General features: G+C 59.8%; 109 protein-coding genes, 1 tRNA gene and 3 pseudogenes (1 of these 113 only partly in view). 46 read left to right on the top strand and 67 right to left on the bottom strand.

Annotated features, from left to right (window positions below; all coding sequences use genetic code 11):
• Together CVS28_RS14585 and CVS28_RS14580 are read left to right on the top strand one after the other, a co-directional pair.
• On the top strand, positions 1-467 hold the 3' portion of the coding sequence (locus CVS28_RS14585) for an EamA family transporter (protein WP_103467557.1). Its footprint begins 433 nt before the window's first position; only the last 467 of its 900 coding nucleotides appear in the window; its start codon lies beyond the left edge, outside the window; the stop codon is at positions 465-467.
• Positions 468-627: 160 nt separating this feature from the next.
• Positions 628-1,116, top strand: coding sequence for a GNAT family N-acetyltransferase (locus tag CVS28_RS14580; protein ID WP_103481990.1), 489 nt, complete (start codon positions 628-630; stop codon positions 1,114-1,116).
• A gap of 813 nt (positions 1,117-1,929) precedes the next feature.
• Here CVS28_RS14580 and CVS28_RS14570 read toward each other — a convergent pair.
• The 3 genes from CVS28_RS14570 to CVS28_RS14560 are packed head-to-tail and all read right to left on the bottom strand — an operon-like array spanning position 1,930 to position 4,160.
• On the bottom strand, positions 1,930-2,442 hold the full coding sequence (locus tag CVS28_RS14570; protein WP_103467561.1) for a tetratricopeptide repeat protein: 513 nt from the start codon (positions 2,440-2,442) through the stop codon (positions 1,930-1,932).
• On the bottom strand, positions 2,429-2,887 hold the full coding sequence (locus CVS28_RS20465; protein ID WP_207767595.1) for a PhzF family phenazine biosynthesis protein: 459 nt from the start codon (positions 2,885-2,887) through the stop codon (positions 2,429-2,431). The genes CVS28_RS14570 and CVS28_RS20465 overlap by 14 nt, the downstream gene beginning before the upstream one ends.
• Before the next feature lie 16 nt (positions 2,888-2,903).
• Entirely contained in the window at positions 2,904-4,160 is a 1,257-nt protein-coding gene (locus CVS28_RS14560; RefSeq protein WP_103467597.1) for a phospholipase D-like domain-containing protein, read from the bottom strand.
• A gap of 460 nt (positions 4,161-4,620) precedes the next feature.
• Between CVS28_RS14560 and CVS28_RS14555 the strand changes: the two genes are divergently transcribed.
• Both CVS28_RS14555 and CVS28_RS14550 read left to right on the top strand, forming a co-directional pair.
• Positions 4,621-4,806: a CsbD family protein gene (locus CVS28_RS14555; RefSeq protein ID WP_103467563.1), complete on the top strand. Its 186-nt coding sequence runs from the start codon at positions 4,621-4,623 to the stop codon at positions 4,804-4,806.
• A gap of 82 nt (positions 4,807-4,888) precedes the next feature.
• Positions 4,889-5,149 carry a GlsB/YeaQ/YmgE family stress response membrane protein gene (locus CVS28_RS14550; RefSeq protein WP_103481989.1) on the top strand — a complete coding sequence of 87 codons (261 nt, stop codon included), beginning with the start codon at positions 4,889-4,891 and terminating at the stop codon, positions 5,147-5,149.
• Positions 5,150-5,327: 178 nt separating this feature from the next.
• Here the strand turns inward: CVS28_RS14550 and CVS28_RS14545 are convergent, their stop codons facing one another.
• The 3 genes from CVS28_RS14545 to CVS28_RS14535 form a co-directional block, all read right to left on the bottom strand.
• Positions 5,328-6,020, bottom strand: coding sequence for a sigma-70 family RNA polymerase sigma factor (locus tag CVS28_RS14545; RefSeq protein WP_165788173.1), 693 nt, complete (start codon positions 6,018-6,020; stop codon positions 5,328-5,330).
• A gap of 206 nt (positions 6,021-6,226) precedes the next feature.
• Positions 6,227-6,526 carry a hypothetical protein gene (locus CVS28_RS14540; RefSeq protein ID WP_103481987.1) on the bottom strand — a complete coding sequence of 100 codons (300 nt, stop codon included), beginning with the start codon at positions 6,524-6,526 and terminating at the stop codon, positions 6,227-6,229.
• Positions 6,523-6,804: a hypothetical protein gene (locus CVS28_RS14535; protein ID WP_133159156.1), complete on the bottom strand. Its 282-nt coding sequence runs from the start codon at positions 6,802-6,804 to the stop codon at positions 6,523-6,525. Before CVS28_RS14535 ends, CVS28_RS14540 begins: the two co-directional genes overlap by 4 nt.
• An 85-nt stretch (positions 6,805-6,889) precedes the next feature.
• Between CVS28_RS14535 and CVS28_RS14530 the strand changes: the two genes are divergently transcribed.
• On the top strand, positions 6,890-7,534 hold the full coding sequence (locus CVS28_RS14530; RefSeq protein WP_103467598.1) for a response regulator transcription factor: 645 nt from the start codon (positions 6,890-6,892) through the stop codon (positions 7,532-7,534).
• 174 nt (positions 7,535-7,708) lie between these two features.
• Here CVS28_RS14530 and CVS28_RS14525 read toward each other — a convergent pair whose 3' ends face one another.
• The 5 genes from CVS28_RS14525 to CVS28_RS14505 all read right to left on the bottom strand — a co-directional run bounded on the left by CVS28_RS14525 (position 7,709) and on the right by CVS28_RS14505 (position 12,037).
• A complete protein-coding gene (locus CVS28_RS14525) occupies positions 7,709-8,194 on the bottom strand; it encodes a GNAT family N-acetyltransferase (RefSeq protein WP_165788172.1) in 486 nt (161 codons plus the stop codon).
• A gap of 72 nt (positions 8,195-8,266) precedes the next feature.
• A complete protein-coding gene (locus tag CVS28_RS14520) occupies positions 8,267-8,671 on the bottom strand; it encodes a VOC family protein (RefSeq protein WP_243399908.1) in 405 nt (134 codons plus the stop codon).
• Positions 8,672-8,750: 79 nt separating this feature from the next.
• A complete protein-coding gene (locus CVS28_RS14515; protein WP_165788171.1) occupies positions 8,751-9,557 on the bottom strand; it encodes an aminoglycoside phosphotransferase family protein in 807 nt (268 codons plus the stop codon).
• Between the two features lie 139 nt (positions 9,558-9,696).
• The gene (locus CVS28_RS14510) at positions 9,697-10,197 is read right to left on the bottom strand and encodes a hypothetical protein (protein WP_103481986.1); all 501 of its coding nucleotides are present in this window, start codon (positions 10,195-10,197) and stop codon (positions 9,697-9,699) included.
• 1,081 nt (positions 10,198-11,278) lie between these two features.
• On the bottom strand, positions 11,279-12,037 hold the full coding sequence (locus CVS28_RS14505) for a phosphotransferase (protein WP_103467575.1): 759 nt from the start codon (positions 12,035-12,037) through the stop codon (positions 11,279-11,281).
• A 409-nt stretch (positions 12,038-12,446) separates the two neighbouring features.
• Here CVS28_RS14505 and CVS28_RS14500 point away from each other — a divergent pair, with 409 nt between their 5' ends.
• Entirely contained in the window at positions 12,447-12,725 is a 279-nt protein-coding gene (locus tag CVS28_RS14500) for a hypothetical protein (RefSeq protein WP_103467576.1), read from the top strand.
• 7 nt (positions 12,726-12,732) lie between these two features.
• Here the strand turns inward: CVS28_RS14500 and CVS28_RS14495 are convergent, their stop codons facing one another.
• Positions 12,733-12,975, bottom strand: coding sequence for a hypothetical protein (locus tag CVS28_RS14495; protein WP_165788170.1), 243 nt, complete (start codon positions 12,973-12,975; stop codon positions 12,733-12,735).
• 599 nt (positions 12,976-13,574) lie between these two features.
• Between CVS28_RS14495 and CVS28_RS14490 the strand changes: the two genes are divergently transcribed.
• From CVS28_RS14490 to CVS28_RS14480, 3 genes are all read left to right on the top strand, one after another.
• Positions 13,575-14,300, top strand: coding sequence for a hypothetical protein (locus tag CVS28_RS14490; protein ID WP_133159154.1), 726 nt, complete (start codon positions 13,575-13,577; stop codon positions 14,298-14,300).
• Positions 14,301-14,659: 359 nt separating this feature from the next.
• Positions 14,660-15,211 carry a hypothetical protein gene (locus CVS28_RS14485; protein ID WP_103481985.1) on the top strand — a complete coding sequence of 184 codons (552 nt, stop codon included), beginning with the start codon at positions 14,660-14,662 and terminating at the stop codon, positions 15,209-15,211.
• A 172-nt stretch (positions 15,212-15,383) separates the two neighbouring features.
• The gene (locus CVS28_RS14480) at positions 15,384-15,785 is read left to right on the top strand and encodes a DUF6228 family protein (protein ID WP_103467580.1); all 402 of its coding nucleotides are present in this window, start codon (positions 15,384-15,386) and stop codon (positions 15,783-15,785) included.
• Positions 15,786-16,029: 244 nt separating this feature from the next.
• Here the strand turns inward: CVS28_RS14480 and CVS28_RS14475 are convergent, their stop codons facing one another.
• Complete coding sequence (locus tag CVS28_RS14475; RefSeq protein ID WP_103467600.1) at positions 16,030-16,497, bottom strand: GNAT family N-acetyltransferase; 468 nt, start codon at positions 16,495-16,497, stop codon at positions 16,030-16,032.
• Positions 16,498-16,728: 231 nt separating this feature from the next.
• Here CVS28_RS14475 and CVS28_RS14470 point away from each other — a divergent pair, with 231 nt between their 5' ends.
• The gene (locus CVS28_RS14470) at positions 16,729-17,013 is read left to right on the top strand and encodes a putative quinol monooxygenase (RefSeq protein WP_103467581.1); all 285 of its coding nucleotides are present in this window, start codon (positions 16,729-16,731) and stop codon (positions 17,011-17,013) included.
• A gap of 942 nt (positions 17,014-17,955) precedes the next feature.
• Here the strand turns inward: CVS28_RS14470 and CVS28_RS14460 are convergent.
• Positions 17,956-18,564, bottom strand: a complete 609-nt coding sequence (locus tag CVS28_RS14460; protein ID WP_103467583.1) for a TetR/AcrR family transcriptional regulator — start codon at positions 18,562-18,564, stop codon at positions 17,956-17,958.
• 142 nt (positions 18,565-18,706) lie between these two features.
• On the opposite strand from CVS28_RS14460, the gene pdhA reads away from it, so the two are divergent.
• Genes pdhA through CVS28_RS14445 form a run of 3 tightly spaced genes read left to right on the top strand, consistent with a single transcriptional unit; the run spans position 18,707 to position 22,110 of the window.
• The gene (gene pdhA / locus CVS28_RS14455) at positions 18,707-19,807 is read left to right on the top strand and encodes a pyruvate dehydrogenase (acetyl-transferring) E1 component subunit alpha (protein WP_103481983.1); all 1,101 of its coding nucleotides are present in this window, start codon (positions 18,707-18,709) and stop codon (positions 19,805-19,807) included.
• Positions 19,804-20,799 carry an alpha-ketoacid dehydrogenase subunit beta gene (locus tag CVS28_RS14450; RefSeq protein ID WP_103481982.1) on the top strand — a complete coding sequence of 332 codons (996 nt, stop codon included), beginning with the start codon at positions 19,804-19,806 and terminating at the stop codon, positions 20,797-20,799. The genes pdhA and CVS28_RS14450 overlap by 4 nt, the downstream gene beginning before the upstream one ends.
• 15 nt (positions 20,800-20,814) lie before the next feature.
• A complete protein-coding gene (locus CVS28_RS14445) occupies positions 20,815-22,110 on the top strand; it encodes a dihydrolipoamide acetyltransferase family protein (protein ID WP_103481981.1) in 1,296 nt (431 codons plus the stop codon).
• An 858-nt stretch (positions 22,111-22,968) separates the two neighbouring features.
• Here the strand turns inward: CVS28_RS14445 and CVS28_RS14435 are convergent.
• Positions 22,969-23,382: a hypothetical protein gene (locus CVS28_RS14435; RefSeq protein WP_243399907.1), complete on the bottom strand. Its 414-nt coding sequence runs from the start codon at positions 23,380-23,382 to the stop codon at positions 22,969-22,971.
• 296 nt (positions 23,383-23,678) lie between these two features.
• Here CVS28_RS14435 and zapE point away from each other — a divergent pair, with 296 nt between their 5' ends.
• Both zapE and CVS28_RS14425 read left to right on the top strand, forming a co-directional pair.
• Positions 23,679-24,731 carry a cell division protein ZapE gene (gene zapE, locus CVS28_RS14430; protein WP_103481979.1) on the top strand — a complete coding sequence of 351 codons (1,053 nt, stop codon included), beginning with the start codon at positions 23,679-23,681 and terminating at the stop codon, positions 24,729-24,731.
• Between the two features lie 596 nt (positions 24,732-25,327).
• Positions 25,328-25,723, top strand: coding sequence for a hypothetical protein (locus CVS28_RS14425; RefSeq protein ID WP_103482002.1), 396 nt, complete (start codon positions 25,328-25,330; stop codon positions 25,721-25,723).
• A 168-nt stretch (positions 25,724-25,891) separates the two neighbouring features.
• Here CVS28_RS14425 and trpS read toward each other — a convergent pair whose 3' ends face one another.
• The 5 genes from trpS to CVS28_RS14405 form a co-directional block, all read right to left on the bottom strand.
• On the bottom strand, positions 25,892-26,932 hold the full coding sequence (gene trpS, locus CVS28_RS14420; RefSeq protein ID WP_103467591.1) for a tryptophan--tRNA ligase: 1,041 nt from the start codon (positions 26,930-26,932) through the stop codon (positions 25,892-25,894).
• 278 nt (positions 26,933-27,210) lie between these two features.
• Complete coding sequence (locus CVS28_RS14415) at positions 27,211-27,822, bottom strand: GrpB family protein (protein WP_103481978.1); 612 nt, start codon at positions 27,820-27,822, stop codon at positions 27,211-27,213.
• 80 nt (positions 27,823-27,902) lie between these two features.
• Positions 27,903-28,064 carry a hypothetical protein gene (locus CVS28_RS19790; RefSeq protein ID WP_165788169.1) on the bottom strand — a complete coding sequence of 54 codons (162 nt, stop codon included), beginning with the start codon at positions 28,062-28,064 and terminating at the stop codon, positions 27,903-27,905.
• A 312-nt stretch (positions 28,065-28,376) separates the two neighbouring features.
• On the bottom strand, positions 28,377-29,105 hold the full coding sequence (locus CVS28_RS14410; RefSeq protein WP_103481977.1) for a transglutaminase-like domain-containing protein: 729 nt from the start codon (positions 29,103-29,105) through the stop codon (positions 28,377-28,379).
• Positions 29,106-29,438 (bottom strand): metalloregulator ArsR/SmtB family transcription factor, encoded by a 333-nt coding sequence (locus CVS28_RS14405; RefSeq protein WP_103481976.1) that lies wholly within the window; start codon positions 29,436-29,438, stop codon positions 29,106-29,108.
• 607 nt (positions 29,439-30,045) lie between these two features.
• On the opposite strand from CVS28_RS14405, the gene CVS28_RS14400 reads away from it, so the two are divergent.
• Entirely contained in the window at positions 30,046-30,405 is a 360-nt protein-coding gene (locus tag CVS28_RS14400; RefSeq protein WP_103481975.1) for a hypothetical protein, read from the top strand.
• Positions 30,406-30,515: 110 nt separating this feature from the next.
• Here the strand turns inward: CVS28_RS14400 and CVS28_RS14395 are convergent, their stop codons facing one another.
• On the bottom strand, positions 30,516-30,737 hold the full coding sequence (locus CVS28_RS14395) for a hypothetical protein (protein ID WP_133159153.1): 222 nt from the start codon (positions 30,735-30,737) through the stop codon (positions 30,516-30,518).
• 142 nt (positions 30,738-30,879) lie between these two features.
• On the opposite strand from CVS28_RS14395, the gene CVS28_RS19470 reads away from it, so the two are divergent.
• A complete protein-coding gene (locus CVS28_RS19470) occupies positions 30,880-31,095 on the top strand; it encodes a hypothetical protein (RefSeq protein ID WP_133159152.1) in 216 nt (71 codons plus the stop codon).
• Between the two features lie 566 nt (positions 31,096-31,661).
• A complete protein-coding gene (locus CVS28_RS19465) occupies positions 31,662-31,952 on the top strand; it encodes a hypothetical protein (protein WP_133159151.1) in 291 nt (96 codons plus the stop codon).
• Positions 31,953-32,055: 103 nt separating this feature from the next.
• Here CVS28_RS19465 and CVS28_RS20190 read toward each other — a convergent pair.
• Positions 32,056-32,595: pseudogene (locus CVS28_RS20190) on the bottom strand (GrpB family protein).
• A gap of 83 nt (positions 32,596-32,678) precedes the next feature.
• Here CVS28_RS20190 and CVS28_RS14375 point away from each other — a divergent pair.
• Positions 32,679-33,032: an Imm8 family immunity protein gene (locus tag CVS28_RS14375; protein ID WP_103481970.1), complete on the top strand. Its 354-nt coding sequence runs from the start codon at positions 32,679-32,681 to the stop codon at positions 33,030-33,032.
• Between the two features lie 259 nt (positions 33,033-33,291).
• Here the strand turns inward: CVS28_RS14375 and CVS28_RS19970 are convergent, their stop codons facing one another.
• From CVS28_RS19970 to CVS28_RS14330, 9 genes are all read right to left on the bottom strand, one after another.
• Complete coding sequence (locus CVS28_RS19970) at positions 33,292-33,831, bottom strand: hypothetical protein (protein WP_207797223.1); 540 nt, start codon at positions 33,829-33,831, stop codon at positions 33,292-33,294.
• Between the two features lie 74 nt (positions 33,832-33,905).
• Positions 33,906-34,175: a hypothetical protein gene (locus tag CVS28_RS14360; protein ID WP_133159150.1), complete on the bottom strand. Its 270-nt coding sequence runs from the start codon at positions 34,173-34,175 to the stop codon at positions 33,906-33,908.
• Positions 34,172-35,197, bottom strand: a complete 1,026-nt coding sequence (locus CVS28_RS14355; protein WP_103481966.1) for a TniB family NTP-binding protein — start codon at positions 35,195-35,197, stop codon at positions 34,172-34,174. Before CVS28_RS14355 ends, CVS28_RS14360 begins: the two co-directional genes overlap by 4 nt.
• Complete coding sequence (locus CVS28_RS19965) at positions 35,188-36,246, bottom strand: Mu transposase C-terminal domain-containing protein (protein ID WP_207797222.1); 1,059 nt, start codon at positions 36,244-36,246, stop codon at positions 35,188-35,190. Before CVS28_RS19965 ends, CVS28_RS14355 begins: the two co-directional genes overlap by 10 nt.
• A complete protein-coding gene (locus CVS28_RS19960; RefSeq protein ID WP_207797221.1) occupies positions 36,230-36,970 on the bottom strand; it encodes a hypothetical protein in 741 nt (246 codons plus the stop codon). Before CVS28_RS19960 ends, CVS28_RS19965 begins: the two co-directional genes overlap by 17 nt.
• Positions 36,891-37,655 (bottom strand): TnsA-like heteromeric transposase endonuclease subunit, encoded by a 765-nt coding sequence (locus tag CVS28_RS20460; RefSeq protein ID WP_103481965.1) that lies wholly within the window; start codon positions 37,653-37,655, stop codon positions 36,891-36,893. The genes CVS28_RS19960 and CVS28_RS20460 overlap by 80 nt, the downstream gene beginning before the upstream one ends.
• A gap of 291 nt (positions 37,656-37,946) precedes the next feature.
• Entirely contained in the window at positions 37,947-38,669 is a 723-nt protein-coding gene (locus CVS28_RS14340) for an alpha/beta fold hydrolase (protein WP_243399906.1), read from the bottom strand.
• Positions 38,670-38,794: 125 nt separating this feature from the next.
• Positions 38,795-41,185, bottom strand: coding sequence for an ATP-binding cassette domain-containing protein (locus tag CVS28_RS14335; protein ID WP_103481964.1), 2,391 nt, complete (start codon positions 41,183-41,185; stop codon positions 38,795-38,797).
• 108 nt (positions 41,186-41,293) lie between these two features.
• Entirely contained in the window at positions 41,294-41,836 is a 543-nt protein-coding gene (locus tag CVS28_RS14330) for a GNAT family N-acetyltransferase (RefSeq protein ID WP_103481963.1), read from the bottom strand.
• A 262-nt stretch (positions 41,837-42,098) separates the two neighbouring features.
• Between CVS28_RS14330 and CVS28_RS14325 the strand changes: the two genes are divergently transcribed.
• Together CVS28_RS14325 and CVS28_RS14320 are read left to right on the top strand one after the other, a co-directional pair.
• Positions 42,099-42,752, top strand: a complete 654-nt coding sequence (locus CVS28_RS14325; RefSeq protein ID WP_103467343.1) for a peptide deformylase — start codon at positions 42,099-42,101, stop codon at positions 42,750-42,752.
• A 78-nt stretch (positions 42,753-42,830) separates the two neighbouring features.
• Positions 42,831-43,739 carry a putative RNA methyltransferase gene (locus CVS28_RS14320; RefSeq protein WP_103481962.1) on the top strand — a complete coding sequence of 303 codons (909 nt, stop codon included), beginning with the start codon at positions 42,831-42,833 and terminating at the stop codon, positions 43,737-43,739.
• Here CVS28_RS14320 and yczE read toward each other — a convergent pair.
• A complete protein-coding gene (gene yczE, locus CVS28_RS14315) occupies positions 43,736-44,410 on the bottom strand; it encodes a membrane protein YczE (protein WP_207797220.1) in 675 nt (224 codons plus the stop codon). The two genes, CVS28_RS14320 and yczE, sit on opposite strands and share 4 nt — an antisense overlap.
• A gap of 59 nt (positions 44,411-44,469) precedes the next feature.
• On the opposite strand from yczE, the gene yczR reads away from it, so the two are divergent.
• The 4 genes from yczR to CVS28_RS14295 all read left to right on the top strand — a co-directional run bounded on the left by yczR (position 44,470) and on the right by CVS28_RS14295 (position 47,963).
• Entirely contained in the window at positions 44,470-45,879 is a 1,410-nt protein-coding gene (gene yczR / locus CVS28_RS14310; RefSeq protein WP_103481961.1) for a MocR-like transcription factor YczR, read from the top strand.
• 63 nt (positions 45,880-45,942) lie between these two features.
• On the top strand, positions 45,943-46,428 hold the full coding sequence (locus tag CVS28_RS14305) for an NfeD family protein (protein ID WP_103467340.1): 486 nt from the start codon (positions 45,943-45,945) through the stop codon (positions 46,426-46,428).
• Positions 46,429-46,514: 86 nt separating this feature from the next.
• Positions 46,515-47,447 (top strand): SPFH domain-containing protein, encoded by a 933-nt coding sequence (locus CVS28_RS14300; RefSeq protein ID WP_103467339.1) that lies wholly within the window; start codon positions 46,515-46,517, stop codon positions 47,445-47,447.
• Positions 47,448-47,621: 174 nt separating this feature from the next.
• Entirely contained in the window at positions 47,622-47,963 is a 342-nt protein-coding gene (locus CVS28_RS14295) for an RNA polymerase-binding protein RbpA (RefSeq protein ID WP_103467338.1), read from the top strand.
• A gap of 266 nt (positions 47,964-48,229) precedes the next feature.
• Here the strand turns inward: CVS28_RS14295 and CVS28_RS14290 are convergent, their stop codons facing one another.
• From CVS28_RS14290 to CVS28_RS14275, 4 genes are read right to left on the bottom strand one after another with little or no spacing between them, the layout of a single operon-like run.
• A complete protein-coding gene (locus CVS28_RS14290; protein ID WP_243399905.1) occupies positions 48,230-49,375 on the bottom strand; it encodes a zinc-binding dehydrogenase in 1,146 nt (381 codons plus the stop codon).
• Positions 49,372-51,090 (bottom strand): phosphonate ABC transporter, permease protein PhnE, encoded by a 1,719-nt coding sequence (gene phnE / locus CVS28_RS14285; protein ID WP_103481960.1) that lies wholly within the window; start codon positions 51,088-51,090, stop codon positions 49,372-49,374. The genes CVS28_RS14290 and phnE overlap by 4 nt, the downstream gene beginning before the upstream one ends.
• Positions 51,087-52,007, bottom strand: a complete 921-nt coding sequence (gene phnC / locus CVS28_RS14280; protein WP_103481959.1) for a phosphonate ABC transporter ATP-binding protein — start codon at positions 52,005-52,007, stop codon at positions 51,087-51,089. The genes phnE and phnC overlap by 4 nt, the downstream gene beginning before the upstream one ends.
• 24 nt (positions 52,008-52,031) lie before the next feature.
• Positions 52,032-52,973 (bottom strand): phosphate/phosphite/phosphonate ABC transporter substrate-binding protein, encoded by a 942-nt coding sequence (locus tag CVS28_RS14275; protein WP_103467355.1) that lies wholly within the window; start codon positions 52,971-52,973, stop codon positions 52,032-52,034.
• Between the two features lie 606 nt (positions 52,974-53,579).
• On the opposite strand from CVS28_RS14275, the gene CVS28_RS19785 reads away from it, so the two are divergent.
• Together CVS28_RS19785 and CVS28_RS14270 are read left to right on the top strand one after the other, a co-directional pair.
• Positions 53,580-53,672 (top strand) — tRNA-OTHER (locus CVS28_RS19785).
• On the top strand, positions 53,673-54,584 hold the full coding sequence (locus CVS28_RS14270; protein ID WP_133159149.1) for a hypothetical protein: 912 nt from the start codon (positions 53,673-53,675) through the stop codon (positions 54,582-54,584). It abuts the tRNA gene before it with no gap.
• Between the two features lie 272 nt (positions 54,585-54,856).
• Here the strand turns inward: CVS28_RS14270 and CVS28_RS19460 are convergent, their stop codons facing one another.
• From CVS28_RS19460 to CVS28_RS14250, 5 genes and pseudogenes are all read right to left on the bottom strand, one after another.
• Positions 54,857-55,300 carry a hypothetical protein gene (locus CVS28_RS19460; RefSeq protein WP_133159148.1) on the bottom strand — a complete coding sequence of 148 codons (444 nt, stop codon included), beginning with the start codon at positions 55,298-55,300 and terminating at the stop codon, positions 54,857-54,859.
• Between the two features lie 430 nt (positions 55,301-55,730).
• Complete coding sequence (locus tag CVS28_RS19955; RefSeq protein WP_207797219.1) at positions 55,731-56,030, bottom strand: hypothetical protein; 300 nt, start codon at positions 56,028-56,030, stop codon at positions 55,731-55,733.
• Between the two features lie 335 nt (positions 56,031-56,365).
• A pseudogene (locus tag CVS28_RS14265) lies at positions 56,366-57,118 on the bottom strand (IS630 family transposase); the annotation flags it as partial.
• A 290-nt stretch (positions 57,119-57,408) separates the two neighbouring features.
• On the bottom strand, positions 57,409-60,054 hold the full coding sequence (locus CVS28_RS14260) for a cold shock domain-containing protein (RefSeq protein ID WP_103481957.1): 2,646 nt from the start codon (positions 60,052-60,054) through the stop codon (positions 57,409-57,411).
• Between the two features lie 904 nt (positions 60,055-60,958).
• Positions 60,959-63,571 carry an NACHT domain-containing protein gene (locus CVS28_RS14250; RefSeq protein ID WP_133159147.1) on the bottom strand — a complete coding sequence of 871 codons (2,613 nt, stop codon included), beginning with the start codon at positions 63,569-63,571 and terminating at the stop codon, positions 60,959-60,961.
• A 369-nt stretch (positions 63,572-63,940) separates the two neighbouring features.
• Here CVS28_RS14250 and CVS28_RS19950 point away from each other — a divergent pair, with 369 nt between their 5' ends.
• Complete coding sequence (locus CVS28_RS19950; protein WP_103481954.1) at positions 63,941-64,225, top strand: hypothetical protein; 285 nt, start codon at positions 63,941-63,943, stop codon at positions 64,223-64,225.
• Between the two features lie 231 nt (positions 64,226-64,456).
• On the opposite strand, the pseudogene CVS28_RS20185 reads toward CVS28_RS19950, so the two are convergent.
• Together CVS28_RS20185 and CVS28_RS20180 are read right to left on the bottom strand one after the other, a co-directional pair.
• A pseudogene (locus CVS28_RS20185) lies at positions 64,457-64,666 on the bottom strand (TetR family transcriptional regulator C-terminal domain-containing protein); the annotation flags it as partial.
• Positions 64,667-64,705: 39 nt separating this feature from the next.
• The gene (locus tag CVS28_RS20180) at positions 64,706-65,068 is read right to left on the bottom strand and encodes a TetR/AcrR family transcriptional regulator (RefSeq protein WP_243399903.1); all 363 of its coding nucleotides are present in this window, start codon (positions 65,066-65,068) and stop codon (positions 64,706-64,708) included.
• Positions 65,069-65,228: 160 nt separating this feature from the next.
• Between CVS28_RS20180 and CVS28_RS14235 the strand changes: the two genes are divergently transcribed.
• Positions 65,229-68,357, top strand: coding sequence for a glycoside hydrolase family 2 TIM barrel-domain containing protein (locus CVS28_RS14235; RefSeq protein ID WP_103481953.1), 3,129 nt, complete (start codon positions 65,229-65,231; stop codon positions 68,355-68,357).
• 106 nt (positions 68,358-68,463) lie between these two features.
• Here the strand turns inward: CVS28_RS14235 and fepB are convergent, their stop codons facing one another.
• From fepB to CVS28_RS14185, 10 genes are all read right to left on the bottom strand, one after another.
• Positions 68,464-69,474: a Fe2+-enterobactin ABC transporter substrate-binding protein gene (fepB, locus tag CVS28_RS14230; RefSeq protein WP_103481952.1), complete on the bottom strand. Its 1,011-nt coding sequence runs from the start codon at positions 69,472-69,474 to the stop codon at positions 68,464-68,466.
• Positions 69,475-69,585: 111 nt separating this feature from the next.
• A complete protein-coding gene (locus tag CVS28_RS14225; RefSeq protein ID WP_165788168.1) occupies positions 69,586-70,356 on the bottom strand; it encodes a 4'-phosphopantetheinyl transferase family protein in 771 nt (256 codons plus the stop codon).
• A 20-nt stretch (positions 70,357-70,376) separates the two neighbouring features.
• A complete protein-coding gene (gene entS / locus CVS28_RS14220) occupies positions 70,377-71,711 on the bottom strand; it encodes an enterobactin transporter EntS (protein WP_207797218.1) in 1,335 nt (444 codons plus the stop codon).
• On the bottom strand, positions 71,698-72,531 hold the full coding sequence (locus CVS28_RS14215) for a siderophore-interacting protein (protein ID WP_103481949.1): 834 nt from the start codon (positions 72,529-72,531) through the stop codon (positions 71,698-71,700). The genes entS and CVS28_RS14215 overlap by 14 nt, the downstream gene beginning before the upstream one ends.
• Positions 72,528-81,098 (bottom strand): amino acid adenylation domain-containing protein, encoded by an 8,571-nt coding sequence (locus CVS28_RS14210; protein ID WP_103481948.1) that lies wholly within the window; start codon positions 81,096-81,098, stop codon positions 72,528-72,530. The genes CVS28_RS14215 and CVS28_RS14210 overlap by 4 nt, the downstream gene beginning before the upstream one ends.
• A 26-nt stretch (positions 81,099-81,124) precedes the next feature.
• Complete coding sequence (locus tag CVS28_RS14205; RefSeq protein ID WP_103481947.1) at positions 81,125-81,352, bottom strand: MbtH family protein; 228 nt, start codon at positions 81,350-81,352, stop codon at positions 81,125-81,127.
• Positions 81,349-82,272 carry an isochorismatase family protein gene (locus tag CVS28_RS14200; protein WP_207797217.1) on the bottom strand — a complete coding sequence of 308 codons (924 nt, stop codon included), beginning with the start codon at positions 82,270-82,272 and terminating at the stop codon, positions 81,349-81,351. The genes CVS28_RS14205 and CVS28_RS14200 overlap by 4 nt, the downstream gene beginning before the upstream one ends.
• A gap of 25 nt (positions 82,273-82,297) precedes the next feature.
• Positions 82,298-83,929: a (2,3-dihydroxybenzoyl)adenylate synthase gene (locus tag CVS28_RS14195; protein WP_103481946.1), complete on the bottom strand. Its 1,632-nt coding sequence runs from the start codon at positions 83,927-83,929 to the stop codon at positions 82,298-82,300.
• Complete coding sequence (locus tag CVS28_RS14190; protein ID WP_103481945.1) at positions 83,926-85,101, bottom strand: isochorismate synthase; 1,176 nt, start codon at positions 85,099-85,101, stop codon at positions 83,926-83,928. Before CVS28_RS14190 ends, CVS28_RS14195 begins: the two co-directional genes overlap by 4 nt.
• A gap of 31 nt (positions 85,102-85,132) precedes the next feature.
• Positions 85,133-85,897 (bottom strand): SDR family oxidoreductase, encoded by a 765-nt coding sequence (locus tag CVS28_RS14185; protein WP_207767566.1) that lies wholly within the window; start codon positions 85,895-85,897, stop codon positions 85,133-85,135.
• A gap of 579 nt (positions 85,898-86,476) precedes the next feature.
• Here CVS28_RS14185 and CVS28_RS14180 point away from each other — a divergent pair.
• The 4 genes from CVS28_RS14180 to CVS28_RS14165 are packed head-to-tail and all read left to right on the top strand — an operon-like array spanning position 86,477 to position 90,709.
• The gene (locus tag CVS28_RS14180) at positions 86,477-87,460 is read left to right on the top strand and encodes a FecCD family ABC transporter permease (RefSeq protein WP_103481999.1); all 984 of its coding nucleotides are present in this window, start codon (positions 86,477-86,479) and stop codon (positions 87,458-87,460) included.
• The gene (locus CVS28_RS14175; RefSeq protein WP_243399902.1) at positions 87,457-88,488 is read left to right on the top strand and encodes a FecCD family ABC transporter permease; all 1,032 of its coding nucleotides are present in this window, start codon (positions 87,457-87,459) and stop codon (positions 88,486-88,488) included. Before CVS28_RS14180 ends, CVS28_RS14175 begins: the two co-directional genes overlap by 4 nt.
• Before the next feature lie 41 nt (positions 88,489-88,529).
• Positions 88,530-89,402 (top strand): ABC transporter ATP-binding protein, encoded by an 873-nt coding sequence (locus CVS28_RS14170; protein WP_243399901.1) that lies wholly within the window; start codon positions 88,530-88,532, stop codon positions 89,400-89,402.
• Positions 89,399-90,709, top strand: a complete 1,311-nt coding sequence (locus tag CVS28_RS14165; RefSeq protein WP_103481944.1) for an alpha/beta hydrolase-fold protein — start codon at positions 89,399-89,401, stop codon at positions 90,707-90,709. Before CVS28_RS14170 ends, CVS28_RS14165 begins: the two co-directional genes overlap by 4 nt.
• 32 nt (positions 90,710-90,741) lie before the next feature.
• Here the strand turns inward: CVS28_RS14165 and CVS28_RS14160 are convergent, their stop codons facing one another.
• From CVS28_RS14160 to CVS28_RS14145, 4 genes are all read right to left on the bottom strand, one after another.
• Positions 90,742-92,520: a M14 family metallopeptidase gene (locus CVS28_RS14160; RefSeq protein ID WP_103481943.1), complete on the bottom strand. Its 1,779-nt coding sequence runs from the start codon at positions 92,518-92,520 to the stop codon at positions 90,742-90,744.
• Between the two features lie 5 nt (positions 92,521-92,525).
• On the bottom strand, positions 92,526-92,843 hold the full coding sequence (locus CVS28_RS14155) for a hypothetical protein (RefSeq protein ID WP_103481942.1): 318 nt from the start codon (positions 92,841-92,843) through the stop codon (positions 92,526-92,528).
• A 58-nt stretch (positions 92,844-92,901) separates the two neighbouring features.
• The gene (locus CVS28_RS20320; protein WP_103481941.1) at positions 92,902-95,487 is read right to left on the bottom strand and encodes a S8 family peptidase; all 2,586 of its coding nucleotides are present in this window, start codon (positions 95,485-95,487) and stop codon (positions 92,902-92,904) included.
• Positions 95,488-95,635: 148 nt separating this feature from the next.
• Positions 95,636-96,214 carry an antibiotic biosynthesis monooxygenase gene (locus tag CVS28_RS14145; protein WP_103467322.1) on the bottom strand — a complete coding sequence of 193 codons (579 nt, stop codon included), beginning with the start codon at positions 96,212-96,214 and terminating at the stop codon, positions 95,636-95,638.
• 125 nt (positions 96,215-96,339) lie between these two features.
• On the opposite strand from CVS28_RS14145, the gene CVS28_RS19450 reads away from it, so the two are divergent.
• The 3 genes from CVS28_RS19450 to CVS28_RS14130 all read left to right on the top strand — a co-directional run bounded on the left by CVS28_RS19450 (position 96,340) and on the right by CVS28_RS14130 (position 97,657).
• Positions 96,340-96,831, top strand: coding sequence for a hypothetical protein (locus CVS28_RS19450; protein ID WP_133159145.1), 492 nt, complete (start codon positions 96,340-96,342; stop codon positions 96,829-96,831).
• Positions 96,832-96,953: 122 nt separating this feature from the next.
• Positions 96,954-97,190: a hypothetical protein gene (locus tag CVS28_RS19780; RefSeq protein WP_165788167.1), complete on the top strand. Its 237-nt coding sequence runs from the start codon at positions 96,954-96,956 to the stop codon at positions 97,188-97,190.
• Between the two features lie 2 nt (positions 97,191-97,192).
• Positions 97,193-97,657, top strand: a complete 465-nt coding sequence (locus CVS28_RS14130; RefSeq protein WP_165788166.1) for a lysozyme — start codon at positions 97,193-97,195, stop codon at positions 97,655-97,657.
• 548 nt (positions 97,658-98,205) lie between these two features.
• Here the strand turns inward: CVS28_RS14130 and CVS28_RS14125 are convergent.
• The gene (locus CVS28_RS14125; protein ID WP_103481939.1) at positions 98,206-99,249 is read right to left on the bottom strand and encodes an LLM class flavin-dependent oxidoreductase; all 1,044 of its coding nucleotides are present in this window, start codon (positions 99,247-99,249) and stop codon (positions 98,206-98,208) included.
• A gap of 152 nt (positions 99,250-99,401) precedes the next feature.
• Between CVS28_RS14125 and CVS28_RS14120 the strand changes: the two genes are divergently transcribed.
• Positions 99,402-99,683, top strand: coding sequence for a DUF4190 domain-containing protein (locus CVS28_RS14120; RefSeq protein WP_103481938.1), 282 nt, complete (start codon positions 99,402-99,404; stop codon positions 99,681-99,683).
• A 60-nt stretch (positions 99,684-99,743) separates the two neighbouring features.
• Here the strand turns inward: CVS28_RS14120 and CVS28_RS14115 are convergent, their stop codons facing one another.
• Complete coding sequence (locus tag CVS28_RS14115; RefSeq protein ID WP_103481937.1) at positions 99,744-100,343, bottom strand: helix-turn-helix transcriptional regulator; 600 nt, start codon at positions 100,341-100,343, stop codon at positions 99,744-99,746.
• Between the two features lie 48 nt (positions 100,344-100,391).
• Here CVS28_RS14115 and CVS28_RS14110 point away from each other — a divergent pair, with 48 nt between their 5' ends.
• The 3 genes from CVS28_RS14110 (at position 100,392) to CVS28_RS14100 (ending at position 102,271) form a co-directional block, all read left to right on the top strand.
• Positions 100,392-101,249 carry a class I SAM-dependent methyltransferase gene (locus CVS28_RS14110; protein WP_207797216.1) on the top strand — a complete coding sequence of 286 codons (858 nt, stop codon included), beginning with the start codon at positions 100,392-100,394 and terminating at the stop codon, positions 101,247-101,249.
• 81 nt (positions 101,250-101,330) lie between these two features.
• A complete protein-coding gene (locus tag CVS28_RS14105; protein ID WP_103467314.1) occupies positions 101,331-101,852 on the top strand; it encodes a MarR family winged helix-turn-helix transcriptional regulator in 522 nt (173 codons plus the stop codon).
• On the top strand, positions 101,849-102,271 hold the full coding sequence (locus tag CVS28_RS14100) for an organic hydroperoxide resistance protein (protein ID WP_103467313.1): 423 nt from the start codon (positions 101,849-101,851) through the stop codon (positions 102,269-102,271). The genes CVS28_RS14105 and CVS28_RS14100 overlap by 4 nt, the downstream gene beginning before the upstream one ends.
• A gap of 36 nt (positions 102,272-102,307) precedes the next feature.
• Here the strand turns inward: CVS28_RS14100 and CVS28_RS14095 are convergent, their stop codons facing one another.
• Complete coding sequence (locus tag CVS28_RS14095) at positions 102,308-102,880, bottom strand: TetR/AcrR family transcriptional regulator (RefSeq protein ID WP_103467312.1); 573 nt, start codon at positions 102,878-102,880, stop codon at positions 102,308-102,310.
• A 148-nt stretch (positions 102,881-103,028) separates the two neighbouring features.
• Here CVS28_RS14095 and CVS28_RS14090 point away from each other — a divergent pair, with 148 nt between their 5' ends.
• The gene (locus CVS28_RS14090; protein ID WP_133159144.1) at positions 103,029-103,946 is read left to right on the top strand and encodes a saccharopine dehydrogenase family protein; all 918 of its coding nucleotides are present in this window, start codon (positions 103,029-103,031) and stop codon (positions 103,944-103,946) included.
• Here the strand turns inward: CVS28_RS14090 and CVS28_RS14085 are convergent.
• From CVS28_RS14085 to arsB, 6 genes are all read right to left on the bottom strand, one after another.
• A complete protein-coding gene (locus CVS28_RS14085) occupies positions 103,943-104,365 on the bottom strand; it encodes an arsenate-mycothiol transferase ArsC (protein WP_103481934.1) in 423 nt (140 codons plus the stop codon). The two genes, CVS28_RS14090 and CVS28_RS14085, sit on opposite strands and share 4 nt — an antisense overlap.
• Complete coding sequence (locus CVS28_RS14080; protein WP_165788165.1) at positions 104,362-104,862, bottom strand: universal stress protein; 501 nt, start codon at positions 104,860-104,862, stop codon at positions 104,362-104,364. Before CVS28_RS14080 ends, CVS28_RS14085 begins: the two co-directional genes overlap by 4 nt.
• A 133-nt stretch (positions 104,863-104,995) precedes the next feature.
• Positions 104,996-106,399, bottom strand: a complete 1,404-nt coding sequence (locus CVS28_RS14075; protein ID WP_103481933.1) for an FAD-dependent oxidoreductase — start codon at positions 106,397-106,399, stop codon at positions 104,996-104,998.
• Positions 106,400-106,456: 57 nt separating this feature from the next.
• Positions 106,457-107,431, bottom strand: a complete 975-nt coding sequence (gene trxB, locus CVS28_RS14070) for a thioredoxin-disulfide reductase (RefSeq protein ID WP_103481932.1) — start codon at positions 107,429-107,431, stop codon at positions 106,457-106,459.
• A 14-nt stretch (positions 107,432-107,445) separates the two neighbouring features.
• Positions 107,446-107,868, bottom strand: coding sequence for an arsenate reductase ArsC (locus CVS28_RS14065; protein WP_103467306.1), 423 nt, complete (start codon positions 107,866-107,868; stop codon positions 107,446-107,448).
• 27 nt (positions 107,869-107,895) lie between these two features.
• Positions 107,896-108,975, bottom strand: a complete 1,080-nt coding sequence (gene arsB / locus CVS28_RS14060; protein WP_279325076.1) for an ACR3 family arsenite efflux transporter — start codon at positions 108,973-108,975, stop codon at positions 107,896-107,898.
• Positions 108,976-109,073: 98 nt separating this feature from the next.
• On the opposite strand from arsB, the gene CVS28_RS14055 reads away from it, so the two are divergent.
• The 4 genes from CVS28_RS14055 (at position 109,074) to arfB (ending at position 111,051) form a co-directional block, all read left to right on the top strand.
• On the top strand, positions 109,074-109,424 hold the full coding sequence (locus CVS28_RS14055; RefSeq protein ID WP_103467349.1) for an ArsR/SmtB family transcription factor: 351 nt from the start codon (positions 109,074-109,076) through the stop codon (positions 109,422-109,424).
• A 35-nt stretch (positions 109,425-109,459) separates the two neighbouring features.
• Complete coding sequence (locus CVS28_RS14050; RefSeq protein WP_103481997.1) at positions 109,460-109,936, top strand: GNAT family N-acetyltransferase; 477 nt, start codon at positions 109,460-109,462, stop codon at positions 109,934-109,936.
• A gap of 72 nt (positions 109,937-110,008) precedes the next feature.
• A complete protein-coding gene (locus CVS28_RS14045; RefSeq protein ID WP_103467304.1) occupies positions 110,009-110,581 on the top strand; it encodes a GNAT family N-acetyltransferase in 573 nt (190 codons plus the stop codon).
• 47 nt (positions 110,582-110,628) lie between these two features.
• Complete coding sequence (gene arfB, locus CVS28_RS14040) at positions 110,629-111,051, top strand: alternative ribosome rescue aminoacyl-tRNA hydrolase ArfB (RefSeq protein ID WP_103467303.1); 423 nt, start codon at positions 110,629-110,631, stop codon at positions 111,049-111,051.
• Between the two features lie 223 nt (positions 111,052-111,274).
• Here arfB and CVS28_RS14035 read toward each other — a convergent pair whose 3' ends face one another.
• Complete coding sequence (locus CVS28_RS14035; RefSeq protein WP_103481931.1) at positions 111,275-112,807, bottom strand: polysaccharide deacetylase family protein; 1,533 nt, start codon at positions 112,805-112,807, stop codon at positions 111,275-111,277.
• Positions 112,808-113,069: 262 nt separating this feature from the next.
• Here CVS28_RS14035 and CVS28_RS14030 point away from each other — a divergent pair.
• A partial coding sequence (locus CVS28_RS14030) for a DUF222 domain-containing protein (protein ID WP_133159143.1) occupies positions 113,070-114,138 on the top strand: 1,069 nt, incomplete at its 3' end.

Genomic DNA, 114,138 nt, shown 5'->3' with positions numbered 1-114,138 from the left:
TTGGTGTCCTGGCTGCCCTCGGCGGCACCGTGTCCATGGCCAGCGGGATCGTGCTTTCGAAGAAATGGGGGCAGCCCGCCCCACCGCTGGCCACCACCGCCTGGCAGCTCATCACCGGCGGACTGAGCCTCTTGGTGGCCATGATCATCTTCGAGGGTCTGCCCTCGACATTACTGACGCCGTCAAACATCGGCGGCTTTGCCTATCTTTCCCTTGTTGGCACCGCTTTTGCGTATGTCATGTGGTTCCGCGGTATCTCCAAGCTTCCTGCAAGCACCACGGCGTTCCTTGGGCTACTCAGCCCGGTGGTGGCCATGCTGCTTGGATGGGCGGTCGCCGGGGAGAACTTCACAGCACTGCAGATGCTGGGAATCTTCCTCGTGCTGGGGTCCATCACTTCCGCGATCATCGCCAGGAAGGTGAAGCCTCGCGTCGAATGCGAAGTGCTCGCCGAGAAGGGCTCCTAACAGCCACCGCTCAGCAGGCCGACATCGGGTGCCAGAAAAAGTTTGCCAGATGGGCGAGAGAATCGGGCTGCCCGCAAGCCGAACGCTCTACGGACGCGTTCGAAAGTAGGCGCCACATTCTGGTCCATCAGTACTCTCGCTGACATGTAAGGATGAATCCATGACTTTAGAAACCTTCACCTTGTCAGAAAAGAAGTTCTATCTACGCAGGGCTGTTGAAGAAGACCTCAACGCACTTGTCGAGCTTTTATCCAACGACCCTATTCGGCAAGCAGAGAATTCGGCGGCACCTGAGCATCGCGCTCCGTATCTGGATGCCCTTCGGGCGATCGACGCAGACCCCGCGCAGTTGCTGGTCGTTGTGCTCGACGAGACGGATGCCGTCGTGGCAACCATGCAGTTGACCGTCATTCCGGGCCTCGCGCGATCAGGCGCGACTCGACTGACCGTGGAGGCAGTCCGGGTAGACGAGCGGCTGCGTGGCAACGGACTCGGCTCAAAGATGATGAAATGGGCCGTCGAGGAGGGCCGTCGGCGTGATGTTGCCTTGGTCCAGTTGACCAGCGACAAAGCCAGAGAAGATGCGCATCGCTTCTATGAACGCCTCGGCTTTACCCCATCTCACGTGGGGTTCAAATTGGCACTCTAGACAGCACACCAAAGAGGAATTTCGGGGCAGTAGTCAATCGACCAATGCCCCGAATNCACCAAAGAGGAATTTCGGGGCAGTAGTCAATCGACCAATGCCCCGAATGGGTGTTCCCCATAGACGTTGCCGGAGCGTCCCAGAAGCCGGTCCTGCAACGGCCGGTAGGATCACTCAAAGCATTGACGGCAACGAGATCGACCGGGATGTCCGCAGCGGGAACCTTCACCGGGCGCTTTGCCTGTGGGTCATGCATGCCGAGAACGGTGCCCGAAGGATCTTCGTCCACAGTGACCGCTGGTGTGCAGCGCCAGTTGAGGAGCTGAACTGGTTTTCTGCGAGATCCAGGCTTTCTTCGATAAGCGCATCATGCATGGGTCGGAAGAATAGTGGCCAAGTTAGCTTCGCCACTCCGCTTGGCGACAGGGAAAGCTCGTGTCGAAGCAACGTTGAATTTTCCGAAAGGCTGCTGGCAGTGAAGGAGTGGTGGCCGGTGAAGCCTGAGGGGCCGGTGAATTGAAATTCGATCCTTCGTCCGGGTTCGTACGCGGTCACGAAATAACGCACCGGCCCATGCCCTCCTGCTGCCCCAATGTTGAGCGGCCGATCTAGGCGCATTGCTGGCCATTCGCTCCTGGGCCACAATCGATCATTCTTGCTCGCCAGCGAGTCAATGAGTATTCCGACTTCGTTGACGGGAGCCACAATTACGCGCCGGTGTGTGTTGTAGACCATAGGGCAAGAGTATCTATGATCTGGTCCTGCACGATCGGCTCCAGCCGCGAGAGGCTGTCCGTTTGCCAACGCCTTGCGGGACTAGGCGGAGACGTCTGATGCGTTTCTTTCTAGTGAACGGATATAGGCAGCGTTCCCACTGATCGCTGGTTTGTACCTATCGATGTCTGGTGTGCGAACGAAGTCCACTAGCAGGTCCAGCAGGGCTGCAACGGCCGCATCTAGTTGGCCTGCGGCGTGGAGAGTAATTGCTTCAAAAGCGCCCAGGGCAGGCGACTCTGGAAATGTGGTGCGAGCCATTGCGAAGACCTCGAGGGACTTCTCGTATTCGCCCACGTTCCGCAACGTTGAACCGTACTGAACATAGCAACGGCGCAGCAGATCGCCTTCTAATCCAGCAGCGAGAGCACGCTCATAGAATCCCCGGGCCACTTCTTCCTGGCCATCGGTGTCGTACGCCCCTCCTACCTCGTATAGCACTCGTGCATTCTCGGGATTGGACATATAGAGAGGAAGCAACGAATCTATGGTTGGCTGCATGTTGTTCCGGTCTCTGGCGGCGAAAATTCGGTCTAGCTCATCATCTAAAGTCATGACGCTCACTCTGCCATAGACAGTCCCGTAAGCCGGTCCTGCAACGGCCGGTTGGATCACTCAAAGCATTGACGGCAACGAGATCGACCGGGATGTCCGCAGCGGGAACCCTGGCTGGGACGGTCGATTCAAGATCCCTGCCATTAAATGTGGGCTCAGCACTCGGCATCGATGGCAGGGACGTTGACCGGCAATGAGGAAAACCGGCCCCGGGAATTGCCTCAGCCAGGAAGGAGCGCAGCGCCTTCCATGAAGCGAATACAACGCCCGTCAATATTGTGCGTTCACCCGCAAACTCGATGGGCACCGTTCCGCCGCGGGCCGATGCCTGACGCGCCATCATCTCCTGCTTACCGAGGCGTTCGGCCCAGAGCGGGGCGAGCTGGCAGTGGGCGGACCCGGTGACGGGATCCTCGGAAAGCCCGGCCCCAGCCCCCAGTCCCACATCGGTGTGTTGGGTGCTAGAGGAATGGGCGCAGTGGGATGATGACGGATTCACTGAATCGTGCTATCCAGGGACGGGTGCTCCATTCCTCCAGCGTGAGTTCGTGGCTGTTGCGACTGTCGAAGTCGAAGACGTCCTCCATGTTGGTGGCGAAGGCCTCGTCGTGGATTTCGAGATTGGTTTCGTAGTTGCCGGTCAAGCTCAGGCGGTCAATATTTGCTGTGCCGATGGTTGACCATTGGCCGTCGATGGTGGCGGTTTTCGCGTGAATCATGGCATTGCGGTAGAGCAGGATCCGGACACCGGAGTCTAACAAGGACCTGTAAAAGCCGCGGGATAGCCAGTCTGAGAGAACATGGTTGGAATCGCGGGGCAGGATCACTCGAACATCCACTCCGCGTTCGCTGGCTTCGAGTAGGGCCCTGAGGATCTGCTGGTCGGGAATGAAATAGGCCATCGTGATGTAAATATGTTTCTCGGCCCGGCCGATCGCGTCGAGGTAGATTCCCCGGATCGGGTAGACCAGACTTGCTGGGATGTTGTTGATCGCCCGTATCCTTGACTCCCAGGTCCCGGGTGTCGTGTGGGGAATTTTCGGGTTTCGGCCGGGAAATTGGCGGTTCCATACCGAGACGAAAGCGTTGCGGATATCCCATACGGATGTTCCGGTGACCCGGAGATGGGTATCGCGCCATTCAGTGGCATAGAGGGAGCCAATGTTGTAGCCGCCCACAAAACCTGTTTCGTCGTCGACAATGAGTAGCTTGCGGTGATCCAAACTTGTGGAGCGGATGGTGCCTAGCAGTAGCGAGGGTCGAAACATGGGGAATCGATAGACATGTATGGCCGGATGAAACGTAAAGAACGAGCCAGGTACCACGAGGTTGGCAAAGACGTCATAGACAATGTAGACCTCCACTCCGCGCTCTGCAGCTTCGTTCAGTGCGTCCTTGAACTGGAGACCGGCTTCATCGTTTTTCCAGATGAAGGTTTCGATAAAAATCTGTTTCTTGGCACCGCGGATCGACTCGAGCATGTCGGCATATAGGTCTGCACCGAACGTGTACAGCTTGATATTCGATTCACCGATACTGCTGTGGAAGCTGCCGGGATGGGGAAAACCAGGCCGTTTTGACCGCGACCGGCGTTTAATCGCGTCCCAAACCACGAGGCCGGTTATCACCGAGCCTTGAAGGGCTGTCACCGCGACGGCGGTCCTCAGGACGGTTTTCTTGGCTGCCTCAACGGCAGGAGTGGGCAGCGCTTGATCCATGACCACAGCTTAGCCCACCTACCCAGAAGCTTGCTGTCACCGTCTGGCACCAATCCATGCCTTGCCGTATCAGCTCTCGCCGGCGCCGCTAGCCCAATACTGCGCCTCCAAATCGAAAATGCCTGGCCTCCGGCTCAACTCATGGCCGTCCTGGCATTTTCCGTCCTGCACGATGGTCGTGGCGTGCCGGTGCCCCAACGTGGGCTACGAGAAAAAACTCCTCATTTCGTCTCGGCGATGGGCTGCTCTTTTCAAAGGGGATGACGCCCTTGGGTGCGAGGTCGGACTCTGTTGTCCCGTGGACGGTGAAAAGCAGGTTTTCAGTCGTAGATGTTTGAAGATCCTATTTCGGGGAATTGTAGTGTTTGAGGCTCGAGGCGCCCCTGCCGCGTAGCCCGTTAACAGAACCTAGTGAGGGCCCTTGGGCCCAATACACTTTCGTTCCATGAAGGAGACAACCATGGGTGTCGCAGATAAGTTTGAGAACAAGGCCGAAGAACTCAAGGGCAAGGCCAAGGAGCACATCGGTGCAGCCACGAACGATCGCGATCTTGAGGCCGACGGCCAGGCCGACCAAGCCAAGGCTGGCATCAAGCAGGCCGGTGAGCACGTCAAGGATGCTGCCAAGGACGTCACCGGACACTGAGCCCCGCGGGGACATCTGGGCGGGCCCGAATTCGGCCCGCCCCCACTCGCCCTGAGAAGGCGAACCAAAAAGGAGTTAGTTCATGAGTTTTATCGCGTTCCTGATACTAGGACTCATCGTCGGTGCAATCGCGAAAGCCATCCTGCCCGGCCGTCAACGTGGTGGCATCCTGATCACTATGCTTCTGGGAGTCGTGGGCGCCCTGCTTGGTGGATGGATCGGTGGGGCGATCTTCGGCGTCGGGCTTGAGAACTTCTGGAGCCTTCAAACATGGCTCGCTGCCATCGTGGGCTCACTCGTGGTCCTGGGTGTTTACGGCGCCGTCGTGCGCCGCCGCGCCTAGGAAAGCCGACAGGTCAGGACTGCAACCGGCACTGCAGCAAACGACGAGTTCGCAATGAACTCTCACGACCCGCATCTGCGCCCCGCACCATCGCAATCGTGAAACACGGGCCCCCGGCCAATGTCCTCTACGAAGGACACGGGCCGGGATCACGATAAGTTGTATCCAGCGTAGTCGCCTACATTACCGGAGGCTCGGTCAGCCGCCGCCCGAGCCTGCCAAGCAACTGCCTGAGGTGTCGGGAAATCTGCATTTGGCTGACACCGAGTTCTTGGGCGATCTGCCCCTGTGACAACTCAAGGACGAAGCGCAGATGCAGCAGCCGGCGGTCTTCCGTGCTCGCGTCCCTGAGAGCCGCTTCCACGGTCAGCTCTTGCTCTATGCGTTCGTAGGCGGGCTCATCCACCGCCAGAACGACCTCGTGCACTCGGCCCTCGTTGCTCGATGAAGGGTCATTTTGTTCGATGTGCTGAGCGACCATGGCCATCTCGGCGAGCAAGGCGAGGGTCGTTTCCTTCACTGATATGCCGGTGGACGTACTCAGGTCGACTATCGAAGGGTCACGGCCCAGGCGCTGCGTCAGTTCGGGGCGTATGTGCTTGATCTTCAGCCTGGCCTCCTGGGTTGTCCTCGGTGGCCGCACCGCCCAGGAATGATCCCTGAGATGTCGCTTCAGCTCACCGGTGATGGTTGGCACGGCAAAGGCCACGAACCCATGATTCCCTGCCTCGCGGTACCTGCTGGCAGCCTTAACGAGACCGAGTCTGGCTACCTGCTGGAGGTCTTCGGCCTCACACCCCGGGGCGCGATAGCGGCGCGAGAGGGCGTCGGCGAGACCCATGAACTGAAGCACTAACTGATCGGTACTCATTCCGGGTTCTAACTGTCCGGGACCTAGCGGGTGAGAAATGCTGATAGACGAAGGCCCGGGTGCTGACTCCTGCAACGCAGTGCCGGGATTCGAGTCACGGAACCGTGGAGAAGTTCGGGTCTTTTCTGTGCTTGAAGCCAGATTCATTTTACGCAGTCCCGGGCTTTGAATTCGGGTATACATGAGGGCGGGCCCGTTAGTCACGGTCAGCGGACTGCCTGACGGATCGCGGCGAGCTGATCATCAGAGATGAGGTATCCGTCCCAGCGGCAAGTGTTACCCGGACGGAAAACCGTCTCGTCAGGAAAGGCCCTGTGACGGTGCCTGCCGGAAGCTACAGCCCACACCACCCGAACGCGGTTCCCCTGGCGGGCCACCATATATCCGTGAATCTCAATACCGGCTTCGATGACCACCACCTTCGTGGCCCTTGACGGCAAGTCAGCCGATGATCGAGTAGGGGCAAGCTCAGCCTGACCCGGACGGGCCGGTTGCATCGCTGTCACCGACACTCCTTGACCTCCGCGTCATCAGCGGAGCAAACGGTGGTCGCCGTCTCCGACATATTTAAAATGCCAGGGCTTTTGAACCCGAGCCCATGCCCGTGCAGCGCCACCACGATGGTTTGTTCACGTCGGGCGAGCGCTGCGATTTGTGAGGGGCTCGTGGCCTTTCTATGCTCGTCTTCGACCAAAGTCAGCTGCACGATCAGTTCCCGAACGGTCGCGTGGGAGAGATCGCCGTCCTCCGGCGTGGTGATATTCATGGTTTGGGTTGATTCCATCCCCGAAGCCTATTTCTCAGAGGGGGTCAACTTCTTCACCCCTAGGGGTGGACTTGCCTCCCCAAATTTGCCTTACAGTGGGGGAATGGAAAGCCTTCGCATCGCCCTGGTAGATGACTATGAAATTGTGCTTCGAGGGCTGGAGATGATGCTTCGGTCCTATGGGGACACCCTTGAGGTCGTGGAACTCGACCTCAACCGAAATGTAGACACACCTGTCCACCTCACGCTCTACGATACTTTTGCCGCGACCCCCGGAGACGGTGCGGACGTCCACGAACTGGCGAGCAATCCGCTGGCTGGCAAAGTCATTGTCTATTCCTGGGATCTCGATGAAACACGGGTCCAGGCGGCACTGGCGAACGGGGCCAGCGGATATCTATCTAAAGGCTTGCCCGCAGCCCGACTGGTCAGTGCGCTCCACGATATCCACCGGGGAGAAGGCAAGGTTTTTCCCGGACCCAGTGGCCAAGCGAAATCCAGCCTGGGCGATTGGCCAGGCCGCGAAGAAGGCCTCACTCAACGGGAGGCCGAGGTGTTGGCACTGATTACTCAAGGTTTGAATAATGCCGAGATCGCCGACAGGGCTCGGTTGTCAATCAACACCGTCAAGACCTTCATCCGCAGTTGCTACCGCCGCATTGGGGTAACTGACCGCTCCAACGCCATCCTCTGGGGCCTTGAACACGGTTTCTTTCCTGACCACAAACGCGTTCAACCGCGCCGATGAGTACCTGTCATTTTCCGAAGCTAAGTGCACAAATGTTAGAAGTCTTCTTCGCTCGTCTGATTTTTCAGAAGGGCAGTCCACACAATTTCAGAAGCCGGCAGCACCGCCCTCCCATACCGCAGGGGAACCTTGACCGGAACATCGTGGCTGGGTTTAAGCCGGGCGGATCAACCATCAAATTTGCTTCAGCAGCCGTCGTTCGATTTGGCCGGAAGATTCGTCGCGTTTCACCTGTTCGGTGCCGACAAATCCTGACCTCGCGTAGACGCTGAGGGCGCGCTCGTTGTCATTGATGACCCATAGTTCCAGAGTGGCACGACCGATACTCCGGGCATAGTCTTCCGCGCCGACGAGCAAGGTGCTTGCCACGCCGCTTCCCCACGAGTCTGGAGCCACAGCAAGGTAAAAGATTTCCAGGCTTTCTTCTCGCGGGGCAAATAGTGTGAACCCCACGCATGTGTCATCTCGACTGGCAAGGAGTAGCTTGGATCCTTCCAGATTCAGACGCCGTTGGATCCCAGGCATTTTTTCCTCGCCGGTTGGTGGCTCTGTACGCTGGTCGCGCAGTGCCGTGGCGCGAGCCCATATCAATGCGGCTTCACTTACCGCATTTGGCTCAAGGGTCATGGCCAGCTGCAACTCATCATCCAAGCTATTCACTCCAACATCTTGCCATGGAGCCCCTGCCCCAGTTGTGGAACGTCTAACGGACATGGGTGGAACAGAATTGGATTATTTGGTGGCTATGAGTTCGACTTCGAAGCCGTCGGAATTCACCAGGTAGGCAGCGTAGTTTTCAGGACCACCAGCGTGGGGGTACTTCTCTGCGAATAGCGGGCGCCAACCGTGGAGTTGGCTGTCCACCATGAGGGCATCGACCTTTTCTTCACTTCCAGCATGGAATGCCAAGTGATTCAAGCCCGGCGCTGTTCGTTGATGCTCTCTGCTGGTCAGTGCGGGGGATTCCTCAGCGACTATATAGGCGGTGCCTCGCCGCCAACTAATTCCTTGATCCCAATTCTGATCCGGCGAGTATCCCAGACGAGTCAGAATCCAACCCCATTCATCCTTGGCGCGTTCAAGGCTTGGCACCCACAGCTCGACATGGTGCAGGGAACCATCTAGATCTTCGTCCACCTCCCAAGTCTCACACAGCCGTCCGCTAGCGGAACCTCCTGCGGACAGGGTTCGCCGGCTGAACCGCATGCCCATGGTGCTAGCCGAACGTGCTCAAGATGGCGTGGGCCGTCCATGGCTGGTCGCCGCTCTTGTCGCTCCACACGACCGAAAGGGCGCACCAAGCGATGGCCCATGATCTCACCGTATCGACGTCGAGCCCTGAGTGCTCGCTGACGATCGCAAGTCGTCTGTGGAAATTTGACAACGCCACGTCCGTGGACGGATTGCAGAAAATATTGGCGTAGTCGAACGCCCGATGGCCAAACAACCCTTTGGGGTCAATCGCACGCCAACGCCCGTTGAAATCGAGAACATTGCCGTGATGGACGTCCCCGTGGAGTACCACAGGGGCTTCTGCGGCGGAAGCCTCCAGTAGCTCTTGTGCCATGGTTGCCGCTCGCTCAAGGTTGCCTGCATGAGGCTTTGCAGTATGTGGCTCGATCAGGTCTTGAAACCAAAGCGGCAAGGGCACGAGATCAGTGGGAGCAGACGATTTGTCAGGGACGCCGTGCAGGGAGGTGATGGTTTCGCAGAGGATACTAGTAGTCTCATCATCGCGGCCTGCCTGGCACATCGCTGTCAAGGTCCGTCGGCCGGAGGCCAGGTCCATCAGGACGGCCTGGTCGGTGACTTCATGCACGTCCACTGCGGCACAACCGGCCCACCAAGCTAGGACGCGGCCGCCGCGTGCCTCTTCGGCGACGCGGGCGACCTTGAGCATGACGTTTCGATCATGCCAGCGACCCGGAACTAGCCAGCTGGAGGGTGTGGTGACCATGTGCCCGCGTTGCCCTATAGCCCACCGGTCCATGTACGCCGGCACTGTTCCCGCAACCCAATCCATAAACAAGATCGTATCGGGTTGACAGACGGACGGTCTTTCAATCGGCGGTTGCCGGCCTCGCTCATCTCGAACACCTGCGTCCGGTATGCCGAACGGCTTGCGGACGGCACTCAACAAGGAATTCCGCCGCGTCATCGCTTTACGAATGGCGCGAGGAGCGCATGTCGGTGACCAGCCGTGGTGTACGCCGTTCCCCGACGGCGGTGAACCACTGGCTCACCGGATAGGCCAGCCTCACTACGAAGTAGTTCGCATACTCCACTGCACCAAACACCCATACCGCCGTGAAGAGAACACCAACGCCAACATTGTTCGGCCACCAGGTGACCACTCCGACAAGGCCGACCGTCAGAAGTACGGGGAATGCAATTCTCAGCACGCTATAGGTGATCGCCACGCCCCGCGGCATCGCGACGCGCTCGACCCACGTACGCGCGAGCAACCAGTACAGTCCAGCGGCCATCAGCACAACAAGCAACGGGACCAGCGCAGACCAGAGTGCCGCGCGATCCTGAACCTGCGGCAGGCGAGGCGTCACGAAGAACAGGGCCGCTGCGGCGAAGACCGCGGCAGCGACGAGCTCGCCGGCACCAAGGCTCAAGTACTTGCGACGACGGGCGTCTCTCTTCCCGGTATCCATCCGACCATCCTAACCATCGACCACGTCGCAGCGACAAAGGAACGACACGGGGGATGCGTCCCGTAAGTCGGTCCTACACCGGACGCTGTGGCCTAGAACCTGGGGTGTTGTGATCTTTGGTTTGTGAATCGCAACGGTAAATGGCTTGGTTTTCACAATACTTAATGGCCGGTGAGAGTGTTGACTGTTCGCACGTGGTCGATCTGATTTAGTAACTGGTCTACGAGGCGGAAGCTGCCACCGATAATCCTAACGATGGGCGCGATGACTGCCGCGTGGTCGAAGCCCTCGTACGCTGTGTAGTTTTCGGGGGATAGGGCGTGGACACACAGGCCACACCTCCGGCGTCGTTCGTTGCAATTGCTCTATCGCGGCAAATTATCGCGGTGATTTTCGATGTTCCCGCTGTTCCGCCCGCTGAATGCCACGCAACGTTGTTGGTGCGGCTGGATATTCCATACGCCATACCCTGATCGCACAGCTGGTGACTGTCACTAGGGCTATCGTCGACAGCAACCACGACCCAAAGCCACCAATGTCAGCAGTTGCCCCCGCGGGGCTCCCGTATGACATCAAAAATCCACTTGCCACAACAACACATGCCGCCGAAAATATGGATGCTATGGACAGCCAATGAAAGGGCCTGCTCCTCTGCTTCAGCGCTTTAGGGGCCGCCAGCAGCAAAGCCACTGGAGTCGCCACGGCGAAAACCATTGCGGCGAAGAAGGCGGGCTCGTACATTGCATCCGTGAGCGGTAATCCGATCCCACAGAACCCACCATTACGGCGAGTACAATCGGAATCGCCTGCCTTCCGGACTTCTGTGACTTGTCGACCCAATCCGGTTCCATATATACCCCCAAAGTAACGATGAACTTATCCGTGTAAACCTCCAAGCTAGCAGTCTTCAGAACGTCATTCTCTCAAGGTTGCGGCTAAGTCATTAGCTCAAGGGACTGGAGGTACTTTTGCTATCCGCTGGTGAGGCCAGAATTCTGGACCGCACTACCTGGGTTGTCATTTTCAGAAGTCGTCTGCACGACCTTGGTGCGCCCGTAGGGCCAACCCCGACCGGACGCTCCTATTCAGACTGCGAGAGTGCTTGTTCCCAGGCTGTTTGGTTGAGTGCGACGTACTCAGCAGCGGCACGCCAATGCTCACCATGGCCGTTGACATACATATCTGCCCAGGGATGGAACCCGCTCTCGCTTGAGGAACGTAGAAGTTCGAACATCGCAAGGGTCCGTTTTGCCATGGCATCCGGTAACGCCGTGCGCAATGCAAGGTCAGCCCCGTAACCGTCAACAACGGCACGCAGCCTTGCGGCTGCATCTTCCACTGGCTGTCCCTCGAACAACAGGCCAAAAGATTGCGCAGCGTATGCCAGATCCCACAAGCGGGTGCTCGGTCCAGCGCCATCCCAATCGATGAAAACCCACCGATCTCCCATGATGAGGTTCCATGGTGCGAGATCGTTGTGGCACATCAAATTCGGATTCTCCGCTGGCAGCAACATCTTCCATTCGTCCGGATCAGGAATCGGGAAGAATTCGCTTGCATCGTGGATACTGCGGATAATTCTCCCCACCCGCAATAGGTCCTCGTGCCCCAGCGGCAATAGATCGATCGCAAGTGCGCCGCTGACGTACTCGACCATTTGTTGCCCATCCTGATCGCGACCAAGCGGCTTGGGGACATCCACTCCACGCGCGCGGACAGCGTCAAGATAGCTCTGCACGGCAGAGGTGTTATCAATCCAGGGCTTTCGGACCGTCTCACCTACACGCACCACGCGGCCTGACGCGTTGCCACCCGTCAGTTCCTGCTCTTCATCGCACATCCCAACAGACTAATACCTGCAAGCCTGACTTCCGATCGAATGCGTTGGGTTGAGGCAAGCGGCGGAAGATGCCGCCCCGTGAATGAGGAGTCCCGTAAGCCGGTCGGTGACCGACTACCGGATTCTCGGTGGCGGACGCATGATTTTTGACGCCTGGCCGGCCCGCAAGTAGAAGGCTGTACGGGACGCTGGCGTGGAATTGTTGCGATGTTGCTTGAGTGATAACGAAACCAGGGGTGGTTAATCGAGAGAGACTGCACCGGGGTTCGTTGACTCTCTCACGCGAAGTCGAGGCAGTCCCCTTCTTCCCCGCCAGCATAAGATTTTTTGTCTTCCTCTGTAGCGACCGCGCCTAGGCTATGAGCTAGACTCCGCAGGTAAGTTCATCGATGGATGGAGGCATTGAAGAATGCATGATCCCGGCTACCGGCGACAGATAGAAGATAGCATTGAACACCACAACGCTATACTCTTTGCCATTAACCATTTGGATGAGGTGACAAAATTCATTGCTTCCCACGATTGGGAATCGCTTGAAATTGGATTGGCGTCTCTGGCCGGAACTTCCGCTATTGGAGCAAGAGCAATCCTCGATTGTCAGTTCAGGCAGATTTCGCCTAAATACAAGAAACATCTAGCCGCCAACCTTGATCTGCTAAAAGCTGAGTTAGACAAACTAGGAGACTAGCTTCGGCTCAAGGAAGCCAGTATGCAAGGCCGCCTTCATAGTTGAGCTCGGCCCAGATCCCGACGTAGCGTCCATGACGGTCGGCCTCCGCCCGCGCTAGCGCATAGTCAATGCTTACAGCATTCTCCAGCCAGTTCTCGTAGCAGGCACGCGATTCGTCCCAGAAGTCCACCCTATAGACGGGATGGAGGACTTCCTCCCTGACATATCGCGGATCAACGCCAGTGACGTTCTTTTCCTTCGCGCCCATGGAGACACCCAACCTGCGCGGCCAAGCGTTCATCCAAGGCATACCAGTTTCAGTTGGGAACCTTGACTGGGACGATTCACCGATACTCATTGGCTAGCACCCCGGGTGCCCGGGCGACTCACGTCTTGCAACGAATATGAGGTGAACTGCCCGGCAATTGTGAAGCCGAGTAACTTCCAGAAGACAAGCTCCTGATGTTCCTATGACGCTGCAATTCGTCCTTGTTCTAGATGGCACAGTTTGAAGGGGTGTGGCGTTGCTGTGTGTACGCTGAAGACCAGCATCGAACACATCTGGGGGTTGGTTTGGGGAATAGTAGTTTTGATGATCGTTATCCGGCATTGTTCCAAAGAGGGGGTGAATCGCTCTCCCAGGACGTCGATGCTCCTGCCCTGAATCGGGGCCAAGCCACACGCCTAGTTGCGGTGGCGGACGAGAGACTTCCGTCCCTACCGGCTAGTCGCGGAATTGTTGGTGTCTCTTCCCTGCTAGTGCAAGAGCAGGAACCCGATGCGCCTCTGGGGTCTGTCGAATCTATGACTCTGTCGCCATGGGGTTTACGTAAGTGGCTAGCAGGACTTGGAGCTGCACTCCTGACCATGGTTGTCGGCGTACTTTGTTTGACTGTTGGTATTTGGGTTCCCTCAGCACGCCTTATCGATGCAACTCAGGAGAGTATGTACGGTGGCACGGCCTGGGGAATGAATGTGGCCGAGGCTGGCTTACCGTTGATCACAGCGTCGATAGCGATGCTGGCATTGCTTTTCATTCTAGGTTCCAGGCAGTACCGCTCTAAGGAACGCCTGCTTCGTATGTGTGCAGCTACGGTCGGGGTGGCCTCCCTTGTTTTGGCCGCGATAGCCATGTTTGGAGACCGAGCATTCCCCATCACTGTCTACATTGAAGCCGAAGCGAACGCCTATGCTCCAATGCAAATATGGTCCCTGGCTACGGGGACTGCCCGGCTCCCACTGACAGCCCTCGGGCTTACGATCCTGGTGGTCGTTTGGCTGCTTCCAACCATCAACTGTCATGAACAAGCCCGAAGTCGGGCCATGAAAGGTGGCTTGGTGTTGCTGGTCGTCGGCTTCACCATGATCTTTGCACCGCAGCTGTTTCCAGATGCCATGAGTGTGCCCATTTCTTCTAGCAATGGGATGGTCTTCTCATCACCGCCGTGGACGCATTCCGTCAAAGGCATGGCAAGTTCAGTAGTTTTCGTGGGAGCCGCAAGCTTGCTCCTGAGCGTGGTCTTCAATTATTTTCCACCACGGAAACCACGCCAATTGGAAGGACCTGAGGAACCGGATGCTTTCAGAATCTGATGACGATCCATGATCTAGATCAGAGGCGCCGCTGGAACTGGCCGGCGCAGCCAAGCCATGCCCGCCGCTGAGAAACGCGACTGCACCAAAGAAGATAACCGAACCCGCCGTCAGATACAGGGAAGTCAGCGAAACCGAAGGTGAGTCAAGGGCTCGGGCCGCCAAGTACGTAGGGGAGCCAATCTGTAGCGTCCATACGTATGCTGCCTCCACTCCCGCAGGCCCAACCTCCTGCGGGACACATGGGCCGCGGGCTGGGCTTGTCCGGAAGGTCTACATGGATTGGACCATTGCGGGACTCTTGACTCGGTTGTTCTGGCAGGGCAGTCTGTGAAGACATTCACGGCAAGGGGACCTCGATGAATTATCTGCGTACTAAGGCCGCCGTTGCGGCGCTGCTTGGATTTGCCCTAGTGGGTTGCCAGCCGGCGGTAGGCTCGCTCAATACGGGATCGTCGGCCACGGTGCCGAGTCCATCCTCGTCCGAACTCACAGCCATCGTCCAAGCTGCTGTCGAGGATCGCAACGGCACAGTCCTGGATATTCCCCCCTCTCTGCTCCTCGCCGACGAGCAGACTACAGAGACCTACCAAGACAAGCGAGACCGGGATCTGTCAGTTGTCGCCCGCTCTAAGGCTGGGTTCAAGGCGACCGGTTTCATATATACGGGCTTTTCCACCAGTGTGACGGTGGAATCGATCGAGGTGGTGGGTTCCAAGGCGAATGTCCGATTCAATGAAGTGACCGAACAGTACCAAACGTCCACAGCGGATGGCCGCAGCAGCGTTCCAACAAGCTACGCGTTACCCCTGGCCGCGACTTTCCTTGCGTCTGCGGACGGCTGGCAGATAGACAGCCTCGTGCCCTCCGAGCATGGCGGGGTCCTGCCAATGTCTGTAGTCGAGGACTGAAATCCGGCGATCAACGTCGTGAAACCCGCCATCGAAGGATCAAGTGGGAGATGTGTCTACGACATGCGATGCTTTGAGGAACGGTAGCTGGGACACTTCAGAGTGGGCGGTTGCGTTTTTGCATACGTCTACTAGGGCTCGGAAGGCGAGCCTCAGAGCCTAGAATTTGTGCATGGAATTAGTAGAAATCGGACATGCTGGATCTCTTACCTTCGACAGCATCGAACGGCAGGCCGATGGCTCTATCGATAGTGTGATCGTGACTGTGGATCTAAAGGGCCTCCACGCCACACAGCGAGTGCTGACGATCAATGATTTCCGCGATCTGGTGCTCTTCTTCAATGGTCTGTCAGCACAGTGGCGGGGGTGGACCGGATCCAAGAATTATGAATCACTCGAGGGGGACCTCCGGATCAGTGCGAGGCATGACGGCCACGTCAGTCTTGATTTCGAAATTTCTCAGACTTCAGTTCCTCGGGGGTGGAGCTTGGCTGGCGTGCTGCTCCTTGATCCAGGTGAGGAGCTCAGCAACGTGGCGCAGGAGATTGAATCCTTCTTTTCTGCCAGAACGTAGGCAACGATGCGGGTCTACCACTGCGTTAGCTATCGCAAGTGATCTCAGAGGCGGGGCAGCGTCTTTTGCGGAACGTTCTGTGGGACAGGAGACGCGACTGTGTGACTCGGCGGAGGCGCCGTTGATGGATTCTGAACTCAATCCACGCTGTTGTATCGGGCGCATGGGTCTGGCCTGCAAGTCTCAAAGAAGACATGCCTGGCCCGTTCGTCGTTTTGGGGCCTCAGTGGCTCAGATCCATGGATTAAAGTTGCTTCTTCATCTTCGTGGTCACTGTCTCGTATCCCATTGATTCGTATAGCTTTCGGGCGCCGTGGTTGAATCCGAAGACGCTGAGTCCAAGCGTGTGGGCACCGTGGGAACGCGCGTAGTCCTCCGCTAGTTTCATGGTCGCCCTACCCAGACCCTTGCCGCGATGCTCATTATCAATGACGATGTCCCAGACCCACCAAGAGTGGCTATCTTCAGAACTGTCAGTTCCAACCCAGAGGTAGCCGATGGTTGAGCCGGTACTGTCAAGAACATCGAAAACGGCATTATCTATCGTTGGAACGTTCTCAGGAAACGCGGCATCGAGGCTCCCTTTTGCGCGCCTATGTGCATCTTGCGGGGATTCGCCTGTCGTGATGAGATCGGATTCGTATTCATGGCGGCTTCGTTCGATCCAGGTAGGGAATTGTTGGGCGCTGAGCGGGATGATTTGGACAGTCATTTGATCAGTTTGCCAGTGGGCTGCAGGAGCAACGAAAACCGCTACAGAGATCCTCACTGAGGTGTCTCGCGAACAACGCTTGCCGACACATCATTTGCTTGGCGGGGCGAACCTATTTGTTAAGGAGCATCGCGTGCGGGAAATCGAGGCAACTTCATTCTTGGTAGCCTCAAGCAGAAGCTGAATGTACCAGCAGAGCATCATCGAACCGTCTTTGAGCCTAGGAGAAGAATGATCAGCGTCTTGGTGGGATGTTCGGTTGCGCCGGGGAATCTCGAAGAGGCTCTCCGCGTCTATCGAGAGCTGGCTGCCGCAACACTTAAAGAGCCCGGATGCGTAAGCTACGAGCTCCTTCAGCTTCGCGATGATCCTTGTGAATTAATGCTTGCGGAACGATGGCTCTCGCAAGAGCATCTGGACGCTCACACACGAACAGATCATTTCATTGAAGCCATGCAAAAGCTCGAAACTCTGGAGACGGCAGCGCCAGCCCTGATCTACACAAGCGCGGTCTAGCTCAGGAAACTACCGACGGTTGCTTCCATTGCGTACAAATGGTGGACACAGAATGGGGTCAGCCCGTAGCACCAACCCTGACCGGTCGTAACCGCGGCTCCGTGACAGAAATTGGTTGTCTTTGCTGAGAGTGGTGGCTGGCCAGCCCCATCTCGTCGTGAGTAGAGCCAGCTCCTATTCGATGAGAGCGTTTGACCAGATTGATGAAGGAACCCTGGCGTCGAATGTTGCGGGGTGATTGGCCATCACGGAGTACTTCCACCAACGCATTGGGTTCTTCGCTCGGGATCTAGTGTGCCCTTGCGGGTTCATGAGGTCGGTTCCGTGGCCGATCCGCCGTTCGTCGGATCAGTATGTCGCACTGGCATCGACACGTTTCAGGCAGTGCCGTCGCAAGGAGTCAGAGAGTTGTATCCCAAGACTTCATGCGGCGGACAGCGTCGGTGAAGTCTTCGGAAGCAGCGGGATCCGAGAGCATGTATTGGTAGAAGAGACTGAAATCTATACTCGGTGAATCTTCGAGGGATAAGTATTGTTCCACGAAGAAAACGGTGGTTCTGTACGCCTCTTCAAGGGTGAGGGTCGGGGGCAACACAACATCCCCAAGTCGGTCGGAATGACGACCGGTTCAAAAGGATGTCCAGGCAGATCATTCTCGGCAGGCATCGTGAACTCTGGCTCAGCGTCATCAGGCAATTCCATGCTCGAAGTCTGGCAGCTTGAACCGCAACAGACCAACACCATCCGCGAATAATGCAGCGCCATATGTCTGAGGGATTCTCGGCTGTTCTCGCATGCGACCTTCTTGAAACACTCCGAATGCCCTCCATGGGCGGCGTCATCCAAGGCCGGTTGCTAGGACTGCTAACTTCGGTTGACGACTATGGCGCCAGCCCTATTGGTGCTCATCGCTGTCCGCAGCGGAACCTTGACTGGGACGGCTTAGGCAGCTGACAATCCGAGTGCCCGGAGCGCTTCCGCAGCATGCTTGCTGGCTGTTTCTCTGTCAGGAGCGGTAGCTAGCCCGAGCAGGCGCTGACGATGCTTTTCGCCAAGAAGCAGGCTAAACACGGTCTCTGATAGGAAAGAAGCCTCGGTCGGACGCACCGATCGGGGCAGGCTTGCGGCTATGGATTCCATGTAGCCTCGGGGTCCACTCGCATAAAATGCTGCGGAGAGAGCCGGAAAGTGTGCAGCCTCGGCGATCATCAGCCTATGCAATCCCACGGCTTGGTCCGAGTGGAGCACGTAGACGATTTTGGCACAGACATCTTCTAGAGATTCCCCCGAAGAGAGGCTAGTAGCTACCGAGTCGCGACGGAAACGTTCAATGACGGCAGTGAAAACCAGTGCCTTGTCACCGAAATACGAATAAATGGTGCGTTTGGTGACCTGTGCTGCGGCTGCCAGCTGATCAACAGTGGTTTGTCCATAACCGTTGCGGATAAACAGTTGAGTCGCGGCGTCAAGGATGGCCGTTTTACGTTCCTCCCGTTCATCATCACTTGGCCGACCCTTCTTCCGGCTGCCGGTGGTGTGTTTTACGTGCATGGTGTCCTTTGCGACGGAGCTGGCTGCGAGGTGCTGCTACTCCCATTCTATAATGATACGATCTAGTTTCATTTAGTGATTGTCGCCATCCATAGATAATCAGGATTCATTGGCTCCAAGAGAGCGAAGGAAGGAGACCTCTATGAGTTCCCCCCGTGTGAAGAATCGACCCCGCACCGCAAAATCACCTCCAGCTCAGACCGATTCCTTGGAACCCGAGAGATTGCTGCATTTCTATCGTCAAATGGTGGAGATTCGACGCTTCGAGGAAAGAGCGGCCAGGGCCTACACGCAGGCCGAAATAGGCGGGTACTGCCATCTGAACCTTGGCGAGGAGGCGACGGTGGTGGGCTTGATGTCCGCACTGGAATCCAGTGACTATTTGTTTACGAATTATCGTGAGCACGGTTACGCGCTCGGCCGCGGCATAGCTCCAGGGCGCATCATGGCGGAGCTGTATGGGCGCTCCGACGGCGTGTCTAAAGGTTGGGGCGGTTCGATGCACCTTTTCGATATGGGCGCCCGGTTGTTGGGCGGTTACGGCATTGTGGGCGGTCAGATTCCGCTGGCTACCGGTGCTGCCTTGGCCATTGACTATGTCACTGGCCCCGAGGCGGTCATGTGCATCATGGGAGAAGGGACCACGAACATTGGTGCCTTTCATGAATCGCTGAATATAGCGGCATTGTGGGGTTTGCCCATTGTGTATGTCGTCATTAATAACGGTCTTGGCATGGGCACCACAGTGGAGAAGTCGTCGGCAGAGCCCGATATTTACAAGCGGGCTGCCTCGTACCGGATGGCTTCGGCACGGGTGGATGGAAACGATCCGCTCGCCGTGCGAGACGCCGCTCAGAGCGCCCTGGCTAGCGCCCGATCCGGAAAGCCTTTCCTACTGGAAGCGACGAGTAATCGTCTGCGCGGACACTCCGTCGTCGACCCGGCGAAATACAGGACTCCAGCAGAGGCGGCAGCTTTAAAGGACGCCGATCCTGTGGCAGGTTTTGCGGCCAGACTTGGTGCTGCCGGGCTGTTGGGAGAGGACGATATCGCCCGCATTGACGTTCAAGCACTCCTTATGGTTCAGGAGGCGGTGGACTTTGCTGAGGCGAGCCCCCACCCCACTGTGGACACTCTTTTCGACTACACCTACGCCTCCCCAGTACCCAACGACTCCCGGCGGCTTCCCGGTGACCCCTTGTTTGAGCCGTCCGCTTACCCTCAGACAGGACAGCAAGCATGACAATAATGACGTACCGGCAGGCGTTGCATGACACGTTGGCGGCAGAAATGCGCCGTGATAACGACGTATTTCTGATCGGAGAGGAAATTGGGGTGTTCGAAGGCGCATACAAGATCACTCAAGGGATGTTGGCCGAGTTTGGCGAGAAGAGAGTGCGGGATGCTCCCATCGCCGAAGAGGGATTCACCGGAGCAGCTATTGGGGCGGCCATGCTGGGGTTGCGTCCGGTGGTGGAGATCATGACCATCAATTTCTCCCTCATCGCACTGGACCAGATCGTCAATCATGCTGCCAAGATCTACGGCATGTTCGGCGGACAGGCCAAGGTGCCCTTGGTAATTCGGACACCCGGTGGCGGGGGTCAGCAATTGGGGGCGACGCATTCACAAAACATTGAGCTCTTCTACGCCTTCATTCCTGGCATGAAGGTGGTGGCTCCCAGTAGTCCGGCCGATGCCAAGGCCCTGTTGTTGGCCGCGATCCGCGACGATGATCCCGTGCTCTTCTTGGAAAACCTTGCGCTGTACAACACCAAGGGCGAGGTCCCAGACGATAATACGGCCGCGGAAATTGGACGGGCCGCCGTCACCAGACAAGGGGCTGACATCACCGTTGTCTCTTATTCCAGGATGGCCGCCGTCGCCCTTGACGTAGCAAATCAGCTCGCGGAAAGCGACGGAATCGACGTCGAAGTGGTGGACCTACGCAGCTTGCGTCCCCTTGACCGGGAAACAATCATTGCCTCGGTCAAAAAGACCCACTGTGCCGTCGTTCTGGAAGACGACTGGCTGACCTATGGCATTGGTGCCGAGATCGCAGCGACCATATCGGACGGCGCATTCGACTGGCTGGACGCCCCGGTTCGCAGGGTAGCGATGGCCGAGGTGCCCATGCCCTACGCAAAATCCCTCGAGACTGCCGCCATGCCATCGGCGCAGGACGCAAAAGAGGCTATCCGTCAAACACTTGCCGCTGTGGCCCGGCGCTCTTAAGAGAGAAGTTCTTCCATGATTGAAATTCAGATGCCACGACTCTCCGACACCATGGAGGAGGGAGTAATCAACGCCTGGCTCAAGAATCCAGGTGAACTCGTCAAAATTGGTGACATTCTGGTCGAGATTGAAACCGACAAGGCCGTCATGGAACATGAGGCCTATGAAGCCGGAATTTTCCATGCCGTACTTGTTCAGGAAGGGCAGTCCGCGCCAATTGGGACGGCAATCGCGCTCCTAGATGACGGCAAAGACAACGCACCGGCACCGGTGCCGACTGGCCCGTCTACACCAAAGGCAGTCTCGGTACTTGAGCTGGCCACTTCGGCCACACCAACACGACACGAAAAGCCAACACCCGGGCTGAAAGAGACCCCGGCTTTAGCCACTCGCACGTTTTCCTCCCCACTGGCGAGGAAGGAAGCAAAAGAACGAGGAATCTCGATGGGACTCCTCACGGGCACCGGCCCCGGCGGAAGAATCGTACGTTCCGACGTGATCTCGGCAACCGAGATGGATTCCCCAGCAAATCCGGGAGACGGAGATAAAGCAACGCACGGTGGCGTCAAGACCTCGGATGGGGACTCGAAAAATGGTTCGGACGTGCTGAGAGGATCCGTCATTGCCCCCTTCACTAGCGTCAGGAAAGTCATTAGCTCCCGGTTGAGCGAAAGCAGCCGCACTATCCCGCACTTTTCGCTGACATCAGTGGCCGACGTCGAGGAACTGGTGCAGCTCCGTGAGGAGATCAATGCCCAGCGTCAGGCCATGGGGCGGTCCAAAATCAGCATGAACGACTTTATCGTGCGAGCCAGCGCCCTTGCCTTGCTGGAACACCCGGGCATTAACGCCTCGTACTCACCAGAGAACGGTGGCCAGAAACTCCTCCACGGGCGCATCAACATTGGAGTCGCCATGGCCGTCGAAGCCGGTCTTGTGGTTCCCGTGCTGGTCGACGCTGCACACAAGCCCGCGTCACAGCTCGGAACTGAGACAAAAGCCTTGACTGCTGCAGCCCAGGAACGCAAATTGAGCCCGGCACAACTGAGCGGAGGCACCTTTACTGTGAGCAACCTAGGCATGTACGGAGTGGAGTCATTCAGCGCCATTATCAACGCACCCGAAGGTGCGATCCTTGCTGCTGGGCGATCAGGTCTCGAGGTGGTAATCCGGGACGGCGAGATCATGGCACGACATCAGCTGCGGCTAACGTTGTCCGCTGACCATCGCATTATCGACGGAGCAGACGGCGCTGCATTCCTACAAACGCTAGTTACACTCTTGGGCCAGCCATTAGTCATCGTGTCATGACCTCCATGATTCCCTCACGTGTCATTTCCAGTAGTCGAGGGAACTAAATGACAAGGGCTTTCGCCTGGTGCTTCCATTTCCATAAACACAACCCCAAACGGGCAGTTTCTTCTGAGGTTCAGGCCATCGTTGTTCCAAGTCAGTCACTAGAGTTGACCCATGGAAGCACACAACGTCGGGCCCGCAGCTAAGCGCTACACCCGAATCGTCTGGATTGGGGGCATGGCGTCCATTTTCATAGGTGGGCTAATAGCGATACCTCTACGCATCAGCCCATTCATCACAATGGGGGTTCCGGTACTCATTCTGTTGCTGGTGACCATACCCCTAGGTAGTGCGGCCGTGCGTGAACGCAAACGTCAGTCAGACGGAGACTAAAGCACTGTCAAGCAAGTGTTTGAGACGTTGGCCGTCTCACAACCGGAACCGCCGCCGTGGCACCACACGTGTCATGGTGATTCGCGTTCTGAATATGGCCACTCGTTAATCCTTGGGGAATTCCGAAGCGTCAGGCGGCGCTTCTGCTTGAGGGCTCGAGTCGGGCTGGGGCCGTTCAAGCTCTTCCGGCCTCCGTGCTGGTCCGACAAGGAAAGGCCAAAACCCATTGAATTTACCCGAACCAAATTTCATGCGTCAAAATCCTATGATAAGGGGCAGCCCTGCTGTCCTAAATGATGAGAGGGGCTCCCTTCCACAGAGATACTTCGGAGTGGATGCGTGTTTGGATTGAATTGTGTGAATTCTGCCAACCATCACTGCCCGCAGATCAGCTACTGCGGAATGGCGACGGGCTGTCATTTTCAGAAGTCGTCTGCACAGACCTGGTGGCGTCCGTAGGTGGAACCCTGAACGGGCACATTATGAACGGAACTTCTGTGATGACGGTGACGTGCCCGCTGAGTGCCTCTGGCCGTCATGTACAAAGCTGGAGAGCAGTAGCTGGATCGGGCGTTCCAGTTCGGCTTGGAGTGCTTTGAGCGTCGTCGTTTCGGATTGCCGCCGACGCCCGTACAGGCGGTCAAAAAGGAGTCCTTCGAGGACAGCAATCAGGTCTGCTGCGGCTTGCTGTGGTTCATGCAGGCCGAGGGATCGGAACAGGGCGACTGCTCTCTGGTAGGAGAACAAGTTCCCGGAAAGAAGGTCAGCGAGTTCGGGATCTTCGGCGGTCTCAACGATCAGTGCGTACCGAGCGCGCGAGTGTCCTCGTCGCTCGTGGAGGAGTAACACGAGTTGCGACGCAATTACTGCTGATGCGGCATCAGGAGTCGCCATTCGCTCAGGTTGCGCAGTTTCAAATGCCTCGCGCGAGCACTTCGTTAGATACCCGATCGTCGCGGACAAAAGTGCATGGCGGGTCCTGAAGTAGTAGGACGTTGATCCGGCAGGCAAAGCCAAGTGGCGATCAATAGCTTGATGACTAACGGCATGGCCACCGCCACGGGCAAGAAGATCCACCGCCGCCTCACAGATAAGTTCGCGTCTCAATGTAGTTCGTGAGATTTTTGGGCCCCTTTCAAGTTGCCTCTATAATTATAGAGGCAACTGGGTGGTGAACAAAGGAGTCCGAGATGAGCTGGTTTCGACGGAATTGGCTGACGAAGAGAAGGCATCATCCGTCGCCACTCGAAAGTATTACAGTCGAAGTTTTCGAGCGTGCTGCCATCTCCGAGGGATTCACAATCGATGAAGCGCAGCGTGAGGCGATTGGGGCCCTTATGGCATCTGCCGAGCATGGCTTCTACCTGTGGGGACCCGTGGGGTGTGGCAAGAGCTGGATCTTGAATGTCTACTACGATGCGATCTCATCGTCTCGCAAAAGGCGCGTACATTTCCACGAGTTCTTCCATCAACTCCATCAGGCTATTACTAAGAACGGGAACTCGATCGAGAGAGCCCTCGACGAGCTTCTCAACGAGGTCGATGTACTCTGCTTCGATGAGTTCCACGTCCATGATGTCGGTGACTCAATGTTTATTCGGCGGATGTTGCTAGCACTCTTTGTGCGACCGATCAGGCTGATAGTCACGTCGAACTATCCACCAGATGGATTGTTTCCCAACCCTCTCTTTCACGACATGTTTCTTCCCACCATCGAGGTGATCGCTGAGAAGCTTGAGGTCTTGGAGATTCGTGGCACGCGCGACTACAGGCTGGATTCAGAGCACACGCAAGGGTTCTCCTCCGGAGTATGGCTGAGTCCAGGCACGGCAGCGCAATATCGTGAGCTCGGGCTGTCAACTCACGGAGCCAGTAGCGCTGCGACGGTCACCGTGAGCGGACGGTTGCTGAATGTTGTACAAGCAGACCATGAGCTACTCTGGTTTAGATTCAGTGACCTGTGTGAGTCCGAGACAGGCAGCAGCGACTACCTCGACCTTGCTGCTCGCCACCCGACATGGCTGATAAGCGACATACCAAGCCTCACGGAGCTTGACAGGGAACCCGCGCAACGATTCGCGAACCTGATCGACGTGCTCTATGACAGGCAGATCCTTGTCACCTTCATCGCTACAGTCCCTATTCATGAACTGGCAGCCACATCGAGAGGGCCTCTCGACATTGACCGCACCATCAGCAGGCTCTCACAACTACGGCACCACAACGAATCAATACTAAAATAATGGCGATTCGTGTAAAGGTTAGAATGACCAAGCTGGCCGGTGTGGGATTCCACCCGCCGAAATCCGCAGCACATCCAAGCCTGTCCTTAAGATGTTCGCCTCACTGCCCAGCGACGCACGAGCTCGGAGCCATCAGCTATCTGCCCCGCCGCATCCCCCTTGGGGTGTGGATCGCAGCGATAAATGGCGGCTTTTTCGCAGCGCCGAATATCGCCCCCGGTGCCCATAAGTGGAACCCTAAACGGGCAGCTTCTTCTGAAGTCCAGCCCATCGCTCTTCCAATTCAGTCACTAGAGTTGACCCCTGGAGGTCCAACGCTCCTGAGCACGTCGCCAGGGGCAATCCCGCGTCCAGCTGGGACATACCCCAACAAGACGTAAACCCTGCGAAACACTCTCCCAATGGAAAAGATGTCAACTTGAGGTTGTGACTTGCAGTGATAGATGGCGGCGTTTTCACAGCGCTATTTGGCGCAGGGGGCAGCCCGCAAGGGGATCCGCATGCGGGTGCTGTCGTTTGTAGCGCCGGGGCCGCCTCGGGTGGAGGGCGGCTCTCGCCACATCCTTAAATCGAGGTCTGCCCGCTACAGTACTTCTATGCCTTTCGCGCTTACGCTCACAGTCGTCCTGGCACTACTGGCGGCCTTCCAATTGGCGCTCGTCTTCGGTGCTCCGCTCGGCCGCTTCGCGTGGGGTGGACAGCACCGCGTACTTCCGGAGCGTTTGCGCATCGGCAGTGCGGTATCGATCATCATCTACGTGCTGATCGCCGTGATCGCGTGGGACCGCGTAGGAGCGGTAGACGTGTTCCCCTCGCCGTTCGCCGAGATCGCAATGTGGGTGATCTTCGCTTACTTCGTGCTCGGCATCCTGATGAACGCCATCTCGCGCAGCAAGCCCGAGCGTTGCACGATGGTGCCTGTCACGCTTGTTCTTGCCGTGCTGTCGTTCCTTATCGCGATGGGATATGGCGTGCTCGCGATGGCGATCTGAAGCACATGCAGCCTGCCCGGTTGACTAACCTTGACTGGGACGGTCTGCCGCTACTCGCTGGCTAACACCCCGGTTGCCCGGGCGGCTCACGTCTGCGCAACGAATTTGAGTTGAACCGCCCGGCAGCTGCGGAGATAAACAGCCGCAGATGGTCATGCTTGTTGGGTGCTAGTAGTTTGTGCCCATGGCCATACGCACTTCATCGAGGGTTTGGTTTGCCTCATGATTGGCTCGTTCGTTGCCCCGTTTGAGGATCTGGCTGACGTATCCGGGGTCTCCGGCTAATTCTGACCGGCGCTCTCGATGACCGGCAAGGAAGTCGTTGACGGCCTCAGCGGTTAGCTGCTTCAGCGCACCACTTCCTGAATCCCCGATCCTTTCTGCAATCACCTCTGGGGCCTCGCCCATGCACAGGGCGGCAGTGGAAAGGAGCGCCGATACCCCAGGGCGCGATTGGGGGTCGAAGGTGATTCTACGTTCCGCGTCCGTGGTGGTGCGGCGAATAACCTGGGCGGTCTCATCCGGTGACATACCCAGCGAAATGGCGTTGCCGTAGCTCTTGGACATCTTGCGCCCATCAAGACCCGGCACCTCGGGGGTTGAGGTAATCAGCGCCTCTGGTTCTGGGAAAACCGTGGCATATCGTTCGTTGAAACGACGGGCAATAACGCGTGTCATCTCGATATGCGGCAGGTTGTCCTTTCCCACGGGAACCAGATTCCCCTTGCAGAAAAGAATGTCGGCTGCCTGATGCACCGGGTAGGTGAGCAGCAGCCCACTCAGGGCGCGTCCCGATGCCGCTAGTTCGGCTTTCACCGTGGGGTTGCGGTGCAATTCGGCCTCGGTGACCAGGCTGAGAAACGGCAGCATTAATTGGTTCAGGGCCGGCACCGACGAGTGGGTGAAAATCGTGGTCTGCTCAGGGTCCATGCCCGCGGCCAGGTAGTCCAAAACAGCCCCGTGCACGAACTCACGCACGTGGGGCATTAGATCGCGGTCCGTGATCACCTGGTAGTCGGCCAGGATCACGAAGGATTCGACCCCGGCTCGTTGGAGCCTCAAACGCTCCACGATGCTGCCGAAGAAGTGCCCCAAATGTAGTGGTCCGGTTGGGCGTTCGCCCGTGAGGACCCGGTAGTTTTGGGGTGCCTCGGAAATGGATTGAGCTAGTTCAGTTGAGCGCAGTTGTGTTGTTGCAAATGAATTCATGGCTATTCCTCTATCTGAGCGTGGGAGGCTGCACAGCGCTGCGGATAGCGGAGAGAAAGTCTTCGCGGGCTGCTGTACAGCCCGCGGACACGATTGAACCGGCTGTTAGGACAGCCACCACCAAGACATGCGGTTCAGGTTCATGTTCCCCATACTAAGCCCCTTGGTCTCAGACAATTCGGCAATGACATGTTGTCGTGTTCCTCCAAGGCGACGACGGAGCTTTCACGTCCGCAACGGGAACGCTTTGCGGGACGGGGCGCCCCTTCCGATAGTTCCTAGGCCTTGAGTAGACCTGTGGCGATGAACGCTTTACGGTAAATCTCTTTGATGACGTGTTCCTTGCGGGCGTTGTACTGCATGGAATGTTCGCCGGCGGCCCGCGACAAAGCCGCCGCCTCACGCTTGGTATCTGCGTAGAGAGCGCGATCATCAGGATTGGCGCGAAGCCAGTCGCGGAAGATTCGATGCTTGACTACTTCAGGACTGTCATAGCCAAAAACATGCAGATGGCAAGCCGGCTCCAAGCGGCGCAGGACGCGATGCCCAAACCACCACGGTTCCCGAACCCGTAGTTCGAATCCGGCACGTTCAAGTGCCGGAACGTATGACGCCTCATCATTTGGGTCGGCGACGATCAGGTCAATGTCGATAATCGGTTTGGCGGGGAGGCCTGGAACGGAAGTCGAACCAACATGTTCGATGACCAGCGCGCGCCAACCCAGAGCATCCTCGATCTGCTTGGCGAGCAACTGGAATTGGTCGGACCAGGTATCACTCCATTCGACTATGTCGAAATTCAGTGATGGTCCGGCATCAGGAACATAGGGCGATTGCCCTTCGGGAACAGGTTGTTCGTGAAACGTCACGATGTCGTTGGGGTGCGGCATGACCCTATTCTCGATGATCACTTCCGTTTCTGAGCTCCGCAACACTCTCCCAATGGCAAAGCGCTCCGCAAGCGGAACCGCTACCGGGACGAGTTGTCCGTATTTTGCCCAGCGGTCTGACTTTCCAGGATGGCGAGGGCCTTTTCGCTCGCGTTGCGAATCCGATGCAGAGCCCCAACAATGCTGATGCTTGCGAACAGCATGATGAGAATGAAGACGACGAGTAACCAAGTGATATCCATGGACTCACTCTGTCAGATCCGGCAGCTGCATCGAAAGTGGGCCGTTTGTCAATGGATTCAAATTGCATATGCGCGTACTCGTGAAGTAGCCAGCGAGCCTAAGCTACGTCCCAATGGGGAACGGTAACCGGGCCGGTTGGTGTTCATAGATACGAGAGATAGAACGCTTGTCTTGTACTCGGATTTCGTTGCTCTTTGCCTTAAAGCTGTGCGTGAATCGTTAATTTGCACGATAGCGGAACCCCTGTGACACGTGGGCGCAGCAACGGTGAAGGCATTGCTCTGCGTATTCGTGGAAGCGGGGGGATTTATTTAGGCTCCGATGCGGCGCAGGACAGGGTCTGCGATGAGGCGCGACGGGGTGCAGAGAGTTTGCCCAAGCTGATGGAAGGCCTGATCCCGGTTCGTGAAGTAGCCGTAGTCGGCGCGGACGAAGCGTGAGAGGTTGTAGGCATCGTTTCCTGCTCGGTCGTCCCAATCGACGGCGCAGCGCCCTACTGCCTCGAAAAGCGTTTCGGAATCTTTGTTTGTGAATGGTTCGCCGCCGCGGCATCCGATCGGGCCGAATAGCTCGGACACGGGTTGCCACTGATCGATGTTGAACTCGGGCCAGGCAAGCAGTATGCAGTCAGGAAGGACAAAGCCAATGTGTGGGAAGCGTGAGTACCAAAAGGATCGATCGATGAGCAGTATGCGCACCCGGGTGGGAACACCGAGGGCACGTGCGACACTTTCTAGAAGCGCCAGCCGTTGACTGCATGAACCGAAGCCTCGGCTCATGGTGCGCGAAGTGGGCGTGTTCTCCTCTAAGGCGTAAACAGCGCGTATTTCATTGCCGATGATCGAGTGCGCTGCCTTGAGCACCTCAATACTTCCTGGGGATTGGGCAAGCTCGCGTGAGCGGGCAATCAATTCTGCGACAGCTGGTGATTGATAGTCGAGGATCGATGTCGGGGCAACTGAGCCTGATTGTTCTTGGCCACCACCGGCTCGAGCGGGGGTGCGCTTGTACCAAGGGGTAACGAGCGATGACAGCGCCATTTATCCCTTCACCTGGCCCATGCGTCCAGCCTTGTGTCTGCGCACTTCACGCAGCACGATCTGCTCGGGGCAAACGGAAGAAAGAAAATCACCGACCGAGTGTGCCAGGCGTTCCCCCGCGAGGGAGTACAAGATCCGGTTGGCGTCACGACGTTCGGTAACGAGTCCCGCTTGGCGTAAGACACTCAGGTGCCGAGATATGGTCGGCCCGGTGGCTTGGAACCGTGACGCAATCGCACCAGCAGCAAGCTCACCATCCTTGAGGTCCTGCAAAATTTGCCGCCGCGTGGGATGAGCCAAAGCCGTAAAGATGTCGGACGCCGTGTCTACCATATTTAGCAATATAGCACTTATGCTAAATGCCGAGTCCTACTTCGGCTCTCGGTACCCAACTCCATCCCACAGAGGAACCCTCTACGGGACGCCTGGGTGTGGATCAGTCGCTTTTGCCGGCTCGGCGCCCCACCTTGACCCCCGGCTCAACCACTACAACAATGAACGCATCCACACCGGCATCGGAGCAACACCCATCCGCCGAGTGTCACCAGCGTGATGGCCAAGTACAGCTAGCGGCCCACAGCCGACTGGCAACTGCACCCCTATTGACCAACTATTCTGCAAGGATCGTGGGCAACGTTAGACTCTACCGCGGGGGAGCAAGTGGCCATCCAGATCACCTAGACGCGCTGTAGTGGCGCATGACAAGGCGGCGTGGTGGCAAGGTCTACGCTGAGGATGACAACAAAGGTGATGCTCGAAGTGAATTCATTTCATGGACGACGGATCGGAGAGTGGTGGACGGGATGTGTTGCCAAGACGGAGTCGTGTTACGGATTCCTGGGTCATCCGTTGCAGGCGGGCTAGTCCACTCCTCAGACATCAATGATGATTTTGAGGTGCAGGCGCACGGATCGGGGTTCGACGCGGAGGTGCTTCCGTAATGCGCGATCGAACGATCAAGAGAACTGAACTCGTGCGCCTGCTCCTAGCGGCGACGCCGACGGCAGATCAGGCTCGACATATTGACTTCGTTGAGACCACGCAGGCCGACGAGCTAGTCATTCGACCTGTCACAACGCGAGACCTGCGCGTAATCTACAGGCGGCGACGTGCCCGGTTACCGCAATCCCATCCCCTGTCTGCAAGCGTTGACCGGCTATTGGCGGCCCTGGCCACCTACAACGAGGACGAGGTCAACTTAGTGTCATTTGAAGGGAACCCGGAGATCCACTGTGCAGTCTGGCTCACGGGGAGTGCTGATGCTGTGCTTTCGATAATGATCAGCACTGGCGACCGCTGAGCAACCCCCAGAGGGACGGCCTATGCCTCAAAATTGTTAGCTTGGTGGATTAGACCGAGCGGCTGCGAGAATCACAGCCCGTGCGGTGAGGATCCCACATGAATTGGCCTCTAGGATCCACTGGGCGGAGTACCTGGGCCTTTGCCCTGGCGCACGTAGATGACTGCCGCCGCGGCAAACAAGAGCACGGTCGAAATCAGAAGAACCCATGACAGAAAATGAGCACCAGGCGTGCTGATGATCAGGGCTTGCCCGACGAAGGTGAAGACACAAGCGGCCATGACCAAGATAAGGGCGGTCTGGTTGCGTGGAGAAGGCTTCATACGCACCATGAGCGAACACTACGATGCGAGAGCAGGATATGCAACGATTTGAGCTAGGGGCTGCCGCGTCGTATGGGGAACGGTTTGGGATACCTTGGGTTCCTAGGCGACCTAGCTAATGTAGCCAGAGCATTCTAAATTAGGAGTGATAATGTCACCAGAAAAAAGACCAGTAGTAACTTACCGCGAAAGAGGAAGATTCTCCGCCCTGATCATGGGAATCATAGCAATTGCCATGCTGATAGCTGGCATCTATTTTGGTGTGACCGAGGGGAAATGGCTGGTACTTCTAATTGCAGCCGGCGTGACAATATTGGTGGTCTTCTTTTACTTCCATAATGAGAAAGTTCATCGCGGGGATCCCTAACCGTTAAGGCTCAGTCATAGCGATACCGGACGAAGCAGGCAACGTCTGCCACCCGGCTGCAAGGGGAACGCTCTCCGGGACGGTCCAGCATAGATCGAGGTCTCCCACATTCCGGAGGATCCGGCTACTCTCGGACGCTAGTTGAGTTTCCCAAAGTGGCCGGCAGCATCGGACGGAATTCGCTCGCGCCTCATGGACATAGATATAGCCTGAAACACTATTCCAACGACCAGAACAATAATTGAAACACCAAGTAGGCCTATGTCACCTGAGGTCGCTTCGCAGCCCATAGAATTGCCCACGTCAGGACACGTCCGCCACGGCCCAAGGTACACCAGAACAACGCCAACTACTGATGCAAGAACCAGCAGAATCCCCAGTGCCGCGTACACAGTCTTTCTGTAAGCTCTCATAGTTCATCCAAACACAGCAACGCTATTCTCTTCATCCACCCGTAGGTGGAACGCTCAGCGGGACGGCTAGATCCACCAGAGGGTAGTAGCCCAATCCAGGCTGCATGAGCGGTGGTGTTCCCAATTCGCTAATACGCTTGTAGCCTTCAACACATGAGCCAAGCTCGGCGTTCCAAGAGACTTCAACCCAAGATGACGCGCAGAGGTTTCCGCTTCCAATTTGGCTTGTGGACTGCCTGGACTGTATTGCAAATGATTTCTGTGGTGGTGCGCTTGGCCACCCCTAATGTTTGGGATTTGGGTGGCTACGTGTCCCTCGTGGTGTTACTTTTAGGCATCGTGAGCCTGATATTCCTCTTATATGTTCGTCATCACGACGGCCACTTCTGGGATGAGGAAGCTGCTGAGCAGGATGATTGGGAACGACACGGACGAGCACTATGACGCCGATGGCATGCCCTTCTCACTAAAAAGGCCAAAGATCCAGACGCTGAGGCTGTCCGAGCAAGGAACGCTTAGCGGGACAGAGCGTCCCTTCTGGTAATTCCTAGGTCTTGAGCAGACCCGTGGCGATGAACGCCTTACGGTAAATCTCTTTAATGACGAGTTCCTTGCGGGCGTTGTACTGCATGGAAGGTTCGCCGGCGGCCTGTGACAAAGCTGCTGCCTCACGCTTGGTATCTGCGTAGAGGACGCGATCGTCAGGATTGGCGCGAAGCCAGTCGCGGAAGATTCGATGCTTGATTACCTCGGGACTGTCGTAGCCAATGACGTGCAGATGGCAAGGCGGCTCCAAGTGGCGCAGGACGCGATATCCAAACCACCAAGGTTCCCGAACCCGTGGTTCGAAACCGGCGCGTTCCAGTGCCGGAACGTATCATGCCTCGTCGTTTGGGTCGGCGACGATGAGGTCAATGTCGATTATCGGTTTGGCGGGGAGGCCTGGGACGGAAGTGGAACCAAGGTGTTCAATGACCAGCGCGCGCCAGCCCAGAGCGTCCTCTAGTGACGGTAGGGTACCGATTAGCAGAAATGGACCTATCGGATTTCGGCCACCATCCTGGAAGCCAAATTGGGTAAGGTCCATGCGCGTTTCGAAAGCGGGTTTTAGGGACTAAATACGCCCGGGCTAATCGACAATGTGCACTTGAATATTACGGAGGACGACTGATGAAAGCTGCAATTCGTTGGCTTGGAAGCCTCGAGATCGATGACTTGGAATCTTGGAGACCCAAGGAGGAAAGTTGGTCAGTAGGCATTCGGCTTCTGGCTGGACCAGGGGGAGAGCCAGGAGAGGAGTCCTTCGATATTACAGTCTGCAGCACTGCCTGGATTGACGAGCTGGTTGCCCGTGACGGTATTTGGAATGGACGTCATCATCTCATTGTGGATGGCTTCAATTGGCAACGCATTCGTTCATATTTAGTCGGTCGTGTGGAGGCCTGCCAAGGACCGACGTGGAGCGAGGTATCAGAACAATTGAGTAGATTGGGCTACTGGGAATTTGAGGACTATCAACCGTAGGGTCCGATTCATACCTCGATCACGCAACGGGAGTCCGGCCTAAACAACCACATTCATCCCGCAAGGGGTTTCCCGTATAGGCGAAGCCAAACTGTCCCATAAGCCGGTCCTTCACCGGACAAAATAGCCGCTGACCTGGACTTTTTGATTTGAAAGATCCACGGGTGTCCGTTTGACCCGTCCGGTGGCTCGTCCGGTGAGCGGGCGACATACGGTACAGGCTTTGGCGGCGCGCAGGTATCTTGGTGCCGGATTTTGATCATCTGTTCTTGGGCGGGAGGATTGTGTCGGAACCACGAAATTCTACTGTCCAGTCGGTTTCCATCCAGTGCCGAAGCGGATCGAATGCGCCCTGCGGTGTCCAGCCCTCGATGATCTCGTTGCGGACTCTGTTGAGGAAGATTTCGGGACGGGGTGAGCGGGCGATGTATCGCCAGTGTGGGGAGGCGATCGCAGCGGTGAGCGTGACGATTGAGGGGTAGAGGGCCGCGGCAACCAGTGCCGGGCTGTTGGGTATTCGGGGGTGGTTTGCTGTCAGGGATTCGTATGTGTTCATGGCGGCGCTGAAATGCTGGAATTGCTCGTACCAGCTCCAGTTGATGACGCTGGAGATGTGGAATGCGCGGCATACTTGTGCGTGTCCGTGTCGGGTGATGAGGTTCTTGTGGTGGTGCCAAGCTTCAATGATTTCCCGGCAAGCGTCGATTCTGAATTGGTCTGCGATTGTGCCGATGCCGTCTCCGATCCAGAGTCCGTGATCCGGACAGATAACTCGTTCGTGGGTGGTGTAGACCTCCACGTAGGGACCGGCGCCTCGGGCCAGGGTGCAGTGGTGGCAGGCGGGGGCATGGGTGGTTCGGGTTGGCCGGCCAACTAGTTTTCCCGCAGCCGCGGATTCGGGTGGCTGTTGGCCAGTTGTGGCATCTCCAGCACGAAGATGTCCGGAAGGGTGCCGTTCCACGTGGCGAGGTCATACATCCACGGCCGTCGATCCCTGCACATTGTCTTGATGAGTTCGCCGTGGGTGAGCACGTTGGCGCTGTTGATGCGCCGGATAAAGGACCGGGTTGTCTCATCCTGGTAGGGGCGCACCGGTCTGGGTAGGGGGCGATCCGGTGCTAGTCGGTACTGGCGTGTAGTCATTGACTGGAGGGGTACAGGGCCGCTGGCCGGGGCGCGATGGATTCGGCGGCGTGGTCCAAGATGATGTCATCGAGCAGGGTTCGGTCTATTCGTTCTGTGCCGTTGAGGATGGCCAAGATGGCTGCTTCGCGGATGAGGCGGAAGAGGCTGCTGATACTGCCGGCCGTGCGGTGGTGCAGGTACTTGCTCTGGGCCGTAAGCGTATGCGGTACGTGTTCGTGGAGGCGCAGGCCGTCTTCGAGGGTCGCGACGAGTGAGTCCCATTCCTCGGTGAGCGGGAAGGGCCCGGTGGTCATCAGCACGGATCGGCTAGAGATTTGCCGGCCCCGCATGCCGGTGAACAAGCCGGAATTCTCCACGTTGATGCCCGCATAGACGAAGGCCGCCTGCATGTGTTCGGTGAAGTACTTCAGGTGGTCGGACATGTCTTCCCCGGCGCTGGTGGCCAGATTAAGGTTGTGGATTTCATCGACAATGACGAGGACGGTTTTCGCCGTGGTCAGGACTTGGCACACGGCGTCGGCTATGTCGGTCACGTTCTGTCTGGCTCGGTAGTGAAGCCCGAGGAAGTTCGCGAATTCGCTGGCGAGCTTCTTGGGGGAGCCTTTCGGGGGAGTGGTGATGTAGACGACCGGGATCCGGTCCCGCTGGTGGGGATATTTCCGTTTGACGAGTAGTTCGTGGGTTTTGCTCAGGAGCTTGATCGCCGTGGTCTTTCCTGACGCCCAGGGGCCTGAGACGATCAGGCCGCGGCGGGCGCTGATCTCGCGCTGGTTGAGCATCACCGGGATCTTGCCCTGGTTTGCAATCTTGCGGACTGTGGATGTTTCTGCCAGGACAAATTCTGAGTGGTGGCTGATACGTTGTTCGTCGTAGGTTTCGCGCCGGGCAACACTCATCGCAGCCAATACGGCGGTGTCGACCAGCTCGATGGTGGGTGCGGTGGAGGCCACGAAACTCCGCCAGCCCTGCAGCGTGGTGGTGGGCGCGCGACCGCTAGTTGGGAGTTCTGTTACCACCATTTGTCGGCCTCCTTTTGGGGGCCATAGACCTTCAAGGGAATGATCTTGGCGATCCGCGGAGAGTCCTTTTCCTGATCCGACACTGGTTCGATCGTCACCGGGAGCTTTGCATCTTCCGGAGGTTGGCCGACGTGGGGGCGCGGGCGTTGCGAGCTGATGGCAGCCTTGTTACGGGCCACTGCTCGTTGATTCTTTCGTTGCCTTGCCGCGGGTTTGGCTGGCGGTGAGGCCTTGTCAAGGATGGCATCAACTGCAGCCTTGATGCTCTCCTCTGACGGCGTGGTGACGCCGCGTTCTGCGACGATTTGGCGGCCGTAGTTCCATATATCGTCGCCGAATGGTTGTGGACTCGTTTGAAGTTGACGCCAGTAGGCGGTGATCCAGCCGCCATCTTGATGGTTGCGGATCCAGACGCAAGCTGCGTCGTAGGGATCATATTTGACCTCCCAGAGGCCGTTGATGGCCTTCATTCCGGATTTTTGACCAAGATAGGGGTTCAGATCTTCGGTGTCGTAGATGCGGTGCCTGATTTTGACCCCGTAGCTGTTGATGACGCGTATTTCCGCGGGCATTAGTTCGAGGAAGTCTTCGGCGCTGAAAGGGGCAGGGACGTATCCGCAGACGGCCAGCAATGCGGCGTATTTTTCATTCGGGGTCAGCACCCGGGATGACGTGAAGGGATCCCGCAATCCGTCGTGGGGGCGGTTCTGCCAACCGGTAATGATCCATTCGTCCAGGAGGTCTTGGATCTCAGGGAGGGAGAACACGGCCTGCTTCTCGGTATTTTTGCCGCGCCGTTCAACTGAGGATCCAAGGTATCCGGTGATGTATTGGGCGAAAAGCGTTCCGATGGATTGGAGTGTCCGCTCGATGACCGGTTTGTCGGTAGGGGTGTCGGGGTGGGCTGGTTGGAGGTTGATGCCCTGGCTGCGGCAGGCACTCTTGAAGGTGTTCGAGAGGTAAGCCTTCCCGTGGTCACAGACAATGGTTTCCGGAACGATGACGGGTTTCGCAGCGGCCCCAGCGAGGCGTTCATCGATGGATATCATCGACCGGTAAGGCAAGTCGGACGCTGCAATGGAGGCTGCGTGTGGCAATATCGACCATGGCCGTCAACTCGACCCGTCCAATAACCCCGTCGTCGAGTTCGACGGCGATATCCAGGGGAGTGGAGTCGATCTGCATCAGTTCTCCTGGCCTGACAGGGTAGACGGCCCCGAAAGGTCCTGGTGGTTGCTGGGCCAGCGTGCGTCTAGTTCGCGCGGAACCTGTCGCGTGGCGGCCTTCAGTCAGCCGGCCGACAAACCCTAGGATGCCTTGATTGAGATAGGCGCGTACGAGTCGTTGCAGTTTGTTAAAGCTGGGATCCTCGCCCGAGGCAAGGAGTTCAGCATGTTTGGTCAGTTCTCGCTGGCGTAGCGACCGAGTTCTGACGTCATAATCGTGGCGGGGAATTTGTCCTTGGACTGCGTTGCGTGGCATTCCGTCGAGAACCTCGGTGACGTGTCCTTCCCACCATCGAGCTTTCGCTTGTCCGTCGGCTGGCAAGGAGTCGAAAAGGGTTGATGGCCCGTTGATACGCCGGCGCAGGGGTGTGGAGTCGAGCATTTCAAAGCTGTGGTCAGCAAAGAGCGAGGCAACCTTTATGGCCACCGGTAGTTCGCCAGCTGCGGTCAGAAGAGCGACATCTCCGTCAATTCCGGAGAGGCTGTAGATCACGCCGCGGAAGGAAACACGATCGCCGATGAGCATTGCTGTGTTGCCGTTGTTCATCGTGTCTGGACCTTGTTGACAATGCTCTCAAGGTGCAGGGACAGCCCAACAAATCGGTGGTGATTTGATGTCGCCATATCAGGTGGAACACGGTTGGGAGGACGCAGATCGGATCACCAATGGCACAGGCAAGTTCACGGATGGATTCTGATCCTGCGGCGTTTAGCCGTTCAAGTATGGCGGATGTAAACTCTTCCCGATCGCATCGGGGATGACGGTAGCCGGCGATCCAGCGCAGGTTGGCGCCGGAGTTGGATTTCAACTCGCCGAGTCGCTCATAGCTCCAGCCCACTGATGCGCAAAGCTGGGCGGTGGCACCAAAGACGTCCTCGTCGGCGGGTTTGACCAGGGCGTCGGTACGGGCGTCTATAACAACGCCGGTTCCTTCAGCCTGCCGGACGAAGTAGTCAGGCATGTGGGTTGCCTGGGGGAGTGCTGCCAGAAGAGTAATCCTAAAGGGTTGCGAGGCCACGCCTACTACGTCTGGATCAAAGTCCAATCGCATCAGCTGGTCACGTTCGCCCCAAGACTCGAACCCGACATGGGGCTGGTTCGTGGCACACCACCACAGTCCCGCAAGATTATGTTGTCCCTTGTGGGCTGCGGGACGTCGGATCGGGAGAGAGTGGTCGAAGGGGATCGTCCATGAATCTGAGAGGTGACTGGTGACTGGTGATGGAGGCAGAGGAGAATTGCGCCCTGAAGTTCAAGGTGCCTGCAAGAACTGCGTGTCCGACGTTGGCTTCGGACTCCATCAAACGGTGTCCCGTGCTTCAACTGTAATGACAATCTCCGACGCAATGCGTCAGTTCTAGTGGGATACGCCGGGTGAATGCTTCAACTTAGATGACAAGAGACAGTCCTGATTGAGTTTCTTTGCCGATGCGTCCAGCGCACATAAAGTAACTTCTACTTGACATAATGTAGATTATCGGCGCAATGGAAAGGGTTGAGTTTAGGGGACTAGCGGCACCTTTCAGGCCGTATTGAGGAACCTCGTCAGGATGCGGATCCAGCCTTCTAACTGGTCCAGATGGGCGTCGTGGCTGGCGTTGGCTAAGTCAGCACGCAGAGTCCCGGGACGCCGGCTGACGAACTCCTGCTTGTGCGCCTCGGTGAACATCCCGCCGTCGGCGTACACCACAAGCGTTCTGGCGCGCACTGAAACCCATTCATCCCAACGTGGTCGCATCACGTGGCGGATGCAGGATTCCATGATGTCGGCATCAAACCGTGGCCAGAGCCCGTCGTTCCGCCGTTCCAGGGATTTCACCCAGGCTGCCGCAATGGGCGAATCCCCCAGAAATGCCAAAGCCTCGGCATCGTCCGTAAAGTGAACGGGCCAACTGGCAAAGAACTCACCCAGCCCAACGGCGTCGTCCAGCGTTCCGGAACCGGCGTCACTCTCAAGCAACACCAGCGAATCGATGAGATCCGGCCGCGCCGCCGCCACCAACATGGCCGTGTGAGCTCCCATGGATTGCCCCACAAGATGAACTGGCGAATCGTGGCTGACGTGAGCAATGAGTGCAACAACGTCCTGCACAAAGGAATCCCTGGAAACGTCCGCCGGGCGTCGCGTGCTGCGCCCATGGCCCCGCTGGTCCAGCGCCACCACGCGATACTGCTGCGCCAAGGCGGCCATGGTGGGCGCAAACTCACCCGACTCCCCCGCCAATCCGTGCAGAATTACCACCACTGGACCAGCGCCACAAGCCACAAATGCCAGCTCAGTCCCATCCCGGGTGATCGAAGACCACTGAGAAGTGGGATCTTCTGAGGGCAACTCCCCCGAATTATTCGAATTAATGTTCTAACAATTCGCTAAGCGCCAACATAGGCTGCCAGGTGCTGGCCCGTCAGCGTCGCCCGCGATGCCACCAGCTTGGCCGGCGTGCCCTCAAAGACAATGTTTCCACCGTCGTGGCCTGCGCCGGGGCCAATGTCGATAATCCAGTCCGCGTGGGCCATGACGGCCTGGTGGTGCTCAATCACGATGACTGATTTGCCGGAATCCACAAGCCTGTCCAACAGCCCCAGGAGCTTTTCGACGTCGGCCAGGTGCAGGCCGGTGGTGGGCTCGTCCAGGACGTAGACGCCGCCCTTCTCCCCCAGGTGCGTGGCCAATTTGATGCGCTGGCGCTCACCGCCGGAGAGGGTGGTCAGCGGCTGGCCCAGCTTGAGGTATCCAAGTCCGACGTCGGCCAGCCGGGACAGGATCTTGTGCGCGGCCAGCAACTTCGCTTCGCCGTCGCGAAAGAATTCCTCGGCCGCGTCCACCGACATGCCCAGCACTTCGCTAATGTTCTTCCCGCCCAGGTGATACTCCAGGACGGCGGCCTGGAAACGTCGGCCCTCGCACTCCTCGCAAACGGTGGAGACGCCGGCCATCATGCCCAGGTCCGTGTAGATGACGCCCGCGCCGTTGCACGTGGGGCAGGCGCCCTCGGAGTTGGCGCTGAACAATGCAGGCTTGACACCGTTGGCCTTGGCAAAGGCCTTGCGGATGGGTTCAAGCATGCCTGTATACGTGGCGGGGTTGCTGCGGCGGGAGCCACGGATGGCGCCCTGGTCCACGGTCACCACGCCCTCGCGGCCGGACACGGAACCGTGGATCAGAGAGCTCTTGCCCGAACCGGCCACACCGGTGACCACTGTGAGCATGCCCAGCGGGATGTTCACGTCGACGTTCTTGAGGTTGTTCTCGTTGGCGCCCCGGACTTCCATCGCCCCGGTTGACTTGCGGAACGAATCCTTCAGCGACACCTTGTCGTCCAGGTGCTTGCCGGTCAGGGTGCCACTGGCGCGCAGCCCCTCGATGCTGCCCTGATACACCACTTCACCGCCGTCGGATCCGGCGCGCGGCCCCAGATCGATGACATGGTCGGCGATGGCAATGGCTTCCGGCTTGTGTTCCACCACCAGCACAGTGTTGCCCTTGTCGCGAAGCTGGAGCAGGAGCGTGTTCATGCGGGCAATGTCATGCGGGTGCAGGCCAATGGTGGGCTCATCGAACACATAGGTGATGTCTGTCAGGGACGAGCCCAGGTGGCGAATCATTTTGGTGCGTTGTGACTCACCACCGGACAGTGTTCCGGAGGGCCGGTCCAGCGATAGGTAGCCCAGTCCGATGTCCACGAAGGAGTCAAGGGTCTCCCCCAGCGCCTCCAACAGCGGAGCCACGGAGGGCTCCTCCAGCGATCGCACCCACGCGGCGAGGTCGCTGATCTGCATGGCACACGCGTCGGCGATGCTGACGCCGTTGATCGTGGAGTTGCGGGCATGCTCGGCCAAGCGGGTGCCAGCGCACTCGGGGCAGGTAGTGAAGACCACGGCGCGCTCCACGAAGGCGCGGATGTGCGGCTGCATGGCGTCCACATCCTTGGCCAGCATGGACTTCTGCATCTTGGGGATGATGCCCTCGTAGGTCAAGTTGATGCCCTCAACCTTGACTTTGGTGGGCTCCCTGTACAGCAGGTCGTGGAGTTCCTTCTTGGTGTACTTGCCAAGCGGCTTGTCCATGTCGAAGAAGCCGGTACCGCCGAAGATGCGCCCGTACCAGCCGTCCATGCTGTATCCGGGGACGCTGAGCGCCCCCTCGGAAAGGGACTTCCCGGCGTCGAAAAGGGCTTCCAGATTGAAGTCCTTGACGTTGCCCGTGCCTTCACAGCGCGGGCACATTCCGCCGGTCACGGAGAAGCTGCGGCGTTCCTTGACCTTCTCCCCTCCCCTTTCAATGGTGATGGCGCCTGCACCACTGACCGAGGCCACGTTGAAGGAATAAGCCTGTGGGGATCCGATGTGTGGCTGGGCCAGGCGGCTGAAAACAATGCGAAGCATGGCGTTGGCGTCCGTCACGGTGCCAACGGTTGAGCGCGGGTTGGCACCCATCCGCTCCTGGTCCACCAAAATGGCGGTGGTAAGACCCTCCAGCACATCCACATCGGGCCGGGCCAGTGTTGGCATGAAGCCCTGCACAAAGGCACTGTAGGTCTCGTTGATCATGCGCTGGGACTCTGCCGCAATGGTGCCAAAGACCAATGAACTCTTGCCCGAGCCGGAGACGCCAGTGAACACCGTCAAGCGGCGCTTGGGGATCTCTACGCTGATGTCCTTGAGGTTGTTCACGCGAGCGCCTCGCACCCGGATCAGGTCATGGGAGTCGGCAGCATGCAACTGGGAGGTTCGTGCGTCGACATTACTGCTGATGCTCATGGCGTCTCTTTTCTGTCAGCGGGAGGCTTGCGGCCTGGGCCGGCGCACCAACTGCCGCTGCTTACTTTAGTGACCGAGGCAGCAGCCGCGCATCGGCCGTTGATACTACTAGTTGCTGGAGCCGGGACTGGCTATGGTGAACAGCTCGCAGGTGGCGTTGTAGTACAAATCAGTGGGGCCCTGGTGAGCCATGCCAAGGCGGCGGCACACCGTTTGGGAAGCCTCGTTGGCGGGATTTGTCACAGCCACCACCTGGCTCAGTCCGCTGCTGAAAGCATGCTCCAAAACAGCAGCGGCAGCTTCACCTGCGTAGCCATTGCCCCAATGGTCTGGATGGAAATGCCAGCCGATTTCGACGTCGTCGGAAGGCTCCAGGGGCTCCTCCCCCGAGGCGGGAATGGGCTTGAGCAACAGTGTTCCCACCACCAGTCCGTCCGACGAGCGGGCAACAGCCCAAATGCCATGGACGGGATGGTCAATGCTTTGGAAGCGGGCAACTCTTTCCTCGGCCTCAGCCCGGCTCCCCATGACCGCTGGCTCCGCACCAATAAAGCGCTGCACTACCCAGCGTGAGTACAAGTCGTAGACGAAATCAACGTCGGTTTCTTGCCAGGCTCGCAGCGTCAGTCGCTCTGTGGTGATGTTCTTCATTCAACTATTGTGCACTGTTGGCGGCCCCCTTGCAGCCTGCCTCCCTGCGAACACGCTATGAATTTCACTGTCGACGCCCCGAGGCAACACAGCCCGGGTGACCATCCGCAGTCAATGCTTGACACAATGGGAGACAACACATTCTCGTGAAGGGGTATGCGCATGAAAATTGTTTTGGAAGTTGACCTGGAGGCCGGCACCGCCGAGACCATCATGGATAGCAGCTATGCGGCCGTAGGGTCCTGGCGCATTGAGGACCAGCATGCTTGAGCCCGGCTCCAGCAGTCCACTGTTCGACGACGCTTACCTCCAGCAGGCTGTGGCTGCCGTCCTCGACGCCGGAGAGCTTCCTGCGATTGTCCAGGCAGGCCACCCCGTGCTGCGCGCTGCCGCACTGCCCTTCACGGGACAACTCGACGATGCGCAGTTGCGTGACCTCGTTGAGCTCATGACCGCAACCATGCGTGCAGCCCCGGGTGTTGGCCTGGCCGCCCCTCAGATCGGCATCCCCCTGCAACTGGCAGTGCTCGAGGACCAATACCCCGTCACGCCGGAAAACGCTGCAGCCCGCAGCCGAGAGCCCCTGGAACTTTTCGCCATCCTCAACCCGCACTACACTGCAGTTGGCTCCGAGGTGGCCTCACACTATGAGGGATGCCTGTCCATGTCCGGCTGGCAGGCAGTGGTGGACAGGCCCGCAGCGGTGGAACTCTCCTATCAGGACCAAAACGGGACGGCACACACCCGCCAGTTCACGGGGTGGCAAGCCAGGATTGTCCAGCACGAGACAGACCACCTTTCTGGAACCCTCTATATAGACAAGGCACACACACGCTCGCTGGCCAGTAACGAGCAGTACAGCGCCCACTGGGCCAACCCGGACATTGCTGCGGCCCAGGCCGGGCTAAATTTCTAGGGCCCCAGCATTTCTAGGACCCCTGCTGCCGGGGGTCCAGTTTCCGCCCCAGCGGCCCGCTCAACCTAAGATGGTTGCATGGAACCCTGCGTAGTTGAAGCTTTGTTGTGCCCCCATTGCGGCCTGGAATTTATTGTCCCGCAGCCCGGTGCCAACAGCGTGGTATGCGTTGAGGGTCACAGCTTTGACGTAGCCCGCCAGGGCTACCTCAACCTGCTGACGGGACACGGCACCAAGTTCCTGCCCGACACCGCCGCCATGGTCAATGCACGGGACGCGTTCCTGGACGCGGGACACTACCAAGGTCTCAGCGATGCCTTGGCCCGGCAGGTGGAAGCCGCACTCCCGCCCACAGAAACCGCCCTGCTAGTGGATGCGGGCACCGGAACCGGCTATTACCTGCAACAGGTATTGGGCTTCCTGGGCGCTCGCAGCAATGAAGCAGTTGCCGGGCCTGAACACCGCGACAGCCGCCGCGTGGACGCCGTGGGACTGGACATTTCCAAGTTCGCCCTACGCCGCGCCGCCAGGCGGAACCCGCGCGCGGCGAACATTGTGTGGGATCTATGGCGCGCCCTGCCGCTGGGAGCCAACACGGCCGACGTCGTCCTGGTCATCTTTGCCCCGCGCAACGCGAGTGAATTTGCGCGCATCCTCAAGCCCGGCGGCTCGCTCATAGTGGTCACTCCCCTGCCGGCGCACCTGGCGGAAATTGCCAAGATTGCCGGACTGCTGGCTATTCAAGAGGAAAAGGAAGCTGCGCTGGTTCACTCAATGGCAAGCCACTTCTCGCTGGTAAGCAGCCATGAGGTGCTGTGTCCGCTGGAACTGAGCCCGGCGGATGTTGGCAATGTGGCCCTCATGGGTCCCGCTGGGCACCACCTGGATCCGGTGGCATTGGGTCAACAACTCGCCCAGCTTCCTGAATTGACCGCGGCCACGGCGGCCTTCCGAATTTCGGTGTTTGCCCCCACCCGCCAGGCCTAGTTCGGCTCGGCGCCCTGCAGCTTTTCGGGGTTGTCCAGATCCACCATCTGAGATTTGGGTGTCTTGCCGTGCAGATCAACGTGCAGCCACTTCAGGGTTAGCTGCGTGAGGGGTCCCACGCCCAGGGCGAACGCTGCGGTTCCGGCGCCCACCACGCCACCCAGGAAAAAACCCAGGACCACAACGCTCAGCTCAATGCCGGAACGAACAAGCCACACGGGCCGTCCGGTGACGCGCACCAGGCCCGTCATAAGGCCGTCGCGGGGGCCCGGTCCCAGCCCGGCGCCAATGTAGAGCGCCGTTGCGAATGCCAAGATGAACAAGCCGGCAGCAAACGATGCCAGCTGCAGAGGCAGTTGGGTGGCCTCAGGGATCAAGGCCAATCCGAGGTCCGCGAACGCCCCCACCAGCAAGGCGTTGGCAATAGTCCCAAATCCGGGCCGCTGTTTGAGCGGAATCCAGAGCAACAAGACCAGTCCACTGATCAGGATGGTCCAGACGCCAAACGAGAGGCCAAAGGTGCGGGACATGCCCTGCGAAAAGACGTCCCAGGGTGACGCGCCAATGTTTCCGCGGATCATCAGGGCGATGGCCACTCCGTAGAGGGCCAAACCAACGAACAGTCGGGTAAGGCGGATGGGCAGGGACGTAGTGGTAAGAAACTGGTGCATGAGACAAGTCTAGTCAAACTGGACTTACGCGAAAGGGCCAATTCCACTAATGTGGATTTATGAACTCTTTTGTCACCGGCAGACGGTTAGCGCGCGAACTGGGCGAATGGCGCAGCAACGCACCCGCCTACAGGGCCTTGGCCGAGCGCATTCGGGTGTTGTTGATGGATGGCAGGCTTTCCAGCGGCGCCAAGTTGCCGGCCGAACGCGAGCTGAGTCAGGCCTTGGATCTGAGCCGCACCACCGTGGCTGCCGCCTACTCCAAATTGCGCGACGACGGTTTTCTGGACAGTGTCCGGGGCTCCGGGAGCACCTTGCGCCTTCCTGGCCGCGAACGCGGCGAGCATGGCATGCTCAACGGACTGGCCTTGGACTTCACCAAGGCCACAGCGCCCGCATATCCGGGGATTCAGGCCGCCTACGCCGACGCTGTTGCGCAGCTGCCCAACTACCTCTCCCATGACGGCTTTGACATGGTGGGCATGCCCGACCTTCGCGAAACCATCGCCCAGCATTATCGGGACAGGGGTCTGCCCACCTCGGCGGATCAAGTCATGGTGACCATTGGCGCCCAGCACGCCCTGAACCTAGTGACCAGGACGCTGTACTCCCCTGGTGAACGGATCATGGTGGAACAACCCACCTATCCGCACGCGTTGGATACCTTCACGTCCATGGGGGCACGTATCCTGGCGTTTCCCGTGCGCCAAGATGGCGGCTGGGACCTGGCCCAGGCGCTGCTGCAGATACGCCGCGCCGCCCCCAGCATGGCCTTCCTTATGCCAGATTTTCACAATCCCACGGGCATGAGCATGTCCATCCAGGAACGCGAATATCTGGCTGCCGCGGCCGCGCGCGAAGGCACTGTGCTGGTGGTCGATGAGACCACGGCCCTGCTGGACATTGACCGCGGACCCATGCCGCCCATGGCCTCCTTCTCCCCCAACGTGCTGACCCTTGGATCCTTGGGAAAGATCGCCTGGGGCGGCTTGCGGGTGGGCTGGATCCGCGGTCCGCGGGACATCATGGCCCAACTGTTGCGCAACAGGCCCGCCATGGATCTGGGCACGCCGCTGGTCGAACAGCTGGTGGCCACCACCTTGCTGCGTGACTTGCCCTCCATGATGGCAAGTCGAAGCCTGGATCTGCGCCGTGGCCGGGACACGCTGGTGTCACTGCTGGCTGAGCACCTGCCGCAGTGGAAGGTTGAAGTCCCGGACGGAGGGTTGTCCCTGTGGATTAACACCGAAACCATTTCCAGTTCGGCGCTCGCCCTGGCCGCTCGTGCCGAAGGTCTAGGTCTTGTGCCTGGCCCCAGGTTCGGCGTGGATGGCGCTTTTGAGAGGTACCTGCGGCTGCCCTTCTGCTACAGCGATGAACAAATGCGCGACGGCGTGAAAATCTTGGGCCGTTTGGGCCAACACGTTGGCTCCGACCCCTTAAGAATGCCCCTTCAGGCAGTAATTTAGCCGGAAATTTCCAGCCCAACGTAGTAGTGTCATAGGTACACATCAGTCTCTAAGGGGGACGAAATGCTTGAATGGATTAATGACTTCGGCTGGATCATCTGGCTCTCAGTCTTCTTGCTCCTAGCCGTTGCCGAGATGCTAACGCTGAACCTGTACTTCATCTTGATGTCAGTGGGTGCACTGGCCGCCTTGGTGGCCTTCTTGTTCCACGCCGAGCTGTGGCTGCAGATTGTGATCTTCTGCGTTGTCGCCCTGGCCACCACGGTTCTGATCAGACCCTTGGCCATGAGCCACCTCCACCGCGGACCGGCAGACCAACTCTCCAACATTGACCGGCTCATTGGCCACAAGGCTGTGGTCATTGAATCCGTGAGTTCAAGTGGAGGTCTGGTGAAGATCGGCGGAGACATTTGGACCGCACGGATCAACACCGGAGTGGACGTTCCCGTGGGAGCCACCGTGGAGGTCGCCTCCATCGACGGCGCTACTGCCATCATCGACTATCCCTCCGCGCAAAAATCAGCCGGACCGGCCACCACAACAGCCTGAGTACCGCAACGGTTCAGCAGGGCTTGACCTTGCGCGCCTTGACGGTATGACCACACAGATTCTTTACACAGAAAAGAGGGGATTTCATGGGAGACGCTGGCACACTCGTGTGGCTATTTGTAATTTTTGTCCTACTGATATTCGTAGTAATCGTTCTAGTCCGTTCAGTGCGTATCATCCCGCAGGCCCGTGCCGGCGTGGTGGAGCGGCTGGGTAAGTACCAGCGCACACTCAATCCGGGCTTGACGGTCTTGATTCCATTCGTGGACCGGTTGTTGCCGCTGCTGGATTTGCGCGAGCAGGTTGTTTCCTTCCCGCCGCAGCCCGTCATCACCGAAGACAACCTGGTGGTCTCCATTGACACCGTGGTCTACTTCCAGGTGACGGATCCTCGTGCAGCCACGTACGAGATCGCCAACTACATCCAGGCTGTTGAGCAGTTGACAACAACCACCCTGCGTAACGTTGTGGGTGGTTTGAACCTTGAAGAGGCACTCACCTCCCGTGACCAGATCAACGGCCAGCTCCGTGGCGTGCTCGATGAGGCCACTGGCCGCTGGGGCATTCGCGTGAGCCGAGTTGAGCTCAAGGCCATTGACCCGCCCCTGTCCATCCAGGATTCCATGGAGAAGCAGATGCGTGCCGAGCGTGACCGCCGTGCAGCCATCCTGACGGCCGAAGGAACCAAGCAGTCAGCCATTTTGACTGCTGAAGGTGAGCGCCAGTCATCTATTTTGAAGGCTGAGGGTGATGCCAAGGCAGCCATCCTGCGCGCCGATGGTGAATCTCAGGCCATCCAGAAGGTTTTCAGTGCCATCCACAAGGGCAACCCCACGCAGAAGCTGCTGGCGTACCAGTACCTGCAGACGCTGCCCAAGATCGCCTCCGGTACGTCCAACAAGCTGTGGATCATCCCCAGCGAAGTGGGCGAAGCGTTGAAGGGCATCGGCAACGTTTTGGGCAACACGGCAACTGACGCGGACGACGCCGTCGAACCAACAGAGAGTGCCGCACAGTAGCTCGCGTCACACCAGCACCACCAACTGCATCAAGGGCGCGGCCAAGCACGTATAATAAGTGTTTGGCCGCGTGGCTTTTTGCCCGGCCGCCATTCAACGCTCATTGTCGCTCAGGAACAACTGTGCACAGTGCCGCGTTGAATCAAGAGACGTTAACAAATTTAGGGAGAAGTCATGAGCGATCGTAGCCTGCGTGGCATGCGCCTGGGCGCACAGAGCATGGAGACCGAATCCGGTGTTGAGCCGGCTCCTCGCCAGAGCGTGGAGTACCGTTGCGCCGACGGAGAGCAGGTCTTCGTGACCTTCTCCTCGGAAGCTGAAATCCCGGCAACGTGGATGTCCAAGACCGGCAAGGAAGCCCTGCTCGTCAACGGCGAGGCTCCTGACACCTCCAACGACAAGCCCGTGCGCACCCACTGGGACATGCTTCTGGAACGCCGCACCTTGCCTGAGCTGGAAACCATCTTGGCTGACCGCTTGACCATCCTGCGCGAAAAGCGTGGCGAGAAAGTCTAACTTTCACAAGATACACAAAAGGTGGGCCGCCCGATGATCGGGCGGCCCACCTTTTTGCATCCTGGCTGCCCTCCCCCGCACGTCACTGGACAGATAAGGGGCTGGTTCTGGTGGGCGAGCGACGCCGGACAACCACCCAGGTGCCCAGGCCGGCGGCGATGAGGACCAAGCACCGGTGAGTGTGCAGATAATGCCCTCAAAATTGGATTTTGAGGGCATTATCTGCACACTCACGGTGGGTGAGCCAGCGGTGGTCGAGCCCGCGGCTAGGGGATGATTCCTACACGCACGTGGCCGCCGGTGGTGGCTTCCGCAATGGCTTCATCCAGCTCGGACAGCGGGTAGCTGGTGCCGACCAGCTCAGCGAAGGGATAGGCGCAGTGCCGTTCCTCCAGGTACGCGACGGCGTCGATGAGATGCTTTGGCGCATAGTTATGGACGCCGCGTACGGTCTTCAGACCACGGACCACAGCTTCGGGATCGAGCTGAACCCGCCCTGCCGGGTGCACGCTGCCGACAAGAACGGCGACGCCGCCAATGTCCAGGCAGTCGATGGCCTGGGCAACGGCCGCCGAGGAGCCGGACGCCTCGATGGAGATATCCAAGCCATCCTGCAGGCCCAGGCGCGTCTGTACTGCCTCGAAGGAATCGGGCAGGCCGGCCGGGCTCATGGGGTCAACAGTTTCAATGGCGCCGAACCGCAGGGCGTTGGCGCGACGGGACGGATCCGGATCGGAAACAATGACGCGCGCTCCCCTGTCGGTTGCTGCCGCGGCAACAGTGAGCCCCACCAGACCGGCACCTGTGACAAGCATGGTGGCACCGTCAAGATTCATGACGGAAGCAGCTGCGTCGATGGCGGCGATGGCCGTCGCCGAGGCGCAAGACAAGGGTGCAGCAATTTCACGCGGCATGGACTGCGCTACGGGAACAATGGTTGTCCCGGAGCGCAGGTGCACGTGGGTGGCGAAGCCGCCGCTGAGTTCCCAACCGTGGCGCACTTGTTCGTGACCGTACTTTGCCAGCCGGCGACACTTTTGCGGGACGCCCTTGAGGCAGCGGTCGCAGTCGCCGCAGCTGACCATGATGGACCAGATGACGCGGTCGCCGATGGCCAATGCTTGGCCGCCGGCGCGACGGGCGCCCTCCCCCACGGCCACAACCTTGCCGACTTGCTCGTGCCCCAGCACGAGTGGTGTGGGTGCACTGCGGCGGCCGTGAACAGTGTGAAGATCGGAGCCGCAGACCGTTGCGAACTCCACTTCAATCAGTGCATCCCCTGGCGCCAAATAGACCTCGGGTACGGCCATGAGCTGGTGTTTGGTGCCTTGCTTGATCCACGCCATGGCTGTGGGAGGGGGTGAAAGGGTGATGCGTGAGCCCTGGCAAGTTGCAGCATCGAATAGGCTCATCGGAACTCCCGGCGCATCCACATGGCCAGGCCTTCAACGACCAGAACAGTTGCCAGGATCATGAGGACAATGGCCGTGACCACGCCGTACTTGGAGCCCTGGCCGGCGTTGAGCAGGTAGTAGCCGATGCCGCCACCTCCCACGATGCCCAGGATGGTTGCTGCGCGGACGTTGGTGTCCAGCAGGTAGAAGGTGTGGCCAATCAAGGACTGCACACCCTGCGGGAAGGTGGCGCCGGCAAAGACTTGCAGGCGTGTGGCTCCCGTTGCTGTGAGTGCGCGCTCTGGGCCGGGGTTGACCTCCTCGAAGGAGTCGGCAATGAGCTTGCCCAATAAGCCCACACCACAGATCGCCAGGGCCAAAGTTCCGGCCTGGCCACCCAAGCCCGTGACAACGATCAGCATGATGGCGAGGATCACCTCAGGAATGCCGCGAATCACTACCAGAATGAAGCGGCTGGCACTGCGAATGAAACCGTTGGGCGCCACGTTGCGGGCTGCCAGTGAACCAATCACCACCGAGCCCAACAGGGTCAAGAAGGTGGCGGCCAGGGCAATGGCAATGGTCTTCCACATGGCATCGAGCATGGTCCCGTATTCGTAGCTGCCGAAGGTGGGCGGCCAGAACTGCACGGCGATGGCGGGGACCTTGCCCCAGAAGGTGACGAAGTCGCGCCACTGGATGTCGCTGATGACAACGCTGCCTATCACCACCAGAACGGAAGTGATCCCCCAAACTACATTGCGTCGTCGAGCATTGGTCCAAGGGCGCACCAGCGCCTGCGCCGGGCTGGCGAAACCGACGGCGTTGGCCATGGTCTCCCGAGGCGACTTTTTGCCGAAGCGGCGGACCAGGCGGTCGCCCATGCCACGGCCGGTGGGTGCATGGCCCAGCATGACCGAGCGAACACTGCTGGACACGACCTCCATGAGAACACACAGGGCGAAGATGACAATCGCGTAGCCCATGCCGAGCGAGTAGTCCATGGCCTTGAAGGCGTAGGACATTTCGCGGCCCAGGCCAATGATGCCCACGTAGCCGAGGATGACCGAGCCGCGCAAGTTGATGTCGTTGCGGTGCAGCACCGTGGCCACCCAGGAGGGCATGACCTGAGGGAGGATTCCAGACACAAATTCCTGCGTTTTGGTGCCGCCGGCGGCACGGATGGCCAGGCGCGGGCCTTCGTCCACCTGTTCGATGGCGTCGGCGAACATCTTGGAGATCATCCCCACCGAGTGGATCCCGATGGCCATGATGCCGGGCAGTGCGCCGAGGGAGAACATGAGGACAAAGACCATGGCGAGGACGACGTCGGGCACGGCTCGGGTGAGCACGCCGACGAACCGGCCGGCCCAGCGCCAAGCCGGGCCGGGGGTGGTGTTGGAGGCGGAGAGGATGGCCACGGGCACCGAGAGGACTGCTGCCAGGAGCGTGCCGCACAGGACCAGTCCCACGGTGAGGGCTGTCAGGTAGAGCAACTCCCCCAGCGGCGGGAAGGTCACGCCGCCAACGCGGATGAAGAAGCGTTCGGCGTTGTCCATGCTCTCAAACATCTTGGGAATCGAGATGTCGATGGAGACAAGTGCCTGGATGGCTATGACCAGGATGACCACAAGGGTGATCGAGGCGCTGATCCGCTCGGGCGAAATCTTGCTTTTGGGGGCCCGGGCAGCGATGCCGCGTACTGGCCCGGGGGTTAGAGCTGTGGCGGTCATGGGGCTTTGCGCCCCGCTCCAGTCGTGGCTGCGGCGGTGGCCAGATCGCGGGCAATGCGTTCACGGTGGCCGGGGGTGTCCAGCTCCTCGGCGATCGCCTGGAACTCGCTGGTGATGGTGGCAACTTCGACCTGGCCGTAGATGCCCATGGCTTCCTCACGGGTCATGTTCTCGGTGAGGGTGTTCAGGACAACCTTGCCGTGGCGCAGTCCTACGATCCTGTCGGCCCATGAGAGCGCCAGGTCCACCTGGTGCAGGCTGCACACCACGGTGAGGCCCTTGCTGCGGGCGATGTCGCGGATCAGGTTCATGACCTGGTCGCTGGACTCGGGGTCAAGGGAGGCAACCGGCTCATCGGCCAGCAGGATTTCCGGTTCCTGCATGAGGGCGCGGGCAATGGCAACGCGCTGCTGCTGTCCGCCGGAGAGGGTGTCTGCGCGCTGGTAGGCCAGCTGCAGCAGACCAACGGTTTCAAGATGTTCAAGGGCTGTCAGGCGGCGGGCCTTGCCATAGCCGAAGAGGCCAAGGCGTGGTCCACGGACCACCGCAAGCGAGCCGGTCAGCACATTTTCCAGCACGGTGAGGGAGGGCACCAACTCAAATTGCTGGAAGATGAAGCCGACGCGGCTGCGCAAGCGGCGAAGTGAACTTCCGGTCAGGCTGGAGAGTTCCTCGCCGAGGACCTGAACCTGGCCGGAAGTGGGAACTTCCAAGCCGTTCAGGTGACGCAGCAGGGTGGATTTGCCAGATCCTGAGCGGCCGAGCAAAACCACGAGCTCTCCGCGGCCTGCCTCGAAGCCGACGCCGTCGAGCGCCTTGTTCTCGCCGAAGAGCTTGGTGAGAAAAGCAACTTTTACTGTCCTGTCGCGTTCAATGCCGGCAGTGGCAGGTAACGGCAAGCTTTGGGGATGGCCCATGGTTTTACTCCTAGTTTCCAGTACTTACTTTTTTGCCTGGCACTGTGTTGCGTTGGTGGTCTTGCAGATGTCGCGGATGGTGTCGTAGTAGGAATCCGTGACGGGCTTGGTCTCGTGGAACACGCTGCGGAAGGCTTCCGAATCGGCGTTCTCGACACCGGCTGCAATGATCTGGTCGATCGAGACTTCCTTCAAGGTGCTGATCAGCTTCTCCTGGAGGTCCTTGGGCAGGTCCGAGGACATGACGACGGGGGCACCGGGAACCTTGGTTTCACCAATGACGGTGACCTTGTCGTTCTTCGCAACTTCGCTGTCTTCGGCGAAGCCGGCTTCACACTCAACACCTTCGGCAGTCTTCTGGACGCTTACGTCATGCTTGCCAGCGAAGACGGCAGTGACGTCCTTCTTCGGGTCAATGTCAGCCTTGAGCAGGTTGTAGCTGGGGAACAAGTAGCCGGAGGTGGAGGAAGGATCCACAAAGCAGACCTTCTTGCCCTTCATGCCGGCGATGTCCTTGATGGGGCTGCCCTTGGGGACGATTGCCTGGGAGAAGTAGCCGGGCTCTTCACCCTCCTCGGTGACGATCGAAGAAATGGGGGTGAGCTTGGCGCCCTGGTTTACTGCTGTGACGTAGGTGAAGCCTGAGAAGGAGGCGACATCGATCTTGCCGGCGTTGGCGGCTTCGATGAGCGCGGCGTAGTCGGTTGACTCGTGGTACTCGACCTTCTTGCCGGTCTGCTTGGCGATGTAATCCATCAAGGGGGTGTAGTTGGTCTCGGTATCCACCGAGTCAGGGACAACACCAAAAACAAGGGTGTTTGCGTCAACGGCAAACTTTCCGGCCGAGGCTCCTGCGTTGGCATCGGAGTTGGCTGAGTCGGCGGGAGCCGAGCAAGATGCCAAAGATCCGGTGAGGAGCGCCATGCTCAACAAGACTGTGGAGACAGAGCGGCGTGAGAGTTTCATTGTGTGATGGAGCCTTTCAAAGTCTGCATGCCGCAGGGATTTTCCCTGACCGGCCTTCAAAAGGTTACGGATCACTTCCTAACGGTTGACTAACTGAAGGCCACTCATTGGTGAACATTTGTTTGAGTAGCGTTCATGTACAGACAAGTGGGAATGGCGATGGCGTGTAGCTGGATGACCGTCCCCGCTCTGGGATCGGGGATACGGTGGCATGTTGTTCATACAAGTGAGCGGACGATGCCGGGCGGACGCTCAATTTTTGCAGAGCCGATTCTCGATGTAATCGAATGAATTGCCTGGAATCTTCATTTGCAACGGGGCAGTGGGCCTAGGCCTATTTGAACCCACACACGCGGGAGCCAAAAGTGAATGCATACTCGTTGACGTCTCACCTGGGTCCATTCTAGAGGCAGCCATCGGCCAGAAACATGATGTCCCTGGTGCCAAAACCCAATCGAAATGGTCTGGACGAGGTTCCATTAGCGCGCAGAAGGATTTGTGATCGCTTGGGCAGAGGCGAATTCGACAACGTATGACTCCTAGCTCAAGAACAATTCGAAGCACGCGCACTAGCTAGTCCTGACAGCTTGCTGATATCATCGGTCATGCTCTGATCGTCTAATTGGATAAGACACCTGCCTTCATATCCCTCTGGGGCCCTTAAAGCAGGAAACGCTGGTTCGATTCCAGCCAGCGCACGTGAACTCACTGACACTTGGACTGACCACAACACCTGCGCGCAAACACTTCAAGGAAACTTCAGGACAGAACAACCACTTTCTTATAACTGTCCTAGTAGGCTTAGATGCTGTGAGTGAAGGCAAAGCTAAACTCAATAAGGAATTTTCGACGTCATGGAATCCACAGGACGTTGAGCGTTCCGCTAATAGAAGCCGTGACTATGCCATCAAGACTTCTCTTGCTTGGGTCACCGATCTTGTTGATGTTTACCGAATTTCCATAATGAGACTGCCAGGAGCATTTACGGCAGAGCAGCTAGAGTTCATAAATAACTCCGAAAAGGACAATAAGACCAACAGTCGATCCGTGAAGCTCCAATCGTGTATCCGGGTCATTGGGGAAATAGACTCCTGTGACCTAGCGCTTGTTCAGCTGGGTATCTATTGGCGAAATAGAATTGTTCACTCCAGCGCATCGTCGACATTAGACAGTGATGTGAAAGGTCGGCTGCGGAAAAACGTAGGTTACTTCAAAGAAGTCTATCGTGGTCTAGACGTTGAGTTGGCGCTCCAAGCGGCGGTGAATGGTAACGCTCCGCGATTCAAGGAAGTCGCTTCAATTATTCAAGCTTCACACAGACTAGTTGAGGCGATGGATACCAGAGTCGTATCATTGCTAAGCGCGGAAATATACGCGGATTCGATTCTCCATCACCATATTTCTAAGCTTCCGAAGGAGGAATTATCGAACACGATGCTCAAGATCTGGCCTGGTGATACTCTCACGTCAGAAAGGAAACTTGGAAAGATACTGGAACAGAATGGCATGAGCAGGACTCCTGCCGCCTCCGCAATTCTTCCACAGAGCTACCTGGAAGAATTATCAAAATTATCTCTTGCCGAAGCAAAAAAGCGCTTTTGCAAGCCGTAAAACAGGGCTCGAGATCCTCTTGAATCTTTTCCCGCCCCAACTCCTTTAGGATGGCAGAAAGTAGTCAAGTCAGGGCTGAGGAAGGTAGCGTTGATCACGACGGCCTTGTGGAGGAGGGATCAGATCTAGACAATTCCATTCTCTCGCAAGGCCCTCACCTTGTTCTGGAACAACTCAACGACGTTCGACTCACCATGCTGTGGTCTACACCCTCAATTCCGGAGAGCCTATTTAAGTGATCTGGCGTATTGACCTGGAAAAATCTGTAGATGTCAATCACTACTCTGAACGATTGGGTGTGGGCGCACCGTTCGTACGACAATAATGCTCACGGCCGCACCAAGTGCAATTGGTAGCCAAGTTGGCATGCCGGGGACAGTCGGGGCAAAAATGGAAACCAATAGTCCTGGAATAAGCTGGAGGGCAGTGATACCAACGCCCCTCAATGTAAGCCTCTCAATATACTTGTATCCCCAAAGGTGAAAGAATCCAAGAAAAATATAGATCAACCCAGGAATAGATAGAAATAGCGCAAAACCAACAATTTGCCAAAATAGCGTGTCGGGTATTGAATCACGATCAATGCCGCGCAAGATGAAGTAGTAGGAAATTGCTCCGATAGGCAGAATAGCTACGCCGAAAAGCCAATTCCATAGAACTCCACTCAGGTTTCTCGATTCTAGTTCCGATTGTGTTTCAGTAGCAATATTATTCAAGGTTCATCTCCATTATTAGAAGGTTATACATGAGCGTGCGAATACCCAATGTTACATAATATAGCACCATATTAATGTGCCATTCACCAAAACACGTCAGCTTCACGGTGAAGTGTGCATGGCGTATGAATTTGTCAAAAACATAATTTCGCTGCTAGACGCCGAATCAAGCTCAACCAAATCTCAGGACTTGGCATCAAAGGAACCTTATATTTGTTATTGCTGGAAGTCTAGTTCGTAAAGCAGAACCGTCCTCGCAATCACTATTAGGCCATCACGCCTAGGATTTCGAAACCCAATTAGTCGCCGTGATTCAGGGCGTTCGTACCTCGAGGCATGACCCATGGCCCCACGAGAATATTTATCAGACGAAATACGACCGAACGATGAAGGAATTCGCAGTTCACCGAAATTGTGAAGCAACAGATCATCAGTCCATATTTGCGGCGCGATCCCATTCGTCCGAGTTTGTACGACTAAGATCACCAAGGCGATTCTCGCGTGTGGCAGTCGTGACCTGTTCTCGAAATTGAAGGTCAAATCGTACGTCGAGTCCTAATTCTAGCCATTTTATTGCTATGGCTGCAGGGCCCTCTTTCAACCATGTATCAATCGTTTCAAGCGTGGACATCGCTTCAATGAAATCCAACAAGGCAGCTGGTACGGATTGAAAATGCGGACTATCACGAATGTCGGTCGGAGATGCGGGTACTGCACCGATTTCAGGCACGTGAAAGGCAATGACCGAGCGCTTTTGTCGAAACAGCCATGGGAGTATGTGTTACGCAATGTTTCTGCGAGCCTAACTAGAGAATCCCTATGGCCTAGCGCCTGTTGGTCGCTCTTCCCAAAAGCACGAACAAACTTGTCTCCCCACTTGCTTCCTATCAAGGCGGTCAGGTCCTCAGACTCTGGTCTAAATTCCATGAATGGCATGATAAGCACAAGCGTATGTTCCAGCATGCTCATGTAGGCGTTGATGGCAGCAACCAGATTATAGAATCCTTCAGTCTGGTCTCTGAAAAGATACACATCACCGTCTGAAGCGCTATCTAGTGGTGTGTCTCAGTTTTGTTTGATGGCTTGGAGTGCGACGCGGCCGCGGGCGACTTTTTCCAGGATGGAGTCCGCGGTCGCGACCCAGATCAGGGGTTTCGGGTGCTGGTTGTTGACCTGAATGTATTCTTCAATTTTGCCGATCAGATCCGGCACTGAATGGAAGACACCTCGGCGCAGGGCCCTGTCCGTGAGGTCCCTGAACCAGCGCTCGACCAGGTTCAACCAAGACGATGATGTCGGGGTGAAATGCAAGTGGAACCGGGGATGTTTGCCCAACCAGGAGTTCACCTCGGCATGCTTGTGCGTGGCGTAGTTGTCCAGGATCAGGTGAATTGCCAGGCCCTTGGGGACCTACTTTTTGATGGTCTTCAAAAAGGCCAGGAACTCCTCATGACGGTGCTTGTCAACACAGGATCCGATCACTTTCCCAGTCGCCACCTCCAGCGCTGCGAACAAGGTGGTGGTGCCGTTGCGCTTGTAGTCGTGCGTCATGGCTTCGCCGCGGGCCTTCTTCATCGGCAGCGACGACTGCGTATGATCCAGATACAGCCCGCACACATCGATGAGCTTCTCGTCAAAGTGCGGGTCCGTGGAGAGTTTGAACGTTTCCACCCTGTGCGGCTTCAAGCCACGCGCCGCCCAGATCCCTTGCACCTGAGCCGGGGACACCCCGACCCTTGCCGCCATCGACCGCACCGACCAATGCGTGGCACCCTCAGGTTTGGAAAACCGCGTCAACTCCACGATCTCGGCGATCTTTGACGACTCATGAAGATCCGCGACAAGAAGTTCAGAGCAAGGGGAGGCTACATCCATTTCGGCCCTGCCTGAACTGGGCGTATCGGGTGTTGGTACCTCACCACTGCCCCCAACTTCCGTTACGGGCACCGGAGCCAGTATGGCCAATGCTCGTAGTCCTGCCATCTAGGGGTTCGTCAGAAGACCACAGATAGCAGAGCCACGAGCCACTTCCTCTACGAGATGCGAAAACCATCGCATAAACGCCAGCGAGCCTCCTTTGCGATTGGAAAAAAGGAAACTGTGACATTCTATAGAATCAGATCAACATCTTCCGCTCGTGGGCGGCCGTCTTGCTCCTCGGATATATTAAAAGAGACTTGATTTCCTTCCTTAAGGCTCGAGAAATATATGCCACCGATCAATGCTGTTTTATGAAAGTAGATTCTGTCATTCGTCGAAACGTCGCCGATAAAACCAAAGCCACGATCGAGTCGGCTAATTATGCCGTGTCTGCGGTCTTTTGAATCGGACTCCAATCTGATTGACAATTCTTGATCCAAGTCATGAATTTTCTTCATCAGTTTTGTCAAAGGATAGGACGGCGATTGACTAAGCATTTTTGCAATTACGTTCTTGAGTTTTGACCATCGATCTGAAGGTCGTAGCTGACCTACGCGAGAGAGAAGAGTGTCGTAGAATTCAGCTGCGGCATCTACGTCATTGGCCGCACGCTCAGCGTTCCACAGATAGCGGAGTGCGGCGGCGGCTGCATCACAGGCAGCATCTCGAATCTTCTTGTCAGCGGATCCTCTGTTAATCTCTTCTGATGCGAAATCATAGGCGCAGATGGCGTCATAGGCAGCTTTCACTGGATTGCGGTCCTCAGTCATAAAAGCTTCCGCACGCCTACAATAAGCGTCTGTAAGTGCCGTTACTGAGATCAGGCGAATCTGGCCCTCGGCATCTCGAACCGCAGCCTCGAGATAACCGATTCCCTCATCGTACTGCTTTTGCCAGACAAGAATTGATCCGAGGCTGGTAGCCGTGTCAGGAATAGATAATAGATCATGAGCTTTACGGGCAAATGGAAGCGCAGCGTCATTATCCATCATATTCCGCGCCAAATGACCTGCCAGAAAGTGAGATACTATGGCAATGTGTTCTGGCAGCGAGGCAAGGCTGTGGGCGTTTCGATAACTTTCACGTGCAGCAAGTTTGTTTCCCGTCGTCGCGTGCACGAAACCCTCTACACGATGCACCTCCCAAAATTCCGGATTCAACCGTTTCGCTTCCTCAATGAGTCGGAAAGCCTCATCGATGTTCCCTTTCTTGGACTCATCCAAAGCCTTACGCAACACGTGAGCTGAAGGAGCATCAGTTTCAAATCTTACTCTTACAGTGTTGGGCCCCAGGCGCCGAGTCATCTCCTGATTGGCACGAGCCTCCTCATCCCGAAGAAACTTTGATTCATTGATTTGGACGAGGGTTCGAATTGGATGATCACGCGGAATCATTGACCCTGCAAATCGTCTGGCTGTTTCCGTCAATTCAATTCGCGTAACCATCGCGTCGCCACCTGTAACCTGTGACCGCACGAGCGAACCGCGGGTCAGGTTCTTCAACGCAGAATTAACTTGGTCTACATCTCGTTCGAGCAAGAGAACGAGATCGTCCGGTGTTACCGGTCGCCGCAGCGCTTCCATTGCTACGAATGCCTCAGTTGATTCGACAGACAGGTTGTCATAGACGGAGCGAACACAATAGTCGAGAAGCCTATCCTGGTGTCGAATTGTATCTAGCGGCTGGTTGCCAGCTTCTACGGCAAGAATGAACCATCTGATCGCCAGTGGCGAGCATCGCAATTGACGAACTATTTCCATTCTTGTGTCATAACTAATATTATTCAATGCGTCGACACAGCGGAACTTTATGAGCTCATCTAGCAGTCTGAGAGCCGACCTTTCAGGCAGCGGTCCCAACGCCACCCTGCGTTCGAGTTGGCCGATTCCCTCCCTGCTCGTAACGAGGTAGGTAACATCGTCAGGAAGAGCTTCATACAGTTGCACAAAGTCATCACCACTAATTGTTTCGAGATTGTCAATAATAATTAGAGGAGTGAAACCTTCGAGCAATGTACTGAGATCACGCAAGCTGCCTTCGAATTGATCCGAAAAAGCGCTGGCCAATTGACTTGTTATTCCGATCAGCGAAGCAGCGGCAGTGCTTAGACTTTGTACACCAGTCCCGGTCAGACGTTCAGTTTTAAGCGACGACCACAATATTAGATCAAAAGGCTGCTCGGGATCATCCAATAGATTATATGCGACTTCCACAGCCAATGCGGTCTTCCCAATGCCGCCCTCACCGCACAGGGTGATTACCGTATCTCGCTTCCGTTTTAGGTCGTTACAAATCTTTGAAACTTCCGCGTCTCGTCCCAGCAGTCCAGTCTCATCGTATTCGGATAGTGGCAGATTGTGGCGTATTTTGTCTTCAACAGGTTTCAAAGCGTCATCCGGAAGCCACGTTGAATCGATACGTATAGCGTCAAGGGTTTTTGATGTTCGTTTCCAATATCGTGAATCAAATTTTCCTAAAGAGGAAAGTATTCTCTCTTGATCGCCTGGCGCCAATGGGCGACTATGCATTACCCGATGTCGAATTGGGACCACTATGTCCAATTCGACGGTCAGTTCTTTCGCATGTTTCGCGGCATCGAGTGGGATGAGTCCTCTATGAGTGTTGAGTAGATCGTATGCCGGACGTAAGTCGAGGTAATCTACGAGATCGTTATCATTGCCAGCGGGATCTGTGTCTCGTTTAGCAATTAAATTCGGTAGGAGAGAGCCAAATACCTCCGATTCGTCAAGCTCCGGAATTATGAAACGAGTTATGAGCTGCCTAATATCACGTTCAAATGCGTCGACTAATGCATACAATTGCTGAGAGCTCATTTATTCCTCTGATCCATTCCCCAAATGAGGTGTGCTACTGAAACTTCATCCAATGTCGTTGTGGCCCTCTCGGCGTTGTAAGAATCCACCTATTTCGGAGGAACCGCCGCCAACAGGACAAGTAATTACGGTGTAATCCAATCATCGTACCGGTTAGTCAGTGCCTCGTCGCGTAGATTGCTCTTCTCGTGCCCGAATTACGCGGTACGGACTTAGTAGGGTGACTTCAAAGCCGAAGCTGTTGCGTTGGTTGAAGTTTCTTGCTGCCAAACTGCTCTTGAGGCTGGTGAGCGTGGCATGCACCGTTGCCTCTTTCAATAGCTCCACAAAGAATACGACTTGGGTTGGCGGTCTGTCGGTCCTAGCATGGTTCCTGCCGTCAGTCATCAATGATCCGGGGGCAGACGATTCGTTCATGAGTCACACCTGGCCGGAGAGACCAGAGCTATCCTATTAGCTAGCCCCAGGCCAGCCAACCCCAACACTTACTGACGATTCATAGTGCACGATCAAGTTGATTGACCTCGAAGACTGGCCCTTGCTGAGTTTGAAGGTACTCCAGTAGTGCTGCACGGTAGGAACCAGTGCACTCCATTCATACCGCACTTGCCTCACCGAAACAGTGCGCCCACCACGGAAGATCCTGATAGCCGGGGAAGCACTGAACATGCTACCGGGCACTTTGCAGCGGCGAATACAAATCGCCAGCGGGGAGTCTTAGCTCGCTTGCCAAACTAACGACGGTCTGGCCAATAATTTGTGAAATTTGAAGAGTGAACCAATTGGCGGCCGCTACGTCGTTACGCGATAATTTCTCAGTGGCTTGATAGATGACATTGCAAGCTTCGTCACTACCTATGAGCTTCAACGCCATTGCGGGCCCGATCGAAGAGTCTCCAATTCCTTAGAGTCTCTGGGTTGTAGGCGACTTAACAAACACTGATGTGGGCTGTGCCAAGAAATCATCAACGATAGTCTTTGCATCATGGTCAAGCTCTGAGGTGTCAACCAAGTCGGCCAAGATTTCCCCTAGGGTCATGTGTTGGGCTAATCCAGCACGCAGCGAACCCTCGGAAACAATGGACGCAGTCAGCGGTTTTGTACGAGCAAAAGTTGCGATGGATCCGGTGAAATTTTTGCTCCAGTACTCCATCAACCGCTCTAGATTCTCCACCTTTCGGCCACAACTTGCCGGTGCACTGAGCAACTTCTCCTGAATTGCGACTCGAACCACGGTGTCCATGTCCGCTGCATTGTTCAGAATCTGGACGACGTTTCGGCGCAGGGACGGCGAATCGAGGCCCTCAATGCAGTGAAGAAGAAGTCGTTTTCGCAATCCGGGTGCACTAGTGGCAAAATTGTCGAGAATCAAATCAGTGCTGAGTTGTGCTCCGGGTCTGGCTATTCGATCTGCGACGGTCCCCTCATCGAACCCACGAATCATGTCAACAATGCTGTTTCTAAGCCACGGGCGAGAGTCGAACAAGTCAGCAACCGCAAAAAGCCACGTATTTCGCCAATGACTGCTGCGTCCAAACTCTTCCAGCCGCGCAAGAACTACTTGGTCATCTCCTTCGGTGATAAACCTTGCGGCCATGAATTCTTGGAAACTCCTGACTTCAAATCCCCAATGGTCAGTGGAAGACTCAACGAGTAAGACCAAGCGGTCAGTTGCCAGACCTACAAGGGCACTTGATGTCGTCTCTGCTTCCGCAACTTCATAGGTCTGGACATTGACAAGGTACTCCTTGGCTATGCCTCTGAGGTGATCCTTAGTCAGGTGTACGTCTGCCTGCCCAGATTTCTCAGATTCCACATGCAACCGGATGCCGGCACCATCATGAAGTTTGTCAATATCGGATTTGTGTAGCTCAACGCTGACACCTACGCTTCCGAACTTGTTGGTTTCCCGTCTAAATACCGTCTCGTAAAACTCGGCAAATAGTCTGTGCCGCGTACCTGGCGCTCGTACACGGTCTTCAAGAAGAGACGTCATGATACTCACTTGAAGCGGGCTAACCATGAGATTGGCAGTGGCTGGCTCCCTCGCAGCGCTTTCCAGCCGTGCGTAGATTTCTCGGGCTCGACTTGGCTCGCCTGGGTTTCTTGAATTTACAAGCTTCTTTCCATAGGAAAGCGCGTCGTGATGACTCAGTTCAACGAGGTCTATCTCCGTCGGGTCAAGGCCATCAAAATCTTGCTGATATCCCTGTGCTCTTGTTGTTGCCAAAATCGACAAATCGGCCTTTTTTCCTGCGGCGTCCGAAATGAACTGCTGAATTTTGCCAAGCAACCACACTCGAGTTTGCGCGTCAGGAACTTCGTCCAAGCCATCAAGAACAATCATCCACGGCCAGTCTGATAGCCACGAGTTGATATCCTTCTTGATGATTGTTCCTCCACCAAGATCATTTATTTGCTCGGTAATGTGCGCCTGGAGGGAAACATCTCCTTTTTCAAATAGTTTCTCACTGTACTTATTCAACTGTATATAGACCGGCCACCGGCGCATTGTGGGAAGAGCGAGTCCAATGGATCGTAGATGAGCCAGCGTATCGTCGAGGACAGATTTGTCTGCCGGAGCAAGTTCATCGGCCCGCCCTTGAAGAAGCGCGGCCCTGTATGATTGGCAAATCAATTGACCGATAGTCGATTTACCTTGCCCGGGACCCCCGATAAGAACCGTAGCAAAATTCCCATCGGAAATTTTTAGCGGCCGATTTCCAGAATTAATGACTGTTTCTGCTACTGAAACTGACCTGACCTCCCCTTTCTCATCAACAGGGTTTTTGCGATCTACTCCTGGCAGATCTATGCCTATGTCAGCTAGGCTTTCACGGTCAACGCCGCTGCCTGATCTGGTTAATCTTACGAAACGAGATGCGTACAGCTGCTTCGAGACAAAATTGGTGATAGTTTCTAGCGCATCCACATTTCGGTCTTTTTGGGTTTCAATAAGCGTTGCAATAAGATCGCCCGTTACTAACTGCCCCAGATATCTCCTCTGGATATCTCCATGATTATCTAGAAGTCGCGATAAGTGAATAGAAGACCAGACTGCCCAGCCTTCCAACTTCATACTCGCAGCGTGAGCTTTCATTGCACTATTGAGCCGATCAATGCCCCCGGAGTACTCGACAGACGACAGTCGAATATTGGTGATGATTAGGAAGTTCTTGGGTTTCCTAATGCGTCCCTTCTTTCCGTTCCAATCATTTACCTCCTTTGTAATGGTATTGAGCAGCCAATCGACGTCTCGCTTTCCTCCGTCTAGAAAAGCCTTATGTTTGGCTTGAACCACGGTATATCCATCCCATTGACCTCCAATCCAGAAGTCCGTTTCGTCCGCGGGGAAGTCGCACTTAGGCATGGGTAGCTGGCCGTCGTACGTCCATTCCCTCCCTCCATCGGTACCTATACCGAATGAAGTACCCCCGGGACCGAATTCCGCGCTACAAAGCGCCACAGCCATATCTTCGAAGAGAACGTTTCCCATTCGTACAAAGTCATATTCCATGACTTCACTTTAGTCCAGCGAGCCAGGCCAATAGCGGTTGCGACGCTGATCCGCTGTCATTATCTGATTCGAACTAGTATTACGACTTGTCAAGGAGTATGGCGGGTAGTTTGACCAGAGTGTTGGGTTCAAATTTCGCTTATGAGGGCCTGGGATGCAGGACGTCGAGAGGTTTTCTGCCGCCGCGGCCCAGAGGACGGCGCTATAGTGGTCAAATTCGGTAGGGCGTCTCACTAGGTGCGTGGGTCAGTAGGCAGAGCCGGGATTATTAAAACACCGGTGGATTAACCGGGGTTGTGGTGTGGTGAAGGGGAGAATTGGAGGCATGAATCCTGGTTCTTCTTCCCCTCGTCGGTTCCGCAGGAGGGCTTGTTTGATGAGGCCTTGGTCGAGCGAGTTGAGCTTGCCGATGATGATCCCATCGATACGCATGGTGGGGTGAACAAGCGATTCCGGCCTTTCGAGCCTGGGGCGGTGGTGCTGGTTCCGCCGTCGCTGGATAAGTGGTTGACGAAGAATCAACTGGCCCGGTTCATTGACGAGCTCACAGGCCATGCCCGGGTTATTGGGTGCCTTGTTGGTGGGATCATCGGGTTTCATATTCACCAACCCTTGCCCGAGCCCACTCCTGGTGATTTCCTCACGGCTGGCTGACGTTCAGGACGAGCTTTTGACTGGAGACTGTTGGGTGCAACGAGCACCACCACCCGGGAGATGTGTCGCACGCGTGGAGCAAGTCTTCCGGAGCCCAGGAATGCAGCGGCCCGTCGAAAGCGCAATCCTGGATGCTGCGCCGAGTTAGGAATGGAAAAACTGAAAGTGTGTGGACTCGTCCCCCATAGGACTGGCTGCTGGTGTCAGCATCCAATGGCGCCACCGGCGGCCCTAATTCTCCGCAGAGACCAACACGAGATCGAAGAAACTTCGCAGGCCTTGCGCCACATCCACGGTTTCCGGCGCCAGCAGCCATTGAGTTTGGAGGCCGTCCCACAGTGCCACCAGGGACAGCGCAGCCTGTCCCTGGTCAATGCCCGGACGCAGCTGGCCGTCCGCCGCCAACTCCGAGCATCGCGACGTGTAGCCGGTGCGCAGCCGTTCAAAACGGTCAGTGAAGTAGCTCCGGCCGGGGTGTACCTAGGTCACGGATTCAGCACACAGCACGGTGTAAAGCTCAATGACACTAGGGATGCTTTCATTGAACAACGCTGTGCGGATGACACCATCGATCAGTCCTTCCTCCGCGTCGGCAGGCATGGCCCCGGTAATCTCGTCCCGACGCTCAAGGACCGCCATGAGCAGCTCCCGCTTTGAAGGGAAATGGTGCAGCAAGCTGGTTTGGCTCATGCTGGCATGATCGGCCACATCCTGGAGTGAACCGCCGCTGTACCCCTTGGCGGCGAATACGGCATGAGCGGCGTCAAGGATGGACCGGCGTCGTTCCTCAGACTTGGCATAAGGCCCTCGCCGTCCAGCCTGGCCACCGTCTTTTGCGCTCATGACAGGCAACCCTAGAGGAGCTCAGTTCATACCGGAAGCAAACACGAGTAACCACTCGGCTTTAGTGTTGGGCTGGCCACATCACCCTGACTGAATGCCGCCCGCGCCGAATACCGCACCAAGGCCATGCTCAATGGGCCTAGACAAGGAGCCGCACACCATGAATCCCCACGCAACAGACGCCAGCTACATCACGGATCGAGGCCCGGGAACCGACCGTCGATTGCCAGCCCGCTCATGGCTGAACAGCGATGCTCCCGCACTGTCGCTCAATGGTGAATGGGCCTTCCGCCTCCTCACGGGGGCGCCCGGCACACCCGGTGGCCGCGGCGTACTTCCCCCCGGCGAGGCGCCGGAAGGCGTAGCCGATCCTGCCCTTGACGACTCCGGCTGGGACCGGATGGCTGTGCCCGCGCACTGGGTCCTTGAAGGCGACGGGCGCTACGGGCGCCCCATCTACACGAACGTCCAGTTTCCGTTCCCCATTGATGCCCCGCACGTCCCGGATGAAAATCCGACGGGCGACTGCCGGCGTACCTTCGACATCCCGGCGGATTGGTCCGAGGCGGAGCGAGTAGTGCTGCGCTTTGACGGTGTTGAATCGCGATACACGGTGTGGGTCAACGGAACGGAGATTGGGGTTGGCACCGGCAGCAGGTTGGCGCACGAGTTCGACGTCAGTGATGCCGTGCAGCCGGGCTCCAATGTTGTGGCGGTCCGCGTGCACCAGTGGTCGGCCGGAAGCTACCTCGAGGACCAAGACCAGTGGTGGATGCCCGGCATCTTCCGTGATGTGACGCTGCAGGCCCGCCCCAAGGGCGGGATCGATGATGTTTGGCTCCAGACACAGTTCAGCGGCGACGGCGCCACGGGGCCAGGCATCATTGACCCGGAGATCACAGCCCTTGCAGGTGCGTTTCCCGTTCGCCTGTCAGTTCCGGAGCTTGGCATCGACGTCCTGTGGCACTCCCCCGAGCATGTGGCGCCCGTGTCCGTGCCCGCCGTCGAACCTTGGTCTGCGGAGATTCCACGGCTGTATGCCGCCACAGTATCCAGCGCGAGTGAGCGCATTTCACTGAGTCTGGGCTTCCTCACGGTGGAGATCGTGGGCGATCAATTCCTGGTGAACGGGCGCAGGGTGGTGTTCCACGGCATGAACCGCCACGAGGCCCACCCCGACCGCGGGCGGGTCTTTGATGAAGGGTTTGCCCGGGCTGACCTTGCCCTGATGAAGCAATTCAATGTCAACGCGATCCGCACCAGTCACTACCCGCCACATCCGCGCCTGCTGGACTTGGCCGACGAGATGGGTTTTTGGGTGATTTTGGAGTGCGATCTGGAGACCCACGGCTTCTCCGATGTGGACTGGGTGGGCAACCCCAGCGACGATCCCGCGTGGCGCGACGCCTTCGTGGACTGGATGGAGCGCACGGTGGAACGCGACAAAAACCACCCCTCCATCGTGATGTGGTCCCTGGGCAACGAGTCGGGCACCGGCGCCAACCTGGCTGCAGTGTCCGCATGGACGCACGCGCGAGATGCAAGCCGTCCGGTGCACTACGAAGGCGACTACACCGGTGCTTACACGGACGTTTACTCACGCATGTACTCCTCCGTGCCGGAGACGGATGCCATTGGCCGCAACGACTCCGACTCCCTCGTGCTTGGCTGCTCCGCCGCGGAGTCGGCCCGCCAGCGCAGCAAGCCCTTCATCCTGTGTGAATACGTTCACGCCATGGGCAACGGTCCGGGCGCCATGGACCAGTACGAGGACCTGGTGGACCGTTACCCGCGTCTGCATGGCGGCTTTGTCTGGGGGTGGCGGGACCACGGCATTCGCGCCACCACTGCCGATGGCACGGACTACTACGCCTATGGCGGAGATTTTGGTGAGGTGGTCCACGACGGCAACTTCGTCATGGATGGCATGATCCTCTCCGACTCCACCCCTACGCCGGGCTTGTTTGAATACAAACAGATTGTGGCGCCCATCCGTCTTGGCTTCGAGATGGAGGCGCACGACGGCGGGACTCGCCGTTTCGTGACGATCGCCAATCTGCGGCACTCGGCTGATGCCTCGGACATTGCGCTGCGGTGGCGTACCGAGGTGGATGGGATGCCGCATGAATCGGGCACTCTTGAGTTTGGCGATTCCGACGGCGGGCCCCTTGCCGCCGGAGCAACAGGGCGCTGCGAACTGCCGCACTTTGATGCTGCGGCGGACGGAGAGGTGTGGCTGAGCGTTGAGGCCGTGCTGCGCAGCGACACCGTCTGGGCGGCGGCTGGACATGTTGTCTCCACGGCGCAGTTGGATCTCAGCAGCAGGGCAGTCTCGCTGGGCCGGCAGAATGGTCCGCGTCCCCTTGCCGCCGGGTGGCCAGCCGCTGCAGCGCACAAAACTTCTGCTGCAGCGGCTGGGACAATCACCCTAGGACCGGCCACCTTTGAGGACGGCCGGCTGGTCTCCCAGGCGGGACGGGAAGTCTCAGCGCCACGCCTGGAGCTGTGGCGGGCGCCCATCGACAATGACAAGGGCGCGAATTTCGGCAGCTATGACTTGGCCGACCCCTGGTTGAACAACTGCACTGGCGTCCCGGCCCCGTCCAATGTGAGTGTCTGGCGGGCGGCTGGCCTGGACCGGCTCCAGGCCCGGGTTGACGTTGTGGCCGGTGATGAGGAAAGCGTTCTTGTCCGGACCCGCTACGCCCCGGCCAACAGTGCGCATTCGGTGACAGTCCAGGAGCATTGGCAGCTGGTTGACGGCGAGCTGTGGCTGCGCGCGGACATTGCACCCAGTTCCGGTTGGAACATGGTGTGGCCACGGGTGGGGCTCCGATTCGCCCTGCCCGCCACTGTTGACGGCGCCTCCTGGTTTGGTGCGGGACCGCGGGAGTCCTACCCGGACAGCATGCGTTCGGCCCTGGTTGGCCGGCATGCGGCGGCCATTGATGAACTAGCAGTGCCTTACGCCATGCCCCAGGAAACCGGGCACCGCAGCGCCATGCGGTCCCTGGAGCTGAACAACAACGGTGATTCGTGGCTGGCCATTCGTGCCGTGGCCGATGCCCAGGGCCGGCTGCCGGGCTTCACGTTGTCGCGGCACACCGCCCAGGAGATCTCCGATGCGGCCCACCCCCACGAGCTTCCAGTCAGCCAGCACAGCTACCTCTACTTGGACGCCGCGCAGCACGGCCTGGGGTCACGGGCCTGCGGACCCGATGTGTGGCCGGACTTTGCGCTCCGACCGGAAGCACGCACGCTGACGTTGCGGATTGCGGCGGCGCGCTAGACGGGTCCCCGCTTTGGGCGCCTTGCCCACGAAGGGCCCCTGGTTCATGAAGTCCACAGTTCGGATTCCATGAGCCAGGGGCCCTTCGCTGTCTTTAAGGGTGAAGCTAGCTGAAGGTCTTGCCCAGCAGATCCACGAGCTGGGTGGAGCTGTAGTAATCCAGGCGGAATGATGTGGGCCCCATGGCGTAGACCGAGCCGGACTTCACCGAGGGCAGATTGGCCAGCACCTTTTCGCTTTCAAAGGTCTTCACAAGTGTTTCGTCCGCACTGAGCAGGAACACAGTGTTTCCGTTGGCCGCCTTGGTCAAGTTCTCAAAGGAGACAAACGCAAAGTCCTGGCGTACCTTCTCGCTGGTGTCCAAGCCCTCGGGAACGTCGGCGATCTTGAAGCCCAGGGATTCCAGCACTGCAGCGTGGCTGCCGGTCTTCTTGGCAACGCCGTTGTCCTGGCCGGCGCCATTGAAACTGACAATGTTGGATTCGCCGGCGGGTAGTTTGATCTTGGCGGCTACGTCCTTGACATGGACGTCGTACTTGGCGACGGCCGCACCGGCCGAGCTCTCAGTGCCGGTGGCCTTGCCCAATTCCAGGGCCAGGTCCTGCCAGGACTGGCTGCCGTAGTTCACCACGATCGTGGGTGCAATGGCACTGAGTTCCTTGTAGTGGTCGGCCGCGCTGTCGGCTCCCGAGGTGGATACGACAATCAAATCAGGGGCCGCAGCAACTACTGCTTCAAGATCGAACTCGAGGTTGGGATAGAGCACGCCAACGCTGCGTTCCTGGGCAACTTCGGCCCACTGGGAGAAGAAGCCCTGCTTGTCTGTGACGTCGCTGGGGTTGGTGGCAGCGGAGGTGGTGACCGGGGCGTCGATGGCCAGCAGGGTCCCCGTCACGCTCAGCGAAGTGGAGGCAATGTTTTTGGGCTTGGTGGGGATCACTGTTTCGCCGGCCTCGTGGGTGATGGTGCGCGGCCAAGAGGCATCGCTGGCCGCAGCGGTGGCGCCAGCACTGGCGTTGGCGTTGCTTGCCTCACCCGCTCCGGAGCAGCCACTGAGGGCTATGCCGGCTGCAGCAAGGGCTGCGAACAAGGGAAGGATTGTGCGCTGAAACTTCACAGTATTGTCTCCTCGACAGGTGGTGCGTGATGGTGTGGACTGATGCGTCCTGAGGGGTTCGAGCGCCGCATTTTCGTGCGCTCGTCGATGAAAACTTAGCCTAGCCTACCCTTAGTTCCTAATGGGCCATGTTTGTGTTGCGTAATTGATAATGTGAGTCGCTGAGAATGTCGTTTCGTGACATATGACGTCGGCAGTTCCACTCACAGCCAGCGCCGCCGAGTAACCTTGCGGGGCTTGAATCAGCTGCACAGTTACTGGTTGAAGGCCCGCAACCACGGCCGTGGAGTGTGTGCCAGCCCCAGCAAAGTCCATTTGTGCAGGGTCCCTTAGCAGCCCCTCACCGGAGGCTTTGAGCACTGCTTCCTTGCGGACCCAAAAGTCTGCCCGCTGCCGGGCGCGCATGGCGGGCGGCAGGATGGCCACTACTGAACGTTCCTGCGCGGAAAGAGCTACCCGGTCAAAGCCGGTGAAATCCGTGGCCCGGTGTTCCTCCACATCAACGCCAATGGAAGCTCCCTGGGTCACGGCCACAATGACCTGACAGCCGGCATGGGAAACGTTGGCCTGTAGCGGCCTGGCCAATCCGGCCACGGTCCCGTGGCGCAGCACGGGCTTGCCACCCTGCCCCTCCGGGGCCAGCAAGCTGACGCTGAAAGGATCGATACCAAACTCTTGCGCCAACAGGTGTTTTAGCAGCACGCGGGCCGTGGCGGAACGGTATCCGTCCGCGGGCTGCCGTTTCACAGCCACCATGGACTGTTCCGCCGGGCTCAGGAGCACCGACTGGGACGTTGACGGTTCAACTGCTGCCTGAGCAAACCACACAACGGCAGCCGGGGACCATGTCTCCCCGACGCCGGACGGCGTAGGCTCCCTCACGCCGTGCCCATTCCCCGGGGTCATGGCTTGGCGGAAGCAGGAGAACTGGAGACGACAGCCTGCGCGGGATCGGCGTCGAACCTCTGCGGCGAACTTGCATCAAGGGCACCCGTGCGGCGCAGGGCGCCAAACCCCAGCAGTCCGGCAGTGCCCAGAACTGTGGCCGCAGTACCGAAAATCAACACGGCCATGGTGGCGGGGACGGCCCGGCCCAAACCGCCAAGGCCCAGGGCACCCACGGAATCGCCGCCCACTTCCTGCGCCATCCACAGGGCATTGACCCGCCCCAGCAGGTGATCCGGCGTGTGGGCCTGCACCAGCGCGTATTGCAAGATGCCGCTGAGGGAACTCAGGGCCCCAAAAATGGTCAAGAGCATCAGGGCACTGGCCAGATCGCGACTGAAGCCCAGGGCGGCAAGCGAAACGAACGAGGCAATGGAGAACAACGCCATGGCCCACCCCGGGCGCCGTGCCTGGCCGATCCAGCCGCTGAACAAGGTGGCAACCACCGCCCCACAGGGAACGGCCGCATACAGGAGCCCCGTGCCCTGGGCGCCAACGCCCAACGCCACGACACCCAGCGCCGGCAGCATGATCCTGATGCCCGATGCCATGGTTTCCAAAGTGCTCAGCACCACGACAGCCCGGACAACTGGCTGCCGGTAAACAAATGCCGCACCTTGGGCGGCCGCCCGCAACGGGTGGCTGCGTGGCCCGGTCATGTCCGGTTTCAGCGATGGCAGGCCCGTCAGCAACGTGATGGTCAGTAGGGTGGCCGCGGCGGCTCCAGCATAGGTCCAGCCCACCCCGGCCGCGGCAATAATGACCCCACCCAACGCCGGCGAGGCCATGGTGCCCAGCCGCACGGTCAGCATGTTCAGGGCACCCGCGGCAGCAAGTTTGTCTCGTGGCACCAACGTTGGCGTGACCGCCATGAGCGCCGTGACGCTGAGCGCGCCGAAGAAGCCGTCCACCCCGCCCACCACGTAAATGGCAGCCACGGAGGGTTCCGACAGCCAGGCATTGACGGCCAAAACGGCAAAGCCCGTGCCACCGATCATGCGTGAGTAGAGAATGATTTTGCGCCGATCGAACCTGTCAGCCAAGTCACCGCCCACCAGCAGGCCGGCGAAAGCGCAGAGCCCTTCCACGGTGGCCGCAATGCCCACCTGGAGCGTAGATCCGGTCAGCTCAAAGATCTGCATCGGAACGGCCACGGCCAGCATGCCCAGTCCAAAGATGGAGATGGTGCGGGCCATGAAGATGCGTCTGAAGGCCGCACTGGTGCGCAGGGGGCTGGTGTCAATCACGAGCCCGGTGAAGAACCTGCTTTTGGCCGGCTCAGTCATCGTCATCTTGCTCGTGGTGGTCCAGTCCGGCTATTCCCTGCTTCCAGTAACCGTCAATATCCACATGCTCCGCCGGGATTTCCAGCACGTCACGCACATGGCGGCGGATGGGTTTGATCGCAGCAGCCTCCCCCGCCACCCAAACGAACAGGTCCCCCTCGGGCCGGACAAAGTTTTGCACTGCTTCCATCAGCGCGGCCGGGCCATGAGACGAGCGGTCCAGATACGTGACGTTGATGCCCGCACGGTCCGCTAGGGGGATGCTTTCATTCTGACGGGCAATGCTGATGAACACCTCTGCCCGGGCGCCACTGGGCAATTCCTCAATCCAGCGGGCCATCGCCGGCAGAGCCGTCTCATCACCAGCTATCAGGTAGTTTTCAAAGTCGGCCGGATAGAGGTGTGAGCCCCGCGGACCCAGCACACCCAGCGGATCACCCAGGGCTGCGTTCTGGGCCCAGCGACCGGCAACCCCGTGGTCGTGGAGCACAAAGTCGAGCGTGAGATGGCGGGCGGCGGCATCGTAGGAACGCACCGTATAGTCACGGAAAATGGGCCGGGGCCGTCCCTCAGGCATCACCAAACGGTCATCGGCCACTGTGGGCAGGTGGATCTCACCCGACTCGATTTCGGGAAATACCACCTTGACGTGATCCGAGGCCGCCAGGGGTTCAAAGGGAAACGGCTGGGCCAGATCGTTGCCGCTGAGCACAATCCGGCGCATGGCGGGCGCCAGGGTTTGAACATCCACAACCCGGAGCAGGCGGGGCACCAGGGGGTGCAGGCGCAGTTTTACTCTGGGTTCGCTGGTGGTTGGGGTGGTCATTCTGAAGCCTTTCGGTGGATGGTGCCGGGAATGTCAGCGAGTAGTTTGGCCAGCTGGGGGCCGAGCGTGGACAGGGTGTCCGGGGCCAGGATGTCTTCGTGGGCGCAATCCACGGGGTGGACCCGCAGGCTGTCCACTCGTTTGGCCCATGCGCGTTCCGGGTCGAAACCCTCCGGCACTGTTGCGGTGGCCACGAAGAGTTCGGCCCGGCCTGGGAAGTGATCCGTGCTGGCGGCGGAGAGCAGCCTGACCGAGTCCTTGTAGTTGGCAATAATCTCCGCCGTCATGGCGTCCTGCTCCGCACGGGATCCGTTGTCGCCGCCGTCGATCCCCTGCTGTTCACGCTGCGCCTCGGCGGCGATCTCCGCTTCCGCCCCGGCACCCCAGTCCTGGTCTTCCGGCGGGTAGGTGTCCAACAGCCCCAGGAACGCCACCTGCTCCCCCTCGGCGGCGAGCCGTGCGCCGATGGCCTGGGCTATGGTGCCGCCCAGCGAATAGCCCAACAGCTTGTACGGCCCGTGGGGTTGCACGGAGCGAATGCTGGTGTAATGCCGGGCGTGCACCTCTGTAAGTTCCGCAGATGTGGCGAGAGGGCCCGTGGGGCGCGGTGATTGCAGCCCAATGAGCGTCTGTTCGGGGTCCAGATACGGTGCCAGGGACCTGTACTGCCAGGCGAACCCCGACGCCGGGTGGATGCAGAACAGCGGATCGGTGCTGCCGCTGCGGAGGGGCAGGATCTCGGCAAAGGCCTCCCGGCCGTCCGAGGCGCCGGCGATCTGCCGTGCCAGGGCCTCCACGGTGCCCGTTGTCATGATGGTGCCCACGGGCACCTTGCACCCGAGCGCCCGGCCCAGCTCGGCGGCGAGCCGCATGGCCAGCAAAGAATGCCCGCCGAGGGCGAAGAAATCGTCCCCGGCACCAGTCACCGGCAAGCCCAGCACCGTGGCGAATGCAGCGGCAACAGTTTCCTCCAGCAAGCCGGCAGGTGCCCTTCCACTGGATGCTGCCAGGGTTGGGACGGGCAGGGCGTTGCGGTCCAGTTTTCCGTTGCTGGTCAGGGGCAGTGCCGCCAACACCATGAACGACGCCGGGATCATGTGTGCGGGCAGGCGCCCTGCACACTGCTCCCGGCAGAGCGAAAGCAACTCCTCCGGGCCGGCCACGCTGGCAGCCGCGCCGGGCACCACGTAGGCAACGAGGGATCTGTTGTCGGCGCCCGCCATGGCCGCCGCGCCGCCCAGGGACTTTGCGGCCACCACGGATGCCTCCACACCAGGCACAGCTGAGAGTACGGCCTCAATCTCACCGAGTTCGATGCGCTGGCCGCGGATCTTGATTTGCTCGTCGCCACGTCCCAGGTATTCGAGGTCCCCGTTAGCCAGGCGTCGCACGATGTCGCCGGTGCGGTACATGCGGGCGCCGGAGTCGAAGGGATTGGCGACGTACCTGGCTGCGGTGAGGCTCGGCCGGCCCAGATAAGCCGTGGCCAACTGCTCGCCGGCCAGGTACAGCTCCCCTGCCACTCCCGGTGGAACCTGACGCAGCGTCCCGTCCAATACATGCAATTGCGTGTTCCAGACCGGGGCGCCGATGGGCACCGAGGTGGAGACTTGCCCTGCAACAGCTTCCGCACCGGCAAAGAAGCTCACATCGATGGCCGCCTCGGTGGGCCCGTACAAATTGTGGACGGGCACGTCGAAGCGGTTCTGGGCCGCAGCGCTCAGCTCCCGCGATAGGGCCTCGCCGCTGCAGAACACCCGGCGCAGGGCCGGGAGGGCACCATCCTGGATGGAATCGGCCAGGAAGGCGGCCAGCATGGATGGCACAAAGTGCACCGTGGTGACAGCGCCGCGCCGCATCAGCGCGTGGAGCTCCGCCGGGTCCTTGTGGGCCTCGGCAGGAGCCACCAGCTGCGCGGCGCCGGCGATGAAGGGCCAGAAGAATTCCCACACAGAGACGTCAAAACTGGAGGGCGTTTTTTGAATCACCACATCGCTGGCGTCCAGCGGATGGGCGTCCTGCATCCACAACAGCCGGTTCACAATGGCGGCGTGCGGCACCACCACTCCCTTGGGCAGCCCGGTTGAGCCGGAGGTGTAGATGACGTAGGCAGGATGCGCAGGTGACAGCTCCGACGCGACTTGCGCACGCCAGCCCATGTCGGTTTCTGCGGGCTGCGCGGTAGGCTCCTCGGGTACCAGGATCTTGGTGACGGACTCGGGGAAACCAGCCGCCAGGGCCGGGGTGGTCAGCACAACTGTTGGTTCGGCGTCGGCCAGCATGTAATCCAGCCGTTCCTTGGGATAGCCGGTATCCAGGGGCAGGTAGGCGGCACCGGCCTCAATCACGGCCAGCAGCGCGATGCTCAACTGGGCGGAGCGCGGAATGCTGACAGCCACAATGTCGCCAGTGCGCACACCTGAACGGCGCAGGCGGGTGGCCAATGCCCGAACCTGGTAGCGGAGGTCGGCGTAGCTGAGGGTGGATTCACCGGCATGCAATGCCACAGCGCTGGGCACCGTGGATCCCCGCGTATCGAGCAAATCGCGCAGCGTCGCCGGTGCAACCGGGCGTCCGGTGGCGTTGAGCTTGTCAATGGCTGCCTTCTCCGCAGGCAGCAGGGAAGCGGTGGTGGCCAAGCTTTCCTTGGAAGTAGAGGTGATGCGCGCCAGAGCAGCCAGGAAGCGGGGCAGGATGGTGGAGCCGGCGGCGGCACCCAGCCTGTGCTCCACCACCACCTTGTAGCCGTCATTCTCGGGCAGAATCAGGACAGTCAGCGGGTAGTGGGTGTAGCCGCGGTTGCCCAGGCCCGTCACCACCAGCTCGGTGCCCCCTGCCTCCGCGGATTCGCCATCCTCGCCGGGATAGTTTTCCATGACAAACAGCGAGTCGAACAAGGTGCCGGTGCCGGCCAGCTGCTGAATCTCGGCCAGGCCAAGACGGGCGTGCTCACGCAGTTCCACCTGGTCAAGCTGTAGTTGCACCAGGTGCGCGGCTGGAGCCAGCGATGGGTTGAGCTGCACCCGGACGGGAACGGTGTTGGTGAACAGACCAATGACGCTGTGGCTTTGTTCGTCCTCGCGCCCGGAGACTGTGGTGCCAAAGACGACGTCGAGCTTGCCCGTCAGCTCGGAGACCATGAGGGCGTGGGCCAAGGCAAAGAGGGAATTGTGGGTCACCCCGTGCTTGAGCGCCGTGGCGGCAAGGGCCGCGTGCAACTCAGGAGCCAGCGTGGAAGCGGCTTCCAACGGCTCCCCCATGACGGCGTGAGGCACCAATGTGCCTTCCAGCAGGGCGGGTGTGGCGCCCTCAAGTGCCTGCGACCAGGCTGTCCTGTCTGCCTCCACAACGCGACGGGCGTTGGCGGCGGCCACATACATTTGCAGGGCATTGGAGGTGCCGGTGCGGCCAGTGTTGTAGCACTCCAGCAGGGCCTTGACGATCAGCGGCGTGGACCAGCCGTCCATCAGGAGGTGGTGGGCGCTGAGCAGCAACCGTGCCGAACCATCGGTCCACCACACCAGCCGGGCGGCCAGCAACGGTCCCCGCTCCACGTCAAAGGCACGTGCAGCCTCCTTGCGCTCAAGCTCGCGCGTGGCGGCCGCGGGGTCGGTGTGATCGGCAACGAGGATTTCGGCAAAGTCGATGGGTGCCCGGAACGCAGGGTGCGGTATGACTTGGACAGGTACTGCGCCGACGCCCAGGTTGAAGGAGGTGCCCAGCTGCGGGTGTGCGTCCAGCATGAGTTCCAGTGCTGCTCGCAGTCGTTCGCCGGAAACCTTCCCTTTCAGCTCCAATACCGTCACCGAACTGTAGTTGCCGCCCTGGGCGCCGAGCTGATCGTGGAACAGCAGGCCAAGCTGGAGGGGGCCCAACGGCAGCACTGCCTGTGCGGGGCCGTGGTCAGCTTCAATGCGGGCCAACGCTGCTGCGTTCAGGCCCGTGCCGGGAACATCGGCCGGCACCAGGGTTGCTGCCGCCAGCGCGGGGGTGGTCCGGGCATACTCCGCCAAAGTTGCGGCGATGCTTTCCATGGACGCGGTCACGGCTTCCGCATCCGCTGTCTGCAGCAGCCGGGCAGCCCAGGTCCACCCCAAGGCGAGCTGTTCGCCGTCGAGGAAGGCATTGAGTTCCAGCGGATGGGTCAGGGCCATGGCTCCGTCCTGGCTGACGGCAAATGCGTCGACAAAAACTGTGCCCTGTTGGACGGGGGTGAAATGGCCCGCCGCCTGCTGGAAGCGGCCAAGGTAGTTCACCAACAATGCCGGCGGATTCTGTGCGGCAGCGGCACGCAGTTCGGGTTGATTCGCCGCATCCAGGTAGCGCAGAATTCCGTAGCCCATGCCGTCTGCCGGGGTGGAGCGCACCGCCTGCTTGACCACGCGAAGCAGGGAGGCGGAATCCCCCGGGCCGTCCAGCAGCCGGTCAGCGATGCCGGCCACGTCCAGGAACAGCGGGTGTTCATCCGTGAGCCAGCCAACGGTGCGTTCCAGATCGTCAACCTCGCTGTGGCGCCCGTGGGATTCCCGGGTCAGCTGCAGGGATCGCCGGCCAAAGTGGCTGGCTACTGCCAGTGCCGTCACGGCCAGCAGGGTTTCCTCAACCGTGGCGGCGTACGCTTCCGGAAGGGTCGCCAGGATGGCTGTGGTGGCCTGGGTGCTGAGCAGGATGCGGGCAGTCCCAGCAGAGTTGTGGGTGTCCAGCGCCGGATCGAGGGACCCGCGGCCCAACGGATCCGTGCCGCCCTGCAGTTGCCGGAACCAGTGGTCCAGTTCGGAGCGGCGGGACTCCTTGTGCGCACCGAGTTGCCGGCCCCACTGGCGCAGCGAGGTTTGTTCAGCCTCGAGCCGGGGGCGCTGGTTAGCCAGCAGCATGGTGACAGCCTGCTCAAGGTCGGGCAGCAGGGTGCGCCAGGAGACGCCGTCGACCACCAAGTGGTGAATGGCGAGGACCAGCTGCCGGTTTTCTGGCTGGCTGCCGAGGAGCAGCACGGCCTGCACCATGACGCCGGTGGCCGGATCGAGGCGCAGGGCCGCCGCCGGGAACTCCGTGTCCGGGGTGGCCAAGGGCTGATCCGTGCGGTCGGCGACGGTACGGGTTGCGACGTCGGAAATCGCCTCCGGCGCCGGAATGCTCAGTTCCCCGCCGCTGATGCTTGCGCGCAGGGCCGGGTGGACGCGGAACAACTCCACCAGTGCTGCGCTGAGCAGATCTGCCGTGAGCGCCGCAGGAACCGTGACGCAGACGCCCTGAGCGTAGTGGGCGCCCAGGCCGGCAGTTTCGGCAAACCAGTGCTGGATGGGCAGTGCGTCAACAACGCCCACGTCCGCCATAGTGGGACGCTGCTGTGATTCCAGCGGGACCAAGGCTGTTGCCATGGCGGCGGGCGTCCTTTGGGTGAAGACGTCGCGGGGGCGCAGCTGGTAGCCCGCCCTGCGCGCGGCACCGCATACGGCCATGGCGGAGATGCTGTCTCCGCCCAGCATAAAGAAGTCCTCGTCGGGTCCCACGGACGGCTGGCCCACCACACTGGCCACGGCCGCGCACATCAAGGCTTCGAGGTCATTGGCCGGGTCCCTGCTGCCACCCGCCGCCCTGGCAATGGGGGCTGGGAGTGCTGCGCGGTCAACTTTTCCGTTGACCGTCAGCGGCAGCGCAGGGATCCGCACCAGCAATGCCGGCACCATGTAGTCCGGCAGGGACGCCGCCAGGAGTGTGCGCAGCTGCGCCTCTGGGGCATCCGCTCCGGCCAGCTCACTGCCGGCGGCCGGCACAAAGTAGCCAATGAGCCGGTTGGTGTGGCCCAATTCTTCGGCAATGACCACGGTGGAAACCACGTTGGGCATGCGGCCCAGGGCGTTCTCCACCTCGCCCAGCTCCACCCTGTGCCCGCGCACCTTGACCTGGTCATCGACGCGGCTGAGGTAGTCGATTTGGCCGTCGCGCTGCCAACGGGCCAAGTCCCCTGTGCGGTACATGCGCCCGCCGGATCCGAACGGGTCGGCAACAAAACGTGAGGCCGTCAACCCGGGGCGGCCCAAATAGCCGCGGGCCAGGCCGTCCCCGGCAATGTACAGCTCCCCAACAACCCCCACGGGCACCTGGCGCAGCCGCTCATCGAGGATGTACGCCCGGGTGTTGCCGATGGGGCGGCCCACCACGGGGTGGACGGAATCGGCAACGGATGCCCCCAGCGTGTCCACGGAGTATTCGGTGGGGCCATAGAAGTTGTGGCTGTGCGTGCCGGTGTTGCTGTGGGCGCGCAGGGCAGTCCAGAACGACGCCGAGGCGGCCTCCCCGCCAAAGAGGATCAGGGCCGGGTGGTGCTCCCCCGGTGCCAGCAACCCGCATTCGAGCAACTGCGATCCCAGGGACGGAGTGACATCGATGGCGTCGATGCGATCGGCCCGGACCAGGTCCACAATGGCCTGCGGGTCCCGGCGCTGTTCATCGTCCAGCACGTGCAGCTGGTGGCCCAAATACATCCAGATCAATTGCTCCCAGGAGGAATCGAAGGAGAATGACGCGCTGTGGGCTGCCCGGACTCGACGGCCTGCGAGCGCTTCCACTGTTTCTCCGAAGACACCTGCTTCATGGCTGGCGATCAGGTTGGACAGCCCGGTGTGGGGTGTCATGACACCTTTGGGCTTTCCGGTGGAACCGGAGGTGTAAATGATGTAGGCCAGGTCGGCGGGGGTGACGGGGCGCAGCCGTTCGGCTTGTTGGATGGCGCCGCCGGTTTCCCGTGAGATGACTTCCCGGTTGGCCGGGGAATCGATGGTGACCACGTGTCCGTTGAAGGGCAGCGTGGATTGGAGTTCGCAGGTGGTGATAAGGACCTGGGGTGCGGCGTCCCCGAGCATGTACGCAAGGCGCTCACCGGGGTAGTCCAGGTCCAGGGGCAGGTAGGCGGCGCCCGCGGTGAGCACAGCGGCGATGCTCACCACTGTGTCCATGGAGCGTGGGAGTGCGACGGCGACCACCTGGCCTGGTCCGACGCCGCGGTTGATGAGGTGCCTGGCCAATGCGTTGGAGCGCTGGCCCAGTTCGGCGAAGCTCAGGGAGTCCTCGCCTGCCACAAGGGCCGTGTCCGGGCCCTGCCGGGACACCAGTAGGTCCAGGCGCTCCATGACAGTGGGGGTGACTGTTCCTGTTGAGGCGCCCAGGTCGGGTCCTGTGCCCCATTCCCCGGCAATGGTGCCGAGTTCACTGGTCAAGGGAAGCACAGCCATTGCGGGGTTGACGTCATCGCTGGCTGCGAGCGCCGTGATCCAGGCGTGCAGGCGTTCGCCGTGAAGTGTAAGGTCAGCGCCTGTGTACCGGGCCGGGGCGGCTTCGAATTCGACGACAATGGCGCCGTGCTCCTTGTAGACGGCGAATTCCAGGTCATCGACGGGTCCTGCGGACAGGTGGTGGGTGGAAAGCGTGACTCCGGGCAGTTCGAACATGTATTCGAAGATCTTGAGATTGAGTACCGGGCCGTGGAGGGCAGAGTCACTGCCTACCAGTCCGGCGTCGCGGCGAATCTGTTCGGCGCCGTAGCGGCTGTGACCGCGGACTGCGCCCATGGCTGCCGCCGTTGCTGCGGCCAGCCGGCCCAGGGACAGATCGTGTGGGAGGTGAAGCCGCAGTGGCATCACGGCAACGACGGGTCCGGCTGCTCGCAGGGCTGCCGTTCCCATGCGCCCCATGAACGGAATGCCCAGCACTACCTCGGAGGCATTGCCCATCCGCGCCAGGTAAGTGGCAATGGCTGTGGTCAGTACATCGGCCCAGCTGACCCTGTGAGCAGCGGCGATGCGCGAAAGCCTGGCAGTGAGGGCAGCATCTAGGCTGATTTCGCTGCGCCGGGCTTGCCCTTGCGCTGCGGTCAGTGATTCGGGGACTGCCAAGGTCAACGCCGTTGGCAGCTCTGCGCAGTAATCGCGCCAGAAAGCAGCATCCGCCTCCTCGGCGTCGGAGCCCCGGTAGCTGGCCTCTGCCGCACACACCTCCGCAAAGGAAGTGAAGGCAGGTGCCGGTTCGGGTGTGCCTTGAACCAGAGACGCGTAGTGGGCACCGATGTGCCGGGTGATGGCGCTGAAGCTGTAACCATCCACCAGGATGTGGTGGTAGCGCTGGTACCAGAACCAACGGCTCTCCCCCACCCGCAGCAGCAATTGCCGGTACAGGGCATCCGCCCCGGTCAGCGATACTGCCGTACCAAGGTCTGCGCCCATCAGCTCATGGGCGGCAGCCTCTCCGTCGGGACCGTTGGAGCGCAGGTCAATGACTTCCAGGACCTCAGGGTTGTTGTGCTCTTGCCATTGCATTGGTGCTCCCGCTACTTCACCGAAGCGGAAAGCCAAGGTGTCCGCCGACTGCAGGCCTCGGTGTACGGCCTCGGCCAGCGCCGCGGAGTCCAGCTCGCCGTCGATCTGGGCATAACGGGCAACGTTGTAACTATTACTCTGCTCCCCCTCTAGCTGATGGGCATACCAAATGCCCGGTTGAGCACCAGCCAGGGGCAGCAGGGTGGGGGCATCCAGTGGTTGCTGGTGCTGGGCAAGGGTGGGCGATGACGGCATGGAAGTTCCTGTCGGTAAAGAGTGGGCTAGGACGCGCTGGAGCGGGCGTGCTCGCGCAGGCTCAACGGCCGCAGGTCGCTCCACTGCCGCTCGATGTACTCGGTGCAGGAGGTGCGTGAATCCGGCCCAAAAATGATGTGCCACCCCATGGGCACGGGCACGAACTCCGGCCACAGGCTTTGTTGCTGCTCCAGATTGCTCAGCACCAGGAACACGCCCTCTTCGTGGTCAAAGGGATTGCTGGGCGCGCTCATGCGTTGACCCCCACTGTGGTCAGTTCTGATGTGGCCGGTTCCAGAGCCTTGGCCCATTCGTGCACAGTGGCTGCGCCGGCCAGCACCTCAAAGGAAGCTGCCAAACCATCCGCGCGCAGGGTTTCCACCAGATCCATGATTCTGATGGAGTCCAGGCCCAACTCCATCAGGTCGTCATGGTCGCCAATGCTGGCTGCGTCCACATACATGAGCTCGGCAACGTATGCCCTCACTCGCTCTCTGACGTTGACGACGGCGCTCGCAGCCAGCGCCTGCCTCTGGGCCCAAGTGGCAACCAGGGACTCCGTTGGCGTGACAACACCACAGCGTCCAGCCACCCAGGCCAGCGCCTGGGCGTGGTGGTCGGCGCTAAAGTCGGCAACGGCGTCGGACACCAGGAACGCCTGGAAGTCATTCATAAAGGCGTCGGCAGCTGAAACCTGGCAGCCAATGTGGGCGTAGACGCCTGTGATGATCAGTTGGTCCCGGCCAGTTGCCCGCAGGGTCTCGGCCAGGTCGGAGCGCTGGAAGGCCGAATAGCGCCACTTGGTCAGCACCGTGTCCCCGGGCTGCGGTGCCAGCTCGTCAATGATGCGGGCGCCGTCTTCATTGGCCCCGATCCCGGGACCCCAAAAGTCATTCAACAGGGCCCTGTCCGCGGGCTGCTGGTGGGCGGGCTGTGCGGTGTAGTACACGGGTATGGAGAGTTTCCGGGCCAACGTGATGAGCGTGGCAACGTTGGCCACCAAGGTGGTGGCTGGCTCCTGGCCTGCGCCGAACGGACGCAGGAAGTGCTTTTGCATGTCATGGACCAACAGGGCAGACCGGCTGGGGTCAGAAACCCACGGCACAGCTGGTTGGGGCAGCTGCCCGGCGGTGGGCATGGTGTAAGCAATACTCGGGGGAAGTTCGTTGTGCATGAGAAATCCTTTGTTGGGGGGGGTGTTAGGCGCTTGGGGTGAGCTGATCTTTGAGGGTGCGTCGCAGCTCTGCCCGGCTGTTCTTGCCCACACCTGTCACGGGGAACGCCGCCACAACGTGGACCCGGTCAGGTATTTTGTGGGCGGCCACTCCCCGGCCGCGAATGAACGCATGAACATCAGCCCGTGAGGGTGGTGGTCCGTCGGCCACGATGACGGCGCAGGAGATTTCGCCCAGGAACTTGTCCGGGACGGCCACTACGGCTGCATCGAAAACGTTGGGGTGCGCCAGCAGGTGGTCCTCGACCTCTTCGGCGGAGATCTTCTCCCCGCCCCGGTTGATCTGGTCCTTGCTGCGCCCCTCCACCACCAGGTGTCCGCTGGGAAGTTGGCGGGCAATGTCGCCCGTGCGGTAGTAGCCATCGGGGGTGAATGCCGTGCTGTTGTGTTCGGGAGCCTTGTAGTAGCCGCGGATGGTGTACGGGCCACGGGTCAGCAGATGCCCGGGCTCGCCCGGTGCCACGGGGTTGCCTGAGTCGTCAAGAATCAGCACCTCATCATCGGCACTCATGGGGCGCCCCTGGGTTTCTGCCACAGTGAACGCGTCGTCATCGGCCCGGGTGTAGCAGACAAGGCCCTCCGCCATGCCAAAGACCTGCTGCAGACGCACCCCCAGAACCTTTTGAAGCTCGACGGCGGCACCCGGCAGGAACTTGGCGCCACCCACGGCAATGGTGTCCAAACTGCTCAAATTGGCTGTGCTGTTCTGGGCCGCACGCGTCCACGCCAGCGCCAGGGGAGGAACCAGCGGCACGTGCGTCACTCTTTCCTGCTCAATGAGGGCAAAGGCAAGCTCGGGAGCACCGTGGGCCGCCAGCACCACCCGCCCACCGGCCATCAGCGCGCCCAGGAACCCCGGTGAACTCATGGGGAAATTGTGCGCAGCCGGCAACACCAGCAGCAGCACGGTGGCACTGTTGTATCGGCACACTTCAACACTTTGGCGTACCGAGTAGAGGTAATCGTCATGACTGCGCGGTATGAGCTTGGGCGTGCCCGTGGTGCCACCGGACAGCTGCAGGAATGCCAGCTCGGAAGTGTCCACCTCCGGGGCAGCGCGGGGGCTCACGGCACCGAGCCGCATCACTTGGGCCAGCTCCAGCTGGGAGGTGCGCGGGGCGCCGTCGATCATCACCATCAGGCCCCCGGGAATGCCCTGGGCCAGAACTGCGGCCATGTCTCTGAAATCAAAGCCGTCATGAACGGCCGGGCCAATGTAGGCCACGGGATCCGCCTGCGCGGCAATGGCGGAGAGTTCGCTGATCCTGTGGGCCGGCAGCAGGTAGACGGGGATAGCTCCTGCCCGCATGAGAGCCAGGGCAGTCACCACAAAGGAGACACGGTTGGGCAGCTGCAGAAGTACCCTGTCGCGTGGGCGAATCCCCTGCGCCGCAAAACCCGCGGCCAGCTCGGCAACTCGGCGCTCCAACTCGCCATAGCTGACACGCTCGGCGACATCCACCAGCGCAATGGCATCAGGACGCCCCACGGCATGGGCGGCAGCGATGGTGTCCAGGCGCTCGCCGGTCCAATAGCCGCGCTGGCGGTAGTCATCGGCATTCGTTTGCGGCCACGCGACGGTTCCCGGCGTTCTCACGGCTGGGTCACGCCCAGACCGGCCAGAATGGTGCGGAACTTGGCCTCGGTCTCGGCAAGTTCCAATTCCGGATCACTGCCGGGGACAATGCCGGCCCCCGCGTGCACACGCAAATCATCATTGGAGACGTCGGCACAGCGAATGCTCACTGCCCATTCGCCATCCCCGGCGGCATCCATCCAGCCCACGGCGCCGGCATAAAAGCCCCGGTTGCTTTCCTCCAGCTCCTCAATCAGATCGCACGCCATCTGGGTTGGCCAGCCGCATACGGCGGGTGTGGGGTGCAGGGCAAAAGCCAGGTCCAGGGACGTGGTTTCGGGATCCTTGAGCCGTCCGGAAATTTTGCTGGACAGGTGCCACATTGAACCGGTGCGCACCAGCTCCGGAGCCGCCGGGACCTGCAAGTTGATACACAAGGGGTTGAGGACTTCCGCCACCATCTCCACCACAATGGCGTGTTCACGCAAGTCCTTGGCGGACTCCAACAACGCGGCGGCGTTCGCCAAATCTTGCACCGGATCAGCACAGCGGGGAACGGAGCCGGCCAGCGGGTTGCTCAAGGCCATGGTGCCGTTGCGGCGGATCAACAGTTCCGGACTGGCACCCACCAGGGTGCGCCCCTCTGGCAAGGGTGCGGCAAAAACGTAGGCTGTTGGGTTCTGCCTGATTAACCGGGCCAGCAGCTGATTAATGTCCAGGGGCTTCGGCAAGGTGGTGCTGCGGGAACGGGCCAACACCACTTTTTGCAGGCCGTCAGCTGTGAACTTGGTCAACGCCTTGGCCACGGCAGCTGTGTAGTGCGGATCCGGGGCATTGGGCGCCATGGCTGTGCGGCGGTCATTTCCGGTACCCGCTGCATTTGCTGCCCGGCCCTCACCGGACGGGGCCAGGCGGGGGCCGCGCAGGGTTGAATCCATGACCACAAACTCACCACTGCCGCCGGGGGCGAACGGCAGGACCCCCGCGATGGCAGAGCGCCGCCCGGTGGCTGCAAAGAATTCGGCCAGTTCCTGGCGACTATTCTGGGCGCCCATGCGAAGTCGGCTGCCGCCACGGCCCAGGATGCTTCCGGCGGTGCCGGACATGAGGAAGTCCCCTTGCCTGTATTCGGCCAGCGGGTCGCGCAGCCACTCGGAGGCTGGGATTGAATAGTCTGCTTCTTGCAAAGTCATGAGATGCCTTTCCTTGAAAATTTCGCGACGTTCACGCACGCAGCGTTGCGCCGCCGTCAACGTAGATGTCCTGCATGGTGATGTGCCGGGCCTGCTCCGAGAGGAGAAAAACTGCTGCGTTGGCAATGTCTTCGGGTTGGGCCATTCGGCCCAGGGGGATGCCAACACGGAATTGGGCCAGGTCGCCGGTGAGCACTGACTGCTCACCGGCGACCTGGTCATCACCCCAAAAGTCACGTTGCATGGCGGTGTTGGTGGAACCCGGGCACACCGTGTTGGCGCGAATACCATGGGGGGCCAGCTCCAGGCCAACGCAACGCAGCAGGGCGGCGGCTGCCGCCTTTGATGCGGAATACAGGGGCATGGATGCCCGCGGCACACCGGCGGCGTTGGAACCTATCAGCACCAGGGCCCTGTTGGCACCCGTGCTGTCCATGAGTAGCCGTGCCGCTGAGGTGACAATCAGGAACGTGCCGTCGGCATTGACGGCCATGGTGCGCCGCCAAGCATCAATTCCGGCGCTCAGGGCCGATCCCGTGGCCAACACGCCTGCCGCATGGATCACCGCACCCAGAGGTTCGGGGCGTTCGGCAATGAGCGAGAACAGAATGTCAACAGACACCGGGTCGCTGACGTCCGTGGGAACGGCGATGATGCGCCGGCCCGTGAGATCCTTGGCCAGCTCAGCCAATCCCGGCATATCCAGGTCAGCCAGCACCAGCACATCCGCCGGATGATTCTCCTGGTGGACGGCCCAGGCGCAGGCCCGGCCAATGCCGCTTGCTGCTCCTGTCACGAGCACTACTTTTGGGGACTCCATGGTCTTGGCCTCGCTGATTTCTGTCGGCACCCGTTACTTTCGGGCAAGTGAACAGAAGCGAGCATAGCCTTACCTAAGTTCTTTAAGTCATATTTTCCTGACGTTATTTCTTTTTTGATGCTTGACAGGCGCAAACAACAAGCGATAGTGCAGCTACTGCGTGCGTCAGCTCCAATTACCACCTTCCCGGCCCTTGAATGTCCCGCAATTTGGCGGTTCTTGCGGACCATTCGCGCTCGGCGGTCACTTTCATGACCACCCCAACAACAGGGCTCCGGGGGTGACACAAGTCCAAAATACGTCACTGAAACTCCCAGAATGTGAAACATCTCACTTTTCGAAGGCGTGGCCGGTTCTAGGAAATAGTTCGCCTCCTGCCATTAAGGCGGCGAGGTCCGCAGTCTTCTTAGGTTAGGCTTACCAACGCTGCACCCGCCCGCGGTCGCAACTACGCACCCACAAGCCCCAAGAAATGAGAACCACCATGATGCCCCCTGCCGGATGCGGCGCCTAGAGGTGTTTCAATCCCGACACAAGCGCGCCCCAGTCACCACCATGGCCTGGGCCCTATGCCTGTTCCTGCTGCTCCTCTTGAGCCTGCTCAGCCTGTCCACCGGCAGCCGCCCCATTGCGCCGGCCGACACCTGGAACGCCATCACCGCTTTCAATCCCGCTGAAAGCACCCACTTGTTGGTCGTTGAGCTGCGACTCCCCCGCACCATCCTGGCCATCACGGTAGGTGCCGCCTTGGCCTTGGCCGGCGCGCTCATGCAGGCGCTGACCCGCAACCCCTTGGCGGAGCCGGGAATCCTGGGCATCAACGCCGGCGCTGCCGCAGCCGTAGCTGTGGGGCTTGCCTTCTTCGGCGCAACGTCCCCTGCCCAGTACATGTGGTTTGGTTTTGCCGGGGCAGCGGCGGCATCTTTGGTGGTCTATGCCCTGGGCCGTGCCCACGACGCTGGCAACAACCCCATTCGGCTGGTTTTAGCCGGTGCGGGACTCAGCGTCATGCTGGGCTCGTTCACGGGCATCATCATCCTGGCCGGTGATTCACGCCGCTTGCGCAACTTTGTCAATTGGGCCAGCGGGTCCCTTCAGGGCCGCGGCTACGACGTTGTCCCGTGGGTAGTGGGAGCCTGCTTAGTGGCCCTCATCATGGGGCTCGCCACGGCCAGGAGCCTGGATTCGCTCTCACTCGGCAACGACCTAGGCAACGCGCTCGGGCTGAAAATGCGCACCACCTGGCTGCTGGGAACAGGCGCCATCTTGTTACTGGCCGGTGCGGCCACCGCAGCCGCCGGCCCGATCGGGTTTCTCGGCCTGGCGGCACCCCACATGGCACGCATGCTGGTGGGGCCCAACCACAGCAGGCTCCTGCCCTTCTCGATGATCCTTGGCGCCATCCTGCTGCTGCTGGCAGATATTCTGGGACGCTTCATTGCGGCACCGGGGGAACTCAGCGCCGGAGTAATGAGCGCTGTCATTGGGGCGCCGGTGTTCATCGCCCTGGCCCGACGACGAAAGCTGGTGGAGCTGTGAGCATCACCAAACCCCCGCTCAGGGTGCAAATGCGCAGCCTGCCCCGCAACCGCACTGTGTCGGTGGGGCTGGCGATAGCCGCCGCCACGGTCCTGCTGGCACTGGTGGCCATGCAGACGGGCACCATCTCCTTGTCGTTTTCCGAGGTGATGGCTGCCGTCTTTGGATTATCCGATGACCCCAAGGCCACCCTGGTCATCCAACGTATCCGGCTGCCCCGCACTGTGACGGCCATTGGTGTGGGCCTTTGCCTGGGCGCAGCAGGGGCAACCTTCCAGTCCATCTCCCGCAACGCGCTGGGCTCCCCCGACATCATCGGTTTCACCACGGGTGCCGCCACCGGCGCGGTGGCCCAAATCATCCTCTTCAACGCCGGCCCCGTTGCCACAGCCCTAGCCGCCATTGCCGGTGGCTTGCTTGCCGCCGCCGTGGTGTATCTGCTATCAGTGCGCGGCGGTGTGAGCGGTGGCTACCGTCTGGTCCTGGTCGGGATTGGTGTTGGCGCACTTCTGGCGGCCGTGAACACTGTCCTGCTCAGCAAGGGCGATGAAGACTTGGCCGCCCAAGCCCAAATGTGGCTCTCCGGGTCTTTGGCCGGGCGAAGCTGGGACCACGCCATCCCCGTCATGCTGGCCGTCGCGTTCTTGCTGCCGGTCCTGCTGATCCAGGGCCGCAGTCTGGGCCTTTTGGAGATGGGCGACGACGTGGCTCGCGCCTTGGGCGTGCGGGTCGAGGCGAGCCGGCTGACTTCCATGGCGGCCGCCGTCGGACTGACAGCAGTGGCAACGGCGGCAGTGGGGCCCATAGCCTTCGTAGCGTTGGCGGCACCACAACTTGCTGCCCGCCTGACCCGTTCCGTGCACGTCCCCATGGGCACCGGCGCCCTGATGGGGGCTGCCCTGCTGGTGGCCTGCGATCTGCTCACCCAGCGTCTGCCGTTGCAGGCGCACGTCCCGATCGGCCTGATGACGGGTCTGGTGGGCGGCTGCTACCTGCTCTGGCTGGTCACCCGCAGTAAACAAATCTAATCCTCTCAACCACTGAAACTTCTCTGAAAAGGAGAATCCTCGTGAAGACACCAACCACTGCACCGGCCCCGGCAAGCGGTGATGTCCTGTCAGGTCGGGGCCTCAGCCTTGGCTATGACGGGCGCCAAATCTCCGTGGCCCTGGACGTGGTGATCCCGCCCGGATCTTTCACCGCCATCATCGGGCCCAACGCGTGCGGCAAGTCCACCCTATTGCGTGCCCTGTCCCGGCTCCTGAAGCCAACGGCCGGCGAGGTCTTCCTGGCCGGCCGGGACATTCATGGCTACAAAACTCGCGATGTGGCCCGCCGCTTGGCCCTCCTCCCCCAGCAGTCGTCCGCCCCGGACGGCATCACGGTTGCCGATCTGGTGGCACGGGGCAGGTTCCCGCATCAGGGCCTGTTGCGCCAGTGGTCCGAGGACGACAAGGCCAAGGTTGCCGACGCCATGGCGGCTACGGGTGTCACGGATCTGGCGGAGCGGGCGGTTGGCGAACTGTCCGGCGGGCAGCGCCAACGGGTTTGGCTGGCACTGGCGCTGGCCCAAGACACCCCCATTTTGTTGCTGGATGAGCCCACAACGTTCTTGGACATAGCCCACCAGCTGGACGTGCTGCGGCTGTGCAGCAGGCTGCACCGCACCGGGGACTACACCCTGGTGACGGTCTTGCATGACCTGGCCTTGGCGTTCAGGTTCGCCGACCATGTGATTGCCATGAAGGACGGAAAAATTGTGGCCCAAGGACCGCCTCGCGAAATTGCCACACCCGAAATCATGCGCGAGGTCTACGGCATTGAGTCGGTTGTCATCGAGGATCCGGCCACGGGCGGCCCCCTGGTGGTGCCCCTGGAACCTGAGGGTGAGACAGAATCACTCAGCATCGTGCGGCACGACGCGGTTGAGGTGACGGCATGAGCGGGGCTCGCGGCAGCTCCCTGGCGCAGGATTTCCCAGCCGCCAAGGACCCGGTGGCCAGCCCCGCTCCCGTCGTGACGGTTTTGCGGGGCCATTTCGCCGCTCACTGGGCCGCACTGGACGCCACAGCGAAGTCGAATCTGCTAGGCATTCCCGGTGGCTTGCCGCTGGTGGGCCCTTCCCCCGACGGCAACCCCGTAAAGAGGGCCGTGACGTTCCTGCATCGCTCCCCCGAAGCCACGGCTGTGGTCCTGTCAGCCAATGCCCTGGTCAACCATAGAAATGTGGGTGCGAGCGAGTTTGAGAAAGTGGATGCGTCCGGACTGTGGGCGCTGACATTGCTCATGCCGGCTGACTGGGAGTGCGGATACAGGATCACCACGCACCAAGGGGCAGGGACGGCGCCGTGGCAGGCCAGTACAGACCGGCGGACCATCCGCATGGCTGCCGACGCCGGCGCACCGGACCCGCTGAACCCCCTGCTGGGTGCCGGCATGAACGGCGGGGCGCTTTCGGTGCTCCGGTTGCCCGGGGCACCAGCGGCCCCATGGCTGGCCCCTGCCGTGACAAACCGATCAGCCGGGAGCCCTGCCATGGGCGGGAGCCAGCGAGCCGATGCTGCTGGCACACGTTCCTCAGCCGGTCTGGAGGGGCTTACTCTCAGAGACTCCCTGTCCGGGCGCCTGCGCACGGTGTGGGTCTACTCCCCTCCAGTGGGGACGCGCGACGGCGACACACCTCTCTTGCTCCTGCATGACGGTCAGGTGTGGGCGAAGTACCTCAATCTCAAGGACACCCTTGATGCGGCCATTCGCTCCAGCATCGTCCCGGCCCTGCATGTAGCCATGATCGATTCCCTGGATTCGGAGACCAGATCCGATGAGCTCAGCGGCCCCACCGGAACCGTGGATTTTGTGGCGAATGACTTGCTGCCGGTGTTGCGTGAGCGACTGCCCGTACGCGGCGATGCCGCCGGCACCATTGTGTCCGGGGCCAGCTACGGCGGACTGGCTTCATTGTGGCAGGTGGCCAGGTACCCACAACTGGTGGGGGTGGCACTGGCGCAGTCCCCGTCGCTGTGGCGCTACGACCTTTCCCAACCACTGGAGAAAGTGCTGGACCGCGTGGTGCTGCGCCTTCAGGCGGGCATCTACGAGAGCGACATTCACCAAACGTCGCAGGAGCTGTTCAACCAATTGGCGCCGCTGGGGGCGGACATCAGCTTGAGCGCAGTCACGGGCGGGCACGACTGGACGTGGTGGAATCCGTGGCTCATTCACGGCCTGCGGGAGCTGCTGCAAAGCTGAGCAACTGTTCCTGGTGACCAGACGGGTCGCTGCTAGCGGTAGTCTCCGTTGGTGAGTCTTACCCCGGGGGTGTTGGCCCAGTTCCCGATGAACGTGGGGGCTGCCCCGTTGGTGATGTCCCAACCGCCCGAACCGTTGGAAGAAGCGACAGGGATGCTGGCCCAGCCGGGGGTTTGGCGGACCAGGGCTATGTCGGTGAGCCCGTTGCCGTTGAAGTCACCTGTCACGATGCGCACCCCAGGGGTGTTGGCCCAGTTTCCAATGAAGGTGGCTGCTGCCCCGTTGGTGATGTCCCAGCCACCGGAGCCATTCGAAGAAGCGACAGGGATGCTGGCCCAGCCCGGGGTTTGGCGGACCAAGGCAATGTCGGTGAGTCCGTTGCCGTTGAAGTCGCCTGTCACGATCCGCACACCCGGGGTGTTGGCCCAGTTCCCAATAAAAGTGGGGGCAGCCCCGTTGGTGATGTCCCAACCGCCCGAACCGTTCGCAAAGGCAATCGGGATGCTGGCCCAGCCGGGGGTTTGGCGGACCAGGGCAATGTCGGTGAGCCCGTTGTCATTGAAGTCGCCTGTCACGATGCGCACACCCGGGGTGTTGGCCCAGTTCCCAATAAAAGTGGGGGCTGCCCCGTTGGTGATGTCCCAACCACCAGAGCCGTTGGCAAAGGCAATCGGGATGCTGGCCCAGCCAGGAGTCTGGCGCACCAAGGCAATGTCCTTGCCCCTCACATGCGACACCGAGCCACCCGCCAGCTCGGCAGCTTCTAGGCACAAGGCGATGAGTCCGGCCGAAACTTCCTTGATCACTTCCTCTGCCTCCGTCCAGCTCGGCTGGAAGCTGTGCCCGCATTCCACAGTGAAGCCGTACACCTTGGGCCGGGAAGGGTCAGCAAAGTGACGGGCAAAGGCATAGTCGTCGCTCGCGCCGGATGTTGGATACAAGCCAAACGCCTGTTCCACCCCATAGTTGTCACCCCGCACGGCCTTTACCGCATCGTTCATGCGCGCACTCGCGGAGGAGACCAGGTCCAGATCCTCGGCTGGGATGAACTCCCCATAGGCGGTGTCGTTGATTCGGCCCCGTACGGCGTCGAAAGCAGTGTTGAGGAATGTCTGGGTTGGTTGGGTGCTTTGGTTCTGATCGCTCCCCCAGCTGTGCAGGATGACAGGCACCGCACTGTGCACATCCATGTGCCAGCGGATCTGGGGTGTGTCGTCCAGCATCCACACGACATTGCGGGTTTCAGGTTCTGATCCGGCGGCGGGTCCGCGGTACACGTTGGCATCACAGGGGTTGTCCGAGGCGCTGACGCCGGAGTCCGGCGCGAACTTTGCCAGATGGTCCCAGAGGAAATCGAAATTGCGGTTGATATCCACGCCGAGACAGTTGCCGCCACCGCTGCCGGGGCGCCGATTCTTGCGCCACAACGCCTGACTGGTTTGGCTGAAACGCCGCCCGTCCGGGTTCACGCAGGCAAAGATGAAAATGTTCACCGATTCAAGGATGCTGCTCACGTCAGCGGCCGAGAAGGCGGCCCCGCCGTAGCCCAATCCGGTGCCGGTCTCATGGGCCTCCAAGAGGTCGGCACTGAAAGAAATCAGGGCATCCGGCGGAACCCACTCCCGGGCATGCATGCCGCCCAGAATGAGGACTCCGTCCGCGGACGGGTCGCCAGCACCGAGCCGCAGGATGTGGCTGGTTCGCCCTTCGTGAGTGGTGTTCGGCGCCGTCATGAGGGTGGTCAAGTCCGGATAGGCGGCTGCCAGGTTTTCCAGCGCGGACTCTATCTCGTCAACATTCAGGTATGGCATGGCCGCTACTCTTTCCGCCCAAGACCCCGAGGGACCTCACCCCTGGCCGCGTACCGGTTGCCGCTGCCTACCTCCTGCTGCCGCGCCCGGCCCACCTCGGACGAATTCTCCAGGACGTGCAAGGAAACGTTTGCCGCACTGCGTACGTCCCGCGATGACTGCAGCCGGGATTCGGGCAGATAGGCATCAATGACGAATCCGCCCTCCGCCCGCCGGGCGATCGCGCGGCATCCCAGATCCGGTTGGATCTCATCGGTGAACTCCTTGATCTCCGCCAGCGTGGCCGCACGAATTTCAAAGTGGATGATGGGATCTTCACTCATATCGATGCTCCCTTGCTGACTGTTCCCGTGCCAGTGAAACTCGACGGCGGGCCCTTGGCTAGCGGTAGTCTCCGTTGGTGAGTCTTACCCCGGGGGTGTTGGCCCAGTTTCCGATGAACGTGGCGGCTGCACCGTTGGTGATGTCCCAACCACCAGAGCCGTTGGCGAATGCGACAGGGATGCTGGCCCAGCCGGGGGTTTGGCGGACCAGGGCTATGTCGGTGAGCCCGTTGTCATTGAAGTCACCGGCCACGATGCGCACACCCGGGGTGTTGGCCCAGTTCCCAATGAAGGTGGCTGCTGCCCCGTTGGTGATGTCCCAACCACCAGAGCCGTTCGCAAAGGCAATCGGGATGCTCGCCCAGCCCGGGGTTTGGCGGACCAGGGCAATGTCGGTGAGTCCGTTGCCGTTGAAGTCACCTGTCACGATGCGCACCCCAGGAGTATTCGCCCAGTTCCCAATGAACGTGGCTGCTGCCCCGTTGGTGATGTCCCAACCACCGGAGCCGTTGGCGAATGCGACAGGGATGCTGGCCCAGCCCGGTGTTTGGCGGACCAGGGCAATGTCGGTGAGTCCGTTGCCGTTGAAGTCGCCTGTCACGATGCGGACCCCAGGAGTATTCGCCCAGTTCCCAATAAAAGTGGGGGCTGCCCCGTTGGTGATGTCCCAACCACCGGAACCGTTGGAGAATGCGACAGGGATGCTGGCCCAGCCCGGTGTTTGGCGGACCAGGGCGATGTCGGTGAGTCCGTTGCCGTTGCAGTCACCGGTCACGATGCGCACACCCGGGGTGTTGGCCCAGTTCCCAATAAAAGTGGGGGCTGCCCCGTTGGTGATGTCCCAACCACCGGAACCGTTGGAGAATGCGACAGGGATGCTGGCCCAGCCCGGTGCCTGGCGCACCAGGGCTACATCGGTGAGTCCGTTGCCGTTGAAGTCACCCGTCACGATGCGCACCCCAGGAGTATTCGCCCAGTTCCCAATAAACGTGGGGGCTGCACCGTTGGTGATGTCCCAACCACCAGAGCCGTTGGAGAAAGCGACAGGGATGCTGGCCCAGCCAGGAGTCTGGCGCACCAAGGCAATGTCCTTGCCCCTCACATGGGACACCGAGCCAACCGCCAGTTGGACTGCCGCGGCGGCGTTGACCCTGCCAAATCCGTAGTCGTCATTGTGGCCGTTGGCGTCATAGGCCACCCCGCCGATCTTGTCCGCGGAGTCGCGCATGATGGCACGCAACTGGTCACGGGTCAGATCGGGGTTCATGGACAGCGCAAGGGCAGCGCAGCCAGCCGCGCAGGGGGCTGCAAAACTGGTGCCAGTGCTGGGGCCGTAGCCACCGGCACCTGTGGTGCTCACCACGGCAACCCCTGGTGCGATCAATTCAACCTCGGGTCCGCGTGCGGCGTTGTCTTCCAGATCCATTCTGGTGGACCGGACCACAGCAATAACGTCGGCGTGGGAGACCACCTCGTCCTGCATGACATCGACGTTGTTGCCGTTGCTGGCTGCCCAGAAGATGGCCAGACCGCGCCCGCCGCGACCGTTCGCGGCGGCGAATTCGAGGGCAAGCTCCAAGACAACAGTGAGGTCCCAGGCGGCCCCGTTGGGGCCAAGGCTCGAGACCAAAATGTCGGCACCGGTGGCCGGATCCGCACCAGCCACTTCCCGGGATGGATCCGCGGCATAGGCGACGGCCCGGGCCAGGGTTGTCTGAGTTCCCACTTGGTCACCGAGGCAGGCCACCAGCATGAGCTCACACTCCGGAGCCGCGCCGCAACCGCCCCGGCCGTTGTTGTGGCGGGCACCGACCATGCCAGCGCAGAACGTGCCATGGTCACCTGCCGGAATTGCCGCCGCACCCTGCATGAAGGTTGGCGGGCCCGCACCTGCGGTCCTGAACGCACCCGAGGCGCCCACGATGGCGCTCTGGAGGTCTTCGTGCGCGGTGTTGAAGCCATTGTCGATGATGGCGACCCTGATACCTGCTCCGAAAGTCTGGTCCCAGGCCTCTTCCGCGTGCACATCTGCCCCCGGTGTGCCGCCGCCCTGGCCAGTATTGCGCCATTGCCACTGCTCACCGAAACGCGGGTCAGTCGGTATGGCGCGCGGCGGCACATGCTCGACGAAACTGGGCTCCGCCAGGGTGAACCGTGGATCCTCATGCAGGTCAACAGAGGCTTCCAGCGCGTCGTCGTGGACCGTGGTGTCCACCTCAAAGAGATTCGGGGCAAATGTCAGCCGCGTCAGCAGTGTCAAGCCGCGTTCAGCCAAAATTGCTTCGGCGTCTTCCCCGGAGTAGTCCTCGGCCAGCTGGACTGTCAGGCGCTTGGTGACGATCGCGAAACGCCCGTTTTCCCGCTTGACTAGGGTGCCGGCGTCGTCCGCCTCAGCAAAATCATCCAACGCCGCGAGGGATCGGGACGTGTCCGCGGACGGCTCCACAAACACCCAGTGCGCGGCGCCGAAAGCCGCCATACTGTCTTCTGGCAGTCCCAGCTGCCCCGCAGCGGCCTCAGTCCCGAAACTCTCGGCTTCGGTTGCATTGAATCCGCGCTCCGTGGCGGCGACCTTGATCGCGACGACGTTCTCAATGCGATCTACCGTTTTCCGCTGCCCCCGTGCGAAGTATTCCCGGTTCATAGCGTGTTCCTTATCTGTGAAGAATTGAACAAACAGTCATGGAATCGATAAATCCCGCAGGCAGACTTCGGTCCCGCACTCCTATTTCACAGCGCCGTGCGTTACTGGAGCGTTACTGGCCCAGCGCCGGCGCATCAGTAAGGTCCCCTTAGCGGGCTTCACGAACCTTTCGAGGTGCGTGCAGCCACGGCTTCAGCAGGCGCGTGCTCAGGGGCAGCAGGAGATACGTCATGATGGGCGTCAAGAGGCAGACATTCAGGAGCACGGCAAACGGTAGTGGCCAGTGTCCGGTGATCGGGTGCAGCAGGAAGTTGGACAGCAGGCTCAGGGGGAAGAACGGCAGGAAGATGCTCACGGCCTGCTTCCACCGCGGGGGCACAACGGTTTCCGGCACGCTGATCGACACGTCGCCCGGCTGATCGAACCATCCCTCAATGCCAGTGCGGTGCTCCACACGGGTAATTTCCATCAGCCCGCCAGCGCTGTCAATCCACCAGCTGCGCTCGTGCGAATCATCCCAGGCGCGCAGCGAGGCCACATCGGAGAACCGGTACATGACATGCCATTCATCCGAGTCCGGCCCCGTCCGCACCCAGCCGGAGCCCAGGTAGCCGGGCCACTCGCGCGCCAACTCTTGTCCGGCGTGCGCCCATGCGGCAAATTGGCGGTGGTACCCGGGCTGAACCGTGCGGGCAATGGAAACTGTAACGGGCTGGAGATCTAACACGCAGCAATTCTATGGGCAATCCGCAAGACCCATCCACCATGTGGACCAGCCTATGAGTTAGGACACCCTGGGGCGCCACTCGGGGCCTTTTGAATCCTCGAGCAAATCAGCAAGACGGTGCGCTGATGGAATTCATTTTGAGGCTACCTTTGAGGACTTTTTGGGTCTACGATCACGATATTGGTTGCATTTCATTGATTTCGATTCACCGGGAGGTTCCAATGAAATTTTTTCCATCGGAGGATGCTGATACTTTCGCAGAAAGGCTGAGCCGCGAATGGAATTCTCGCCATCCATTCAAACCCATGCCGCAGGTCACCATGAACCCCACAGCGGAACAACTTGCAGATCCCTTGTGGCACGAGGCGCGACAGATTTGGAACGACGTGGCGAGCCAGCTTCCTGCGGTGACTAATCCGCCTGCAATTCCTGCTGCAGCATCCTGGATTGCCGTCATTGGTGGAATGATGTGCCCCGAGGGCCACCGTGTGGGCACCGACGCCGTGTTTTGCGCAAAATGTGGAAAGAGCGTCCCGTTTGGGCTGGGGCGTACAGCAGATGAAAAGACAGCGGACTGGTGGAACCGTTTTTCAATTCAGCAGATGAGGCAATTCTGATGGTTGCGGAAGATTTCTCTCAGGCTTCACTGCTAGTGAGATCGTGTTCCTTTGCTGAGACTCATTTTAAGCTGGTGGTTCGCGAGTGTGACGCACCCGGTGCCCCGAAACGCTGGGGTCCGGTGACCGCTGTCCACACTCAAGGCTCGTTCCACTACCGCCACAGGGCCGCGGACATTAGCGGATCCGAAGCCAACATGCAGCGATTCGTCGCGTGGGCGCTGAGAACCCATCTGGATGAACTCGCCGAGCTCATCCACAACCCGGGCGGTTCCGTGGACAACGGCATAGTTGTTCCCGCCTCGTTTTGGGGTTCAGCATGGGGTCGCCACACCAATCACGTTCACTTTGCGATTTAGCCATGGCCAATGGCGCGCTCAGCTCGGCTGGTTTGGCGTTCATTGCACGCTGGGAGGGATATCGGGGCAGACTGTACAACGACGCCGCAGGCCACTGCACCATCGGTTACGGACATTTGGTGCATCTGGGCCGCTGCAATGGATCCGAGCCGCCGATTTTTCTTGACGGGATTACCAACAAGGAAGGGCTGGACCTCCTCAACCGTGACGCTAGCAAAGCGGTCAGGAGCGTCAATGCCGAAGTGGTCGTGCCATTGACGCAACATAAGTTTGATGCTCTGGTGAGCTTTGCGTTTAACGTTGGACCTCAGGCATTCGCAGATTCGACCCTACTTAAAAAGGTGAACTTGGGCCAGCACAAACTGGTACCCGCCCAAATGGCGCTGTGGACCAATCACGGATTGCCGGGGCTGGTGAACCGCCGGCGGGCTGAAGCGAAGCTTTACGTTCAGGGCGACTACCAATGATGTAGGACCCAACCAGCCCCACGTGTTGGGTCGCCGTACTCAGCCACTCATGGTTACCGGAAATCGATTGCATATCTGAGGGAAACGAGAATGATAGACACCTCAGAATTGACTGGAAGCACCACAACCTCGCTACTTCGAACGTAGCGGAATTTGGGTTTCCACCCCTATCGAGGACACAGCGGCGCTGCTGCCGCAGGTGGCATCGACTTTGCCGGCGTACTCATGGATCCTACTGATCAATAAGTCCGCTTCAGCCAAAGTGCTTCTTGTTGTTCCCATGTGTGGCAATGAAGCCCAAGATCACCGTCACAACAACAATGACGCCAATTGCCACAGCCAAACCCATCATGTCCATGACCCATCAATTCCTTAGTCCGTTCCCGGTCATCAGGCCGGCAGGCAAACAGGTCCAGGGATGTTCTGGTTGACGTTTACCTCCTTCCATCATGCACCCGCCGGGGCAATGCCACTAGAGCAAACGGCCATCCTTCCGGCCCTGTGGGGCGCCGACGGGGCCCGATGCGCCGTCGAACCACTCCAAGGACCTATTTTTTGGCCAGCAGTCGCTCCACGCGGGGCTTGACCTCTGTGGCCAGCAGCGTGATGGATTCCAGCAGGTGCTCGTGGGGTAGGCCGCCGATGTCTGTCTGCAGGAAGTGGCGCATGTGCCCCATGTAGCCGTGCAGATGAACAATGCGCCGGGCAACCTCGTCCGGATCGCCAACATAGTAGGCCCCGGGTGCTTCCGCCTGGGCCAGGTAGGCGCTCTTGTCCGGGGCGGGCCAGCCGCGCAGGCGGCCCATTTCAACGTTCAGGTTGTGCCAGCCCTGGTAGAAACGATCCAGCGCTTCCTTCTTGGTGGGTGCCACCAAACCCAGTGCGGCCACAGAGACCTTGATGTCATCCCCAGTGTGTCCTGCCTGTTCCGCTGACTTCCTGTAGAGCTCGGCCAACGGTGCAAAGCGGTGCGGCGCCCCGCCAATGATGCCGTAGGAGATGGGGAGACCCAGGCTTCCTGCTCGGGCGGACGACGCCGGGCTGCCGCCAGTGGCTATCCACAGGGGCAGTTTCCCTTGAACGGGGCGCGGCACCACGGCCAGGTTGCCAATGTTGGGCCGGACGGTGCCCTCCCAGGTGACATTTTCATCGCCGGAGTTGTTGATGGTCATCAGCAGATTGAGCTTCTCGGAGTACAGCTGGTCGTAGTCACGCAGATCGAAGCCAAAGAGCGGGAAGGTCTCCACGGAGGAGCCGCGGCCGGCGGTGATTTCAATGCGGCCGCCTCCGGAGATGGCATCGGCGGTGGCGAACTGTTGGAAGACGCGGACGGGATCGTCGGTGCTGATGATGCTGGCGGCACTGCCCAGCTTGATGTTGTTGGTCGCTGCCGCGGCGGCCGCCAGCATGGCCCCGGGTGACGACGCCGGCATGGTCACAGTGTGGTGCTCCCCCACACCAAAGTAGTCCAGTCCGGCGTTGTCGGCATGGACAATCGCGTCAAACAGGTTCTTGATCGCCTCGGACGTTGTGCGAGACGTTCCGTCCGCGTTGAGCGGGGTGTCGCCAAAACTATATGCGCCAATTTCCATGACTGTCTCCAAAGCATTCAGAATGTGTTGTTTTTCAGATCATATTTCAAACAGATCATATTTACAAAAGGGTTCGTGTCTAGCGAACATTTTCCGGTGTTCTGCAACAGAATTGACTGAAGACGCCGCCATCCCGCCCGAAAGGCGAAAACATGAGCCAGCAAAAACCCTCCAGTTCACCCGTGAGCAACGGAGGGGTCAAACAGCCGCTGCGCCCGGCGTTCAGCAAGCAAGCCATCGCCGGCTTTGTTGTGGCCTGCATCAGCATGGCCATTTTCGGCTTCATAGCTGTTGCTGCTGTGTTTTTATGCGTGCGGGCACTCGGTGAGATTCGCGCCGGGGTGGTGCGCGGCCGCGGGCTGGCCATCGCCGGCATTGCGGTGGGAGTCGTGAGCTTTGCGTTCTACGTGGTCAATATGTTCATGCAGAACTAGTCCACCCGGCAGGGTGATCAAGCCTAATCAGGAGTGGTTCACCCTCAATGGAACATAATGTCAGTGCGCTGCCTGGCCGACGGCGTGATCCCCTGCGTGAAGGTGGGCCCGCCCGCCGTCGTGGTTGAAAATGGTGAGGATTTCCACGGGACCTTCGTGGGCACCGATGAAGTGCGGGACCATGGTGGAGAACTCGGCAACCTCGCCCGGGTGGACAAGGATGGTCCGCTCCCCCAGCTCCAGCTTGGCAATCCCGGAGAGCACAGTGAACCAATCCCGGCCGGCATGAATACTGCGCTGTTCGACCCCGTTGGGCCGTTCCGAGGTGATGCGCATTTTCGCCACGGTCTTGCCGTGCAGGCCGTCTTCGCTTGACAGGATCCACGCAGTGAGACCCTGGGAATGCCCCGCTTGGGGACGGATCACCACATCCTCATCGCTGCCGGATTCAACCAGCGCATCCAGCGTGGTGCCCAGCGCCCGGGCGATTGGCACCAGTTGGTCCAGCGCAATTCTGCGGTGACCGGTTTCAATGCGGCTCAGCGTTGAGGGGCTGAGGCCGCAGCGGGCCGCAAGGTTGTCCAGCGACCAGCCAAGGGCCAGCCGCAGTCCACGAATGCGCTGCCGGATAACACTGTCCATCTCCAGTTCTTGCGTCATACGCAAAAGCCTATGCCATTTCCGCACGGGATGGCTAGTGTGGAGTACATGACTACTCACGGGCACCACCAACACGGCCATGACAACCACAACGGGCACTCGCACGGCGCAGGCCTTGCAGAATCGCTGACTTTGGACGCCCTGATCCTGGGCACCTACTTGGAGCAGGCAACCGCGCTGGCCGCCGAGCTGACACCAACCCCCGGCGTCATCATCGATGCCGGATCGGGCTCGGGAGTGGGCGCCGTGGCGCTGGCACAGCGCTTTGAAAACACGCACATCATTGCCCTGGACAAGTCGGCTGACATGCTGGGCCAGACGCTTGAGGCTGCTAGCAAGAATGGTCTAACCGGGCAGGTGACAACAGTTCTTGCCGATCTCGATGAGGCCTGGCCCGAGGTTGCGGCCGCCGATCTCATCTGGGCCTCCTCCTCACTCCACGAGGTTGCCGACCCCGAACGGAGCATGGGTGAGATGTTTGCCGGCCTCAATGCGGGTGGCTTGCTGATGGTCATTGAAATGGACGGCCTGCCCTGCTTCCTTTCCGCGGCGACACTTGCGGACGGCACCGAACTTGCAGCCCTGGAAGCGAGGCTGCACGCAGCCCTGGCCCAAATGCGCTGGAATCACCATCCCGATTGGCGGGCCGGGCTGGAACGCGCCGGGTTCGACGTCGTCGAGCAGCGCAGTTATACGGCCGTTGGCAACTCGACGCCGGACCTGGCCTCCCGCTACGCCCGCATGTTCCTGGAGCGCATCCGCACAGCCATGGACGACGTGGCAACAGCCGCGGATCTGGCCATCTTGGACAGCCTGCTGGCCAGCGATGGTCCCGAATCACTGGCCAGCAGGACTGACCTGCAAGTGCGGGGCAGCCGCACCGTGTGGGCAGCGCGAAAACCATAGGCCGACCGCCGAGAGGCCGGGTTCGGGTGCCCCGCTTCACGCAACAACATTGTGCGCAATTTAGTTGTGTACACTATAGCTATGCCCAACAATGAGTACAGCCTTGATTCGATGGTCTGCTTTGCGATCTATTCAGCGTCCAACGCTGTGGCCAAGGCGCACCGGGTGGTTTTGGAGCCATGGGAGCTGACGTACACGCAGTACATCGTGCTGCTGGAGACCAACGTTTCCGCCGACGGCATTAGCGTCAGTGAACTCGGCGCCAGAATGAATCTCGATTCCGGCACCCTGTCCCCCCTGCTGCGCCGGCTCGATGCGCGGGGGCTGGTATCGCGGGTGCGCAGGTCCCCTGACGAACGCGTGGTGACGGTGGAAATCACTGCTACCGGCGCGGCGATGCTTCAGGAACTGCGCACCGCGCTGCACGGCCTGCGCGGCGCCTATGGCTTTGACAGCCAGGACCAGGCCGATCATCTTGTCAAGGAACTGCACCGCATCACCGAAGGCATGCGCCACTTGACGGCATCCACCCACGACCTGGCAAACTCGCCTAGCCGTACCCTCGATGCCTCATCTTCCTCTGCACCGAAAGGCAACTCATGAATTCTCTGTACACCGCCGAAGCCCTCGCCACCGGGGCCGGCCGCAACGGACATGTCCGCTCCTCCGACGGCCGCATTGACGTGGGCCTGTCTGTCCCGAAGGAAATGGGTGGCATGGGGGAAGGATCCAACCCCGAGCAGCTCTTCGCCGCCGGCTACGCTGCGTGTTTCCACTCTGCCCTGCAGCTGGTGGCGCGCACCCAGAAGGTGGACATCACCGACTCCTCGGTGGGCGGCCAGGTCCAGATTGGCGCCAATGGCAAGGGCGGCTTTGAGCTCGCCGTACTGCTCGAAGTGGTGCTGCCGGGCATTGAAACAGCGGCCGCACAAGCCTTGGCTGACGCCGCGCATCAAGTCTGCCCCTATTCAAATGCCACCAGGGGCAACATCGACGTCACCATCTCGGTATCTGAGGACTAACTCCCAGGCCGGCCCTAGTGTGCGTCGGTCCGCGGCCTACTGGCCCGGACCGGCCGCCATGGCTGACGCTTGTGCGACGACGGCGGCACGCCGGGCGTCCACGCCATCACCGGACATGATTTCTCCCAGTTGCGGCAGCGCCCACCAGCCCGTGGCCAACGTGACGATTGACAGTAAAAGCTGCGTGGCCTCAGGACCACTCAGCTGCGGACATGCGGCCCGGATGAGCGCCGCATTCTCCGCACAGGCGCCAGCCCTTGGGTCAGTCACGCCTTCACGATCCCCGCGCTCCAGGCCCTCCCACGCCAAAAGGCGCGGCAATTGCGGGCGAGCGGTGTATTCATCGAAGAGACACCCTGCGAATTCGCCCACCGCGGCAATGCCGTTACCCTCCAGTGGTACGGCCATGAGGAAACACTCCAAGGCTCGCAACAAGACAGCATCAAACAAGCCCTCCTTATTGCCAAAATACTGGTAAATCCGCTCCTTATTGACACCCGCATCACGTGCGACGGCGTCAACCCGCGTCCCAGCCAAACCCTTCTGCGCGAACTGCTCCGTGGCAGCATCGAGCAACAGTGTCCGAGTTCGCGCCGTATCCCAAGCCATGGTTTCAGCTTAGCCCAACTCCCAACTGTTTAGTTGCAAATACGGCTGGTGGCGTCTATCGTCGGAGAATTACCAACTAAACATTTGGAGATTCATGGACAACGATCAGCACCCGGCTAGCCCTGGCAACGACCCAAAGGCGCCACCAGTGCGGGTTCTCCTGCTTGGTGCCCGGGGTGCCGTTGGCAGGCATCTCCACACCGCTCTGGCGGCTGCCGGCCACGAGGTCACGCGGGCAGGGCGAACCCCGGCCGATGGATGGCTGCGCTTTGACGCTGGTGGCAGCGACTTGGGTGAGCTGCAGCGCGCAACCCAGCTGCACGACGTCGTAGTCAACGCCTCCGGCGTGGAAAACCCGGCGTTGGGGACGGCCCTTTCACAGGCCACACTCGTTGACATCAGCGCCAGTGCCGGTTACCTTGCCCAGCTGCGCTCAGAGTCACCCCAGGCGTCCATGATTCTTGGGGCGGGCTTGGCTCCGGGCCTCAGCACTCTCATGGCGGCGTCCTTGGACAAAGAGCCTGGCGACGACGTGGACGTGGCGCTCATGCTCGGAGCCGGCGAGAAGCACGGGCCGGCGGCAGTGGAATGGACCCAGAGGCTCATCGGGGCCCCGCTGGTGAACCCGGTGGAAAACCATCCCGTCATGAACCTGCGTGAGCGTCGTACTTTCCACGACGGTGGTCGAACCCGCGGCTACCTGAGGGCGGATTTTCCGGATCACCTGCTCCTTGGCGACTCCTCGAGCATCCGCGTGCGCAACTACTTTGCCCTGGACTCCCCCGCTGCCACCTGGGCACTGGGCGCCGTGGCCCGCTTTCCCGCTGCCCGGCGGCTCATCACCATGGTTCCGCCGATGGGCAGCGAGGACTGGTCAATTGTGGCGACCAACAGAAGGACGGGCCAAACCCGCCGGGCTTGGGGCAGCAATCAGTCCAGCGCCACGGGGGTGTTGGCGGCACGAGTTGTGGACGCACTGGCCATCTCACGTCCGTCGAAGCCCGTGGCGATCACCTCCGTCATGGGCCTCGATGACATCGTCACCGCCGGCATCAATCTGGACTAGCTACCCACACTCCCAAGCATTTCCTGGGCCAGGAGGCTTACCCTGATGCTGATGTCGTCCCGGACCAGGCGCATCCGTTCCATCCCCTCGATCCCCCGTTCAGAGGGTTCATCGGTGTCCCAGTTGCGAATTTCGATTCCGGGAACCGGGTCCACGACGGCCTCGCTGCCGAGGGTAACTATCAAGCTGACGTCCCCCAGCATGTCGGGGGTGATGGGCTTGGTGTGTTCTGCGCCGATGTCAATCTCCAATTCCACCAGGGATTCCACTGATTGGGAGTTCAGGGACGGGCCGGGTTTGGTCCCGGCGGTGTAAACGGTGACGGCATCTTTGGTGAGGTGGCGCATGAGTCCGCCGGCCATTTGGGACTTTCCGCCGTTCTTGACGCATACGAACAGGACGCCTGGTTTGCTGGTCATTGTGCGTCTGGGGACGGGATACCCAGTACCGGGACGGTTTGGGTGGTCATGAGGTGGTGGAACATCGAGCCAGAGACAAGATCATCAACTTTGGCAATGATTCCCGGTCGTCTGGCACCCACAACAATGGTGGAGGCTTTCACGGCAGCAGCCAGTCGGCCAATCGCCAGGGCCGGGTCACCGCCGATGATTCGCAAGGACCACGCCGTGGCATGGTTGGCTGCACCGGCTGCAAGGTTTTCCTTCAGCTCCGCCGCCGCAATGGAGGTTTCTTCCTCCGGCTCAACCGCAGTGTTCACCGCATTTGGCAGGACAAAGTCCCCTGGGGCCCATTCGATCCGGGAGCTGGCCGGGTCCACGAACGCCGCAATCAGTGGAGCATTTAGGCTGTGCGCCAATTCCAGGGCCTTCACCCACACCACTGGATTCTGATCGGGTATGACTCCGACGACGACGGGGGAACCACTAAAACTTGCCTTGCCTGCGTGATCGCTCACAATGACACCTTCCTAGCCTTTACGTATGGACAATCTTCGATCTTCTAGTCAAGATCTTCCAATCAAGATACCGCTTACCAGCATAGACCGGGCGACGGCACTGCTTTGTATTGGTCATGGCCGCTTCCTCGGCTTACTCCGCGATGGTGGCGGTTCGGCCGTGAGCCAGGCCGGTGGGAATTCCGATCAACACCGGTTCCGGTGTTGCACAGCACGATGATGACGCAGCGTCCTGCTCCTGGTTGTCTTCGGCGGGGGCGTCGCAACTGCCGCCGAGGTCTGTGGAGCAGACACCGGTTTCTGGCAGCTCGAGGTGAACCTGATCGGCCGCATTCTGGTCTCCGGCCAGTGCGGCGACGATGGAGCGGACCTGCTCGTAGCCGGTGGCGAGCAGGAAGGTGGGGGCGCGGCCGTAGGACTTCATCCCGGCAATGTAGAAGTCCTTGTCCGGGTGCGCCAGGACCTTGGCGCCGTGGGCGGGAACTGTGCCGCAGGAGTGGAATTCCGGGTCGATCAAAGGTCCCAGATCTCGGGGTGCTTCCACGGCAGGATCCAGTTCCAGGCGGATCTCGCGCAGGATGTCCAGGTCGGGGCGGAACCCGGTGGCGGGGATCAGCAGATCTACCTCCAGAGTCACGTCCCCGTCCGGGGTAGCGCCGGTGACGGCCAGTCTCTGACCGACAGTGAAGGAGAGAGTCGTGAAGGAGGTGTGCAGTTCGATGTGTCCGTCTTCAACGAGTTTACGTAGCCGGGTGCCGAGCTGACCGCGGGCCGGCAGGCCGTCCAAGTCTCCGCCACCGTAGAGGCGCGAGGCATCGGGGCCGCGGACGGCCCAGCTGATCCGGGTGCCCGGTTCATTCTTGGCGAGCTGGCCCAGCGACAACAGAGTGTTGGCTGCCGAGTGGCCAGCACCGATGACCAGGACATGTCTGCCAGTGAATCGGGCTCGGTCAGCCCCGGTGACATCCGGCAACGGCTCGGTGATGAGCCTGGCCGCGATGGCTTCAGCCTCACCGGGCGCCGGGAGGCCGGCTTGACCCAGGGGGTTGGGGTCCGCCCACGTGCCCGATGTGTCAACCACGGCGCGCACGTGGTGGTCGGTTACTGTCCCGTCTACGGTTTGGACGCGCACCAGGAACGGCCGCTCGTCACGGCCACGGGAGTGGGTCTTGTCCATGCCAACCCGGCTCACAGCTGTCACGGTGGAAGAGGTCTGCAGAGCAGCACTGATGGCCGGGACAGCGGCTAGCGGATTCAGGTACTGTTCCACGAGCTCGGCTCCGAAGGGCAAGGAAGTCAATCGGGGTTCGCGCCAACCGGTGGGCTCGAGCAGGCGCCGGGAGGCCGGGTCAATGTTGTGTTCCCACGAAGAGAACAGGCGGATGTGCCCCCACTTGCTAATGGCCGTACCCACTGCCTCGCCCTTTTCAAAGATGAGCGGAGTGAGGCCACGTTCGATGAGGTTCGCGGCCGTGGCCAGACCTACCGGGCCGGCTCCGATGATGGCAACTGGCAGCTCGCGTAATTGATTCGTCATGTCCGTGGTTCTCCTCGTGATGATAAGTATCAGGTTGCTGTGGTGCTGTGGAGTCGCTTAGGCGTGGGTTGATTCTTCCACCAAGGCGGTGGCGATACTGTCTGCATCGTCCAAGGCGGCTAGGTAGCGTTCTGCGTCCAGGGCGGCGGCGCAGCCGGTCCCGGCGGCGGTGATCGCTTGGCGGTAGCGGTGATCCACAGCGTCCCCGCAAGCAAAGACACCGGTGAGGTTCGTGACAGTGGTCGGTGCATCGACCCGAATGTACCCTTCATCATCCAAATCGACTTGTCCCACAACCAGTTCGGTCCGCGGCACATGACCAATGGCCACGAAGACGCCGGTGGCAGCCAGTTCGCGGGATTCCCCGGTGACGGTGTCCTCCACAGTCACACTGCTGACCTTCATTTCGCCGTGAATGGCTGTGATGGCCGAGTTGTAGGCGAAACGGATTTTTGGGTTGTCCTTGGCGCGCTGGGCCATGATCTTCGAAGCCCGCAGTTCCCCGCGGCGCACGATCACGGTGACAGACTTGGCGAACCGAGTCAGGAAGGTGGCTTCCTCCATGGCGGAATCCCCACCACCGACGACGATGATGTCTTGTTCACGGAAGAAGAACCCATCGCAGGTGGCACACCAGGAGACGCCGTGGCCGGAAAACTTCTTCTCCTCGGGCAGTCCAAGTTCCTTATAGGCGGATCCTGTGGCCAGAATAATGGCCGGGGCCTCAAAGCTGTCTCCTGCAGCTGTCGTCACGCTTTTGAGGTGACCGGTGAGGGTGGTGGAGGTGACGTCATCGAAGATGATGCGGGCGCCGAACTTCTCGGCCTGCTCCTGCAGACCGTCCATGAGCTCGGGGCCTTGAATGCCGGCCGGGAAGCCCGGGAAGTTCTCCACCTCTGTGGTGTTCATCAGCGCACCTCCCGCAGTGACGGCACCGGCTATGACCAGCGGGGATAATCCAGCTCGGGCGGCGTAGATTGCGGCCGTGTACCCGGCGGGGCCGGAGCCAATGATGATGAGCTGTTCTGTCATGACAGGATCCTTTTCTAGCTTGCGGGCAGGAGGTCGGCGATGAGGGCCTGAATGCGGGCTTTGATGTCGTCTCGGATGGGGCGGACTGAGTCCACACCCTGCCCTGCCGGATCTTCGAGTTCCCAGTCCTCGTATCGCTTGCCGGGGAAGAAGGGGCAGGTGTCGCCACAGCCCATGGTGATGACGACGTCGGATTCCTTGACCGCTTCTGTGGTGAGGATCTTGGGGATCTCGGTGGACATGTCGATGCCCTCTTCAGCCATGGCCTCCACGGCAGCCGGGTTGACCGAGGCTGCCGGCTGGGACCCGGCGGAGCGGACCTCAATGGCCCCGTTCGAGAGGGTGGTGAGGTAGGCGGCAGCCATCTGGGAGCGTCCGGCGTTGTGCACGCAGACGAACAGAACGGAGGGCTTTTTGGTGGTTTCGGTGGTGCTCATGAGTTCATGCTCCTTAAGTAGTGGGGGTTAGTTGGTGAAGAATCGTTTGCGCGCCCACAAGGCGACGTAGACAAGGGCAACTAGGACTGGCACCTCAATCAGCGGCCCGACGACGCCAGCCAGGGCTTGGCCGCTGGTGACGCCGAAGGTTCCGATCGCTACGGCGATGGCGAGCTCAAAGTTGTTGCCGGAGGCGGTGAATGCAAGCGTGGTGGTTTTCGCGTATCCCAACTTCAGGGCCCGGCCGATCATCATGCTGGCACCGAAGACGACGATGAAGTACACCAGCAGTGGCAAGGCAATCCGGGCCACATCCAGCGGATTGGAAGTGATGGAGTCACCCTGGAGTGCAAAGAGCAGCACGATGGTGAACAGCAGGCCATACAGTGCCCACGGGCCGAGCTTGGGCAGGAACTTGCCCTCATACCACTCCCGGCCCTTGACCTTCTCACCGATCGCGCGGGTCAGGAATCCTGCCAGCAGCGGGATGCCGAGGAAGATCAGCACCGAGGCGGTGATGGCCCAGAAGGAGAAGTCAGCGGACGTCGTCGGAAGTCCCAGCCAGCCCGGGAGCACCTGGAGGTAGAACCAGCCCAGGGCGCCGAAGGCGAAAACCTGGAACACCGAGTTGATCAACACCAAAACGGTGGCGGCTTCGCGGTCACCGCAGGCCAGATCGTTCCAGATCATGACCATGGCAATGCAACGGGCCAGGCCAACAATGATCAAGCCCGTGCGGTATTCGGGCAGGTCGGGAACAAAGATCCACGCCAGCGCGAACATGAAGGCCGGTGCCGCTACCCAGTTGATGATCAGCGAGGTGATTAACAACTTGCGATCGGCCATGACTTTGCCGGTTTCGTTGTAGCGAACCTTTGCCAGTACCGGGTACATCATGACCAGCAAGCCAATGGCGATGGGCAGTGACACCGATCCGACTTTTACCGCATCCAGAGCGCTGTTCAAACCCGGAATGAACTTGCCCAACAAGAGGCCAATGACCATGGCTGCGATGATCCAGACCGGCAGGAACCGGTCCAGAGTGGAGAGTTTGCCGACGACGGCAGCCTCCCCGGGAATGGAAGGGGTGATGCTCTTGGTACTCACAAAGCTCCTAGCCGGTCTAACATAAGATTGATGATTGTCGATACAGAAAGTATTGACCCCTATATCGACAATTGTCAATCTATGGGCATAATGGTTACATGAACACTGCATTAACGGTCGAGACACCCACCGAACTACTCTGCTGCGAACCCGGCGGACAGTCCGTGCTCAACGCCGAGGCTGCCCAAGAATCTGCCCGGATACTTAAGGCACTCTCGGATCCGAACCGGCTGCGGCTGCTTTCAATCGTCAAGGCTGGCGACGGCGGCGAAGCCTGTGTGTGTGACCTTACGGAACCGTTGGATCTGGGCCAGCCCACCGTCTCCCACCACCTGAAGATTTTGGTTGACGCCGGACTCCTGGAGCGTGAGAAGCGCGGCACCTGGGCGTACTACTCCCTGGTTCCCGGTGCCCTGGAACGCGCCGCCGCCATGATCACGGCACTATGACAGCATCGGGACGATCTGGCATGCAGATCCGCCTCATGGCCAGCAGTGATTGGGCTGCGGTGGAACGCATCTACGCTCACGGAATCGCCACGGGCAATGCCACGTTTGAGGCACGGGTCCCCTCCGAGTCTGACTTTTTCGCTTCTCGCAAGCCCGAGCTGTGCCTGGTGGCGGAGGACTCCGATGGTGCTGTCGTTGGCTGGGCTGCCGCAGCATCTACTTCCACACGGGAATCCTACCGGGGCGTCGTGGAGCACTCCATCTATGTTGATCCAGAGCATGGCGGTCGCGGCATCGCCACCCTCCTGCTCCACGAGCTGATCGGCAGGGCCCGTGAGAATGGGTACTGGACTGTTCAGTCCGGGATTTTCGTTGAGAACCTGCCCAGCCGCGCGCTCCACTCCAAGGCGGGCTTTCGGGAGATTGGCCGCCGCGAACGCATAGCCTTGATGAGCCACGGCCCTTGGGCCGGGCAATGGCGCGACACCATTCTGTACGAACTCCGCCTCTAGCCAGCACAGGCCGGGGCGGGCAGGCTGACCGGGTGCATTGTCAGTACCGGATCTTGGTGCGAGAGTGAATTCATGAAGATCAGCGTCCGCCCGGCAACAACGTTCGAGGATGTCAAGACAATGGTGGGCCCCAAACGCCCCGATGCCAACGTTTGCTGGTGCCTGAGCTACCGCATTCCGTCCAGGGACAACGTGGCCCTGCGGGGGCCCGCTCGCGGTGAACTTGTGGAGCAATTGTGCCGCCAGGATCCGCCGCCCGGGGTGTTGGCCTACGACGGCGACGAGGTAGTTGGGTGGGCCGGTGTGCAGCCACGGGCCGGCACTGGGTTTGCCCGGAACCGAAAGATTCCGCACGTGGATTCCGTGGACGTGTGGTCTGTGTGGTGCATCCGGGTGCGGCCCGGGCACCGGGGTAAGGGCATTTCACACAGTCTGCTGGCAGGCGCCGTCGACTTTGCCAGGGGACAAGGCGCTCCCGCACTTGAGGGATACCCGGTGGATAATCAGGGCCGGAAGGTGGATCTGACCATGGCCTACGTGGGCACCCGCAAGCTGTTCGAGAGCGCCGGCTTCACCAAGACAGCTGACACCAACTCTGTCCTCAACGGTTTCCCGCGCGTGTTGATGCGGCTTGACCTGGGCTGAATTGAAGCCTCGCGCCGCCAACGGACACCCCGTGCAAGACTTGAACCATGGACCTCGAAGTTTCACCCGCGCTCACGATCCCGGCACAGGAGCTCAGCTGGCGGTTCTCACGGTCGTCGGGTCCCGGCGGCCAGCATGTGAACACCTCGGACAGCCGGGCCGAACTCTCATGGAATGTTGCTGAGTCAGCCGCACTTTCGGATGAACAACGGGAGTTGCTGCTCACCCGGCTGGATCGTCGGCTGGTTGGTTCAACCGTCACGGTGGCCGCGTCGGAGCAGCGCTCCCAATTACGCAATCGCGAGATCGCGCTGGCGAAGCTGGCCCAAATCATTGCAGCTGGCCTCGCCCCGGCAGCCGCTCCGCGCCGCCCCACAAAGTCCAGTCGCGGTTCAAAGCTGCGGCACATGGCCACCAAACAGCAACGATCCGCCACGAAACGGCAACGCCAGCGGCCATACCCCGACTAGCACCGCTTCGGTGCCCTGCCCCGACGAATGTTCTTGTGGATTCATGATCCTGAAGATTCGTGGCAGGTCTGTTGATTCGCCGTCCGAAGCTCAAGTGGATGGCGTGGCAGTTTGCTCGGTTCCGAGCGATTTTGACATGTCCTTGACGCCTGCCAGGCGGGACGGTGTCTAGGTGGGGTTCATACTGTTGGCACCGGCGTGGCTAGCTGCCGTGTGAACCCGACTACCGGCCCGGTGTGCACGGGGACACTGTGCCGCGGCAGAAATAGGCGCGACCGTTTTGGAGTTCAATGCCGTGGAAGAGTTGCGGGACTGTCACCAGGTGGTAACCCATTCCCTGCAAGCTAGTGATCAGCTGATCTTGCCCATCAACTGTGGACGCATGGATGTCGTGCTGGAGGATGATCGCCCCGGGCTTCACGAGCTTGAGAATCTTGGGAACAAAGATGTCCTTGTTTCGGGACTGCCAGTCCAGGGAATCTACCGACCAGTTAATCAGGGGCAGCCCAGCATTGGTGTTGACCCGTGCGTTGCTGGCGCCATATGGGGGGCGTAGATACGCCGGGGCCACCCCGGCCATCTTGTTGATAATGGCGGAGGTGCCCTGAATCTCCTCCCTGACGCCGGCTGCGGAAAGCTTCGTTAGATCCGGGTGGCGCATGGTGTGATTGGCAAGCACGTGACCGTCCGCCGCAGCAGCGGCAGAAATTTGCGGGTGCGTTGCAACGTAGATCCCTTGTTGAAAAAACGTGGCATGGATTTTTCGGGAGGCAAGGACACCCAATAGACGTTTCGTTTGCTCGTTGGGTCCGTCGTCGTAGGTCAAAGCGGCACACGGCACAAGATCGCAGTTGACGTGCTCTTGCCCTGCCGCAGCAAGTGTCAGTGGCGTCAGCGGCCGTGGCGCCGTGGCGAGTTGCTGCATCCGACTGCCAAGATCCGAAAGTAGCCGTGTGCTGGACTTGGCTGTGATGTGGACAGTCACCGGGTCAGTTAGCGGGGCACCGTTTGTGGGGTCGATGGTCAGGGGCACCACCAAATCACCGACGGGGCTAAACGCCGCACCACTGAGCAATGCTTGGACCGGCGGAGGTACGGCGGCCGGCGCGCTTGAAGCCGGTGCCGTTGATGCTGGCGTGGCGCTGGTAGTTGGAGAGTTGTCAGAGGGTGCCGAAGATTTTGTCTCCGCAGCAATTGCTTCGCCCAGGAGTTGTCGGATCTTTTCGTTGCTGTCGCTGGAAATCAGCGCTGCTCCTGGCAGGATTTCCCCGGTAGACAAGTTGGTGAATTCAGTGGTGACCGAAACAAGGGACTCGGTTCCGCGGTCCACTTGCCACCGGGTCATTCGTGTTCCAACCATCGCGTCGCCTGTCGCAATGATCGCGTGGTCTAGTTTGAGGCCCCTGTCCATCAGCGGTACTGCCGGGTCGGGCACGGACGGGTCGTAGCGCCCACCAGCGTTGTGGTCAAACAGTCCCAACAGGCCGGCATCCAACCGGTTGTTGTATGACTCCGCTCCACTGAGATAGACCCAGCGGGCCGACACGGGAGTGGCGGTGCCCGTGCGCAGGGATTCCGGCAAGGCTCCCGGAATGCCCGCAGGGTCCAGCGCCGGGACAGGCTCCCCGAGCGAGGACTCAGGTGGCGGCGGAGGTGGCGGGCTGGAGGCAACCCGCGCCGGCAAAATGCTGCACGAGCTCAACGACACTGCCAACACGGCCAGCAACAACGGTCTGTGGTTGACAGAAAATGGCATGGATTGTGTGTCCCCAAATACTCGAAGCAAAGTTCGTCCCAGTTTAGGCCAACTGAGGCACCGGCAGCGTCACACAATGGCAGCTCCGCGTTGCGTGGCTGCACTCGACTTGCGATTCCAGTGAGATGCTGCCGACACCACCACTACAGTTCCACGTCAGTTCGGGCCAACGTCCATTACTTCCATCTCCCTGCGGATTATGAATCGAATATATGTTCTAAAAAGTCTTCCCTTGAAGTCGTTCAGCGCCTAAAATTGGAGTATGGGCACCGTCAATTGGCCCGGCAGCAACAGGGTTTCCAGCCCTGCCGGTCAGCCGTTTCTGGATCAGGCTCCCGACCACTGGTCGGAGGCAGCTGACGGGGGATGTGCGGATGCCGAGTTCGCCAGGCTGATGGCCAGTGACCCTTTCGCCGATGACCCCCACATGAAGAATGTGACGTGGGTGGGCCCATCCCGGACGATCTCGGCGGATGAATGGGCCACGCTGGTCCAGACGCTTGACGGCGACGGCGGCTCCGTGGGTCACTTCCTTTCAGTGCCTGGCCTTGAGGCCGATTCCTTGGTGCGCGTGATCAGGGCCTCGGTTCCGGACCATCCAAAGGCGCCAAGAAAGAACAATCCTGCGGGCGTGACATGGACACCGGCCACCGGCGCAGCGGCATTGACACGACTGGAGCCGGACACGTTGAGCGATAACGACTTGCTGGACTACCTACACGCGGCGAACCGATTGGCGGCGTTTGCCCAGGCCAGGGAGATGGATGCACTCAACGAATTTGCTACCCGCCGCCCGCCCATCAACGAGGAAACTTGCGGAGGCCGTGACCCCGAAGTGTCACTGTGGGCCGCAGGGGAACTCATGGCCGTGTACGCGATCAGTGCGGGCACTGCCCAGCATCGCCTCGATGACGCCGCAACGTTGGCAGCGTTGCCATCCACCGGGACACTGTTCAGGGAAGGACTGCTGGATCAGACCCGGATCCACGCCATCCGTCGCGGCCTGGAAAACGTCCCCGAGGACCTCTTCCCGGTCCTGGAACCGCTGTTCCTGACCGGGGCATCCCGGATGAATCCGGCCGGACTGACCCGCAAGATCCGGCGATTGGCACAAAAGCACAACCCTGAATCCCTGACCGAACGTTTTCACAGGGCCAGCGTGCAAAGAAGGGTCTGGTTCACCCCACTGCCCGACGGCATGGCGAAACTGGGCGCCATCCTGCCCGCCACACCCGCCCTGGCCTTGTTTCAAACCTTGGAAACGTGGGCCCTGCAAGCCCAGCGTGACGGCGAGCCATCTACCGCGCTGACCCCCACCGGGCGGCCCTCCC

The sequence above is a fragment of the Arthrobacter glacialis genome (assembly GCF_002909415.1).
GTDB lineage: Bacteria > Actinomycetota > Actinomycetes > Actinomycetales > Micrococcaceae > Specibacter > Specibacter glacialis.
Note: the sequence above shows the minus strand (reverse complement) of the source record. Positions and strands in the feature narration are given on the sequence as shown.

Bases quoted from the DNA above. Each gene is read 5' to 3' on its own strand.
- CVS28_RS14580 (WP_103481990.1), top strand. From the start codon at position 628: ATGACTTTAGAAACCTTCACCTTGTCAGAAAAGAAGTTCTATCTACGC.
- CVS28_RS14570 (WP_103467561.1), bottom strand. From the start codon at position 2,442: ATGACTTTAGATGATGAGCTAGACCGAATTTTCGCCGCCAGAGACCGG.
- CVS28_RS14560 (WP_103467597.1), bottom strand. From the start codon at position 4,160: ATGGATCAAGCGCTGCCCACTCCTGCCGTTGAGGCAGCCAAGAAAACC.
- CVS28_RS14555 (WP_103467563.1), top strand. From the start codon at position 4,621: ATGGGTGTCGCAGATAAGTTTGAGAACAAGGCCGAAGAACTCAAGGGC.
- CVS28_RS14550 (WP_103481989.1), top strand. From the start codon at position 4,889: ATGAGTTTTATCGCGTTCCTGATACTAGGACTCATCGTCGGTGCAATC.
- CVS28_RS14545 (WP_165788173.1), bottom strand. From the start codon at position 6,020: ATGAGTACCGATCAGTTAGTGCTTCAGTTCATGGGTCTCGCCGACGCC.
- CVS28_RS14535 (WP_133159156.1), bottom strand. From the start codon at position 6,804: ATGGAATCAACCCAAACCATGAATATCACCACGCCGGAGGACGGCGAT.
- CVS28_RS14530 (WP_103467598.1), top strand. From the start codon at position 6,890: ATGGAAAGCCTTCGCATCGCCCTGGTAGATGACTATGAAATTGTGCTT.
- CVS28_RS14515 (WP_165788171.1), bottom strand. From the start codon at position 9,557: ATGGATTGGGTTGCGGGAACAGTGCCGGCGTACATGGACCGGTGGGCT.
- CVS28_RS14510 (WP_103481986.1), bottom strand. From the start codon at position 10,197: ATGGATACCGGGAAGAGAGACGCCCGTCGTCGCAAGTACTTGAGCCTT.
- CVS28_RS14505 (WP_103467575.1), bottom strand. From the start codon at position 12,037: ATGTGCGATGAAGAGCAGGAACTGACGGGTGGCAACGCGTCAGGCCGC.
- CVS28_RS14500 (WP_103467576.1), top strand. From the start codon at position 12,447: ATGCATGATCCCGGCTACCGGCGACAGATAGAAGATAGCATTGAACAC.
- CVS28_RS14495 (WP_165788170.1), bottom strand. From the start codon at position 12,975: ATGGGCGCGAAGGAAAAGAACGTCACTGGCGTTGATCCGCGATATGTC.
- CVS28_RS14490 (WP_133159154.1), top strand. From the start codon at position 13,575: ATGGTTGTCGGCGTACTTTGTTTGACTGTTGGTATTTGGGTTCCCTCA.
- CVS28_RS14485 (WP_103481985.1), top strand. From the start codon at position 14,660: ATGAATTATCTGCGTACTAAGGCCGCCGTTGCGGCGCTGCTTGGATTT.
- CVS28_RS14480 (WP_103467580.1), top strand. From the start codon at position 15,384: ATGGAATTAGTAGAAATCGGACATGCTGGATCTCTTACCTTCGACAGC.
- CVS28_RS14475 (WP_103467600.1), bottom strand. From the start codon at position 16,497: ATGACTGTCCAAATCATCCCGCTCAGCGCCCAACAATTCCCTACCTGG.
- CVS28_RS14470 (WP_103467581.1), top strand. From the start codon at position 16,729: ATGATCAGCGTCTTGGTGGGATGTTCGGTTGCGCCGGGGAATCTCGAA.
- CVS28_RS14460 (WP_103467583.1), bottom strand. From the start codon at position 18,564: ATGCACGTAAAACACACCACCGGCAGCCGGAAGAAGGGTCGGCCAAGT.
- pdhA (WP_103481983.1), top strand. From the start codon at position 18,707: ATGAGTTCCCCCCGTGTGAAGAATCGACCCCGCACCGCAAAATCACCT.
- CVS28_RS14450 (WP_103481982.1), top strand. From the start codon at position 19,804: ATGACAATAATGACGTACCGGCAGGCGTTGCATGACACGTTGGCGGCA.
- CVS28_RS14445 (WP_103481981.1), top strand. From the start codon at position 20,815: ATGATTGAAATTCAGATGCCACGACTCTCCGACACCATGGAGGAGGGA.
- CVS28_RS14435 (WP_243399907.1), bottom strand. From the start codon at position 23,382: ATGGCGACTCCTGATGCCGCATCAGCAGTAATTGCGTCGCAACTCGTG.
- zapE (WP_103481979.1), top strand. From the start codon at position 23,679: ATGAGCTGGTTTCGACGGAATTGGCTGACGAAGAGAAGGCATCATCCG.
- CVS28_RS14425 (WP_103482002.1), top strand. From the start codon at position 25,328: ATGCCTTTCGCGCTTACGCTCACAGTCGTCCTGGCACTACTGGCGGCC.
- trpS (WP_103467591.1), bottom strand. From the start codon at position 26,932: ATGAATTCATTTGCAACAACACAACTGCGCTCAACTGAACTAGCTCAA.
- CVS28_RS14415 (WP_103481978.1), bottom strand. From the start codon at position 27,822: ATGCCGCACCCCAACGACATCGTGACGTTTCACGAACAACCTGTTCCC.
- CVS28_RS19790 (WP_165788169.1), bottom strand. From the start codon at position 28,064: ATGGATATCACTTGGTTACTCGTCGTCTTCATTCTCATCATGCTGTTC.
- CVS28_RS14410 (WP_103481977.1), bottom strand. From the start codon at position 29,105: ATGGCGCTGTCATCGCTCGTTACCCCTTGGTACAAGCGCACCCCCGCT.
- CVS28_RS14405 (WP_103481976.1), bottom strand. From the start codon at position 29,438: ATGGTAGACACGGCGTCCGACATCTTTACGGCTTTGGCTCATCCCACG.
- CVS28_RS14400 (WP_103481975.1), top strand. From the start codon at position 30,046: ATGCGCGATCGAACGATCAAGAGAACTGAACTCGTGCGCCTGCTCCTA.
- CVS28_RS14395 (WP_133159153.1), bottom strand. From the start codon at position 30,737: ATGGTGCGTATGAAGCCTTCTCCACGCAACCAGACCGCCCTTATCTTG.
- CVS28_RS19470 (WP_133159152.1), top strand. From the start codon at position 30,880: ATGTCACCAGAAAAAAGACCAGTAGTAACTTACCGCGAAAGAGGAAGA.
- CVS28_RS19465 (WP_133159151.1), top strand. From the start codon at position 31,662: ATGAGCCAAGCTCGGCGTTCCAAGAGACTTCAACCCAAGATGACGCGC.
- CVS28_RS14375 (WP_103481970.1), top strand. From the start codon at position 32,679: ATGAAAGCTGCAATTCGTTGGCTTGGAAGCCTCGAGATCGATGACTTG.
- CVS28_RS14360 (WP_133159150.1), bottom strand. From the start codon at position 34,175: ATGACTACACGCCAGTACCGACTAGCACCGGATCGCCCCCTACCCAGA.
- CVS28_RS14355 (WP_103481966.1), bottom strand. From the start codon at position 35,197: ATGGTGGTAACAGAACTCCCAACTAGCGGTCGCGCGCCCACCACCACG.
- CVS28_RS19965 (WP_207797222.1), bottom strand. From the start codon at position 36,246: ATGATATCCATCGATGAACGCCTCGCTGGGGCCGCTGCGAAACCCGTC.
- CVS28_RS19960 (WP_207797221.1), bottom strand. From the start codon at position 36,970: ATGAACAACGGCAACACAGCAATGCTCATCGGCGATCGTGTTTCCTTC.
- CVS28_RS14335 (WP_103481964.1), bottom strand. From the start codon at position 41,185: ATGAGCATCAGCAGTAATGTCGACGCACGAACCTCCCAGTTGCATGCT.
- CVS28_RS14330 (WP_103481963.1), bottom strand. From the start codon at position 41,836: ATGAAGAACATCACCACAGAGCGACTGACGCTGCGAGCCTGGCAAGAA.
- CVS28_RS14325 (WP_103467343.1), top strand. From the start codon at position 42,099: ATGCTTGAGCCCGGCTCCAGCAGTCCACTGTTCGACGACGCTTACCTC.
- CVS28_RS14320 (WP_103481962.1), top strand. From the start codon at position 42,831: ATGGAACCCTGCGTAGTTGAAGCTTTGTTGTGCCCCCATTGCGGCCTG.
- yczE (WP_207797220.1), bottom strand. From the start codon at position 44,410: ATGCACCAGTTTCTTACCACTACGTCCCTGCCCATCCGCCTTACCCGA.
- yczR (WP_103481961.1), top strand. From the start codon at position 44,470: ATGAACTCTTTTGTCACCGGCAGACGGTTAGCGCGCGAACTGGGCGAA.
- CVS28_RS14305 (WP_103467340.1), top strand. From the start codon at position 45,943: ATGCTTGAATGGATTAATGACTTCGGCTGGATCATCTGGCTCTCAGTC.
- CVS28_RS14300 (WP_103467339.1), top strand. From the start codon at position 46,515: ATGGGAGACGCTGGCACACTCGTGTGGCTATTTGTAATTTTTGTCCTA.
- CVS28_RS14295 (WP_103467338.1), top strand. From the start codon at position 47,622: ATGAGCGATCGTAGCCTGCGTGGCATGCGCCTGGGCGCACAGAGCATG.
- CVS28_RS14290 (WP_243399905.1), bottom strand. From the start codon at position 49,375: ATGAGCCTATTCGATGCTGCAACTTGCCAGGGCTCACGCATCACCCTT.
- phnE (WP_103481960.1), bottom strand. From the start codon at position 51,090: ATGACCGCCACAGCTCTAACCCCCGGGCCAGTACGCGGCATCGCTGCC.
- phnC (WP_103481959.1), bottom strand. From the start codon at position 52,007: ATGGGCCATCCCCAAAGCTTGCCGTTACCTGCCACTGCCGGCATTGAA.
- CVS28_RS14275 (WP_103467355.1), bottom strand. From the start codon at position 52,973: ATGAAACTCTCACGCCGCTCTGTCTCCACAGTCTTGTTGAGCATGGCG.
- CVS28_RS14260 (WP_103481957.1), bottom strand. From the start codon at position 60,054: ATGAGCTCTCAGCAATTGTATGCATTAGTCGACGCATTTGAACGTGAT.
- CVS28_RS14250 (WP_133159147.1), bottom strand. From the start codon at position 63,571: ATGGAATATGACTTTGTACGAATGGGAAACGTTCTCTTCGAAGATATG.
- CVS28_RS20180 (WP_243399903.1), bottom strand. From the start codon at position 65,068: ATGAGCGCAAAAGACGGTGGCCAGGCTGGACGGCGAGGGCCTTATGCC.
- CVS28_RS14235 (WP_103481953.1), top strand. From the start codon at position 65,229: ATGAATCCCCACGCAACAGACGCCAGCTACATCACGGATCGAGGCCCG.
- entS (WP_207797218.1), bottom strand. From the start codon at position 71,711: ATGACGATGACTGAGCCGGCCAAAAGCAGGTTCTTCACCGGGCTCGTG.
- CVS28_RS14215 (WP_103481949.1), bottom strand. From the start codon at position 72,531: ATGACCACCCCAACCACCAGCGAACCCAGAGTAAAACTGCGCCTGCAC.
- CVS28_RS14210 (WP_103481948.1), bottom strand. From the start codon at position 81,098: ATGCCGTCATCGCCCACCCTTGCCCAGCACCAGCAACCACTGGATGCC.
- CVS28_RS14205 (WP_103481947.1), bottom strand. From the start codon at position 81,352: ATGAGCGCGCCCAGCAATCCCTTTGACCACGAAGAGGGCGTGTTCCTG.
- CVS28_RS14200 (WP_207797217.1), bottom strand. From the start codon at position 82,272: ATGCACAACGAACTTCCCCCGAGTATTGCTTACACCATGCCCACCGCC.
- CVS28_RS14190 (WP_103481945.1), bottom strand. From the start codon at position 85,101: ATGACTTTGCAAGAAGCAGACTATTCAATCCCAGCCTCCGAGTGGCTG.
- CVS28_RS14180 (WP_103481999.1), top strand. From the start codon at position 86,477: ATGGCCTGGGCCCTATGCCTGTTCCTGCTGCTCCTCTTGAGCCTGCTC.
- CVS28_RS14165 (WP_103481944.1), top strand. From the start codon at position 89,399: ATGAGCGGGGCTCGCGGCAGCTCCCTGGCGCAGGATTTCCCAGCCGCC.
- CVS28_RS14160 (WP_103481943.1), bottom strand. From the start codon at position 92,520: ATGCCATACCTGAATGTTGACGAGATAGAGTCCGCGCTGGAAAACCTG.
- CVS28_RS14155 (WP_103481942.1), bottom strand. From the start codon at position 92,843: ATGAGTGAAGATCCCATCATCCACTTTGAAATTCGTGCGGCCACGCTG.
- CVS28_RS20320 (WP_103481941.1), bottom strand. From the start codon at position 95,487: ATGAACCGGGAATACTTCGCACGGGGGCAGCGGAAAACGGTAGATCGC.
- CVS28_RS19450 (WP_133159145.1), top strand. From the start codon at position 96,340: ATGGAATTCATTTTGAGGCTACCTTTGAGGACTTTTTGGGTCTACGAT.
- CVS28_RS14130 (WP_165788166.1), top strand. From the start codon at position 97,193: ATGGCCAATGGCGCGCTCAGCTCGGCTGGTTTGGCGTTCATTGCACGC.
- CVS28_RS14125 (WP_103481939.1), bottom strand. From the start codon at position 99,249: ATGGAAATTGGCGCATATAGTTTTGGCGACACCCCGCTCAACGCGGAC.
- CVS28_RS14120 (WP_103481938.1), top strand. From the start codon at position 99,402: ATGAGCCAGCAAAAACCCTCCAGTTCACCCGTGAGCAACGGAGGGGTC.
- CVS28_RS14115 (WP_103481937.1), bottom strand. From the start codon at position 100,343: ATGACGCAAGAACTGGAGATGGACAGTGTTATCCGGCAGCGCATTCGT.
- CVS28_RS14110 (WP_207797216.1), top strand. From the start codon at position 100,392: ATGACTACTCACGGGCACCACCAACACGGCCATGACAACCACAACGGG.
- CVS28_RS14105 (WP_103467314.1), top strand. From the start codon at position 101,331: ATGCCCAACAATGAGTACAGCCTTGATTCGATGGTCTGCTTTGCGATC.
- CVS28_RS14100 (WP_103467313.1), top strand. From the start codon at position 101,849: ATGAATTCTCTGTACACCGCCGAAGCCCTCGCCACCGGGGCCGGCCGC.
- CVS28_RS14095 (WP_103467312.1), bottom strand. From the start codon at position 102,880: ATGGCTTGGGATACGGCGCGAACTCGGACACTGTTGCTCGATGCTGCC.
- CVS28_RS14085 (WP_103481934.1), bottom strand. From the start codon at position 104,365: ATGACCAGCAAACCAGGCGTCCTGTTCGTATGCGTCAAGAACGGCGGA.
- CVS28_RS14075 (WP_103481933.1), bottom strand. From the start codon at position 106,399: ATGACGAATCAATTACGCGAGCTGCCAGTTGCCATCATCGGAGCCGGC.
- trxB (WP_103481932.1), bottom strand. From the start codon at position 107,431: ATGACAGAACAGCTCATCATCATTGGCTCCGGCCCCGCCGGGTACACG.
- CVS28_RS14065 (WP_103467306.1), bottom strand. From the start codon at position 107,868: ATGAGCACCACCGAAACCACCAAAAAGCCCTCCGTTCTGTTCGTCTGC.
- CVS28_RS14055 (WP_103467349.1), top strand. From the start codon at position 109,074: ATGAACACTGCATTAACGGTCGAGACACCCACCGAACTACTCTGCTGC.
- CVS28_RS14050 (WP_103481997.1), top strand. From the start codon at position 109,460: ATGGCCAGCAGTGATTGGGCTGCGGTGGAACGCATCTACGCTCACGGA.
- CVS28_RS14045 (WP_103467304.1), top strand. From the start codon at position 110,009: ATGAAGATCAGCGTCCGCCCGGCAACAACGTTCGAGGATGTCAAGACA.
- arfB (WP_103467303.1), top strand. From the start codon at position 110,629: ATGGACCTCGAAGTTTCACCCGCGCTCACGATCCCGGCACAGGAGCTC.
- CVS28_RS14035 (WP_103481931.1), bottom strand. From the start codon at position 112,807: ATGCCATTTTCTGTCAACCACAGACCGTTGTTGCTGGCCGTGTTGGCA.